At 36.7% G+C, this 115343-nt stretch carries 92 protein-coding genes and 3 tRNA genes (2 of these 95 only partly in view); 55 read left to right on the top strand and 40 right to left on the bottom strand.

From position 1 onward, the window contains the following. The 6 genes from A6B43_RS08870 to topA all read left to right on the top strand — a co-directional run. Positions 1–304, top strand: the end of a protein-coding gene (locus tag A6B43_RS08870) for a sigma 54-interacting transcriptional regulator (protein WP_418902985.1). 665 nt of this gene lie to the left of the window's left edge; the window shows 304 of its 969 coding nt (coding positions 666–969); its start codon lies off the left edge, out of view; it ends in the stop codon at positions 302–304. Continuing rightward, positions 301–2007 (top strand): ABC transporter substrate-binding protein, encoded by a 1707-nt coding sequence (locus A6B43_RS08390; protein ID WP_124210521.1) that lies wholly within the window; start codon positions 301–303, stop codon positions 2005–2007. The genes A6B43_RS08870 and A6B43_RS08390 overlap by 4 nt, the downstream gene beginning before the upstream one ends. Continuing rightward, positions 2007–2966 carry an ABC transporter permease gene (locus A6B43_RS08385; RefSeq protein ID WP_124210520.1) on the top strand — a complete coding sequence of 320 codons (960 nt, stop codon included), beginning with the start codon at positions 2007–2009 and terminating at the stop codon, positions 2964–2966. The genes A6B43_RS08390 and A6B43_RS08385 overlap by 1 nt, the downstream gene beginning before the upstream one ends. Then, positions 2956–3849: an ABC transporter permease subunit gene (locus tag A6B43_RS08380; protein WP_124210519.1), complete on the top strand. Its 894-nt coding sequence runs from the start codon at positions 2956–2958 to the stop codon at positions 3847–3849. The genes A6B43_RS08385 and A6B43_RS08380 overlap by 11 nt, the downstream gene beginning before the upstream one ends. A gap of 42 nt (positions 3850–3891) precedes the next feature. Then, positions 3892–4938, top strand: coding sequence for a peptide ABC transporter ATP-binding protein (locus tag A6B43_RS08375; RefSeq protein WP_124210518.1), 1047 nt, complete (start codon positions 3892–3894; stop codon positions 4936–4938). Positions 4939–5136: 198 nt separating this feature from the next. Beyond that, entirely contained in the window at positions 5137–7746 is a 2610-nt protein-coding gene (gene topA / locus A6B43_RS08370) for a type I DNA topoisomerase (protein ID WP_124210517.1), read from the top strand. 75 nt (positions 7747–7821) lie between these two features. On the opposite strand, the gene nth is transcribed toward topA, so the two are convergent. Next, positions 7822–8457, bottom strand: a complete 636-nt coding sequence (nth, locus tag A6B43_RS08365; RefSeq protein ID WP_124210516.1) for an endonuclease III — start codon at positions 8455–8457, stop codon at positions 7822–7824. A 3-nt stretch (positions 8458–8460) separates the two neighbouring features. Next, on the bottom strand, positions 8461–9237 hold the full coding sequence (locus A6B43_RS08360; RefSeq protein WP_124210515.1) for a TSUP family transporter: 777 nt from the start codon (positions 9235–9237) through the stop codon (positions 8461–8463). Positions 9238–9349: 112 nt separating this feature from the next. On the opposite strand from A6B43_RS08360, the gene folA reads away from it, so the two are divergent. The 5 genes from folA (at position 9350) to A6B43_RS08335 (ending at position 14547) form a co-directional block, all read left to right on the top strand. Next, complete coding sequence (gene folA, locus A6B43_RS08355) at positions 9350–9841, top strand: type 3 dihydrofolate reductase (RefSeq protein WP_124210514.1); 492 nt, start codon at positions 9350–9352, stop codon at positions 9839–9841. A 156-nt stretch (positions 9842–9997) separates the two neighbouring features. Further along, positions 9998–11593, top strand: coding sequence for a lactate permease LctP family transporter (locus tag A6B43_RS08350; RefSeq protein WP_124210513.1), 1596 nt, complete (start codon positions 9998–10000; stop codon positions 11591–11593). 117 nt (positions 11594–11710) lie between these two features. After that, positions 11711–12442 carry a (Fe-S)-binding protein gene (locus tag A6B43_RS08345; protein WP_124210512.1) on the top strand — a complete coding sequence of 244 codons (732 nt, stop codon included), beginning with the start codon at positions 11711–11713 and terminating at the stop codon, positions 12440–12442. Next, on the top strand, positions 12439–13848 hold the full coding sequence (locus tag A6B43_RS08340; RefSeq protein WP_124210511.1) for a LutB/LldF family L-lactate oxidation iron-sulfur protein: 1410 nt from the start codon (positions 12439–12441) through the stop codon (positions 13846–13848). Before A6B43_RS08345 ends, A6B43_RS08340 begins: the two co-directional genes overlap by 4 nt. A gap of 3 nt (positions 13849–13851) precedes the next feature. Then, entirely contained in the window at positions 13852–14547 is a 696-nt protein-coding gene (locus A6B43_RS08335) for a LutC/YkgG family protein (protein ID WP_124210510.1), read from the top strand. A 77-nt stretch (positions 14548–14624) separates the two neighbouring features. Here the strand turns inward: A6B43_RS08335 and mltA are convergent, their stop codons facing one another. Next, positions 14625–15734, bottom strand: a complete 1110-nt coding sequence (mltA, locus tag A6B43_RS08330) for a murein transglycosylase A (protein WP_124210509.1) — start codon at positions 15732–15734, stop codon at positions 14625–14627. A gap of 186 nt (positions 15735–15920) precedes the next feature. Here mltA and A6B43_RS08325 point away from each other — a divergent pair. Both A6B43_RS08325 and A6B43_RS08320 read left to right on the top strand, forming a co-directional pair. Then, positions 15921–15997 (top strand) — tRNA-Met (locus tag A6B43_RS08325). A 37-nt stretch (positions 15998–16034) separates the two neighbouring features. Next, positions 16035–16301 (top strand): GNAT family N-acetyltransferase, encoded by a 267-nt coding sequence (locus A6B43_RS08320; RefSeq protein ID WP_124210508.1) that lies wholly within the window; start codon positions 16035–16037, stop codon positions 16299–16301. On the opposite strand, the gene ispF is transcribed toward A6B43_RS08320, so the two are convergent. From ispF to ftsB, 3 genes are read right to left on the bottom strand one after another with little or no spacing between them, the layout of a single operon-like run. Beyond that, entirely contained in the window at positions 16298–16774 is a 477-nt protein-coding gene (ispF, locus tag A6B43_RS08315) for a 2-C-methyl-D-erythritol 2,4-cyclodiphosphate synthase (RefSeq protein ID WP_124210507.1), read from the bottom strand. The genes A6B43_RS08320 and ispF overlap by 4 nt on opposite strands. Then, positions 16775–17467, bottom strand: coding sequence for a 2-C-methyl-D-erythritol 4-phosphate cytidylyltransferase (gene ispD, locus A6B43_RS08310; RefSeq protein ID WP_124210506.1), 693 nt, complete (start codon positions 17465–17467; stop codon positions 16775–16777). 18 nt (positions 17468–17485) lie between these two features. Then, positions 17486–17761, bottom strand: coding sequence for a cell division protein FtsB (ftsB, locus tag A6B43_RS08305; RefSeq protein WP_124210505.1), 276 nt, complete (start codon positions 17759–17761; stop codon positions 17486–17488). A 175-nt stretch (positions 17762–17936) separates the two neighbouring features. On the opposite strand from ftsB, the gene pckA reads away from it, so the two are divergent. From pckA to A6B43_RS08280, 5 genes are all read left to right on the top strand, one after another. After that, on the top strand, positions 17937–19547 hold the full coding sequence (gene pckA, locus A6B43_RS08300; protein ID WP_124210504.1) for a phosphoenolpyruvate carboxykinase (ATP): 1611 nt from the start codon (positions 17937–17939) through the stop codon (positions 19545–19547). A gap of 160 nt (positions 19548–19707) precedes the next feature. Next, entirely contained in the window at positions 19708–22554 is a 2847-nt protein-coding gene (polA, locus tag A6B43_RS08295; RefSeq protein WP_124210503.1) for a DNA polymerase I, read from the top strand. Between the two features lie 224 nt (positions 22555–22778). Beyond that, positions 22779–24029 (top strand): NADP-dependent isocitrate dehydrogenase, encoded by a 1251-nt coding sequence (icd, locus tag A6B43_RS08290; protein ID WP_124210502.1) that lies wholly within the window; start codon positions 22779–22781, stop codon positions 24027–24029. Positions 24030–24223: 194 nt separating this feature from the next. Further along, a complete protein-coding gene (gene acnB / locus A6B43_RS08285) occupies positions 24224–26830 on the top strand; it encodes a bifunctional aconitate hydratase 2/2-methylisocitrate dehydratase (RefSeq protein ID WP_124210501.1) in 2607 nt (868 codons plus the stop codon). 114 nt (positions 26831–26944) lie between these two features. Further along, positions 26945–28231, top strand: a complete 1287-nt coding sequence (locus A6B43_RS08280) for a citrate synthase (protein WP_124210500.1) — start codon at positions 26945–26947, stop codon at positions 28229–28231. 80 nt (positions 28232–28311) lie between these two features. Here A6B43_RS08280 and A6B43_RS08275 read toward each other — a convergent pair whose 3' ends face one another. Continuing rightward, a complete protein-coding gene (locus A6B43_RS08275) occupies positions 28312–28881 on the bottom strand; it encodes a YceB family lipoprotein (RefSeq protein ID WP_124210499.1) in 570 nt (189 codons plus the stop codon). A gap of 122 nt (positions 28882–29003) precedes the next feature. On the opposite strand from A6B43_RS08275, the gene A6B43_RS08880 reads away from it, so the two are divergent. The 12 genes from A6B43_RS08880 (at position 29004) to lpdA (ending at position 45995) form a co-directional block, all read left to right on the top strand. After that, positions 29004–29129: a hypothetical protein gene (locus tag A6B43_RS08880; RefSeq protein ID WP_257792852.1), complete on the top strand. Its 126-nt coding sequence runs from the start codon at positions 29004–29006 to the stop codon at positions 29127–29129. 74 nt (positions 29130–29203) lie between these two features. Continuing rightward, entirely contained in the window at positions 29204–29842 is a 639-nt protein-coding gene (gene lolA, locus A6B43_RS08270) for an outer membrane lipoprotein periplasmic chaperone LolA (protein ID WP_124210498.1), read from the top strand. A 66-nt stretch (positions 29843–29908) separates the two neighbouring features. Then, positions 29909–30217: a trp operon repressor gene (trpR, locus tag A6B43_RS08265; protein WP_124210497.1), complete on the top strand. Its 309-nt coding sequence runs from the start codon at positions 29909–29911 to the stop codon at positions 30215–30217. Next, the gene (mtgA, locus tag A6B43_RS08260; protein ID WP_124210496.1) at positions 30204–30974 is read left to right on the top strand and encodes a monofunctional biosynthetic peptidoglycan transglycosylase; all 771 of its coding nucleotides are present in this window, start codon (positions 30204–30206) and stop codon (positions 30972–30974) included. The genes trpR and mtgA overlap by 14 nt, the downstream gene beginning before the upstream one ends. Before the next feature lie 10 nt (positions 30975–30984). Further along, complete coding sequence (locus A6B43_RS08255; protein WP_124210495.1) at positions 30985–31863, top strand: ATP-grasp domain-containing protein; 879 nt, start codon at positions 30985–30987, stop codon at positions 31861–31863. Positions 31864–31946: 83 nt separating this feature from the next. Then, entirely contained in the window at positions 31947–33275 is a 1329-nt protein-coding gene (mukF, locus tag A6B43_RS08250; protein ID WP_124210494.1) for a chromosome partition protein MukF, read from the top strand. A gap of 25 nt (positions 33276–33300) precedes the next feature. After that, positions 33301–34248, top strand: a complete 948-nt coding sequence (tehA, locus tag A6B43_RS08245) for a dicarboxylate transporter/tellurite-resistance protein TehA (RefSeq protein ID WP_124210493.1) — start codon at positions 33301–33303, stop codon at positions 34246–34248. An 80-nt stretch (positions 34249–34328) separates the two neighbouring features. Then, positions 34329–35051: a chromosome partition protein MukE gene (mukE, locus tag A6B43_RS08240; protein WP_124210492.1), complete on the top strand. Its 723-nt coding sequence runs from the start codon at positions 34329–34331 to the stop codon at positions 35049–35051. Then, positions 35051–39538: a chromosome partition protein MukB gene (mukB, locus tag A6B43_RS08235; protein WP_124210491.1), complete on the top strand. Its 4488-nt coding sequence runs from the start codon at positions 35051–35053 to the stop codon at positions 39536–39538. The genes mukE and mukB overlap by 1 nt, the downstream gene beginning before the upstream one ends. A 470-nt stretch (positions 39539–40008) precedes the next feature. After that, positions 40009–42669, top strand: coding sequence for a pyruvate dehydrogenase (acetyl-transferring), homodimeric type (gene aceE, locus A6B43_RS08230; protein ID WP_124210490.1), 2661 nt, complete (start codon positions 40009–40011; stop codon positions 42667–42669). A gap of 145 nt (positions 42670–42814) precedes the next feature. Further along, the gene (gene aceF, locus A6B43_RS08225) at positions 42815–44419 is read left to right on the top strand and encodes a pyruvate dehydrogenase complex dihydrolipoyllysine-residue acetyltransferase (protein ID WP_124210489.1); all 1605 of its coding nucleotides are present in this window, start codon (positions 42815–42817) and stop codon (positions 44417–44419) included. A 151-nt stretch (positions 44420–44570) separates the two neighbouring features. Beyond that, entirely contained in the window at positions 44571–45995 is a 1425-nt protein-coding gene (lpdA, locus tag A6B43_RS08220) for a dihydrolipoyl dehydrogenase (protein ID WP_124210488.1), read from the top strand. Between the two features lie 151 nt (positions 45996–46146). On the opposite strand, the gene pta is transcribed toward lpdA, so the two are convergent. The 4 genes from pta to rnd form a co-directional block, all read right to left on the bottom strand. Beyond that, positions 46147–48282, bottom strand: coding sequence for a phosphate acetyltransferase (gene pta / locus A6B43_RS08215; RefSeq protein ID WP_124210487.1), 2136 nt, complete (start codon positions 48280–48282; stop codon positions 46147–46149). A 72-nt stretch (positions 48283–48354) separates the two neighbouring features. After that, positions 48355–49554: an acetate kinase gene (locus A6B43_RS08210; protein ID WP_124210486.1), complete on the bottom strand. Its 1200-nt coding sequence runs from the start codon at positions 49552–49554 to the stop codon at positions 48355–48357. A gap of 111 nt (positions 49555–49665) precedes the next feature. Next, positions 49666–50511, bottom strand: coding sequence for an NADPH-dependent 7-cyano-7-deazaguanine reductase QueF (gene queF, locus A6B43_RS08205; RefSeq protein ID WP_124210485.1), 846 nt, complete (start codon positions 50509–50511; stop codon positions 49666–49668). Between the two features lie 74 nt (positions 50512–50585). Beyond that, positions 50586–51719, bottom strand: coding sequence for a ribonuclease D (gene rnd, locus A6B43_RS08200; RefSeq protein WP_124210484.1), 1134 nt, complete (start codon positions 51717–51719; stop codon positions 50586–50588). Positions 51720–51941: 222 nt separating this feature from the next. Here rnd and bioD point away from each other — a divergent pair, with 222 nt between their 5' ends. Continuing rightward, on the top strand, positions 51942–52661 hold the full coding sequence (bioD, locus tag A6B43_RS08195; protein WP_124210483.1) for a dethiobiotin synthase: 720 nt from the start codon (positions 51942–51944) through the stop codon (positions 52659–52661). 50 nt (positions 52662–52711) lie between these two features. Here bioD and yciH read toward each other — a convergent pair whose 3' ends face one another. The 15 genes from yciH to hisC form a co-directional block, all read right to left on the bottom strand. Continuing rightward, positions 52712–53023, bottom strand: a complete 312-nt coding sequence (yciH, locus tag A6B43_RS08190; RefSeq protein ID WP_124210482.1) for a stress response translation initiation inhibitor YciH — start codon at positions 53021–53023, stop codon at positions 52712–52714. 68 nt (positions 53024–53091) lie between these two features. Then, complete coding sequence (gene lapB / locus A6B43_RS08185; protein WP_124210481.1) at positions 53092–54282, bottom strand: lipopolysaccharide assembly protein LapB; 1191 nt, start codon at positions 54280–54282, stop codon at positions 53092–53094. Beyond that, positions 54282–54566 carry a LapA family protein gene (locus A6B43_RS08180; RefSeq protein ID WP_124210480.1) on the bottom strand — a complete coding sequence of 95 codons (285 nt, stop codon included), beginning with the start codon at positions 54564–54566 and terminating at the stop codon, positions 54282–54284. The genes lapB and A6B43_RS08180 overlap by 1 nt, the downstream gene beginning before the upstream one ends. Positions 54567–54599: 33 nt before the next feature. Continuing rightward, positions 54600–54878, bottom strand: a complete 279-nt coding sequence (locus A6B43_RS08175; RefSeq protein ID WP_124211012.1) for an integration host factor subunit beta — start codon at positions 54876–54878, stop codon at positions 54600–54602. Between the two features lie 66 nt (positions 54879–54944). Continuing rightward, positions 54945–56612, bottom strand: coding sequence for a 30S ribosomal protein S1 (gene rpsA, locus A6B43_RS08170; protein WP_124210479.1), 1668 nt, complete (start codon positions 56610–56612; stop codon positions 54945–54947). 97 nt (positions 56613–56709) lie between these two features. Continuing rightward, positions 56710–57378: a (d)CMP kinase gene (cmk, locus tag A6B43_RS08165; protein WP_124210478.1), complete on the bottom strand. Its 669-nt coding sequence runs from the start codon at positions 57376–57378 to the stop codon at positions 56710–56712. Positions 57379–57402: 24 nt separating this feature from the next. Then, positions 57403–58284, bottom strand: a complete 882-nt coding sequence (locus A6B43_RS08160) for a VirK/YbjX family protein (RefSeq protein WP_237306882.1) — start codon at positions 58282–58284, stop codon at positions 57403–57405. Positions 58285–58288: 4 nt separating this feature from the next. Beyond that, entirely contained in the window at positions 58289–59326 is a 1038-nt protein-coding gene (gene degS, locus A6B43_RS08155; protein ID WP_124210477.1) for an outer membrane-stress sensor serine endopeptidase DegS, read from the bottom strand. Positions 59327–59396: 70 nt separating this feature from the next. After that, positions 59397–60284 carry a UTP--glucose-1-phosphate uridylyltransferase GalU gene (gene galU / locus A6B43_RS08150; RefSeq protein ID WP_124210476.1) on the bottom strand — a complete coding sequence of 296 codons (888 nt, stop codon included), beginning with the start codon at positions 60282–60284 and terminating at the stop codon, positions 59397–59399. A gap of 73 nt (positions 60285–60357) precedes the next feature. Next, positions 60358–61722 carry a phosphohexomutase domain-containing protein gene (locus A6B43_RS08145; RefSeq protein ID WP_124210475.1) on the bottom strand — a complete coding sequence of 455 codons (1365 nt, stop codon included), beginning with the start codon at positions 61720–61722 and terminating at the stop codon, positions 60358–60360. A gap of 36 nt (positions 61723–61758) precedes the next feature. Then, complete coding sequence (gene csrA / locus A6B43_RS08140) at positions 61759–61938, bottom strand: carbon storage regulator CsrA (RefSeq protein ID WP_124210474.1); 180 nt, start codon at positions 61936–61938, stop codon at positions 61759–61761. Between the two features lie 60 nt (positions 61939–61998). Further along, positions 61999–64623, bottom strand: coding sequence for an alanine--tRNA ligase (alaS, locus tag A6B43_RS08135; protein ID WP_124210473.1), 2625 nt, complete (start codon positions 64621–64623; stop codon positions 61999–62001). Positions 64624–64800: 177 nt separating this feature from the next. Continuing rightward, entirely contained in the window at positions 64801–65226 is a 426-nt protein-coding gene (locus A6B43_RS08130; protein WP_124210472.1) for a universal stress protein, read from the bottom strand. Between the two features lie 112 nt (positions 65227–65338). Then, positions 65339–66643, bottom strand: coding sequence for a 3-phosphoshikimate 1-carboxyvinyltransferase (gene aroA / locus A6B43_RS08125; protein WP_124210471.1), 1305 nt, complete (start codon positions 66641–66643; stop codon positions 65339–65341). A gap of 51 nt (positions 66644–66694) precedes the next feature. Continuing rightward, positions 66695–67789 (bottom strand): histidinol-phosphate transaminase, encoded by a 1095-nt coding sequence (gene hisC / locus A6B43_RS08120; RefSeq protein WP_124210470.1) that lies wholly within the window; start codon positions 67787–67789, stop codon positions 66695–66697. A gap of 407 nt (positions 67790–68196) precedes the next feature. Here hisC and A6B43_RS08115 point away from each other — a divergent pair, with 407 nt between their 5' ends. Next, a complete protein-coding gene (locus A6B43_RS08115; protein ID WP_170152415.1) occupies positions 68197–68340 on the top strand; it encodes a hypothetical protein in 144 nt (47 codons plus the stop codon). 64 nt (positions 68341–68404) lie between these two features. Here A6B43_RS08115 and A6B43_RS08110 read toward each other — a convergent pair. Then, positions 68405–68478 (bottom strand) — tRNA-Cys (locus tag A6B43_RS08110). A 10-nt stretch (positions 68479–68488) separates the two neighbouring features. Next, positions 68489–68564: transfer RNA gene (locus A6B43_RS08105), tRNA-Gly, on the bottom strand. A 212-nt stretch (positions 68565–68776) separates the two neighbouring features. On the opposite strand from A6B43_RS08105, the gene efeO reads away from it, so the two are divergent. From efeO to guaA, 7 genes are all read left to right on the top strand, one after another. Continuing rightward, entirely contained in the window at positions 68777–69589 is an 813-nt protein-coding gene (gene efeO, locus A6B43_RS08100; protein WP_124210469.1) for an iron uptake system protein EfeO, read from the top strand. A gap of 10 nt (positions 69590–69599) precedes the next feature. Then, the gene (efeB, locus tag A6B43_RS08095) at positions 69600–70799 is read left to right on the top strand and encodes an iron uptake transporter deferrochelatase/peroxidase subunit (protein WP_124210468.1); all 1200 of its coding nucleotides are present in this window, start codon (positions 69600–69602) and stop codon (positions 70797–70799) included. Further along, the gene (locus tag A6B43_RS08090; protein WP_124210467.1) at positions 70756–72477 is read left to right on the top strand and encodes an FTR1 family iron permease; all 1722 of its coding nucleotides are present in this window, start codon (positions 70756–70758) and stop codon (positions 72475–72477) included. Before efeB ends, A6B43_RS08090 begins: the two co-directional genes overlap by 44 nt. 183 nt (positions 72478–72660) lie before the next feature. Further along, complete coding sequence (gene guaB / locus A6B43_RS08085) at positions 72661–74124, top strand: IMP dehydrogenase (protein ID WP_124210466.1); 1464 nt, start codon at positions 72661–72663, stop codon at positions 74122–74124. Positions 74125–74167: 43 nt separating this feature from the next. Next, complete coding sequence (locus tag A6B43_RS08080) at positions 74168–74602, top strand: hypothetical protein (RefSeq protein WP_124210465.1); 435 nt, start codon at positions 74168–74170, stop codon at positions 74600–74602. A 52-nt stretch (positions 74603–74654) separates the two neighbouring features. Beyond that, positions 74655–75290: a DUF1919 domain-containing protein gene (locus A6B43_RS08075; protein WP_124210464.1), complete on the top strand. Its 636-nt coding sequence runs from the start codon at positions 74655–74657 to the stop codon at positions 75288–75290. Positions 75291–75323: 33 nt separating this feature from the next. Next, positions 75324–76895 (top strand): glutamine-hydrolyzing GMP synthase, encoded by a 1572-nt coding sequence (gene guaA, locus A6B43_RS08070; RefSeq protein ID WP_124210463.1) that lies wholly within the window; start codon positions 75324–75326, stop codon positions 76893–76895. A 57-nt stretch (positions 76896–76952) separates the two neighbouring features. Here the strand turns inward: guaA and A6B43_RS08065 are convergent, their stop codons facing one another. After that, a complete protein-coding gene (locus tag A6B43_RS08065) occupies positions 76953–78194 on the bottom strand; it encodes a hypothetical protein (RefSeq protein ID WP_124210462.1) in 1242 nt (413 codons plus the stop codon). Positions 78195–78433: 239 nt separating this feature from the next. Here A6B43_RS08065 and A6B43_RS08060 point away from each other — a divergent pair, with 239 nt between their 5' ends. The 4 genes from A6B43_RS08060 to queA are packed head-to-tail and all read left to right on the top strand — an operon-like array spanning position 78434 to position 82403. Beyond that, complete coding sequence (locus A6B43_RS08060; protein WP_124210461.1) at positions 78434–79198, top strand: class I SAM-dependent methyltransferase; 765 nt, start codon at positions 78434–78436, stop codon at positions 79196–79198. An 18-nt stretch (positions 79199–79216) separates the two neighbouring features. Beyond that, positions 79217–80284: an AI-2E family transporter gene (locus A6B43_RS08055; protein ID WP_124210460.1), complete on the top strand. Its 1068-nt coding sequence runs from the start codon at positions 79217–79219 to the stop codon at positions 80282–80284. Positions 80285–80323: 39 nt separating this feature from the next. After that, positions 80324–81277 carry a gluconeogenesis factor YvcK family protein gene (locus A6B43_RS08050; protein WP_124210459.1) on the top strand — a complete coding sequence of 318 codons (954 nt, stop codon included), beginning with the start codon at positions 80324–80326 and terminating at the stop codon, positions 81275–81277. Between the two features lie 40 nt (positions 81278–81317). Next, positions 81318–82403: a tRNA preQ1(34) S-adenosylmethionine ribosyltransferase-isomerase QueA gene (queA, locus tag A6B43_RS08045; RefSeq protein ID WP_124210458.1), complete on the top strand. Its 1086-nt coding sequence runs from the start codon at positions 81318–81320 to the stop codon at positions 82401–82403. 11 nt (positions 82404–82414) lie between these two features. On the opposite strand, the gene A6B43_RS08040 is transcribed toward queA, so the two are convergent. Beyond that, the gene (locus tag A6B43_RS08040) at positions 82415–84688 is read right to left on the bottom strand and encodes a DNA internalization-related competence protein ComEC/Rec2 (protein WP_124210457.1); all 2274 of its coding nucleotides are present in this window, start codon (positions 84686–84688) and stop codon (positions 82415–82417) included. Between the two features lie 212 nt (positions 84689–84900). Beyond that, complete coding sequence (gene sstT / locus A6B43_RS08035) at positions 84901–86112, bottom strand: serine/threonine transporter SstT (RefSeq protein WP_124210456.1); 1212 nt, start codon at positions 86110–86112, stop codon at positions 84901–84903. Between the two features lie 277 nt (positions 86113–86389). Here sstT and A6B43_RS08030 point away from each other — a divergent pair, with 277 nt between their 5' ends. From A6B43_RS08030 to glnD, 3 genes are all read left to right on the top strand, one after another. Beyond that, on the top strand, positions 86390–86752 hold the full coding sequence (locus tag A6B43_RS08030) for a diacylglycerol kinase (RefSeq protein ID WP_124210455.1): 363 nt from the start codon (positions 86390–86392) through the stop codon (positions 86750–86752). Between the two features lie 65 nt (positions 86753–86817). After that, complete coding sequence (gene ushA, locus A6B43_RS08025; RefSeq protein WP_124210454.1) at positions 86818–88470, top strand: bifunctional UDP-sugar hydrolase/5'-nucleotidase UshA; 1653 nt, start codon at positions 86818–86820, stop codon at positions 88468–88470. A gap of 66 nt (positions 88471–88536) precedes the next feature. Next, positions 88537–91107: a bifunctional uridylyltransferase/uridylyl-removing protein GlnD gene (glnD, locus tag A6B43_RS08020; protein WP_124210453.1), complete on the top strand. Its 2571-nt coding sequence runs from the start codon at positions 88537–88539 to the stop codon at positions 91105–91107. 41 nt (positions 91108–91148) lie between these two features. Here the strand turns inward: glnD and A6B43_RS08015 are convergent, their stop codons facing one another. Genes A6B43_RS08015 through A6B43_RS08000 form a run of 4 tightly spaced genes read right to left on the bottom strand, consistent with a single transcriptional unit; the run spans position 91149 to position 98565 of the window. Then, complete coding sequence (locus A6B43_RS08015; protein WP_124210452.1) at positions 91149–94304, bottom strand: type I restriction endonuclease subunit R; 3156 nt, start codon at positions 94302–94304, stop codon at positions 91149–91151. A gap of 18 nt (positions 94305–94322) precedes the next feature. Continuing rightward, on the bottom strand, positions 94323–95555 hold the full coding sequence (locus tag A6B43_RS08010; protein ID WP_124210451.1) for an FRG domain-containing protein: 1233 nt from the start codon (positions 95553–95555) through the stop codon (positions 94323–94325). A gap of 12 nt (positions 95556–95567) precedes the next feature. Beyond that, on the bottom strand, positions 95568–96866 hold the full coding sequence (locus tag A6B43_RS08005) for a restriction endonuclease subunit S (protein ID WP_124210450.1): 1299 nt from the start codon (positions 96864–96866) through the stop codon (positions 95568–95570). After that, positions 96859–98565 (bottom strand): class I SAM-dependent DNA methyltransferase, encoded by a 1707-nt coding sequence (locus A6B43_RS08000; RefSeq protein WP_124210449.1) that lies wholly within the window; start codon positions 98563–98565, stop codon positions 96859–96861. Before A6B43_RS08000 ends, A6B43_RS08005 begins: the two co-directional genes overlap by 8 nt. Before the next feature lie 177 nt (positions 98566–98742). Here A6B43_RS08000 and A6B43_RS07995 point away from each other — a divergent pair, with 177 nt between their 5' ends. Then, positions 98743–100044: a nucleobase:cation symporter-2 family protein gene (locus A6B43_RS07995; RefSeq protein ID WP_124210448.1), complete on the top strand. Its 1302-nt coding sequence runs from the start codon at positions 98743–98745 to the stop codon at positions 100042–100044. A 102-nt stretch (positions 100045–100146) separates the two neighbouring features. On the opposite strand, the gene glyA is transcribed toward A6B43_RS07995, so the two are convergent. Further along, a complete protein-coding gene (gene glyA / locus A6B43_RS07990; RefSeq protein WP_124210447.1) occupies positions 100147–101409 on the bottom strand; it encodes a serine hydroxymethyltransferase in 1263 nt (420 codons plus the stop codon). 209 nt (positions 101410–101618) lie between these two features. Here glyA and rhlB point away from each other — a divergent pair, with 209 nt between their 5' ends. The 6 genes from rhlB to fbpC all read left to right on the top strand — a co-directional run bounded on the left by rhlB (position 101619) and on the right by fbpC (position 109415). After that, complete coding sequence (gene rhlB / locus A6B43_RS07985) at positions 101619–102860, top strand: ATP-dependent RNA helicase RhlB (RefSeq protein WP_124210446.1); 1242 nt, start codon at positions 101619–101621, stop codon at positions 102858–102860. A gap of 94 nt (positions 102861–102954) precedes the next feature. Further along, complete coding sequence (locus tag A6B43_RS07980) at positions 102955–103404, top strand: hypothetical protein (RefSeq protein WP_124210445.1); 450 nt, start codon at positions 102955–102957, stop codon at positions 103402–103404. A gap of 28 nt (positions 103405–103432) precedes the next feature. Further along, positions 103433–104914, top strand: a complete 1482-nt coding sequence (locus tag A6B43_RS07975; protein ID WP_124210444.1) for a helicase HerA-like C-terminal domain-containing protein — start codon at positions 103433–103435, stop codon at positions 104912–104914. A gap of 190 nt (positions 104915–105104) precedes the next feature. Next, positions 105105–106139 carry an ABC transporter substrate-binding protein gene (locus A6B43_RS07970; protein WP_124210443.1) on the top strand — a complete coding sequence of 345 codons (1035 nt, stop codon included), beginning with the start codon at positions 105105–105107 and terminating at the stop codon, positions 106137–106139. Between the two features lie 92 nt (positions 106140–106231). Continuing rightward, a complete protein-coding gene (locus tag A6B43_RS07965) occupies positions 106232–108271 on the top strand; it encodes an ABC transporter permease (protein ID WP_124210442.1) in 2040 nt (679 codons plus the stop codon). Positions 108272–108362: 91 nt separating this feature from the next. Further along, positions 108363–109415: a ferric ABC transporter ATP-binding protein gene (gene fbpC, locus A6B43_RS07960; protein ID WP_124210441.1), complete on the top strand. Its 1053-nt coding sequence runs from the start codon at positions 108363–108365 to the stop codon at positions 109413–109415. Positions 109416–109489: 74 nt separating this feature from the next. On the opposite strand, the gene frr is transcribed toward fbpC, so the two are convergent. Next, a complete protein-coding gene (frr, locus tag A6B43_RS07955; protein ID WP_124210440.1) occupies positions 109490–110047 on the bottom strand; it encodes a ribosome recycling factor in 558 nt (185 codons plus the stop codon). A gap of 155 nt (positions 110048–110202) precedes the next feature. Here frr and lpcA point away from each other — a divergent pair, with 155 nt between their 5' ends. Beyond that, on the top strand, positions 110203–110787 hold the full coding sequence (lpcA, locus tag A6B43_RS07950; RefSeq protein WP_124210439.1) for a D-sedoheptulose 7-phosphate isomerase: 585 nt from the start codon (positions 110203–110205) through the stop codon (positions 110785–110787). Positions 110788–110832: 45 nt separating this feature from the next. Here the strand turns inward: lpcA and A6B43_RS07945 are convergent, their stop codons facing one another. Next, positions 110833–111438, bottom strand: coding sequence for a DedA family protein (locus A6B43_RS07945; protein WP_124210438.1), 606 nt, complete (start codon positions 111436–111438; stop codon positions 110833–110835). A 13-nt stretch (positions 111439–111451) separates the two neighbouring features. Further along, positions 111452–112459, bottom strand: coding sequence for an HTH-type transcriptional repressor PurR (gene purR, locus A6B43_RS07940; RefSeq protein WP_124210437.1), 1008 nt, complete (start codon positions 112457–112459; stop codon positions 111452–111454). A gap of 274 nt (positions 112460–112733) precedes the next feature. Between purR and mnmC the strand changes: the two genes are divergently transcribed. Next, positions 112734–114746: a bifunctional tRNA (5-methylaminomethyl-2-thiouridine)(34)-methyltransferase MnmC2/FAD-dependent 5-carboxymethylaminomethyl-2-thiouridine(34) oxidoreductase MnmC1 gene (gene mnmC / locus A6B43_RS07935; protein WP_124210436.1), complete on the top strand. Its 2013-nt coding sequence runs from the start codon at positions 112734–112736 to the stop codon at positions 114744–114746. 96 nt (positions 114747–114842) lie between these two features. On the opposite strand, the gene tsf is transcribed toward mnmC, so the two are convergent. Further along, a protein-coding gene (gene tsf / locus A6B43_RS07930; RefSeq protein ID WP_124210435.1) for a translation elongation factor Ts crosses the window boundary here: on the bottom strand, positions 114843–115343 show its 3' portion. It continues 354 nt past the right edge of the window; the window shows 501 of its 855 coding nt (coding positions 355–855); the start codon falls outside the window, past its right edge; its stop codon occupies positions 114843–114845.

The raw sequence follows: 115343 nt of genomic DNA, 5'->3' as shown, positions 1-115343 counted from the left end.
ACAGGGTTACTATTGGGCAGGAAATCTACGAGAGCTTCATAATGCCCTTTATCGAGGCTGTATATTGGGAGCAAATCCATTACGAATAGATAATTTAGAATTACCTGATGAAATGGTTATTGATCTGCCAACTACAACAGCTTTGGAACAAGCTAGCCTTGAAGAATTAGTCAATAATTTTGAAGCCTCACTCCTTAGAAAATTTTATGCGGAATACCCAAGTACCCGTAAATTAGCACAACGATTAGGTGTTTCTCATACGGCTATTGCCAATAAACTTCGCCAACACGGAATTAATAAATGAATATTTTTGCTTTATATGCCACTATTTTTGTGGGAGTGTTGGGGTTTTTCGGAAGTAGCTCCATAGCGTATTCTGCTCCTAAAATCCCCATTGAATTACATAATAATAGCCTTGTTTATTGTACAAGTAGTGCAGATTTTTCACTTAATCCACAACGTGCAGAAGCGGGCAGTAATATGAATGTTGTTACAGAGCAGATCTACGATAAGCTAGTGAAATTTGATCCAATTCATCATAAATTACAACCTGCATTAGCAGAGCGATTTGAAATTAGTGCTGATGGATTGAATGTTATTTTTTATTTACGAAAAAATGTATCTTTTCAGCATACCCCTTGGTTTACGCCAACACGGAAATTAAATGCAGATGATGTTGTTTTTTCTTTACGGCGTATGATGGGAAGTCGCTTAGAGTTGGCAGAATTAACGCCAACAGAGCAGGAAAGTATTGAACGTTACCAAATAAATCAAGCAGTTGCAGATGGTACACATTTTCCTTTTTTTGATAGTACTCGCTTGAAAAATAGGATTGAAAACATAGTGGCTTTAGATCCTTATCGAGTAGAAATCACTTTAAATGCCCCTTATCCTACATTATTAGAACACCTGGCAAGCCAATATGCGGTTATTTTGTCTAAAGAATATGCATTACAACTTAATGCTGATGAAAATTTGTTGCAAATTGACCGCTTGCCTGTTGGGACAGGGCCTTACCAAGTAGAAAGTTATATTCAAAATGATTATATCCGCTTGATTCCTAATTCAAATTATTGGGGAGAAAAAGCGCTAATAGCGAATATGATCATTGATTTTTCAACATCGGCTACAGGTAGAATGGCTAAATTCTTAAATGGTGAATGTGATATTAGTGCTTTTCCTGAACCAAGCCAACTCTCAATACTACCTAAATTATCTTCAATTCTTCACGAAAATGTAGGGGCAAATTTGGCATTTTTAGCCTTTAATTTCCAACGCACTCAAATGCAAAATTTAACCCTACGGCAATATATTGCTCGCAGTATTAATCGTGAACGACTTGCTCAATTGTTGTTTTATCGTATAGCTGATGTAGCACAAAATGTATTACCTCAGGCGTTATTACTTGAAACAAATCCAAACGGTTATATTTACCAACCAACTTCCCTTAATCAGGTAGAAATACGCAAAATATTAGCTGGATCTAACCGCTTGAATCTTTGGGTAGTTGATGAAGAACGTGCTTATAATCCCCATCCGTTAAAAATGGCAGAGTTAATTCGCTCAGATCTCGCTAAAGTGGGCATTGAACTTAATGTTCGGCAAGTAAGCCGAGCTTATTTAGTTCAACAATTAGAAAAAAATCAGGCAGATTACGATCTTATTTTAGGCGGGTGGCTAGCAAATAATGATGATTTAGATAGCTTTTTATTTCCAATTTTAAGCTGTGAAGTGCAGAAATCAGTAACTAATTTATCAAATTGGTGCAATCCACAATTTGATGCTTTATTAAAGCAAGCTCAACTTAGCGATAATTGGACTGAAAAAAAGGAACGTTATCATCAGGTGCAACAATTTTTACAAAATGAATTGCCGATCTTACCGCTTGTGAATGCAAGACGAATATTGATAGCAAACCCGAATCTACAAAATGTCGAAATTAGCCCTTTTGGCCAGGTAAATTTATCAAAAATTAAACGTAAAATTGAACGAGAGGAGGCACAATAATGCTTTTTGCTTTCTTTCGTAAACTATTCTTAACCCTATTGACTTTGATTATTCTATCAGTAATTAGCTATGCGATTTTACAACGAGATCCGCTCAATAATCTTCAAGGCAATGATATTTACGCCTATTTAAGCTATGTACAAGGATTATTACAAGGCGATTGGGGAATTAGCCATAATACGGGTGAACCATTAGTGAAACAGGTATTAAGTGTATTTCCAGCGACAATTTCACTTTGCTTATCTGCATCATTTTTGTCTTTAATTTTAGGTATACCATTAGGATTTTTACTCGCAACACAACAACATAATATCGTTGGGAAATGGCTTGCTACGCTTAGTTCGTTAAGTCTTGCCGTGCCTGTATTTTGGCTAGCCATTTTATTAATGGCATATTCCTCTTTAAATCATTGGGAAATTTCAGCAGTAGGAGAAATTCACCCGATATATGCTATTGAAACTCAAACAGGCATAGTATTTTTAGATATTTTCTTATCAAACTCTCCTTATAAATTAAAAATGATGCAAAGTGCTTTACACCACTTATTGTTACCTACTCTAATTTTAGCTATCCCAGCTACACTTGAAGTAATGAGAATGACAGGAGAACGTAGCATTTATGTTATGAAACAGAACTATGTTAAAGTGGCAAAAACTCGAGGGTGGTCGCCATTTAAAATCTGGTGGCATCATATTATGCGTAATACCTTAGCCCCTTTAGTTCCAATGATTGCACGCAATATCACATTGATTTTTGCATTTGGAATGTTGATTGAAAATGTAGTTAGTTGGGGAGGGATTGGACGTTGGTTGATCAATGCATTAGCTATTCAAGATTATCATGCAATTTCAGTCGGCGTTGTTGCTATTGGGCTATTCGTTTTATCCGTTGATTTATTGGCGAGTTTGATTACAACGTTACTCGACCCTACACAAAAGAAAGATTGGTATGTTAGATAATCAGCAAGATCCTGAACAATTTCGTGAAGTAGCTCATTTACGCAAATTTTGGTTAGCGTTGCGTAAAGATACTTTAGCCTTAGCTAGTTTTTACCTATTTATGATACTGTTATTCCTTGTTCTAGCAGGTTATTTAATCGCCCCTTATTCTGCCGATCAGCAATTTGTTGGATTAGAATTAATGCCACCTTCTTGGAGTAATAGTGGTCAGATTAGCCATTTTTTAGGAACTGATGATTTAGGACGTGATATTTTTAGCCGTATTTTATATGGTTTTTATTATACGGTAGGCTCAGCGTTATTGATTACAATTGCGATTGGGATTATCGGCGGTATTATTGGCATATTAGCTGCAACTAAAAAAAACAGTTCGTTCTGGGTTTTGAGCCATTTGTTTGATACTTTTTTGGTTATTCCTATTTTATTGATTGCCATTATTATTGCTTCATTAATGGAGGTAAGTTTAGGCAATGCAATGTTGGCTATTTTTTTGGCGATGTTACCTCATTATATCCATAAAATTTATCAAACTACACAAAGAGAGCTTGTTAGAGAGTATGTTATTACATTGAAGTTAGACGGTGCGAGCCGTCAAGATTTAATTAAACAAGTGGTTTTGCCGAATTTAACCATAATTACAGTGAAAGAACTTTCTCATATTTTTGTAATTTCGGTGTTAGATATTAGTGCATTAAGTTTTATTTCCCTTGGAGCAACAAGCCCTACCCCAGAGTGGGGGGCAATGATTAGAGATTCAATGGATCTAATTTATCTCGCACCTTGGACGGTGATTTTGCCTGGTCTAGTCATAGTATTTGTTATTCTTATTATTACGATGTTAGGTAATGGAATGGTAAGAGTGCTTGAAAAATATCGCCACTGATTGTATTTAAACTATAAGATCATGGAAAAATTGAGGTAAGTAATGGCATTGTTAGATATTCGCCATTTAAGCATAGAAATTGATACCCCAACAGGGCGAGTCAAAATGGTTGATAACATTAATTTAACCTTAGACAGTGGGGAAGTTTGTGGATTAGTAGGAGAATCAGGATCAGGTAAAAGTTTGATTGCTAAGGTTATCTGTGGATTAGAAAAAGAGCAGTGGCATATTACTGCTGATCGATTCAGATTTAATGAGATTGAATTGCTTAAACTTACACCAGCACAACGGCGTAAACAAGTCGGCGATCAAATTTCAATGATTTTTCAAGATCCATTATCTTGCCTTGACCCAAGTCAACGTATTGGCAAACAACTGATGCAAACTATCCGATTTAACGGAAAAATTTGGCAGTGGTTCGGGTGGAAGAAGAGAAAGGCGATCGAATTATTACACCGTGTGGGAATTAAAGATCATAAAACTATAATGAATAGTTACCCTTGTGATATTACTGAAGGAGAAGCACAGAAAATCATGATTGCAATGGCAGTGGCAAATCGTCCACGTTTATTAGTTGCTGATGAGCCAACGAACACAATGGAAGCAACCACACAGTTGCAAATTTACCGCTTGTTGTCCAGTATGAATAAAAATTTGGGTACATCAATTATTTTAGTCAGTAATGATATGCGAAGTATTCAAAAATGGGTACACTCCTATAATGTATTGTATTGTGGGCAAACAGTTGAAATTGCTCGTAAAGACGTCATTATGGAAACGCCCTATCACCCTTATACCTCAGTATTACTACATAGCGTTCCTGATTTTTCACAACCCTTGCCGTTTAAAGGAAAATTGAATACATTGAAAGGTTCAGTACCGATGATCCAACATATGCCTATCGGTTGCCGTCTTGGGCCTCGTTGTCCATTCTCCCAAAAAAAATGTGTTGTAAAACCTCCTTTGCGGAAGATACGCCAGCACGAATTTGCTTGCCATTTTCCAATCAATTTCCGTGAACAAGACAGCTTGAAAAAAACAGAATTTATGCCAATTAGAGTGAATGAGAAAAGAGATACAAGCGGTTAAATTTTACAAAGTTTTGTAATTTAAAGAGAAATTTCGATTATCTGATCGAACTAGTTATTTACCGATTTTAATCCTTTTATATTGTATTTTATGTCGAGCCTTGCTATTGTTTAGTGTATTTGATTTTAAATTTATGGGGTATTGCCCCTAAATATTATTTAATTTCAGCGTTAGTCTTTTATTTTAGGTGTATAGTGAATGGGAAAATCGTTAGTTATTGTCGAATCGCCAGCCAAAGCAAAAACAATCAATAAATATCTTGGCAGTGATTTTGTAGTGAAATCGAGTGTGGGGCATATTCGTGATTTGCCAACAAGCGGTAGTGAAAAAGAAAAAAGTGAGAAAGCAAAACCGATTTCCACCAGAGGAATGAATGCGGAGCAAAAAGCTAAAATTAAAGCAGAGCGAGATCGTAAAGCATTAGTGAAGCGAATGGGAATTGACCCATATCATCACTGGAAAGCTCATTATGAGATTTTACCTGGGAAAGAGAAAGTAGTTGCGGAGTTAAAATCCTTAGCCAAAAAAGCCGATCATATCTATTTAGCAACGGACTTGGATAGAGAAGGAGAAGCGATTGCGTGGCATTTGCGTGAGGTGATTGGCGGCGATGATGAGCGTTTTAGTCGTGTGGTATTTAATGAAATCACTAAAAATGCGATTAAACAAGCCTTTGAAAAGCCTGAACATCTAAATATGGATCGTGTGAATGCACAACAAACACGCCGTTTTCTCGACCGTGTTGTAGGATTTATGGTGTCGCCTTTATTGTGGAAGAAAGTTGCTCGTGGGCTCTCAGCAGGGCGAGTACAGTCTGTTGCCGTAAAATTATTAGTAGAGCGGGAACGAGAAATTAAAGCCTTTCTACCCGAAGAGTTTTGGGAAATTATAAGTAAAGCAACTGCTAAAAAAGGTGCTTTGACCCTTGATTTAACGCATTATAAAGGCAAAAAATGGTCAGCTAAAAACGAAAAACAAGCAATGCAAGCGGTTAGTTCCTTACAACATTCTGCATTTATCGTTACAGACATTGATAAAAAACCAACTTCATCTAAAGCTAAACCACCTTTTATTACATCGACACTACAACAAAGTGCTAGCACACGTTTAGGTTTTAGTGTAAAGAAAACAATGATGCTTGCACAGCGTTTATATGAGGCAGGTTACATTACTTATATGCGTACTGACTCAACCAATTTGAGCCAAGATGCGCTAGCAATGGCAAGGCATTATATTGAACACCAATTTGGTGAAAAATACCTTCCAACTAAACCTAATTTCTATGCGAGCAAAGAGAAAGCACAGGAAGCTCACGAAGCCATTCGTCCTTCTGATGTGAATGTTTCAATGCAAGATTTGAAAGGTATGGAGAAAGACGCAGAACGATTATATGATCTGATTTGGCGCCAATTTTTAGCCTGCCAAATGACAGGTGCTGAATATGATTCCACAAGTCTAACGGTTACTGCTGGGGATTATGAATTAAAAACAAAAGGGCGTGTATTACGTTTTGATGGTTGGACGAAAGTATTACCTATACAAGGGCGAACCGCAGAAGATCAAGAATTACCTGATGTAAGTTTAAATGAAACGTTAAATGTTGAGGAAATTTTACCAAGTCAACACTTTACTAAACCACCTGCACGTTACTCAGAAGCAGCATTAGTAAAAGAATTAGAAAAAAGAGGTATTGGCCGCCCTTCAACTTATGCCTCAATTATTTCAACTATTCAAGATCGAGGTTATGTACGGGTTGAAAACCGCCGTTTTTATGCCGAAAAAATGGGCGAAATTGTAACTGATCGACTAGATGATTCTTTCCAAGCGTTGATGAATTATGATTTTACCGCCAATATGGAAGATATATTGGATCAAATCGCATCGGGAAATGTAAATTGGAAAGATGAACTCAATCGTTTTTTTGCAGATTTTTCTGAAAAACTGACAACCGCAGAACTTGATGAGTTAGAAGGGGGAATGCGTCCTAATAACTTAGTGGAAACGGATATTGCTTGCCCAACTTGCGGACGTAAAATGGCAATCCGTACAGCAAGTACAGGGGTATTTTTAGGTTGTACAGGTTATGCATTACCGCCTAAAGAGCGTTGTAAAACGACCATCAATTTAATTCCCGAAGCAGAATTATTAAATGTACTAGATGAAAATTCAGAAACTGATGCATTGATGAAACGTAAACGTTGTCCAAAATGCGATACGGCAATGGATAGCTATCTTATTGATCCACAACGTAAAATTCATATTTGCGGAAATAATCCAAATTGTGATGGCTATGTCATTGAACAAGGCACCTTTAAAATTAAAGGCTATGAAGGACCTGTGGTTGAGTGTGATAAATGTGGCGCAGATATGCACTTAAAATTAGGACGTTTTGGCAAATATATGGGGTGTACCCAGTGCGATAATACTCGTAAAATCTTAAAAAATGGTGAAGTTGCACCACCACGAGAAGATCCTGTGCCTTTTCCTGAGCTGAAATGTGAAAAATCAGATGCCTATTTTGTATTACGAGATGGTGCAAGCGGAGTCTTTATGTCGGCACATAATTTCCCAAAATCTCGTGAAACCCGAGCGCCTAAAGTGGTAGAATTAGCACAATATCGTGAGCGTCTGCCTGAAAAACTACAATATTTAGCTGATGCACCGCAACAAGATCCTGATGGAAATCCTGCCATTATTCGTTTTAGTCGTAAAGAAAAACGGCAATATGTCATCTCCGAAAAAGAGGGTAAAGCGACTAAATGGATTGTTGATTACATAGATGGGCGTTGGATCGAACGTAAAAAATAAGTATTGTACATCGTAAAATTTTCAATAAAACTCACCGCTTGTAAGCGGTGAGTTTTTATCTATTTTTTGTCATATTTACATATCAGTTTTTTCTTTATATTCACATAAATCTTCAATAATACAAGATCCGCAACGTGGCTTACGAGCAATACAAGTGTAACGCCCGTGAAGAATAAGCCAGTGATGCACATCAACTTTGAATTCATCGGGTACGACTTTATTTAATTTTTCTTCTACTTTCACCACATCTTTACCCGGTGCGAAATTGGTGCGGTTAGACACTCGAAAAATATGCGTATCAACAGCAATGGTGGGTTGCCCAAATGCGGTATTTAGCACAACATTTGCGGTTTTCCTACCAACGCCTGCTAATGCCTCTAATTCTTCCCGTGTCTGTGGTACTTCACCGTTGTGTTTTTCGATGAGGTCACGGCAAGTTTTAATAATATTTTCAGCCTTACTATTAAATAACCCAATAGTTTTAATGTACTGTTTCAGCCCATCAATACCTAAATCTAAAATAGCTTGGGGAGTATTAGCAATAGGATAAAGTTTAGCCGTGGCTTTATTCACTCCGACATCAGTTGCTTGAGCCGAAAGAATTACTGCAATTAACAGCTCAAAAGGGCTACTATAATTAAGCTCCGTAGTAGGGTGAGGGTTTTCATTGCGTAAACGAGTTAAAATTTCTATACGTTTTTGTTTGTTCATTGATTATCCAAAAATTAAACTAAAGTAGCCTTGATCCCATAACATTTTACTTACCATTATAAAGGACATTGTTACAATGAGGGGGCGAATAATTTTTTTTCCTTTATTAATAACTAGCCTTGCACCAATGTTCCCTCCGATGAATTGCCCAGCCATCATTATCAGCCCTATTTTCCATACAACTGTGCCTCCAATGAGAAAGAAAATCAATGAAGCGATATTAGAGGTGAAATTCAGAATTTTTGCGTGAGCAACGGCACTAGTTAAATTAAAGCCAAGTAATAAGATAAAGCTTAACGTGAAAAATGAGCCAGTCGCAGGCCCAAACATTCCATCATAAAAACCAATACTAAGTGAAACCGTTAAAGAAAAAACAAGATAGCTGACTCGTTGTTTTCTTGTTTGCTGATCTAAATTAGGACTAAACAGAAAATAACCGCCAATCAGTAAAATGAGTAATGGAAGCCATTTTTTCAATGCGTTGATATCCATCATTTGAACTAAAATAGCTCCAAATGATGCGCCAATAAATGTCATTAAAATCAGTAGCCAAATTTGTTTAAAATTAACCGCTTGTTGCCGAATAAAGTAGAGAGAAGCTGAAAATGATCCGCCACAGGCTTGGAGTTTATTTGTCCCTAATGCAACAGCAGGAGGCAATCCAACAGCCAATAGAGCAGGAATGGTAATTAAACCACCACCACCTGCAATAGCATCAATTAGCCCAGCAATCAAGGCAACGCTAAAAAGTAATACAAGTACAGTAAATGTAATATCCATTAGAACTTATCGTTTTAGAAAAAATTAACTAGGGTGGTTATTATTGCAAAAAATGCCATAATTTAACCGCTATTATCTGATAAAATCTATTTTATTTGAAGAAGAGAGTTGAATGATTAGTCTAATTGTTGCAAGAACCTTAAATAAAGTGATTGGGAAAAATAATGCAATGCCGTGGAATTTACCCGCTGACTTAGCGTGGTTCCGTGAAAATACATTAAATAAACCGATAATAATGGGGAGAAAAACCTATGAGTCTATTGGGCGACTTTTGCCTAAACGCCCGAATATTATTTTATCTCGTTCAGAACTTTCTATTGATGGAGCTTATTGGGCTGAAAATTTTGAACAAGCGGTGAATTTAGCAAAACAATTTACAAATAGCGAAGAAATAATGGTAATTGGAGGAGGAGCGCTCTTCAAACAAGTAATACCATTAGCAGATAAGCTCTATCTGACTGAAATTCAAGCTGATATTGAAGGCGATACTTTTTTTGAATTTGATCTAACCGAGTGGAAATTAGTAAAGGAAAGTTGGTCAGAAATTGATAATAAAAATCAATACAGTTGCTACTTTCAAGTTTTGGAACGGATTAAAATGTAAATTTTGTGCTTATTTTAAGCGGTTGATAAGAAAATTGACAATTAGTTTCACATAGAAGAAACATTTTACTGCTAAATTTACATTTTTTTAATAAAATAGTAGAGCTACATTTTAAATAAGTAGTAGAGAATTTTTTTCATATCAATGAGGTGCCCAATGGCTCTTTTTTTAAGTATTTTTCCAATTGTTTTACTCATTTATTTAATGGTAAAACGTAATGCGTTACCGTCCTATGTGGCATTACCGTGGATTGCAGTGTTAGTACTTGCCATTCAACTTGTATATTTTAGTACTGATGTTGCAACAGTAAGTGCAAATATTGTTGCTGCATTAGTTGATGTATTAACGCCAATTACAGTTATTTTTGGTGCGATCTTATTTAACCGTTTTTCTGAGGTTTCTGGTGTAACCGATACGTTACGTAAATGGTTAGGCACGATCAATCCAAATCCTGTTGCACAGTTAATGATTATTGGCTGGGCATTTGCCTTTATGATTGAAGGTGCAAGTGGTTTTGGTACACCTGCGGCGATTGCAGCTCCAATTTTAGTGGGCTTAGGTTTTAATCCGTTAAAAGTTGCAATGGTTGCATTAGTAATGAACTCTGTTCCTGTTTCTTTTGGGGCAGTAGGAACTCCAACGTGGTTTGGTTTTGGTCCTTTACACTTAGAGGAGAGCCAAATTCTTGAAGTGGGTTCAATGACAGCATTAATCCATTCATTTGCAGCTTTGGTTATTCCTGTAATGGCACTACGTTTGATTACTACCTGGTCTGAAATTCGTAAAAATATATTGTTTATCTATATCAGTGTATTTGCATGTGTTATCCCATATTTCCTATTGGCACAAGTAAATTACGAATTCCCATCGTTAGTTGGTGGAGCAATCGGTTTATGTATTTCAGTTTTTATTGCTAATAAAGGAATTGGTTTAGCTAAAGTTGATAACGAATGGGCTGATGCTAAAGTTAGTGGTTCAGAAGTTGTTAAAGCTTTATTACCAACGGGATTGTTAATTTTAATCTTAATTGTTACCCGTGTTCATCAATTACCATTTAAAGCAATTATGAACAATACAACTTCTTGGATAAGTGCACAATTAGGCTCACTAGGCTTGTTTGATATTAGCCAGGGGTTAATTTTCAGTTTGAAAAACATTTTTGGTACATCATTTAGTGCAAGTTATAAATTGCTTTATGTGCCTGCATTTATTCCATTCGTTATTACTGTTCTTATCGTTCTACCATTATTTGCTGTTTCAATGAGTAAGAGTAAAGATGTTTTTACGAGCAGTTTCAAGCAAACACGTAATCCGTTCTTTGCCTTAGTTGGTGCGTTGATTATGGTAAAACTTATGTTAGTAGGTGGCGATAGCTCAATGGTAAAAATCATTGGTAAGAGCTTCGCTGAAGCGACCGGTCAATATTGGACACTATTTGCCTCTTATTTAGGTGCAGTGGGTGCATTTTTCTCGGGCTCAAATACCGTATCTAATTTAACCTTTGGTAGTGTACAATTATCAACAGCAGAATTAACTGGTTTATCGGCAAGCTTAGTCCTTGCATTGCAATCTGTTGGTGGTGCAATGGGGAATATGGTTTGTATTAATAATATTGTGGCGGTGTGCTCAGTCTTGAATATTGATAATCAAGAGGGAACTATTATTAAGAAAACAGTTATACCTATGGCTGTTTACGGCATAATTGCAGCTTTCGTTGCTATTGTGATTATTCCAATTTTCTATACAATATAAATAGTTATCTATTTATTAAATCTTTGTTAAAATTAACAAGCGGTTGAATTTTTAAGAATTTACCGCTTGTTTCTTATTTTTATATTTATAATTTTGTTTTTTTATGTTGGAGCTATTATGAACGTTAATTTATACGTTACTTGCATTGCTGATGTAGTAAAAGCTGGGGTAGCAAAGAATACCGTTCTTCTATTAGAGAAGTTAGGTTGTAAAATTACTTTTCTTGAAAAACAGGGCTGTTGTGGGCAACCAGCGATCAATGGTGGTTATGCGAAACAAGCTCTTTCAGGTATGAAAAACTTAGTTCAAACCTTTGAAGATAACGATTACCCCATTGTTGCACCTGCAGGATCTTGTGTTTATGCAATTAAGAATTACCCTGAATATTTTGAACGCTTTGGTGAAAAAGACTGGGCGGAGCGTGCTAAAAAAGTTGCAGACCGTTTTTATGACCTAACTGATTTTATTGTCAATGTATTAGGTATTACTCAGGTAGGAGCAACCTTAAAAGGTAAAGCAATTTACCACCCTTCTTGTAGCCTTTCCCGTAAACTAGGTATTGTTAATGAACCGTTGAAGTTGCTTGAAAATGTCAAAGGTTTGGAATTAATGCCAATTCATAATCAACAAACTTGTTGTGGTTTTGGCGGAACTTTCTCAGTCAAAATGGCAGAAATTTCGGGTGAAATGGTTATTGAAAAAGTAAGAAATATTGATGAAGTGGAACCTGAATATTTAATTGGGGCTGATGTTAGTTGTTTAATGAATATTAGCGGACGTTTAAGCCGTGAAGGTAAAAATATTAAGGTAATGCATATTGCCGAAGTATTAATGCAGGAGGCTAAATAATGTCTTTAAAAACAAGTAACTTAGGGTTCAAAAAACGAGTTGATAACCAAATTCACAATGAAATGATGCGTAAAGCAGTGGTTAAAGCTCAAGAAACAATTGGTGCAAATCGTCAAAAAATGGTGGACGAGTTAGGGAATTGGGAAGAATGGAGAGATCTTTCCAAGCAAATCCGTAATCATGTTATTGCTAATCTTGATGCCTATCTTTATCAATTAAGTGAGAAAGTACAGCAAAATGGGGGTAAAGTTTATTTTGCTGAAACTGCTGAAGAGGCCACTAATTATATTCGCCAAGTCGCACTTGAGAAAAAAGCGAAAAAAATTGTTAAATCAAAATCAATGGTAACAGAAGAAATTGGTCTAAATGAAGTATTAGAAAAAGAAGGAATGACCGTTGTTGAAACAGATTTAGGTGAATATCTGTTACAAATCGTGGGTGATAAACCTTCACATATTGTTGTACCAGCGATCCATAAAGATCGTTATAAAATTCGCCAAGAATTACACGATACACTAGGTTATGATGGTCCTGAAAACCCTGAGGCAATGACACTGTTTGTTCGTGAAAAAATCCGTCAAGATTTCTTGGAAGCCGATATTGGCATTAGTGGTTGTAATTTTGCTGTTGCAGAAACAGGATCGATCTGTTTAGTTACTAATGAAGGGAATTTACGTTTAGCAACGACATTACCTAAAACGCATATTGCGGTAATGGGAATGGAGCGTATTGCTCCTACTTTTGAAGAAGTTGATGTGTTAATCACAATGCTAGCTCGAAGTGCTGTTGGTGCAAAATTAACCGCTTATAATACTTGGCTAACAGGTCCTCGAGTTGAAGGAGAAACTGATGGCCCAGAAGATTTCCATTTAGTAATTGTTGATAACGGACGTTCAGCCATCTTAGAAAGTGAGTTTCAAGAAGTGTTACGTTGTATTCGTTGTGGTGCGTGCTTAAATACTTGTCCTGCTTATCGCCAAATTGGTGGACACGGCTATGGCTCAATTTATCCAGGCCCAATCGGTTCTGTTATTTCACCTCTATTAGGTGGTTATGAAGAGTTTAAAGAGCTACCGTATGCTTGTTCTCTTTGTACCGCTTGTAATTCTGTTTGCCCTGTAAAAATTCCATTGGCTCAGCTTATTCTAAAACACCGTGAAAAAATTGTTGAAAAAGGAATGACACCAGCCCTTGAACGATTATCTATCTTTGGCTTTACGTTTGCTAATTCGCACCCAAATGTGTGGAAAGTGGGGGTAAATCTCGGAGCAAAAATTGCTAATAAATTTATTAAAAATGGTAAAGCACCATTTGAAGTTGGTGCATTAGCTGAATGGACAAAAGCACGTGATTTACCTACAGGAGATGGCGAAAGTTTCCGTGAATGGTTTAAAAATAGGGGGTAATAGATGGATATGCAAAATCGTGAAAATTTTCTCAATAAATTGGCACAACGTATGGGGAGACCTCGAGAGACTGTGCCTGCACCAACACCTGAATGGGTAAATGATTATCCAGCAACCCGTTTAACTGATTTATCTCAATCTCAACTTTGTGATGAATTTATTAGCTTTGCTCGCATTATGATGGCTGATGTAGTCGTTGCAAAAGAGAATGATATTCCGCAAGCTGTATTAGATATTTGTGAAAAATACGGTGGGAAACAAATTATCATCAATAATGATCATCGGTTAAATACATTAGGTATTACTGCTACTTTACAGGCAAAATATGAGAGTTATATATGGAATTCTCAATCATCTGAAAATATTTTGCACGCAGAACAAGCTAATATTGGCGTAGCCTATGCCGAATATGGTTTAGCCGAGTCTGGTGGTGTTGTGCTTTTTTCGGATAAAGATTTTGGTCGTTCTGTGAGTTTATTACCTGAAACTTCAATTGTTGTTTTGAGAAAAAGTACGGTATTACCAAGGGTAGCACAGTTGGCTAAAATATTACATCAGAAAGCGGTACAAGGCGAGAGAATGCCTTCTTGTATTAATATTATTTCTGGCCCAAGCGCAACCGCAGATATTGAATTGATCAAAGTAGTAGGAGTACACGGTCCCGTATCTAAAATCTATTTAGTGATTGATGATTTATAATCATTTTTTACAAAAATAATAAAGAAAAAACCGCTTGTTATAACTACAAGCGGTTTTTTATAGATAAAGATGTGTTTTTAGTTAAGTAACCAAACACGTCCATAATGTTTCATATGACCTGCTTGATGGCCTGCTTTATCGCCAATGCCTTGATATAAATCAAAATGCTGGCCTTTTACTGCACCACCGACATCAAGAGCAACCATTAACCGCATTTCGTGTTTGCCTGTCCAATTTCCATTTGTATCAATGAGAGGCATTTCAACTAAAAGTACGCTACCTGTTGGCACAATACGGCGATCTGATGCCACAGAGGCTAAAGCGACTAATGGCACACGAGCAGAACCTTTTACATCTAAGGTTGGATCGTGGCGGAAATAAACAAATGAGCGATTACGTTCTAGTAGTGCTTGTAAACGGTGTGGATTTCTTGCTGCCCATTCACGAATTGCTTGAATGGACATCTTTTCCTTGGGAATTTCACCAGCTTCAACTAATAAACGTCCAATACTGGTATAGCTATATCCATTTTTATCGCCATAGGCAAAATGGCGTAGATTACCTCCACCAATATCTACCATACCACTGCCTTGTACTTCCATTAAAAAGTTTTCGAGTAAAGAATTAGTATAAGCAAGTTCTAATCCTTTACCATACAATGCACCATTGTAGATTTGTTCACGGCTATATTTTTTATTTCCGTGTGGAATAGCATAAATAGGATGGCGAAATTCGCCTTGTGGTGTTAATCGAGCTTGAATAACAGGAATATAGTAACCTGTCATTAGTACATTTTGAAAACCGTCTTCACCACGCATTTGACGTGAATGTAAGCCGTAACGTGATAAATCCTTAATATTACCGCCCGCTTTTACCCAAGCGGTGATTTTACGATAAGTATTGCCATAGGTTGCAGAAATATTATCTGAATATTGATAAATATTATTTAGTTGTTGTAAAAAATCTCGTGGATTAACAATATTTCCGTTAGCATTGACTGAAGCAGTAGCGACATAAGGACTATATTCAGGAATAAATTGTCTTCCTTGTAAAATAGCTCCGAATTTTGTAGTGTCTGAAGTATAAATTTTTTTAGTAGTGTGTTTTTTTTGTGTAGTTGAGCAACTTGCTAAAAAGAGAGCTAGTCCTGTTACAATAGCAAGTTTTTTATAGGCTTTCCAAGTCATTTTATGTTCCTATGAATAAAAGAGAAAATATAACAAAAAAGGCAGGTTCAATATAGCCATTTTGATATAAAAAAAGCAATATTTCTATTTATCATACAAATTTTGTTGTTGTTTACGGCAATTGATATTATTTTATAAATAAATGCTTGAATAACTTAATAAAAACCGTATTATAGCCACGTCGGACGCGGGGTGGAGCAGCTTGGTAGCTCGTCGGGCTCATAACCCGAAGGTCGTTGGTTCAAATCCAGCCCCCGCAACCAATTCCTTTCTTATCTAATTCTTAATTTCCTTTTTATAATGTCTATTTCTCATCATAATTATCAATTTATTTTTCTAACCGATAATAGCTTTAGTGCAGGCAAATTGCTATATCGGTATATATCAGAGAATATCATTGACGTTTATTCAACACGGGTCAGCGATGAGTTTAAAGGAAAGGGTATTGCCAAAGAATTGTATCAAGCGTTGATTCTATTTGCGATAGAAAATCAGCTAAAAATAAAACCAAGTTGTAGTTATATCGAGGTGATGATGAACCGTAATCACCCCGATCTTATTGCCTAGATTTTTACTAATAAGGCGACAGCTTCACAAGCAATACCTTCCCCACGCCCTGTAAATCCTAGTTTTTCAGTTGTTGTTGCTTTAACATTCACTTGCTCAACCTCACACTTTAAGTCATCAGCAATTACTTGACGCATTTGGTCAATATAAGGTCGCATTTTAGGTGCTTGAGCAATAATGGTAATATCTACATTCCCTACTTTATAGCCTTTGGCTTGCACTTGGCGATAAGCTTCAATGAGTAGATGACGGCTATTTGCCCCTTTATATGCCATATCTGTATCAGGGAATAGTTTTCCAATATCACCAATAGCTGCTGCACCGAGCAAAGCATCAGTCAATGCATGTAAGGCAACATCACCATCTGAATGAGCCAGAAAACCTTTTTCATAGGGAATAGTAAGTCCACCAATAATAAGTGGTCCTTGTTCGCTAAATGCGTGTACATCAAATCCGTGTCCAATTCGTATCATCTATTTTCCTTCATCTTGAATTGCTTTAAGTAAATAAAATTCAGCAAGTGCCAAATCTTCGGGACGAGTAATTTTTAAATTATCACTTCTTCCAGAAATAAGTTGTGGGTGATAACCAGCAAATTCCATTGCAGAAGCTTCATCAGTAATGGCTATATTTTTCGCCAGGGCAGATTCTAATGCGTTAGCTAATATTTGTGCTGGAAAAAATTGTGGTGTTTGTGCTTGCCATAGCGTTGAACGATCTTCGGTATGAGCAATCGTGTGATGATTAAAACTACGTTTAATCGTATCCACAACAGGAGTTGCCAAAATTGCCCCTTGTTCATTTTCAATTTGCAAAAGTTTATCTAGATCTGACCGCTTTAAACAAGGACGAGCAGCATCGTGTACTAAAGCCCAATCACCATACTTTAATGTTTTTAGACCATTTAACACAGAATTTGCTCGAGTTTCACCTCCGAAGACCCATTTAATTTTGGGGTGGTCTATGATAGGAAGTTGCTGATAATAGGGATCAGTTTCAGACACAACCACTACAATTTTTTCAATAGTTGAATGCGTTAAAAAGGGGGTAAGGGTATGCTCTAAAATTGTTTTATTATTGATTCGCAAATACTGTTTCGGGCAATTCGCTCCCATTCTACTGCCAACCCCTGATGCTGGGATAATTGCAACAATACGGCGGTTCATTGATTTTCCTTTTATTTATTACTGACGAGGTACAATACGGTAAAATATTTCATCATTTTTTACCATTTCACGTTCTAAGCGGGCTCGTTCTTCTAAAGCGTTAATACCCGTTTTTAAATCTTGAATTTCTGCACTCAGTAAATTATTGCGAGCATTAAGTTGTTCATTTTGTTCTTTTAATTGTGCCACATTGGTTTGTACCGTTTGATAGTCATTCCAACTATTTTTTCCAAACCAAAAACTAAATTGCAGATAAAATAATGTAATGGATAAAAAAAGAATAAGTAATCGCATAATAAACTCGTAGCTAATTTAGGGACAGTTAATGCACCTATTCTAACAAATTAGCGAGAAATTTTGTAAATATTTCAACTATTTCTAAAAAGTTTGAAGTAGCTAACATTTTTTATTTTAGGGTTATTTTACACTATATCTAATTTTGTTAAATCATATTTTATGAGGTGTAGTGATGTTAAATCGAATTGTAAAAGAACTTACGGCATTAGGCATTAAAAATGTTAAAGAGGTAATTTATAACCCGAGTTATGAACAACTTTTTGAAGAAGAAATGAAACCTGAATTAACAGGGTTTGAAAAAGGTTACTTAACCACAACAGGAGCAGTTGCTGTAGATACGGGTATTTTTACAGGACGTTCACCTAAAGATAAGTTTATTGTGTTAGATGATAAAACGAAAGACACTGTATGGTGGACAAACGAGTCGGTTAAAAATGACAATAAACCGATGACGCAGGAAACGTGGCAGAATTTAAAAAAACTTGTTACAGATCAACTCTCTGATAAACGTTTGTTTGTAGTTGATGCCTTTTGCGGAGCAAATCCAGATAGTCGTGTTGCTGTACGGATTATTACTGAAGTAGCTTGGCAAGCACATTTTGTTAAAAATATGTTTATTCGCCCGAGTGAGGCAGAGCTTGCTAATTTTACTCCTGATTTTGTGGTGATGAATGGATCTAAAGTTACCAATCCAAACTGGAAAGAACAAGATTTAAATTCAGAAAACTTTGTTGCCTTTAACCTTACTGAAGGTATTCAACTTATTGGTGGAACATGGTACGGTGGTGAAATGAAAAAAGGTTTATTCTCCTTAATGAACTATTGGTTACCACTTAAAGGGATTGCTTCAATGCATTGTTCTGCCAACGTTGGTGAAGAAGGCGATGTTGCGGTATTCTTTGGTTTATCTGGCACAGGAAAAACCACACTTTCAACAGATCCAAAACGTAAATTAATTGGTGATGATGAACACGGTTGGGACGATGATGGGGTATTTAACTATGAAGGTGGTTGTTATGCCAAAACTATCAATCTTTCTGCTGAAAATGAGCCTGATATTTATGGTGCAATTAAACGTAATGCGCTTTTAGAAAATGTTGTGGTTCGTGAAGATGGTTCAGTAGATTTTGCTGATGGTTCAAAAACTGAAAATACCCGTGTATCTTACCCAATTTATCATATCAATAATATTGTTGAGCCTGTATCAAAAGCAGGGCATGCTAAAAAAGTAATTTTCCTTACCGCTGATGCCTTTGGTGTATTACCACCAGTATCTAAATTAACGCCTGAACAAACAAAATATTATTTCTTATCTGGCTTTACCGCTAAATTAGCTGGCACAGAACGAGGTATTACTGAACCAACACCTACATTTTCTGCCTGTTTTGGTGCAGCATTCTTATCACTTCACCCAACACAATATGCACAAGTGTTAGTGAAACGTATGGAAGCGGCAGGTGCAGAAGCATATTTAGTTAATACAGGTTGGAATGGAACAGGTAAGCGTATCTCAATTAAAGATACTCGGGGCATTATTGATGCGATTTTAGATGGCTCAATCGAAAACGCAGAAATGGAAAACTTACCTATTTTTAATTTAGCTATTCCAACTGCTTTACCAAATGTTGATTTTGCGATTTTAGATCCTCGTGATACTTATTCAGATAAAGCACAGTGGCAAGCCAAAGCAGAAGATCTGGCTAATCGATTTGTGAAAAATTTTGAAAAATATACAACAAATGAAGAAGGTAAGGCACTTGTTGCAGCAGGACCAAAACTTTAATTTCACGATTATGAATAAGACTAAGGGGCGTAATGCCCCTTTTTCATTTTATCTATTTATTATATGCAAAATAAATGAGGAAATCATTTTCGTAAAATGACCGCTTGTCTTATCAAATTTAGGTATAATAAACCTAAATTTTACTATTCGAGATTTCTAAATGGCAACAATTCCAGTAAATCCACTTGTCCTTGTGGACGGCTCATCTTATCTTTACCGAGCTTTCCACGCTTTTCCTCCTTTGACGAATAAGCAAGGCGAACCAACAGGAGCGATGTATGGTGTCTTAAATATGCTAAAAAGCCTTATCTCACAAGTTGAGCCTAGCCATATTGCTGTTGTATTTGATGCGAAAGGTAAAACATTCCGAGACGAACTTTTTGAGCAATATAAATCTCATCGTCCACCAATGCCTGATGAACTACGATCTCAAATTCAGCCTCTTCACCAGATGATTAAAGCTTTAGGTATTCCGCTATTGTCGGTTGAGGGAGTAGAAGCCGATGATGTGATTGGTACTTTGGCTATTCAAGCATCAAAAGCGGGTAAAAGTGTGCTAATTAGTACGGGTGATAAAGATATGGCACAGTTGGTTAATGAACATATTATGTTGATTAACACAATGAATAATACGTTGCTTGATCGAGACGGGGTCATTGAAAAATATGGTATTCCACCTGAACTGATTATTGATTTCTTAGCATTATTAGGCGATTCCTCCGATAATATTCCCGGAGTAAAAGGTGTGGGCGAGAAAACGGCATTGGCTTTATTACAGGGTATTGGTTCAATGAAAGAAATCTATGCCAATTTAGATAAAATTGCAGAACTCTCTTTTCGTGGTGCGAAAAATTTTGCCCCAAAACTAGAAGCAGAGAAAGAGGTTGCAGAACTCTCTTACCAACTTGCTACGATTAAAACAGATGTTCCCCTTGAGCTAACTCACGAACAGCTTTTAACACAGCCACAACAACGAGATCAACTCGTAGAGCTTTTTGGTCGTTATGAATTTAAACGCTGGTTAAATGAAGTAATGGATAATACTAATCCTGTTACGCAAATCACTCCTGAGAAAATGCCAAATAATTATCAAGCAACACAAGCGGTTATTTCTGAGCCTACATTTGCAAAAATTACGATTGATCGCACCGCTTATCAATGTATTGATAATCCCACGTTGTTAGAGCAGTGGGTCAAAAAATTACAGCAAGCGACGCTGATTGCTGTTGATACGGAAACTAACGCTTTAGATCCAATGGCTGCTGAACTCGTTGGAATCTCCTTTTCCTTAGAAAATGGTGAGGCCTGTTATATTCCCTTAGCCCATATCGGTGAAATTTTAGATGCACAAGTAGATTTATTTGAAGAAACACAGGCGAGCGACACTGTTGGTTTATTGCCAAATCAATTAAATAAAGCGGACTGTTTAGCTCAACTTAAGCCAATTTTAGAAAATCCGACCATTAGAAAAGTGGGGCAAAATATTAAATACGACCTTACTATTTTTGCTCGTAATGGCATTGAGATGCAAGGTGTGGCATTTGATACAATGTTAGAATCCTATACGCTGAACAGTACGGGCAGACATAATATGGACGCTTTAGCGGAACGCTATTTAGGACATCAAACCATTCCTTTTGAAGAGCTTGCAGGCAAAGGGAAAAATCAAAAAACTTTTGATCAAATTGAGTTGACTCAAGCAACAGAATATGCAGCAGAAGATGCGGATATCACGATGAAACTTCACCAAGTTCTATTTGCTGAATTGAGCAAAGAGCCTGATTTGCTGAAATTATTTGAGCAAATTGAAATGCCATTAGTTGAAGTGTTATCCCAAGTTGAACGTAATGGAGTACTTATTGATCCTACTTTGTTGCTAGCACAATCGGCTGAAATAGCTCAACGTTTGGCAGAATTAGAGCAGGAAGTGCATAACGTGGCAGGTGAGGTTTTTAATTTAGCATCAACGAAACAATTACAAACCATTTTATTTGAAAAATTGGGCTTACCTGTTTTGAAAAAAACGCCAAAAGGTGCACCGTCAACCAATGAAGAAGTGCTAGAAGAACTTGCTCAAATGGGGCATCAAGTTCCTCGTTTATTGATCGAACATCGTGGACTAAGTAAATTAAAATCTACCTATACCGATAAACTACCACAAATGATTAACCCACATACAGGGCGGGTTCATACTTCTTATCATCAAGCGGTTACTGCTACAGGACGTCTTTCCTCTAGTGATCCTAATTTACAAAATATTCCTATCCGAAATGAACAAGGCAGGCGTATTCGCCAAGCCTTTATCGCTCGAGAGGGCTATAAAATTGTTGCGGCAGACTATTCACAAATCGAATTACGCATAATGGCGCATTTAGCAAAAGATACGAATATGATCAACGCTTTTGCAGAAGGACAAGATATTCACCGCTCAACGGCGGCTGAAATTTTTGATATTCCCCTTGATGCCGTTACTAGCGAACAGCGCCGTAGTGCAAAAGCGATTAATTTTGGTTTGATTTATGGAATGAGCGATTTTGGCTTATCTAATCAACTTGGAATTAGTCGAGCTGATGCAAAACGTTATATGGAACGGTATTTCCAGCGTTTCCCTGCGGTTCAACAATTTATGATGGATATTCGAGAAAAAGCAGCAGAAAAAGGTTATGTTGAAACATTGTTTGGTCGTCGTTTGTATCTACCAGATATTCAGTCTAACAACCAAATTCGTCGTAAAGCGGCAGAACGTGTTGCAATCAATGCACCAATGCAAGGCACCGCTGCGGATATTATTAAAGTTGCTATGATCAATATTGAGAAAGCTATCCGGCATTGTGATGATATTCAGATGATTATGCAAGTTCATGATGAATTAGTCTTTGAAGTTAGAGCAGATCGTATTGAGTATTATACGACACTAATTAAATTAGAAATGGAAAAAAGTATTTCCTTGCTTGTTCCGCTTATTGTTGAAGTAGGTATCGGGAATAACTGGGACGAAGCGCATTAACAAGCGGTAAGATTATCTAAAATTTTACTTATCTAAATAAGAAGGGCTAATAATATTAGCCTTTTTTATTACATAAATTTAACTTGTGAGTAAAATGTGCGCTTATTTGTAAAAATTTTGTAAAATAAATGAAAAAGTATTATGATATGAAGCGCTATCAATAGCAGATCAACTTAATGATTTGCCTATTTTTCTCATTATTTACTAAACTTGAGGGTAATCTTATGCAACAGAAAGTTAAACAACCAGTTACAGGTCAAGCTATTACATTAAATTCAGATGGTTCGTTAAATGTACCCGATCACCCTATTATTCCTTTTATTGAAGGCGATGGTATCGGTATTGATGTAACTCCAGCAATGCGTACCGTTATTGATGCCGCAGTGGAAAAAGCTTATGGTGGTAAACGTAAAATTGAATGGTTAGAAATCTATGCAGGCGAAAAAGCCAATCAAGTATATGGTGAAAATACTTGGTTGCCTGAAGAAACGTTAGATTTAATTAAAACTTATCATGTTGCAATTAAAGGCCCGTTAATGACCCCAGTTGGTGGTGGTATTCGTTCATTAAATGTTGCTATGCGTCAAGGGTTAGATTTATATAACTGTTTACGTCCAATCCGTTATTATGAAGGAACACCAAGCCCTGTTAAACACCCTGAATTAGTTGATATGGTAATTTTCCGTGAAAATTCAGAAGATATTTATGCAGGGGTAGAGTGGGTTGCAGGTTCTGAAGAAGCCAATAAAGTTATTCATTTTCTTACCAATGAAATGGGCGTGAAAAAAATCCGTTTTACGGAAGATTGCGGTATTGGAATTAAACCTGTCTCTAAGCAGGGTACACAACGTTTAGTTAGAGCTGCATTACAATATGTGATTGACAATGATCGTGATTCTTTAACCCTTGTTCATAAAGGTAACATTATGAAATTTACGGAAGGTGCATTTAAAGAGTGGGGATATGAAGTTGCTAAAGAATTTGGAGCAGAGCCAATTGATAATGGCCCTTGGCATACACTTAAAAATCCTAAAACAGGCAAAGAAATTATTATTAAAGATAGTATTGCCGATGCCTTCTTGCAGGAAATTTTATTACACCCAACTGATTATGATGTTATCGCAACATTGAATCTCAATGGCGATTATATTTCTGATGCGTTAGCTGCTCAAGTTGGTGGTATTGGTATTTCACCGGGGGCAAATATTGGCTTTGAGGCTGCAATTTTTGAAGCGACTCACGGCACAGCACCTAAAATTGCAGGACAAAATAAAGCAAACCCAGGATCAATTATTTTAAGTGGTGAGATGATGCTACGCCATTTGGGTTGGTTAGAAGCTGCCGATTTAGTGGTGAAAGCAGTGGCTAAAACAATTGCAAATAAAACGGTTACCTTTGATTTTGCAGAAACCCTACCAGAGGCAATGTTACGTACAACATCAGAATTTGCTCAAGATATTGTTAATAATATGTAAATCAAGTTTTATATGACAAGAAAAGCGATTTTATCTTTACTGGTAAAGTCGCTTTTTTATTTTTCTTTTTAGATTTTGTGAAGTTGTTATCAAATTGTAAAAATAATTTGTTAATGACTTGTTATTTTTATTCCTTTGGCTATCATTAAACCAGTATTTTATTGATGCCGATTTTTTAAGTGGAGATCATTTGTATGTCTTTTTTAATTGATTACCAAAAACACGTTGAAGAACGCGCAACACAAGGTGTTGCACCATTACCACTTAATGCTGAGCAAACTGCCCAGCTTATTGAATTACTTAAACAACCTCTTGATAACGATCCTAATTTTTTACTCAATCTTTTTGAAACACGTATTCCTGCTGGTGTTGATGAATCTGCCTATGTTAAAGCTTCATTTCTTGCTGCGCTGGTAAAAGGTGAAGTGAACTCACCGCTTGTATCAGCCCAACACGCCATCAAATTGCTGGGGACAATGCAAGGCGGATATAATATTGAACCACTTATTCAAGCCTTAGATAATCCTGATTTAGCTCCTCTTGCGGTTGATGCACTTTCGACTACATTATTAATGTTTGATAGCTTTCACGATGTGGCAGAAAAAGCCAAAGCAGGCAACACGTTTGCACAACAAATTTTAACTTCGTGGGCAAATGCTGATTGGTTCTTATCTCGTCCTAAATTAGCAGAGAAAATTACTTTAACTGTGTTTAAAGTTACAGGTGAAACTAATACTGATGATTTATCACCTGCTCAAGATGCGTGGTCTCGTCCAGATATTCCTCTACACGCCTTGGCTATGTTGAAAAATGAACGTGAAGGTATTGAACCAGATCAAGCCGGTGTGGTTGGTCCAATGAAACAGATTGAAACTCTCAAAGAGAAAGGTTTTCCTCTTGTTTATGTTGGTGATGTAGTCGGAACAGGTTCTTCTCGTAAATCAGCAACAAACTCTGTGCTATGGCTAATGGGTGATGATATTCCTTATATCCCAAATAAACGTGCAGGTGGTGTAGTTTTAGGTGGAAAAATTGCACCTATTTTCTTCAATACAATGGAAGATGCCGGTTCGTTACCTATTGAAGTTGATGTGAGCCAATTACATATGGGAGATATCATTGATCTCTATCCATATGCAGGAAAAATCTGCAAACATAATTCTGATGAAATCATCGCAGAATTTAGTTTAAAAACAGAAGTGTTATTAGATGAAGTTCGGGCAGGGGGGCGTATTCCTCTTATTATTGGACGTGGTTTGACACATAAAGCTAGAGTAGAACTCGGATTACCAGAAAGTGATGTTTTTGTGAAGCCACAAACTGCAGGGGAAAATAGTAAAGGATTCACCCTTGCACAAAAAATGGTAGGGAGAGCTTGTGGCGTAGAAGGTATTCGAGCAGGTCAATATTGTGAGCCAAGAATGACCTCTGTTGGATCTCAAGATACCACAGGGCCAATGACTCGAGATGAGCTGAAAGATTTAGCCTGTTTGGGTTTTTCTGCCGATTTAGTTATGCAATCTTTCTGCCATACTGCCGCTTATCCAAAACCTGTTGATGTGGTAACGCACCATACATTACCTGATTTTATTATGAATCGTGGGGGGGTGTCGTTAAGACCTGGTGATGGCGTTATTCATTCGTGGTTAAATCGCATGTTACTCCCTGATACCGTAGGTACAGGTGGTGATTCTCATACTCGTTTCCCTATTGGCATTTCATTCCCGGCAGGTTCAGGATTAGTTGCTTTTGCTGCTGCAACAGGTGTAATGCCGTTAGATATGCCTGAATCTGTATTGGTACGTTTTAAAGGTGACCTACAACCAGGTATTACCTTACGTGATTTAGTTCACGCTATTCCTTATTATGCTATTCAACAAGGATTATTAACCGTTGAAAAAGCAGGCAAGAAAAATATTTTCTCAGGGCGTATTTTAGAAATTGAAGGTTTAGAACATCTTAAAGTAGAGCAAGCCTTTGAACTTTCTGATGCTTCAGCAGAACGCTCTGCTGCAGCGTGTACAATTAAACTTGATAAAGCCCCAATCATTGAATATCTCAAATCAAATATTGTGTTATTGAAATGGATGATTGCTGAAGGCTACGGCGATATAAGAACGATTGAGCGCCGTATTCGTGCAATGGAAGAATGGATTGAGAACCCACAATTACTTGAAGCTGATGCTGATGCAGAATATGCGGCAGTTATTGATATTGATCTCAATGAAATTAAAGAACCAATTCTGTGTGCACCTAATGATCCTGATGATGCCCGTAAATTATCTGAAGTTCAAGGCAATAAAGTTGATGAAGTATTTATCGGTTCTTGTATGACAAATATTGGACATTTCCGTGCTGCAGGTAAATTACTTAACCAAAATCAAGGAATGCTTCCAACTCGTTTGTGGATTGTTCCACCAACAAGAATGGATGCTGAACTACTCACTGAAGAAGGTTATTACAGTATTTACGGTAAAAGTGGTGCACGTATTGAAATTCCAGGCTGTTCGCTTTGTATGGGTAACCAAGCTCGTGTAGCTGATGGAGCAACAGTTGTCTCAACATCAACTCGGAACTTCCCAAATCGTATGGGGAAAGATGCTTTTGTTTACCTGGCTTCAGCTGAATTATCTGCAGTTTGTGCCTTATTAGGTCGTATTCCAACTTTAGATGAATACCTAAATTATGTGAATAGTTTAGATAACGATAAAGATGATACATATCGTTATATGAACTTTAATGAAATTAATAGCTATATGAAAAAAGCAGATAGCCTGATTTTCCAAACAAGCTGTAATTAAGATTAATCTCAAGCGGTAAGAACATAAAAATATTTGCAATATTTAAGTATTAATCTGACCGCTTACTATTTTAAATAGTAAATAACCGAATATATTAAAAGAAAGGGGAACATTATGCCAAAACTACATCCAACTTTAACCGCAGAGCTTCAATTAAGCGATGGCCGTAAATTTTCTTTACCCGTTTATCAGAGCAATTTAGGCTATGATGCCATTGGGGTAGAAGCCTTACAAAAAGAAAAATTATTTACCTACGATCAAGGCTTAACTTCAACGGCAGTCTGTGAATCTGGCATTACTTATATTGATGGTAATGAAGGCATTCTACTTCATCGTGGATACCCTATTGATGAATTAGCAATGCACAAAACTTACCTTGAAGTGTCCTATTTATTATTAAATGGTGAGTTACCTACATCAGAACAGTTAGAAAGCTTTAAAAAAGAGATCTGCTCTCATTATATGGTAAACGAACAATTTACCCGTTTATTTCAAGGTTTCCGCCGAGACTCTCACCCAATGGCCGTAATGTGTGCGGCAAGTAGTGCATTAGCAGCTTTTTATAACGATACGGTTGATTTAAACTGCAAAGAATCTCAATATCAAACCGCTATCCGCCTACTAGCAAAAATGCCAACTTTGGCAGCAATGTGTTACAAATATAGTATTGGTCGTCCATTTATGTACCCACAATATAATTTATCTTATTCAGGTAATTTTCTTTATATGATGTTTGCAACACCGTGTGAACCTTATGAGGTAAATCCAGTTATTGAACGAGCAATGGATAGAATTTTCACCTTACACGCAGATCATGAACAAAATGCATCAACATCAGCCGTGCGTGGTGTAGCATCTTCTGGACCAAATCCATTTGCTTGTATTGCAGCAGGTATTGCTTCTCTTTGGGGACCAGCTCACGGTGGAGCAAATGAAGCTTGTATTAAAATGTTACAAGAAATTGGTTCAGTTGATCGTATTCCTGAATTTATTGCTCGTGCGAAAGATAAAAATGATCCATTTAGACTAATGGGCTTTGGACATCGTGTCTATAAAAATTACGATCCACGAGCAAAAGTAATGCGTGAAACTTGTCACGAGGTATTAAAAGAGTTAGGTGTAAATACACCACTTCTTGAAGTTGCAATGGAACTAGAACGTATTGCATTAAATGACCCATATTTTGTTGAACGTAAACTTTATCCAAACGTTGATTTCTATTCAGGCATCATTTTACAAGCTATTGGTATCCCAACTTCAATGTTTACGGTAATTTTCGCTTTAGCAAGAACGGTAGGCTGGATTGCAAACTGGAAAGAAATGTATGAAGAGAATTTAAAAATCGTTCGTCCACGTCAAATTTATACTGGGCATATTGAACGCCATATTGTAGATAAATAAGGTCAAAAGCTAAATTTATTTACTCATAAATATTAAATCGGCATAGCGTATTGTATGCCGATTTTTTTATGAATCAAAATTTAAAAGATGGTTGTTTCTAAGCGAATGGCACCTTTTTCAACAATAATTTGTTTACCAAATTTCTTAATCAACGCTTCTTTTGTTTTACTTTCATCAAGGGTATAAACGGGATTACTATTTAGCAGGTAAGCGAAACTTTCCGCTAGGGGAGAAATAAAAGGCTGTAATTCTAATTGATATTTTTCAGGTGAAATAGCCCAATGAGCTAAACGAATATCTTTCAAAAACACAGCGCCTTTTTCATTATCGTAATAGGGAATAGTATCCAAATCTAAACTTAAATTGACATCATATTGCTTACCTTTTACTTTCAATTTCCCATTGATAGTACCCATTACTTCAACACGTTTTTCTTCCGTTTGTCCAATTTTCGTTGCAATGTCACGCAGTTGATAATCTAATTGAAAAATGTGTGGAATGCCAATGCTATTTTTTAAAGGGATTTTTTCATTAAGTCGAGTGGCTAAATATTGATTGATTTCTGGTTCAGAAATAGAAAGAGGGTTAGCGTATGCAATAGATAAAGCAAACGGCATCACTAGAAAAATACACTTTTGTAAAATTTTCATCTAATTTTCCTTTTAAAATAGGTAATGTCTTATTAAACTAGTCTATTATGTTAAATGTAATATTACACTTAGCTAGTTAGCTGTACTAACGGTACAATAGTTTTCAAATAAAGGAAATAAAAATGACAAAAATCTTACTAATCTGTTCTATTTTATTGATCACAGGTTGTTCTATGGGCGTAAATGCTAGTGGAGGATCAAATGGTGTGGGCGTAGGTGTTGGGCTTGGCACAGGTATTCGTTTCTAATTGGATAATTAAAAACGAACTTTTAGCTTATTTTAAGTTCAAATTCCCATTAAATAATAAATAGAGGAATAAAAATGCAACAATTGCTTAAAAAATCATTGTTTGGATTAGGGCTATTATCATTAGTTCAAACCGCAATGGCTGATGTACAAGCCGTAGCGGAATTACAGAAACGATTAGAGTTAGTTAATCAATATAGTGCTGATTTTGATCAAACAGTACGTTCTAGCAAAGGAAAAGAAATTCAAAAAGGCAAAGGAACATTTCAGGTAAAACGTCCTAATCTGTTTAGAATGGATACGAAAATCCCTCAAGAAAATACAATTATATCCGATGGTAAAACGCTCTGGTTTTATGATCCTTTTGTAGCTCAAGTTACTGCAAATTGGGTTAGTGATGCTGTAAATAACACGCCTTTTGTATTACTTACAAGTAATAATAAAGATCACTGGGATCGTTATGATGTACAACAGAATATCGACAGTTTTACATTAAAACCAAAATCGAAAAAAAGTGGGATCAAACAATTTGATGTTCGAATTGATAGCAATGGATTGATGAAAGGCTTTAGTACAATTGAGCGTGATGGGCAAAGCAATCTTTATGTATTACGCAATATTTCAACAGCAAGTATAGCAAATGACCTCTTCAAATTTAACGTGCCTAAAGGTGTTGAATTAGACGATCAACGTACGAAAACTAATAAAAAATAACAAAACTCAAGCGGTTAGATTCGAACAATTTTTTGTCAACTAACCGCTTTCAACGAGTATAAAATAATGAAAAATATTTATACCCCCCGTGATATATCAGAATGGCAACAATTTATATTCTTAGTTAAGCTGGCAGTAGAAGAAGATAAGTTGGAAAACCTTTTAGAAATGTTATTTACAACAGATGAACGTAATTCATTTGGGTTACGTGTGCAAATTATCAATGCTTTATTAAATACTGATTTACCACAACGAGAGATTCAGCAACAGCTTCGAACCAGTGCGGCGACTATTACTCGTGGTTCAAATATGCTGAAAGTGGTTAATCCTGATATTCGAGAATGGGTGAGTAAAAAACTCAATGGCAAAGCGTAGGAAATCTCGTAAAAGTAAAAAAGGGATTTTGAGCCGTTTTTTTATCCCAAGTGAAATCCGTTCAATGAAAGGTTGGTTTTGGTTTATGACCAGCCGAATTGGGTTTGCGATTGCTAATTTTTATCTTTGTTTAACACTCGTTTTTTCAGCCGTTCCCGTACCATTTTCAGCGTATATGGTACAAAAGAAAGTGGAAAATCTGTTCCATTCAGATTATCGTATTCATTATGATTGGGTCAGTATTGATGATATTGCCTGGCAAATGCAAATGGCTGTTATTGCAGGGGAAGATCAAAATTTTGAAAATCATTTTGGCATTGATGTTGATGCGATTTTATTAGCGTTAAAACGTAACGCTAATAGCCGTAAAAAACCTCGAGGCGCTTCGACTATATCGCAACAAACTGTGAAAAATTTATATCTTTGGCACGGTACAAGCTGGGTTAGAAAAGGATTAGAAGTCCCTCTAACACTTTTAGTAGAAGCACTTTGGAGTAAACAGCGAGTTTTGGAAGTTTATCTCAATATTGCAGAATTTGGGCGAGGTATTTTTGGTGTTCAAGCGGCTGCAAAACACTATTTTGGTAAATCAGCGAAACAGCTCACGTTACAAGAATCTGCTTTATTGGCGGCATCATTACCAAATCCTTTTATTTATCGAGTAGATCGTCCAACCACTACAATGCTTAAACGCCAACGCTGGATTATGCAACAGATCCAAAATCTTGGCGGTCGTATATATTTAGAAAAATTATAATCAAATCGTAATGAAATTACTGATACTTTGTCGAGAACCCCGTTTATATAGTTGCCAACGACTAAAATCTAGCGCAGAGGCATTTGGATATTCAGTGGATATTCTTGATCCTAGCTATTTTATGTTGAAACTCACACAAGGAAAATTCCAATATAGCTATCCTAAGATACCTGATTTTATTGAGTATCAAGGTATTATTCCTAGATTTGGCACAACGACCACAGAAATAGGTTGTAATGTTTTATCCCATTTTGAATTACAGGGTATTCCAGTATTAAATAGTACTTCAAGTGTTAGATTAGCTCGAAATAAGTGGCAAAGCCTACAAAAGCTAGTCGCAGAAGGTATTTCTGTACCAAATACTATCTTAGCAGGTGAATTATGTGAGACGAAAGAAAGCATTCGCAATTTTTCCTGCCCGTTCATCATAAAAACATTATCAGGTTCACAGGGCATTGGTGTAATGTTATCAGAAAGCCAACAAAGTGCGGTTAGTTTATTAGATACCTTAAAATCAGCGAATATTCCTATTTTGACGCAACAATTTATTAAAGAAGCACAAGGTGAAGATATTCGTGCTTTTGTTATTGGTAATGAAGTTGTGGCATCAATGGTTAGGCAGGGGACAAGCGGTGAGTTTCGGGCTAATATTCATCAAGGCGGAACTGCAAAATCAATTGAATTATCACAAGAAGAAAAACAATTAGCTGTTAAAGCGGCCAAAACACTAGGGCTAGACGTTGCAGGGGTGGATCTTATTCGCTCTAAACAAGGCTTAATGGTATTAGAAGTGAATGCAAGCCCGGGCTTGGAAATGATTGAAAAAGTTAGTGGTATAGATATTGCACGGAAAATGATCCACCACTTAATTTGCAAAAAAGTAAGTTAATCTTACCGCTTGTCTTTTCTATTTTATGCTGCTTAAGGTACAATACACCCTATTTATCTCTCTTTCACGGTAATATTCCGCTTATGTACGAAGAATTGGCACAAACACTTCCCGAATTAGTCTTATGGACAAAAGATCGTGAATTTTCACTTTCACTTTCTACTGAACGCCTTGCTTATTTATTAGCCATAGCTCTTTACAATAATGAAAGAACAGATGGAGAATTACTTGAAAGCGATTTACAAGATCTTTTCCGCCACGTTTCTACTGTGTTTGAACAATCTAATGTCACTTTGACACAGCGTGCAAATAATGCAATTAACGATCTTGTAAAACAACGTTTTCTTAATCGTTTTAGCAGTGAATTTACTGAAGGATTGGCGATTTATCGTTTAACACCATTAGGGGTTGGAATTGCTGATTATTATATCCGCCAAAGAGAATTTTCTTCATTACGCCTTTCAATCCAATTATCTATTGTTGCAGATGAAATTCAGCGTGCATCTACTTCAGCAGAAGAAGACGGTGATGAACGTTTTTGGCGAAATCAAGTATTTGCTCCCCTTAAATATTCAGTGGCTGAAATTTTTGACAGCATTGATCTATCACAACGAATGATGGACGAAAATCAGCAACATATACGTGAGCGTATAGCAGGGCTTTTAAGCCAAAACTGGCACGAAGCAATTGCAAGTTGTCAGCAATTATTAGATGAAACCTCGGGTAATTTACGTGAATTGCAAGACACATTAAATTCTGCTGGAGATAAATTACAATCGCAATTATTACGAATTCAAAGTTGTCTAATTGGTCGAAATGATCTAGGGTTTGTTGATGATCTTATTGTCAATTTACAGAATAAATTAGATCGCATTATTAGCTGGGGACAACAAGCTATTGATCTTTGGATTGGCTACGATCGTCACGTCCATAAATTTATCCGTACCGCCATTGATATGGATAAAAACCGAGTGTTTGGGCAACGTTTACGTCAATCTATTCAAGATTATTTTGATAATCCTTGGCAACTCTATATTGCCAAAGCCGAAGGGTTATTAGATTTGCGAGAAGGTGAGAGTGAATTAAACAGTGCTGAGGCTGTTGGAGAATTGCCCGCAGAATTAGAATATGAATCGCTTATCTCTGTACAAGAGCAGATTGTAGCAATTATGCAATCACATCTGATTCCATTTAGAGAGCAAGGTAAACCAATCGATCTTGGTGAAATTTTACGAGAACAATTAGCGAAGTACCCACTTTCAAGCCATTTTGATATTGCACGAATAATTGTTGATCAAGCGGTCAAATTAGGCATAGCAAGCCAAGATAATCAAGCTGTGTATCCAATTTGGCAAGCGATTAATGAGAATGGAGCTGAAGTTCAGGCTAATATTATCGATCAATATAATTAAACTTTAAAATTAAGGAAAATATGGCATGCCCTCTAACACTTCCCCTTTTTTAATGCCAACAGGCTATTTTTCAATTTCTCTTGGCTTAGGAGCCACAGCAATTGCTTGGTTTCACGCCAGCCATCTCCTTCCATTTGCAGAAAATATTGGTAATGTTATAGGAATTATTTCTGTGATGAGTTGGCTGCTCTTTAGCGGTTTGTATGTGTATAAAATTATCCGTTATACAGAGCAAGTAAAGGATGAATGGAACTGTCCTGTTCGTTTCTCTTTTATTGCTTTGATTCCGATTACTACAATGGTTGTTGGCGATATTTTGTATCATTGGCAGGTAATATTCGCAGAACCACTAATTTGGTTAGGCGCCATTTCACAACTTATCTTTGCAGGTATTCGTATTGGTGGGTTATGGAAAGGTGATGTTTTCACGGAAGACTCAACGTTACCACCATTTTATCTTCCTTCCGTAGCAGCAAATTTTACAAGTGCAAGTTCACTCGCTTTATTAGGTTATACAGATCTTGCTTATGTATTTTTTGGCGCTGGAGTCATAGCGTGGCTGATTTTTGAACCTGTTTTGCTACAATATTTACGTACAAATAAAATTAACTCAGCAATGCGAGGATCGTTTGGTATTATTTTAGCTCCTGCTTTTGTGGGCGTTGCTGCCTATATTACTATCAATGGTGGGGACGTTGATACATTTGCTAAAATGTTATGGGGATATGGCTTCTTACAACTTATTTTTTTGTTCAGGCTTTTACCTTGGATAACACAAAATAATTTTTCTATTGGACTATGGGCTTTTTCATTTGGATTAGCATCAATGGCAAATAGTGCGATATCGTTTTATCAACATACTCAATTAGAATATCTTTCTATTGTAGTTTTTTTCTTTGCGAATGCGATGATCTTCTTACTTTGTTTAGGAACATTAAAAACGATTATACAAGGAAAATTTTGGCTTAAATAATGCATTTAGTAATACTTTATTTTTAAAGTATGTAAGAAAATAGAAACATTTGATAACTCAATTTATCTATAGAGAACATAATGACAGACATACAAGAACTTATTCCAACAAAATTAGCTCAAGCAATCGCTAATCCTATTTTTCCCCAATTAGATAGTCAGTTACGAATGGGGCGGCATATTAGCCTTGAAGCTCTTGATGAGCACGCTTTTTTAATGGATTTTCAAGCAGAATTAGAACTTTTTTATCGCCGTTATCACGTTGAGCTCATTCGAGCACCAGAAGGTTTTTTCTATTTGAGACCAAAAGCCTCAACGTTAATTGCTCGTAATGTCATGTCAGAAATGGAAATGTTAGTAGGTAAGGTTCTGTGTTATCTCTATTTAAGTCCAGAACGCCTTGCCCAACAAGGTATTTTTAGCTATGACGATGTATATAATGAATTACTGAATTTAGCTGATGAAACTAAATTACTCAAAGCAATCAACCCTCGCTCAACAGGCTCTGATTTAGATAAAGCTAAATTAGTTGAAAAAGTTGGTGGGGCATTACGCCGATTACAGCGGATAGGAATGATTACCCGTGTTGGTGAGCAAAATAGCCGAAAATTCGTGATTTCAGAATCTGTTTTCCGCTTTGGGGCAGAAGTGCGATCAGGGGGCGATATGCGAGAAGCTCAATTACGTTTAATCCGTGATGGTGAAGCAACGACTCCTGAATTACTCAAACAACAAGAAGTTAGTTTTGAGCAAGAATTAACAAATGATACAGATGAAATAGACGAACAAGGCGAGGAAGAATAATGGAACAGCCGGAATTACAAAATAATCAATCAATCGAACCGCTTGTCATTGAACCAGCGGTCATTCCAGCCAAAGTAATGAGAGGCAAATTTTCATCTCTAACACTAATTAACTGGAACGGTTTTTTTGCCCGTACCTTTGACTTAGACGATCTTGTTACCACACTTTCTGGCGGAAATGGGGCAGGAAAATCTACTACAATGGCAGGGTTTGTGACGGCGCTTATTCCTGATTTGACATTACTCAATTTCCGTAATACGACTGAAGCAGGTTCTACCTCAAGTTCTCGTGATAAAGGCTTATACGGCAAACTAAAAGCAGGCGTTTGTTATGCTATTTTAGAAAGTGAGAATTCACGTAAACAGCGTGTAATTACAGGTGTTCGCCTACAACAAATTACAGGCCGTGATAAAAAAGTTGATATTCGTTCATTCTCTTTACAAAATAGTGATCCAACCCAATCTGTTATCAGCCTTTTTACAGAACAAATGGTAGATAAAACAGCACGTGTTTTACCATTAAATGAAATCAAAGAAAAATTTGAAGGCTCAGAGGTTCTTTTTAAACAGTATAACTCAATTACAGATTATCATAGTTTTCTGTTTGATCTTGGGATTATTCCAAAGCGTTTACGTTCATCATCTGACCGCAGTAAATTTTATAAATTGATCGAAGCCTCACTTTATGGCGGAATTTCTAGTGTTATCACCAAATCATTACGTGATTATCTATTACCTGAAAATACAGGTGTTCGCCAAGCTTTCCAAGATATGGAATCTGCCTTGCGTGAAAATAGAATGACATTAGAGGCTATCAAAGTGACCCAGTCTGATCGAGATATGTTCAAAAAATTGATCACTGAATCAACCAACTATGTCTCTGCTGATTATATGCGTAACGCAAATGAAAGACGAGGGAATGTTCAACTTGCCGTTGAAAAACGCCAGGAATGGTATCAAACAAAATCTAAAATAGCGTTAGAACAGCAACGATTTGTTGAATTTAGCCGTGAAGTGAGTGAATTATCTGATACTGAAACCGATTTAGAAGCCGAATATAATAATGCAACTCACCACTTAAATTTGGTTATGAATGCTTTTCGTCATCAAGAAAAAGTAGAACGTTATCAAGACGAAGTAGAAGAATTGCAAGAAAAACTTGAAGAACAGCAAATAGCTACGGAAGAAGTTGTTGAACAAGTTGAGCAAATACAAGCCAAAGCCGATGAAGCAGAAGATACTGTTGAAGATCTCCGTTCTCAAATGGCAGATTATCAACAAGCTCTTGATGCACAACAAACGCGAGCTTTACAATATCAGCAAGCTATCAATGCGTTAGAAAAAGCTAAACAACTTTGTGGGCTACCAAATTTAGATCTGCATAATTTACAAGATTATCATTCAGAATTTGTTGCCCAAGCAGAAGAAATTACCGATCAAGTATTTGATTTAGAGCAACGTTTATCCGTATCAGATATGGCTAAAGCACAATTTGATAAGGCCTATGAATTAGTTTGCAAAATTGTAGGTGAAACAGACCGCTTGCAGGCTGATAATACTGCTCGTGAATTACTCTTAGCTTATCCAAATCAGAAAGCACAAGCTCAGCAAGCGGTAACATTACGCTACAAATTAGCAGAATTAGAACAGCGTTTACATCTGCAACAAAATGCAGAACGTTTATTGAAAGAATTTAATCAAAAAACACAAATGCAGTTTAATTCTTCTGAAGAATTGGAAGCCTATTATGAACAACAACAAGCACGATTTGACGATCTTGAAGCAGAGCTAGCCGAAATCCTTGACCAACGTGCTAGCCAACGTCAGCAACGTGATCAATTAAATCAACAATATCAACAATACGCACAAAATGCTCCTGCATGGCATACCGCACAATCTGCTTTAGCTCGCTTGCAAGAACAGTGTGGCGAAACATTTCCCCATAGCCAAGCAGTAATGCAATTTATGCAAAATATCTTGAGCCGTGAACGTGAAACTACTCTCGAACGAGATCAATTAGCACGCCGTGAACAGCAATTAAACGCTCAAATTGCACGTCTAAGTCAGCCTGATGGTGCAGAAGATCAACGTCTTAATTATCTTGCGGAAAAGTTAGGCGGTATCCTTCTTTCTGAACTATATGAAGATGTATCCCTTGAAGATGCGCCTTATTTCTCTGCATTATATGGAGAGGCTCGCCAAGCGATTGTAGTACGAGATCTTACTCTAGCCAAAAATCAACTAGCTCAATTAGATGATTGCCCTGAAAATTTATATTTAATTGAAGGCGATCCAAATGCGTTCGATGATAATGTCTTCCCTGTTGAAGAATTAGGGAATGGTGTGGTTGTGCAACTATCCAATCGTCAATGGCGTTACTCACAATTTGATGAATTTGCAATTTTTGGACGAGCATCCCGGGAAAAACAGCTTGAGAAAATTAAAGCCGAACGTGATGAAACTGCTGAAAAATATGCAGATGCAGCCTTTAATGTACAAAAATGCCAACGTTTACACCAACATCTTAGCCAATTTGTTGGAACTCATTTATCATTAGCATTTCAGCCAGATCCTGAAATTATTTTACAAGAGATTTCGCAACAACGTAACGAAATTGAACGTGAGTTAAATACAATTATTCATTTAGAACAGCAATATCGCCAGCAGTTTGATGACATCAAAACACAATTACAGCTATTAAATAAATTATTACCACAAGTAGATTTACTGGAAGATGAAAGTTTATTTGAACAGGTAGAAACGTGCCGTGAACAATTATTGGTTGCACAAGAAGATGAAGCATTTATCCGCCAATTTGGTAGCTTATTACAGCAATTAGAGCCAATTGCATCGGTATTAAAAAGCGATCCTACTCAGTTTGATCAACTTCAAATCAATTACAAGCGGGCCATTGAGCAACAAAAATTGTTAAACCAAAAAGTATTTAGCTTAGCAGAAGTGATGAACAGACGTATTCATTTCAGTTATCAAGATTCGATTGGAACAGAAGGATTGGAACTAAATGAAAAACTTCGCCAGCAATTAGTTGTCGCACAGAACCAACGTGAGCAGTTGAAAGGGCAGTTACGCCAAGCACAATCTCAACTAACCGAATATAACCAAGTTCTTACTTCTTTACGTAGTTCCTATGAAGCGAAAAATCAGATGCTTCAGGAATTACTTATGGAAATGGAAGAATATGGCATCCGTAATGATCCCGAAGCCGTAGAGCGAGCAACTGTTTATCGAGATGAATTACATCAACGTTTGAATCAACATCGTATTCGCCGTAGCTATTTAGATAAACAGCTTGCGGTAATTGAGCTTGAAATGGATAATTTAACAAAAGCAATGCGAAAAGCAGAGCGAGATTATCATAGCCAACGTGAAATTGTTGTCCAAGCCAAAGTAAGTTGGTGCTTGGTACAACAGCTTTCTCGTAACAGTGATGTCGAAAAACGTCTCAATCGAAGAGAATTAGCTTATCATTCTGCTGAAGAATTACGTTCTATTTCAGACAAAGCCTTGGGGGCTTTACGTCAAGCAGTGGCTGATAATGAATATTTACGAGATAGCCTGCGTGCCTCTGAAGATAACCGTAAACCTGAGAATAAAGTTGCATTTTTCATTGCCGTCTATCAGCATTTACGGGAACGTATTCGACAAGATATTATTAAAACAAATGACCCGATTGATGCTATTGAGCAAATGGAGATCGAGCTTTCACGTTTAACGAATGAATTGACTGGCCGTGAAAAGAAATTAGCGATCAGTGCAGAAAGTGTTGCAAATATTTTACGCAAAACAATTCAGCGTGAACAAAATCGAATTTTACAATTAAATCAGGGATTACAAAATATCGCTTTTGGTCAGGTAAAAGGTGTTCGCTTAGTAGTAAAAATTCGGGATACACATGCTCTTTTATTAAATGCGTTATCGAATGAACGTGAACAAAATAACGATCTCTTTGAAAATACAAAACTCAGTTTTTCTGAAGCTTTAGCAATGTTATATAAACGGGTCAATCCGCATATTGAAATGGGACAACGTACCCCACAAACTATTGGAGAAGAATTACTAGACTATCGTAATTATCTTGATCTAGAAGTGGAAACTTTCCGTGGTTCAGATGGTTGGATGAGAGCAGAAAGTAGTTCACTTTCAACAGGCGAAGCGATTGGTACCGGTATGTCAATTTTACTCATGGTAGTACAAAGTTGGGAAGATGAGTCTCGCCGTTTACGTGCAAAAGATATTCTGCCGTGCCGTTTACTTTTCCTTGATGAAGCAGCACGTTTAGATACAATGTCAATCAATACGTTATTTGAATTGTGTAAACGTTTAGATATGCAATTACTTATTGCCGCTCCTGAAAATATTAGTCCAGAGCAAGGGACAACTTATAAATTAGTGCGTAAAATTAGTCATAATCAGGAATACGTACATGTAGTAGGTTTAAAAGGCTTTGGACAGAATAAGCAATATTAAATAAGCGGTAAGTGACCACAATTTTTTGCAATAAGGATTTGCATATTTATAAATAAGAAAAGCTCGCAATTAATGTGGGCTTTTCTTCTCTCTATATAAGCGATATAGGATTTTATTATTTTAGATTAAAAATTTTTTAGAAAATTGAACGGTTATTTATGCAATCGGTCTAAATCACAAAGCTAATTGGGGAAAAAATCTTACCGCTTGCTTGCTTTCTCTACGGCAAAAATGGACAAAATCTTCTGATTTTGTTATATTGTTTGCAAATTTATCTACATTTTTTCAACAAGTTTTGAATTTGATACGGTTAGAAATCAGGTAGATAGGATAAATTGTATGATATTACAGTATGGAATTGTTTGATTTTTATACTTGCTTTATGCAATTTAAGGTATGATATTTCAGCAAATGATAATCTTTTATATTATCTATTTATTTTATATTCACTCATAAAAAAGGAAAAAACTATGTCAGATATGTTAGCTCAAGACGTAGACCCATTCGAAACAAAAGAATGGTTAGATTCAGTTAATTCTCTTGTAAACGAAGAAGGCACTGAACGTGCACAGTTTATCATTCAACAAGTCATGCAACATGCTAGAACTCAGGGAGTTAGTCTTCCATCAGGCGTGACAACAGATTATGTAAATACTATTCCTGTATCTGAACAGCCAGTTTATCCTGGAAATAAAGAAATTGAACGCCGTATCCGTTCAGCTGTTCGTTGGAATGCAATTGCTATGGTATTGCGTGGGCAAAGAAAGAAAGATCTTGATTTAGGTGGCCATATCTCTACTTATCAAGCGGCAGCAACAATGTATGAAGTGTGTTTTAATCACTTCTTTAAAGCGGCTACGGATAAAGATGGTGGTGATTTAGTTTATACCCAAGGTCATGCCGCACCAGGTATTTATGCACGTTCTTTTGTGGAAGGTCGTTTAACTGCTGATCAGTTAGATAATTTCCGTCAAGAAGCATTTGTTGATGGTTTATCATCTTACCCACACCCTAAATTAATGCCAGAATATTGGCAGTTCTCAACAGTATCAATGGGATTAGGTCCAGTTAATGCAATTTATCAAGCTCGTTTCTTAAAATATTTAGAAAACCGTGGTATTAAAGATACATCTGGTCAAACCGTTTACGCATTCTTAGGCGATGGTGAAATGGACGAGATTGAATCTAAAGGTGCTTTAACTGTTGCAGGACGTGAAAAGCTAGATAATCTTATTTTTGTAATCAGCTGTAACTTACAACGTTTAGATGGACCAGTAAATGGTAATGGTAAAATCGTTCAAGAACTTGAAGGATTATTCCATGGCGCAGGCTGGGAAGTAATTAAAGTATTATGGGGTAGTGGCTGGGATAAACTCTTTGCTAAAGATACTTCAGGCAAATTAGCACAATTAATGATGGAAGTGGTTGATGGCGACTATTTAACATTCAAATCAAAAAATGGTGCATATGTTCGTGAACATTTCTTTGGTCGTTATCCAGAAACTGCTGCATTAGTTGCAGATATGACTGATGATGAGATTTGGGATTTACGCCGAGGTGCGCACGATTGTGAAAAAATGTATGCTGCATTTGAACGAGCTAAACGCTCAAATAAACCGGCAGTTATTTTAGCGCATCAAATTAAAGGCTATAAGATTCAAGGTGCAGAAAGCCAAAATATTGCCCACCAATCTAAAAAAATGTCACTTGAAGCTTTAAAAAATTTCCGTGATTATTTCAAACTACCTTTAACAGATGAACAAGTAGAAAACTTAGACTATATTACTTTCCCAGAAGGGTCTGAAGAGTACAATTACTTACATAATCATCGTAAAGAGCTTAATGGTTATCTACCATCTCGCCGTCCAAAATTTGATATTGAATATAAAATTCCTACATTAGATGAATTTAAATCATTATTAGAAGAGCAGCCTCGTGGTATCTCGACAACAATGGCGTTCACTCGTGTACTTAATACTTTATTAAAAGATAAAAATATCGGTAAAACCATTGTTCCAATCATAGCAGATGAAGCTCGTACTTTCGGTATGGAAGGTTTATTCCGTCAAATTGGTATTTATAATCCACATGGTCAAAACTATGTCCCATCTGATCGTGACTTAGTGGCTTACTATCGTGAAACAACAGATGGTCAAGTTCTACAAGAGGGTATCAATGAATTAGGTGCAACAGCATCTTGGGTTGCAGCAGCAACATCATATTCTGTGAATAACCAGCCAATGATTCCATTCTTTATTTACTACTCAATGTTTGGTTTCCAACGTGTAGGCGATATGATGTGGTTAGCTGGTGACCAATTAGCACGTGGATTTATGATTGGTGGAACTTCTGGTCGTACAACATTAAATGGTGAAGGATTGCAACATGAAGATGGCCATAGCCATATTCAAGCAGGCGTTATTCCAAGCTGTGTAACTTATGATCCATCATTTGCTTTTGAAGTTGCTGTGATTGTACAAGACGGTATCAACCGTATGTATGGTGAAAAACAAGAAGATGTATTCTATTACATTACAACCTTAAACGAAATTACAGAACAACCAGCAATGCCAGCAGGTGTAGAAGATGGTATTCGTAAAGGTTTATATAAATTTGAAACAGTTGAAGGAAAAGGAAAAGGTCACGTTCAATTATTAGGATCAGGTGCAATTATGCGTCATGTACGTGAAGCGGCACAAATTCTTGCTAACGACTATGGTGTTACTTCTGATGTATTTAGTGCTCCATCATTCAATGAATTAGGCCGTGATGGTGCTGACGTAGCTCGTTGGAACTTATTACACCCAACTGAAACACCTCGTGTTCCTTACGTTACACAAGTGTTAGCAGATTTACCAACAGTAGCTTCAACGGATTACATGAAAATGTATGCAGATCAAATTCGTGCATTTGTACCAACTAAACATTATCATGTTTTAGGTACTGACGGTTTTGGTCGTTCAGATAGCCGTGCTAATTTACGTGAGCATTTTGAAGTTGATGAGCGTTACATTGTTGTTGCTGCATTATCACAATTAGCGAAAGAAGGCACTGTTGAGTTAAAAGTTGTAGCAGATGCGATTGATAAATTTGGTTTAAAAACTGACCGTATCAATCCACTATATGCATAAGTAATTCAGCGATCACTTAATTAGAATCACTTATAATAAACAAGCGGTGCAATTTCATAAAAGTTTGCAAATTTTTTAAATAATTAGCCCGCTTGTTATTAATAATTGTCGCTAATTAAGGCAAGTATTTTAAAAGGAAAAACAAATGTCAAAACAAATTCAAATACCTGATATCGGTGGTGATGAAGTTACTGTAACTGAAATTATGGTAAATATTGGTGATACTATCTCAGTTGATCAATCAATCATCAACGTAGAAGGTGATAAAGCTTCGATGGAAGTACCTGCACCAGAAGCTGGCGTAGTGAAAGAAATTTTAGTAAAAGTGGGCGATAAAGTTGTAACAGGTACACCAATGTTGGTATTAGAAGGCGCAGATGCTGCACCAGCGCCACAAGCAGCACCTGCTGCTGAAACTGTTTCAATTGCTCCAACAGCAAGTTCAGTGATTGATGTAAATGTACCAGATATTGGTGGTGATGAAGTTAATGTTACTGAAATTATGGTTAAAGTCGGTGATACTGTTGAACTTGAACAATCAATCATCAATGTTGAAGGCGATAAGGCTTCAATGGAAGTACCAGCCCCTGTTGCAGGCGTAGTAAAAGAAATACTAATCAATGTTGGCGATGCAGTTTCAACAGGTTCATTAATTATGAAATTTGAAGTTGCGGGTGCAAGCCCAGCACCAGCCGTTGCACAAGCACCAACTCAAGATGCTAAACCAGCAGAAACAAAAGAAGTAGCAACGCCGGCAAATACATCTGCCAATACAAATACCGCAGGTTTAAGCCAAGAACAGGTTGTTGCAAGTGCTGGCTATGCACACGCAACACCAGTTATTCGCCGTTTAGCACGTGAATTTGGCGTAAGTTTAGATAATGTGAAAGGTTCTGGTCGTAAAGGGCGTATTATCAAAGAAGATATCGAGGCCTATGTAAAAAATGCAGTTAAAGTCTTTGAAGAAGTAAAATCAGGTAAGTCTCCTGCAGGATCTGGCGTTGGATTAGACCTATTACCGTGGCCAAAAGTTGATTTCAGTAAATTTGGTGAAGTCGAAGAAGTTGAATTAAGCCGTATTAATAAAATTTCAGGTGCAAATTTACACCGTAACTGGGTAATGATTCCACACGTTACACACTTTGATCGTACGGATATCACTGAATTAGAAGCATTCCGTAAACAACAAAATGAAGTTGTTGCAAAACAAAAATTAGATGTAAAAATCACACCTGTTGTATTTATTATGAAAGCAGCAGCGAAAGCATTACAAACATTCCCTCGTTTTAATAGCTCAATTTCTGAAGACGGTCAGCGTTTAACACTTAAAAAATATATCAATATTGGAGTAGCCGTTGATACACCAAATGGTTTAGTTGTTCCTGTCTTTAAAGATGTAGATAAAAAAGGCATTATTGAACTTTCTCGTGAATTAATGGAAGTGTCGAAAAAAGCTCGAGATGGTAAACTTTCAGGCTCGGATATGCAGGGAGGATGCTTTACTATTTCAAGCTTAGGTGGTATTGGTACAACTCACTTTACACCAATTGTAAATGCTCCTGAAGTGGCTATTTTAGGTGTATCTAAATCTGAAATGATGCCTGTTTGGAATGGTAAAGAGTTCCAACCTCGCTTGATGTTACCTGTGTCGTTATCTTTCGATCACCGTGTAATTGATGGAGCAGATGGTGCAAGATTCTTAAGTTATCTCAATAGCTTATTAGCAGATATTCGTCGTTTAACAATGTAATTTAATAATAACAAGCGGTTAGATTTCTGCAAATTTTACAAAAATCTGACCGCTTATTTGTTATTCTGTGATCTTGTTCTCGTTATTAAATTGTTAAAAGTAGTAAAATAAATAACAAATTATCAATGAACAGCCTATTCCAGAGGTAAAAATGAGCAAAGAAATTAAAACACAAGTCGTTGTACTTGGTGCAGGGCCAGCAGGGTATTCAGCAGCATTCCGTTGTGCTGACTTAGGATTAGAAACCGTTATCGTTGAGCGTTATTCAACACTTGGTGGAGTCTGTTTAAATGTAGGTTGTATCCCTTCTAAAGCGTTACTTCACGTTTCAAAAGTATTAGAAGAAGCAAAAAATATTAAACATCACGGTATCTCATTTGGAGAACCAACCATTGATTTAGAGCAAGTTCGTAAAGGCAAAGAAGGCGTTATTTCTCGCTTAACGAATGGATTAGCTGGTATGGCTAAAATGCGTAAAGTAACGGTAGTACAAGGTTTAGCAGCGTTTACCGATCCAAACACCTTGGTTGCAAAAGACAGTGAAGGTAATACCACCACAATTAAATTTGATAATGCAATTATTGCAGCAGGTTCTCGCCCAATTCAATTACCATTCATTCCACATGATGACCCACGTGTTTGGGATTCAACAGATGCTCTTGAATTAAAAGAAATTCCGAAAAAACTACTTATTATGGGTGGTGGAATTATCGGTTTAGAAATGGGTACGGTATATCATTCACTTGGATCAGATATTGATGTTGTTGAAATGTTTGACCAAGTTATTCCTGCAGCCGATAAAGACGTTGTTGCTATTTATACTAAACAAATTGAGAAAAAATTCAATTTAATGTTAGAAACCAAAGTAACTGCCGTTGAAGCAAAAGAAGATGGTATTTATGTATCAATGGAAGGTAAAGCAGCCAATGAAACTAAACGCTATGATGCAGTATTAGTTGCAATTGGACGAGTTCCGAACGGAAAATTACTTGATGCAGATAAAGCAGGTGTTGAAGTTGATGAGCGTGGATTTATCCATGTAGATAAACAGATGCGTACCAATGTACCGCATATTTTTGCCATCGGTGATATTGTTGGGCAACCAATGTTAGCACACAAAGGTGTTCACGAAGGCCATGTCGCTGCAGAAGTTATTGCAGGACAAAAACACTATTTTGATCCAAAAGTTATTCCATCAATTGCTTATACTGAGCCAGAAGTTGCTTGGGTAGGTAAAACAGAAAAAGAATGTAAACAAGAAGGATTAAATTACGAAGTTGCTAAATTCCCTTGGGCTGCTTCAGGTCGTGCTATTGCTTCAGATTGTTCAGAAGGTATGACAAAACTAATCTTTGATAAAGACACTCACCGTATTTTAGGTGGTGCTATTGTTGGTACAAATGGTGGAGAGCTATTAGGTGAAATTGGTTTAGCAATTGAAATGGGCTGTGATGCCGAAGATATCGCATTAACTATTCACGCACACCCAACGTTGCACGAATCTGTTGGCGTTGCAGCAGAGATTTTTGAAGGTTCTGTTACCGACCTTCCAAATCCTAAAGCGAAGAAAAAATAGTAAATATTGTTTTCAATAAATAATTAAAGCCCCTTGAGATAGGGGCTTTTTTAATACTTATTTCAACTAACAAGCGATAAGTTTACTCAATTATTTGCATTTTCTTGAGATAAAAATGCCCATATTCGGGCATTTTCATTATTGTAAATAATTATTGTGTTGCTTGAATAGCTGTTAATGCAATGGTATAAACAATATCATCAACTAATGCACCACGAGACAAATCATTCACTGGCTTACGCATACCTTGTAACATTGGGCCAATAGAAACGAGATCTGCAGAACGTTGTACAGCCTTATAAGTTGTATTACCCGTGTTTAAATCAGGGAAAATAAATACAGTTGCTTTACCAGCAACAGGGGAGTTAGGTGCTTTAGAACGAGCAACATCTTCCATAATTGCGGCATCGTATTGTAGTGGGCCATCAATCATTAAATCTGGACGTTTTTCTTTTGCAATCCGAGTTGCTTCTGCAACTTTCTCAACATCTGCACCTGAACCTGATGTTCCTGTAGAATATGAAATCATAGCAACACGAGGGTCAATACCAAAAGATTTCGCTGAATCTGCTGATTGAATTGCAATTTCAGCTAATTGTTCTGCAGTTGGATCTGGATTTACCGCACAATCTCCATAAACTAATACTTGGTCTGGTAATAGCATAAAGAAAATAGATGATACAATAGAGCTTCCAGGTGCAGTTTTAATAATCTGCATTGGTGGACGAATAGTATTTGCTGTTGTATGCACTGCACCAGAAACTAATCCATCAACTTCGTTTGACTCTAACATCATCGTGCCTAAAACAACGTTATCTTCTAGCTGTTCACGAGCAACTACTTCAGTCATTCCTTTATTTTTGCGTAATTCTACTAAGCGATCAACGTATTTTTCACGCACAGTAACAGGATCTATAATTGTAATACCTTTACCAAGTTGTACGCCTTGAGCTTCAGCAACACGTTGAACTTCATCTGGATTTGCCAATAAAATACAATCTGCAATACCACGTTCAGCACAAAGTACTGCTGCTTTAACCGTACGTGGTTCATCACCTTCAGGAAGAACAATACGTTTTTTGGCTGCTCGAGCAAATTCAGTTAATTGATAGCGGAAAGCAGCAGGAGAAAGACGGCGTGCCCGTGCAGTTCCCGATGAAATGGCATCAATAAATTGTGGATCAATTTGTGCCGAGGTATATTCTTTAATTGCAATAATTCGCTCTTTATCATCAAAAGGAACTTCTAAACTGAAACTTTGTAGGCTTAATGATGTTTGCCATGTATTGCCTTCAATTCGGAATACTGGTAAACCTGTTTCAAAGGCCCGCTGGCAAAGTTTTGCAATCTGCGAATCAATTTTATATCCGCCCGTCAATAGAATCGCACCAAGTTCAACACCATTCATTGCCGCTAGAGAAGCAGCCACAAGAACATCCGGGCGATCTGCAGAAGTTACTAATAAAGTACCCGCTTTGAAGTAGTCTACCATATTAGGTAAGCTTCTTGCACAGAATGTTACGCATTTAATACGGCGAGAAGAAATTTCACCTTCATTAATAATTGCAGCTTGTAAATGTTTAGCAAGGTCAACTGCGCGAGTAGCGATAAGATCAGAGTTCCAAGGAATACATGCTAATAGTTTAATTGGGCTTGTACTAAATAGTTTTTCAACTTCATTTGTTGTATTAGTACTATGATGAAATGAATCAAAAATTTCAGTTAAATCTGGGCGAGTACGTCCACTTTCATCAACTGGTGCATTAAATTTATTGACAATCACACCAAGTAGATTTGGATTATGACGACCACCGAATTCAGATGCGACCGCTTCTACTCGCTCTTTTAATTGTAATGGTTTATCTGCACCCGGAGCAGTTACTAGAATAATATCCGCATCTAATGTTTGAGCGATTTCATAGTTAATGCTGTTTGCATAAGAATTTTTACGTGTTGGCATTAACCCTTCGATAATGACAATTTCACAATTCTTTGCAAGTTGTTGATATCGTTCAACAATCTGTTCAAGCAACACATCAGATTGGTTTTGTCCAATGAGTGATTCTGCAGTACTTAATAATACTGGTTCACCAGTTTCTGTGGTTTGCGCTGAACGAATAATCGCCGTTGTTCTATCTAAAGTATCTTCTGCACTTATAGATTGAGCAATAGGTTTTAAAAAGCCGATTTTTGCACCTTTCTGTTCAAGAGCGTGCACTAAACCAAGGCTGACGCTAGTTAATCCAACACCAGATGTTGTTGGAATCAAAATAATTGTTCTTGACATAACATTTTCCAAATTTTGAAATAGGGTAGAATACAAAAGGAAAACCTGCCAAATGGCAGGTTCAATTAGCACTTATAAAGCAAGTTTTGATGTATCTTGTGCAATGACCAATTCTTCATTAGTAGGAATAACAAATGCACGGAAACGAGAATCTGTAGCAGTAATTTCACCTTCTTTACCAAAACGGGCGGCCAAGTTTTTCTCACCATCTACTTTAATGCCGAATAGTTTTAGATAATTTAACGTTAATTCACGAACAAGTGAAGAATTTTCACCAATACCACCAGTAAACACGATAGCGTCTAAATGATCACCAATGATTGCCATATAAGCACCGATATATTTTGCTAAACGGTAGCAGAATGCGTCCATTGCACGTTTAGCTTCAGGGGTATTATTGTAATTATCTTCCGCATAGCGACAATCACTAGTTATTCCTGTTAAACCTAATAAACCTGATTTTTTCACCAAGGTTTCTTCAATTTTTTCCATCGACATACCTAAGGTATTGTGCATAAAGAAAATGATTGCTGGATCTAAATCGCCCGAGCGAGTTCCCATCACTAAACCTTCAAGAGGAGTAAAGCCCATTGAGGTATCAATACACTCCCCATCACGGATAACAGAAATAGACGCACCATTACCTAAATGGCAAGTAATCGCATTTACTTTATTTTCAGCAATATCTAATATTTTTGCAACTTCACGGCTTACATAATAGTGGCTTGTACCGTGGAAACCATAACGGCGTACTCCATGTTCTTTATATAGAGAGTGGGGTAGTGCGTAAAGATAAGCTTGCTCAGGCATTGTTTGATGGAAGGCCGTATCAAAAACAGCAACATTTTTTTCCTTTAATTCAGGGAATGCTTTGAATGCTTCATCAATACCAATTAAATGAGCAGGGTTATGCAATGGAGCAAACGCAGAGGCAGCTTTAATTCCTTCAAGAACTTCCGGAGTAATAACAATTGAAGATGTATATTTCTCACCGCCGTGAACAATACGGTGTCCAATAGCACCAATACGATCTTTTAATTCCGCACTTAAAATATTTGATACCATATAATTAAGTGCTTCACTGTGGGCTGCACCTGCACCTAAATCTGCCGAACCTTTTTCACCATTTAATTTCCACTTAATACGAGCGTCTTCAAGATGAAAGTTTTCTGCCAAACCAGATAATTTTTCATCACCAGTTACAGGATCTAAGATAGCAAATTTAAGTGATGAACTACCACAGTTTAAAATAAGAACTAAATTTTTAGACATAGTTAAAATACCTAATTAGAGGAGTTTATACAACACGCCAAAGAAAAGCGTACAAAATTGTTATTATAGCTGTTTTAATATTTGAAATAAATACAAACCGAACGGATTACGTTATTGGCGTGCTAATCGGTAATTTTCAGACAGCTGTTCAAAATTAGATCTAAATGGGTTGATATCTAACCCACCACGGCGAGTATAACGAGCATAAACAGTTAATTTCTCAGGAGCAGCAAACTTCATTAAATCACAGAAAATACGTTCTACGCATTGTTCGTGGAATTCATTATGTTGGCGAAAGGAGACTAAATAACGCAAAAGTTTCTCACGATCTAACCGCTTGCCGACATAATGAATCTGCACAGTTCCCCAATCTGGTTGTTGAGTAATCAAACAGTTAGATTTTAGTAAATGGCTCACCAGTTTTTCTTGAACAATTTCTTCTGATTCATTCGTAATGTTCATTAATAATTCAGGACTAAATGTATAGTCACTAATTTCAATATCTTGATCATCAATACAAACACCATCAAGCGCAATGATTCTTTGATTTGTATAGTAGGGAAGCGAATACAACGTAACGCTAACATTGCCATTAGCACAATTAACTAAATCTTTTTCTATTATACGACGAACTTCTTCCATCGATGAAAACTTAGTCTGATTAAAACTATTTAAGTAAAGTTTAAAACTTTTAGATTCAATTAAATTTTCACTCCGAAAATCTAGTTTTATATCAGCAATAGCTACTTGTGGCAATCCTTTAACATTTAACCACGAAATTTCATAAGCAGTCCATAAATCTGTACCGTTTGTAAATGGCTGTTTTTCTGTAATTGCTAAATCATCTCGATTTAATTTACGAGGAACGCCTTGTAGCAAGGTAGGATCATATTGATCTGCATAGTTTGTTGACTTACCTAATTTAAGAGTATTAAGGCTATGATGTTCATAATTCATTAATTATCCTTTTTTGTTTAATAATTTTGTATTTAACATAATATATATTATGCGAAATTTTTGTGGGCTTTATTTTAGCAGAGATCTTTTTTAAAATTTTGATACAATTCCCATAGCTTTTCGCCAAAAGGTTTTCGCCAACCTATTAATAATTCTGGTAAATGATGATGCTGAGCAATTTGCCACTTAATTAATTGTTCTAATTGTCGCTTACTCGCAAAAACTTCTAGCGCAAGATCTTCTGGGGAACATTGTTTAACAGTATTACGTAAAAAAGCCATTTCTTGTTTATAATATGGAATATCAATTAAACGAGAAATGGGGTTTGGATAACTTTCTGGTGGAATTTGCTTTGCTTGTTCAACCAATAAAAGTAATTTTTTTCCGTGTAGTCGGATTTCATTTGGGTGCATAAATTCAATTAAACTAGCCGTATGTTTAGGCTGAGTTTTTGCAATTTGCCATAACGCTTGTTCTTTTACAATGAAATTGAGTGCCAAGTCCCGTTTCTTAGCTTCTTCTATACGCCATTTTTCTAATATTTGAAGTACAGAAAGCTGTTGAGGGGTTAATTGCCAGGCATTCGTAATTTTTTTATAGGCTTTTTCACTATCAATTTCGGTTATTTTTTTATTTTTAAGGTTAATACACTCTTCTATAACGGCGTTATGCCAACGAGTTTGTGCCAGTTTTGCTTGTAATTGAGTATAAACAGGCAATAAATAACGAACATCTGAGACTGCGTATTGTAGCTGATTCGATGTTAGTGGACGTGTTAGCCAATTAGTTCGAGAAGCGGATTTATCTAATTCAATTTGGCAAAAATGAGAAACTAATTTTGAAAAACCAACTGAAGTTCCCAATCCTAAGAAACTACTCATTATTTGTGTATCAATCATCGGTTCAGGCAGTTGTTGAAAGGTGTGTTGAAAGACCTCTAAATCTTCACTGCAAGCGTGTAATACTTTAAGAATAGTTGGATTTCGTAATATTTCCACAAAAGGCTGAAAATTTGTAATTGCGAGGGGATCTATCAAGTATACATTTTTATTATCAAAAAGTTGTATCAATCCTAATTTAGGATAGTAAGAACGAATACGAACAAATTCAGTATCAAGGGCAATAATATTTGCCTGCTGAATTATATTACATGCTTTCTCAAGCTGTTCATTACTCTCAATCCAAATAAAATTGTTCTGATTATCCATCTTTATTCCTAATTTCATAAAATTAGGCTTATTATAAAGGCAAATTAGTAAAAATTCTTATTATCTACCCACTTTTAATAGGAAACAATAAAAATCGTTACAACGTATCTTTTTATTAGTATGAAAATATTTTTGCAAGAAATTTGATTCAGAACAGGAAAAATTTGTAAAAAATTAGTTAAAATACATTACTATTTTTATTACTGATTACTGAGAATTAAAATGCCCGCATTATTTATTGCAGGAACGGATACAAATGTAGGTAAAACAATTGTTACCCGAGCATTATTGCAAATATTATCCCAATATGAAATCCCTGTAGTGGGTTATAAACCTATTGCTTGCGGTGGAGATGACTCTCTTCCTACTGCACCCAATACAGATGACTATGCTTGTGAAGATAATAAAGACGTACTTATTCTCCAAAAGAGTTGTACATTACCTGTACACTATCGAGAAATTAATAGCTACTCTTTTATACATTCAAGTACACCTGTATTTGCAGCACTTGATGCTGTTCGTCATATTTCAAGTCAAAAATTAGATCGTGATTTAATACGTTTACAGCAAAAATATAATAATGTTATTGTTGAGGGTACTTATGGCTGGCTAACTCCAATTAATAAAGGGTTAAGTTTTGCAGATTGGGTAAAGCGTAATAATATGCCTATTGTACTTGTTGTGGGAATTAAAGAAGGCTGTGTAAATCACGCTTTACTGACTGCTTATGCAATTCAGCAACAAGGAGGGAAATTAATTGGATGGGTAGCTAACCGTATAAATCCTGGTTTACGCCACTATTTTGAACTAATTGAGCTGCTCAGTAATCGAATTGATGCTCCTCTTCTAGGAAAAATTCCTTATTTAGGTACACCTGATAAAAAAGATCTATCGGAATATATAAATTATCCAGACCCCCTACTCCATTATTTTTCAAAATAATTTAAGATAGCGGTAAGTTATTATATGTAATAAATAACTTACCGTTTTTATTAACCGCCTGAAAATTTTACGTTAAACCCTTTTTGCTCTAATATTTGTTTAAGTTGATCACGATTATCGCCTTGAATTTCTATAATACCATTTTTCACTGAACCACCACAGCCTGAACGGCGTTTAAGTTCAGAAGCTAATGAAACTAAAGCTTTATCATCTAAATCTAACCCTGTAATAACACAAACGCCTTTTCCTTTACGGCCGCTCGTTTGACGTTGAATACGAACAATACCATCGCCTTTTGGTCGTTCTATTTTACTTTTTTCTGGCAAAATTCTACCAGTTTCTGTGGAATATACTAATGTCATTACAAATTTTCCATTAATCTAACCGCTTACAAAACGGTATAATTACTTATATTAAAGAAAATTTAGTATTACACTTCAGTAATACTATAAATCGGTTTAATTGTTTCCCATTGTCGGCAAGACGGACAATACCAAGTTAAGCGATAGCTTTTATAGCCACAATGAATACATTGATAATGAAAACTCTTTTTAATACGATCACCAACCATATTATGTAAGAGTATTAAACTTTCTTTTCCTCGTCCATTTTCTGCTTCAGCCATTTGATAATAAATAAAACGGTGAAACGTAATCATATTAGGAAATTGGCGAATTTGCTGATATAACCGAGTTTGTGCCGCTTCTATACCATCTTTTTTTTCTATTAACTCAGCTAAAGCCAGATCAACGCTACTATTATGTTTAATTTGATTTGCTTTTATCAGAAATAGCTCAAATTGCTCCATTTGATTAAGATGTTTATAGCACTCGCCGATGTGAGAGATAACTTCACTAATATAATCCGGATCTTGTGTCAAAACCGCTTCAAAAAATGGTAAAGCTTGCAAAAATTGCTGATGGTGGAAATAAAACTCACCCAATAATATTGAAGCTCTTGCACAATCGGGAGAATATTCCAAAGCTTTATAAACTGTATTTATAAATGCATTATCATCATTTTTTATAGTTTGAGCATATTCACAATAAAAATGGGAAAGGGCTTTAGTCTCTGAATCAGGCGAGATTTTTAGCAATTTTTCTGCAACATTAATAACCTTTTTCCATTCTCTCATTTTTTGGTAAATGGTAATTAATTGAGCTAAAGAATGTTTAGCAAATTCAGGCTCATCAAGTAGTGTAATGTAGTAATTTTCTGCCCGATCATAAAAACCTGCTGCCATAAAATCTCGTGCTAAATGTTGTTTAGCAAGTAGGTTTTGTTCAAATGAATAATTTTGTAGGTCATTGACTAGCGCTTGATGAATACGTAATGCACGATCAACTTCACCTCGGGATAGAAAAAGATCACCTAATGTGAGTTCTGCTTCAAATTGTGATTCAGCTGCAATTTGATTTTTTGATTCTTGAGTTTGTAACATAGATAAAAAGAGATCAACAGCCTTTTCTTGTTGATTGGAAAGCAATAAATTTAATCCTGTTACATAATCTCGTGAAAAGATATTGTTGGTTCGCTCTTGATCTTTTTTTGCACTTCTCTGCCCCATATACCAACCATATAATGCCGCAATAGGTAGAAGCAGGAACAGCAGTTCAAGCATTATTCAGCCTTTGGTAAGGTTAATTCATTAATTTTTTGCATTTGACGTTTAACACGACGATTAAGTGCAATATTCTGTAATTTAAGCTTAAGATAAAAGAAACCTGTGATGAGCCAACCTAAAATTAGACCAAATCCAAATAAAATAGCAACTAAAGTAGATAATCTAAATTCACTTTTTGCAATAACATAATTAAATGTAATCAATTGATCGTTATTTGCACCAATAGTTATAGCCACAATAACAATAGCAAGTGCGATAATAAGTCCGAAAATATATTTCATAATGATTTCTCCATACTTTAAAGGGGTAAGTAGTTAGTGGTTCACACTCTCTTTTAATTTTTTACCTGCTTTAAAATGAGGTACATATTTTGATACAAGTTGAACATTTTCACCCGTTTTAGGATTACGACCTATACGAGATTGTCTAAAATGTAAAGAAAAACTACCAAATCCTCTAACTTCTATACGCTCCCCCTTTTCTAAGGTTCGCATAATTTGTTCAAGAATTTCTTTAACGCCATCTTCGACTAATTTGATAGGCAATGATTGATTTCTTGAGACTAATTGTTCAATAAGCTCTGATTTCGTCATCATTTCTCCTTAGATATAACAAGCGGATATGAAATCCATATCCGCTTAATTTAAAAGACTAAATTATTATTCGCCTTTTGCAGCTTTAAATGCTTCAGCCATCGCATTTGGAATTGCTTCTTCTTTCTTGTTTACTTGTGCAATCGCAGCTGTTTCCTCTGCTTCATCTTTCGCACGAACAGAAAGATTAACAATACGTGCTTTACGATCAACACCAGTATATTTCGCTTCAAGCTCATCACCTACATTGATAACGGTTGTGATATCTTCAACGCGATCACGAGTTGCTTCAGCTGCACGTACATAGCCTTCTACGCCATCTGCTAATTCAACTTTTACACCTTTTCCATCAATTTCAACAACTTTGCCTGTTAAGATTGCACCTTTTTTCGTGCTATCAACAAAGTTTGTAAAAGGATCAGAATCTAATTGTTTGATACCTAAAGAAATACGTTCTTTCACTGCATCTACTTGTAAAACAACAGCTTCTACTTCATCGCCTTTTTTATAGTTACGAACAGCTTCTTCACCAGACATATTCCAAGAGATGTCAGATAAGTGAACTAAACCATCAATACCACCTTCTAAACCGATAAAGATACCAAAGTCAGTGATTGATTTGATCTTACCTTTCACTTTATCATTTTTACTATGAGTTTCTGCGAAGTGATCCCATGGATTAGGTTTACATTGTTTTAAACCTAATGAAATACGACGACGTTCTTCATCAACTTCAAGTACCATAACTTCAACAACATCACCAACATTAACAACTTTAGAAGGATGAACATTTTTGTTAGTCCAATCCATTTCTGAAACGTGTACTAAACCTTCAACACCATCTAAAATTTCAACGAAACAGCCGTAATCTGTTAAGTTAGTTACTTTACCAGTTAATTTGCTATTTACTGGGTGATTTTGTGCAATCGCAACCCAAGGATCTTGACCTAATTGTTTTAATCCTAAAGATACACGAGTACGTTCTTTATCAAATTTTAATACTTTAACAGTAACTTCATCACCAACATTCACCACTTCACTTGGGTGTTTAACACGTTTCCATGCCATATCAGTGATATGTAATAAACCATCAACGCCACCTAAATCAACGAAAGCACCGTAGTCAGTTAAGTTTTTAACTGTACCTTTTACTTCGGAGCCTTCAACTAAGTTAGCTAATACTTCTTCACGATCTTGACTACTTACTGATTCAATAACAGCACGACGAGAAACAACAACGTTATTACGTTTTTGATCGAGTTTAATTACTTTAAATTCTAATTCTTGACCTTCAAGATTCAATGAATCACGTACTGGACGTGTATCAACTAATGAACCTGGTAAGAATGCACGAACACCGTTTAACTCAACAGTGAAGCCACCTTTTACTTTACCGTTTACTAAACCAACAACGGTTGCTTGTTCTTCAAACGCTTTTTCTAATGCAGCCCAAGACTCATTACGTTTAGCTTTTTCACGAGAAAGTTTAGTCTCACCGAAACCATCTTCTACTGCATCAAGTGCAACATCAACAATATCGCCAACTTGAACTTCAAGTTCGCCTTGTGCGTTGAAAAACTCTTCAGCAGGGATTGCAGATTCTGATTTTAAACCAGCATCTACGAATACAAGGCCTTTTTGGATTTTAACCACAGTACCTTTAATAATAGAACCTAAACGGGTTTCTTGACCTTTTAGTGATTCTTCAAATAGTTGAGCAAAAGATTCAGTCATAATTTAATCTTCTTTTATAAAAATAAAACGTCCACTTATTTCCATTTAAGTGGGGTTGATGATAAAAGTCTAATAAATCCGTTATTAGACAAATAAATTACATTTTGGCGTTGATATGTTCCAAAGCTTGTATAATTACTTCTTCAATAGAAAGTTTCGTTGAATCTAAAATTAAAGCATCTTCTGCTGGAACGAGCGGTGCAATCGTACGATTTCTATCACGATAATCACGCTCTTTTATCTCGGCTAAGATCTCGTCAAAGTTAGCATTAAATCCTTTTTCTTGCAACTGTTTTACACGTCTTTTTGTACGCTCTTCTGCAGTTGCATCTAAAAACAACTTTACTTGAGCATTTGGAAAAACAATCGTTCCCATGTCTCTGCCATCAGCAATTAATCCATTCTTAGTGCTAAAGTCTCGTTGTCGTTGTAATAATGCTTCACGAACTAAAGGGAAAGTAGCTATTTTAGAGGCATTTTGCCCAGCTTCAGCTGTCCGAATTTGGTTGCCCACATTTTCACCATCTAAAATAACATTAACTTCATTATTTTCGGAAATAAAAGCGACATCTAAATGACGTCCTAATTCAGAAAGCTCTAGCTCATTATCAAAAGCAATTCCTTTTTTTATGGCAGCTAAAGCTAAAATACGATAAATTGCACCAGAATCTAAAAAATCAAATTTTAACTGTTTTGCTAAAGCATGACATAGCGTTCCTTTACCTGCACCACTTGGGCCATCTACGGTTATTACAATTCCTTTCATTATTCTTACCTAATTCATAGACTCTTAAGATTTAATTTGCATAAAAATATGAATATTTTCTGCCATTTTATCTAACATATCATACCGCTTGCGATACATTGATCGTTTTTTACTGGCAATACTTTCTAACGATTTTCGTTCAATTTCAAGGGGAATTCGCCAATAGCCATTAATTAATTTTGCATTATTTTCTTGCCAAAATGTATCATAATTAAAGAGCATATAGCTCGAATCATTCCAACGATATTTTGCATGAGCTTTATGAGGAATACCAATTAATGCTGTTCCCCACTCTTGACTTAGTAATTTAAAGCCAATAACAAGTAAGTACATTGGGCGAATACCGTGTAACGCTTTTGTTAATAATTTAATTTGTTCTTGTGCATCATCACTATTTGGGCCTTGAATAGACGCAATCAATAAATTATTATCTTTTAAAAATGTAAAAGACGCATCATAAAAACTTCTTCCTTCCTGATTTTGGATATTAATCGAGAAAAAGCCTTCAAAAGGATCAATCTTATTAATATTTAAATTAAGTGAATATTCATCGGTTAATTGTGCTAAAACAATACTTTGTTGTTCAATTAATTTTTGCCAATGAGTATTTGGCATTTTATGGCTCGATAGCTCAAAATGCTGAATAATTGCCTCAACACGTTGTTGTCGATTAAAACGATTATCACAATATTTTGCAAGTAACGCATTAAAACGATAAGGTGTTTGTTTAAAGATATCATTCCATTGTGTATTTTGATTAAGATAATTAATTAATTGATTGATTTGTGATCGAGATACCAATGAACGGAAATGATACCGAACATAATCTCGAATATGTTTATCTATTTTACGCCGTGCTGTTACTGGATGCATTTCACGGTAAGTTGCAAATTTTATTGAGTTCATTTAATTAATCTGGAAATTCCGAAATAGTAACTTTAAATTCTAGTTGTTTGTTTTGACGAGCAACAAGTACCTTTACTGTTTTATTCGGCGGTAAATCAGCAATGGCATTCATCATTTGCTCAGGGCTTTCAGCTTCAATATTACCTACTTTTAAGATCAAATCACCTGCTAAAATACCAGCTTTATCTGCTGGACCATTTTCTGCAACACCAGTGATTAGCACGCCTTTTTCACCCAATCCTAACTGTTTTGCTGTATAAAAAAGTGAGCTATTTACACCAAAATACCCTCGAATTACTCGTCCATCTTTGATAATTTTTTGCATTACATTATTGGCTAAACCAATCGGAATTGCAAAATTAAGTCCTTCAGCTAATTCATCACTATTTTTACCTAAACTTAATGTATTTATACCAATTAATTCACCCACAGAGTTAACCAATGCGCCTCCAGAGTTACCTTTATTAATCGAGGCATCAGTTTGGAGAAAATTTTGACGACCAGCTTCAGACAAAGCATTACGTCCAGTGGCACTAATAATACCTTGAGTAATACTCTGCCCTAAATTCAGCGGGTTTCCAATTGCAAGAACAACATCACCAATTTGAACAGGCCTATTATTTTGCGGGATTGTTGGAAGGTTTTCTGCTTCAATTTTTAATACAGCTAAATCCGTCAAGTTATCCGAACCAACTAGAATTGCATTAAAAATTGCCCCTGATTGTAAAGCAACAATAATTTGGTCAGCATTTTGAATAACGTGTTTATTCGTTAATATATATCCTGACTTAGTCATAATAACGCCTGAACCAAGGTTATTTACAGTTAATTCTTGTGATGTTTGGCGACCAGTAACGTCAAAGGCTTGATTGTAAACATTCACAACAGCAGGTGAAGCAATTTTCACTGCATTATGGTAGCTGATAATATTTTCTTGGAAAAAAGAATGCGCTTGCTTGTTTACAAGGGGTACAATATACAAAATTAATCCTGCACAAAAAAGCCCAAAAACGACTGCTTGTACAATATTTCTTATTTTCATTTTGTTATATTCAACCTATGTAAATTTATTGTTTCAATAAAATTAGGTGTAACTAGTACACCCTATTTTATTAAAGATTTTTTGCTAATTTTTTCAAATATGTTTTAAACTTTTCACCAAATTTATTATGATTTAAACTATACTCTACGAATGCTTCCATATAGCCTAATTTATCACCACAATCAAAAGTTTTACCTGTCATATGAAAAGCCTCAACATCTTCTTGTAAAATTAACATATCAATAGCATCAGTTAATTGAATCTCATCACCTACACCAACAGGCGTTTTAGCTAAAAGTTCCCAAATAGCAGATGAAAATACATAACGACCTACAACAGCGAAATTTGATGGAGCATCTTCAATAGATGGTTTTTCAATAATATTCACAATTTTAGCCGTTCCTGCTGGTTGTAAATCAACACCTTGACAGTCTACGACACCGTAACTACTCACATCTTCTTTAGCAACGGGGGCAACCATAATTTGACTATTACCTGTTTCTTTAAAACGGCTAATCATTGCTGATAAATTTTCTGTTTTTTGATCGGCGGTAAAATCAGCTAATAATACATCAGGTAAAACCACAGCAAAAGATTCATTACCAACTAATGCTTTACCACATAATACTGCATGGCCTAAGCCTTTTGCTTGGCCTTGACGAACATGCATAATAGTAACATCTTTAGGTACAATAGAACGAACTTCATCAAGTAACTGTCTTTTTACACGTTTTTCAAGCATTGTTTCTAGTTCGAACGATGTGTCAAAATGATTTTCTATGGCATTTTTAGATGAATGGGTAACAAGTACAATTTCTTTAATTCCTGCAGCTACACATTCATTAACAATATATTGAATTAATGGCTTATCTGCAATCGTTAACATTTCTTTTGGAATGGCTTTAGTTGCAGGTAGCATTCGAGTTCCAAGCCCAGCAACAGGAATAATTACTTTCATATAAAATCCTTAATAAAATAATAAAATTAGACCGCTATTATACAAGCGGTCTAATATTTGCTAAATTTTGCAATTATTGGCGAAGTAATGCAAGTATTTCATCTGTTTTTTGTTGCATTAATATCTTATCACCTTTTGTTTCCAGGTTTAAACGAACAACAGGCTCAGTATTTGAACTACGTAAATTGAAACGCCAATTTTCAAATTCAATACTAATTCCATCTAATGTTTCAACGGATTTGGCATCTGTTTTATAAGTATTAAGCACACGTTCAATAGCTACCTTCGCATTAGGTAATTTACTATTAATTTCACCTGGCGATGGGAATTTATCCAAACGCTCACCCACTAATTCACTCAACGTCTTACCAGTAGTACATAACAATTCTAATGTCAATAACCATGGAATCATACCACTATCACAGTAGAAAAAATCACGGAAATAGTGATGCGCACTCATTTCCCCACCATAAATAGCATCAACAGCACGCATTTTTTCTTTGATAAATGAATGCCCCGATTTAGACATGATAGCTTCACCGCCTGATTCTTTCACCAATTCTTCAGTATTCCAAATAAGGCGTGGATCATAAATAATTTTTGCTCCTGGATTTTTTTGCAAAAATGCTTGGGAAAGTAAACCAACAATATAATAGCCTTCAATAAAATTCGCTTTTTCATCAAATAAAAAACAGCGGTCAAAATCGCCATCAAAGGCAATTCCCATATCTGCATGATGAGCTAATACTGCATCAATCGAATCTTGACGATTTTCGTGTAAAATAGGATTAGGAATACCATTTGGAAAGTTACCATCTGGATTGTTATGTATTTTAACAAATGTAATAGGCACATTATGTGCTTTAAATTGAGCTTCAATCGCATCAATCACTTTTCCTGCAGCACCATTCCCTGAATTAATTACTAATGTTTTAGGAGTCAGGTTGGATAAATTAATATAAGACAGTAAATGATTAATGTAATCATCCAAGACACTTTTTTGAGTATAAATACCTCGTTGAGCAACTGTTGGAAAATTATTTTCTTCAGCTAAACGTTGAATATCTGCAAGCCCACTTTCTGCACTAATTGGGCGAGAGCCTGCACGAACTAATTTCATACCATTATAATCCATTGGATTATGGCTTGCGGTAACTTCAATTCCTCCATCTGCATTCAAAAATGAAGTGGCAAAATAAACTTCTTCTGTTCCTGTTTGACCGAGATCGATAACATTGACGCCCGCATCTAACAATCCATTTGTTACTGCGCTTTTTAATTCATTACTAGTTAAACGAACATCGCCACCAACAACAATGTTTTTAGGCTTTAAAAATTGACCAAACGCACGACCAATACGGTATGCAATATCGGCATTTAATTCTGTACCTAATTGCCCACGAATATCATAGGCTTTAAAACAATGTAATTTTCCCATAATCATTTCCTTATTTTTAATAGGATCCTTGAGTTTCTAGTTATCTGAGTTTTCTGATGCTTTAATTCGTTGGTAAATTTCTTCACGATGTACTGAAATTTCTTTAGGGGCTTTTACACCGAGTTTTACTTGGCTTCCACGAACACTCAATACCGTAATTTCTACATCATCACCGATAAGTAGACTTTCACCAATTTTACGCGTCAAAATCAGCATAACTTTTCTCCTATTTTTATTTGCAAGGTAAATAAAATTATCTACCTTGCATTTTTATCATTAAAGTTTTTCTTGAATCCAATTCATTGCGAGATTTAATGCTTCTGGAATACATTCTGGCTGTGAACCCCCAGCCATTGCCATATCTGCACGGCCGCCACCTTTACCACCAACCGCATTTGCCATTACTCCAACTAATTCATTTGCCTTTAATTGTTTGGTTAAATCATCTGTGACACTTACAATTAAATTCACCTTATCATTAGATTGTGTTGCAAATGCAATAACAGCAGAACCCAATTGATTTTTCAGATCATCAGCCATTGTTCTTAATGCTTTAGCTTCTACATTATCTAAATGTTGAACAAGTACATTAACACCCTTAATTTTTTGCACTTGTTTGACTAATTCATTACTCATCTCACTGGCTAATTTTTCTTTAAGTTGTCCCAGCTCTTTCTCCGTTTTTTTATTTTTCTCTTGTAATTGTTGAATTTTTTCTACTAGGCTAGTGCTATCCGCTTTCAATAATTCAGCACTTTGATTTAAAACTTGCTGCTGTTGATGTAACAGTGCAATTGCATTTTCACCCGTAACCGCTTCAATACGACGCACTCCTGCAGCTACTGCACTTTCAGCAATACATTTAAATAACCCAATCTCGCCTGTTTGTTTAACATGAGTACCGCCACAAAGCTCAATCGAAAAATTATCCATGCCTACAACACGGACTTGATCACCATATTTTTCACCAAATAACGCCATTGCGCCTTGCTGTTTTGCAGATTCAATATCCATAATATTGGTTGTAACTATAATATTTTCACGGATTTTTCGATTAATAATCCGCTCAATATCTTCTAATTGATTTTTAGTAATAGCTTCAGGTTGTGAAAAATCAAAACGTAATAAATTCTCAGAGACTAATGAGCCTTTCTGTGCAACATGATCACCTAGCACTTCACGCAAAGCAGAATGTAATAAATGCGTTGCACTATGATTTAATGTTATAGCGTTACGTCGTTGCGTATCTATTTGTGCAGAAATATGATCACCAACAGATAAATTACCAGAAACTAATTGCCCAATATGTCCAAAAACTTGTCCATATTTTTGAGTATCATTCACGATAAAATTACAAAAATCCGTTGTAATCTGACCGCTATCACCAACCTGTCCACCAGATTCACCATAAAATGGAGTTCTATCTAAAACAACTACGGCATTTTCGCCTGATTGAATAGACTGAACAGACTGCCCATTACTAAATAATGCAATAACAGTTGCATCAAATTCTGTGTGCTCATAGCCTTTAAATTCTGTTGAGCCTTCTACTTTAATTACACTATTATAATCAGCACCAAAATTACTATTTGCTTGAGCTCTTGCTCGCTGAGCCTGCATTTCACGTTCAAAGCCAACTTCATCAATATTAATATTGCGTTCACGGCAAACATCAGCAGTTAAATCTAATGGAAAGCCGTAAGTATCATAAAGTTTAAAAGCAATTTCACCTGAAAGTTGATTATTTTGAACATTAACTAATTCACTTTCTAACAAGGCTAAACCACGTTCCAATGTACGAGCGAATTGATCTTCTTCAGCTTTTAATGTCTTTTCAATATGAGCTTGTTTTTCAGTAATAATTTTTCCTGCTTCTGCCATTACTTGAGCGAGCGTTGGAACAAGTTTATAGAAGAATGCAGATTTTGCCCCCAAAATATTCCCGTGCCGTACAGCTCGGCGAATAATTCGGCGTAACACATAACCTCGCCCTTCATTAGATGGTACAACGCCATCGGCAATTAAATAGGCACAAGAACGAATATGATCAGCAATCACTCGCAAAGATTTATTATCTAAATCTTTTACTGATAATAATTCAGCGATCGCTTTAATTAGTGTTTGGAAAATATCAATTTCATAATTTGAATTAACGTGTTGCAATACGGCACTAATACGCTCTAATCCCATACCTGTATCAACCGATGGTTTAGGCAATTTTTCCATCGTACCATCTGCTTGACGATTAAATTGCATAAATACCACGTTCCAAATTTCGATATAGCGATCCCCATCTTCTTCCGCAGAACCAGGGGGGCCACCCCAAATATGATCACCATGATCATAGAAAATTTCAGTACAAGGTCCACAAGGCCCAGTATCACCCATTTGCCAAAAATTATCAGAAGCATACGGTGCGCCTTTATTATCGCCAATACGAATAATACGATCTGCAGGAACGCCTACCTCATTATGCCAAATATCGTAAGCTTCATTATCTGTTTCATAAACGGTTACCCACAATTTTTCTTTCGGTAACCCGAGCCATTGTGGTGAAGTTAAATATTCCCAAGCAAATGAAATCGCTTCTTTTTTGAAATAATCACCAAAACTAAAATTCCCAAGCATTTCAAAAAAAGTGTGATGGCGTGCTGTATAACCTACGTTTTCTAAATCATTATGTTTACCGCCAGCACGAACACAACGTTGAGAACTGGTTGCTCTGCTATAACTACGTTTATCTATTCCCAAAAAAACATCTTTAAATTGGTTCATACCCGCATTAGTAAATAACAAAGTAGGGTCATTTTCAGGTATAAGTGAGCTACTTGGTACAATAGTATGGTTTTTAGTTTGGAAGAAATCCAAAAATGATTGTCTAATTTCAGAAGTTGTTTTCATTTGAATACTCTAAATATAAAAAAATGTGTAAAAACAGTAATTTATTTTTACAAATGGAATGGGAGTTATTCTACACATTTTTTTATCTATTTTGCTATTTTAAATAAACAATTTATAGAAATAGATAAAAAATTATCAACTGACCGCTTGTTATTATGGCAAGCGGTCAGATAAGCATTAATTATTGCTTAATGGCACAATTAACATATCAACTGAAATATTATTCATAACTTGGCGGGTAGATGAAATAAATTTGCTCCAAAAATCTTGATGATGCCCAGTAACCAATAAATCAATCTGATAATTTTCAATCGCATCCTCTAGTACTTGACTAAAATCACCGCTACCATTTAAATGCTCTGAGACAGGATAATCAACTTTTTTAGCCAATTCTTCTAGAGCTTTTTGTGTTTCGCCTGCAACTGAATCTTGAATTTCAGACATATTAATATCAATCAATCCCGTATACAGATCTGAAAAATTCACATCAACATGAATTAATGATAATTTTGCCCCATATTTTTCTGCAATTTTTGCACCTTTACGAAGTAAAGTAACACCTTCTTCAGAAAGATCTACTGCAACTAAAATATGTTTATACATAATAAGCTCCTTGAGTACAATATGATTAAATTTATATCAAGATACTACCATAACCTAAAAAACATTTGAAGTAATTATCAATTGCGGAATATATAGTATAAAAATCTATACGTTACCCAATTATCCGCTGACTAATCTGTTCAAATTGAGCAAAAAATGTTGGGAATGTTTTAGTCGTACATTTTGGATCTAAAATCGTAACCGCCGTTTCAGACAACGCTATTAACGCAAAACACATTGCCATGCGGTGATCATTGTAGGTTTCAATTTCTGCAAAGTTGAATTTATCTAATGCAAGCGGTTGGATTCGAATAAAATCTTGCCCTTCTTCCACCTCTGCTCCAATTTTGCGTAATTCCGTTGCCATTGCGTGTAATCGATCTGTTTCTTTCACTCGCCAATTATAGATATTACGGATTACCGTTTCTCCTTTTGCAAATAAAGCCGTTGTCGCAATAGTCATTGCAGCATCAGGAATATGATTCATATCCATATCAATACCTTGTAACTCAGCTTGTTCTGCTTGGATAAAATCCTCACCCCAAGTAATTTTGGCCCCCATTTTTTCCAGTACATTGGCAAATAAACAATCCCCTTGAATTGAATTTTTTCCAATCCCCGTAACTTTTACCTTCCCCTTAATTGCTCCAGCAGCCAAAAAATAAGAGGCGGAAGAAGCATCACCCTCAACTAAATAATGATTTGGCGAACGATAATATTGATCTCCTTTAACAATAAAACGTTGATATTGTCTATTTTCAACAGTAACACCAAAATCACTCATCATTGCTAAGGTAATATCAATATAAGGCTTAGAAACTAGATCACCAATAATCTCAATCTCCATATCACCTTCTGCAAGCGGTGCAGCCATCAACAACGCTGTTAAAAATTGCGAAGAAATGGACCCATCAATTTTAACGTTCCCTCCCATTAATCCCGTATTACGAATCGCAATAGGCGGATAGCCGTCATTTTCTAAATAACGAATATTTGCACCAATCTGACGTAAAGCATCAACAAGATGCAAAATCGGGCGTTCTTTCATTCGTGGTTCGCCTGTTAAAATCACCTCAGCTTCGCTTTTTCCTTTTAAACAAAGAGCCGCTGTTAAAGGTCGCATTGCTGTACCTGCATTCCCAACAAATAACGCTAATCCATTTTGAATATTAAAAGCACCACCAACTCCTTCTATTTCACAAACAGTTTTATCTTCTGAAAGTTGATAATTTACTCCAAGCTCTTTCAATGCATTCAACATATAACGAATATCATCGCTATCTAATAAATTTTTTACTTTAGTTGTACCCGCTGCTAACGCCGCTAATAATAAAGCTCGATTAGATAAGCTCTTTGAACCCGGTAAATGAACTTCACCGTCAACTTGAGTAATCGGATTTAAAATAAGTTTTTCCATATAAATATCATTCCAAATAAGCAAAGTATTGCTGAAATCTAACCGCTTGCATTAACCTAAAATAGTCGATAACGCATCAAAAAAACGGCTATTTTCCTCAGGTAATCCAATACTAACCCGTAAATGTGTTGGTAAACCATATACCGCTATTGGGCGAACAATCACACCCTGTGCTAATAATTTTTCATAAATAGGCAAAGTTGGTTGTTTGAGATCAACGGTAATAAAATTCGCTTTTGATGGAATATATGTCAATCCTTTTTCTACAAAAAACTGCTCATAACGAGCCATCTGCAAACGATTATTTTCCGCTACTTTTTTGATAAATTCATCATCTTGAAAAACAGCAATTGCCGCTGCCAATGCCAAACTGTTACAATTAAATGGCTGACGAACTCGGTTAAACAAATCCGTAATTTCACAATTTGAAATCATATAACCAATGCGTAAACCTGCTAAGCCATAGGCTTTTGACAAAGTACGACAAATTACCAAATTTGAATGTTGTTGCAAAAGTTGAAAAGAATCTACCCGCTCATCAGGTTGAGTAAATTCGGTATAGGCTTCATCTAACACAACCACCACATTTTTCGGCACTTTCGCTAAAAATTGAGCTAATTGTTGATGTGTTAAAAATGTCCCCGTAGGGTTATTTGGATTAGCAATATAAATGAGTTTTGTTTTTTTAGTAATTGCCTGCAAAAATGCGTCTAAGTCATGGCCATAGTCTTTTGCTGGTACAACAATCGACTTAGCATTTATTGCTTGAGCAACAAGAGGATATACAATAAATGCATATTGTGAAAAAATAACTTCTTCATTTTCTCCAACAAAAGTACGAGCAACAAGCTCTAACAAATCATTAGAACCATTCCCCAACGTAATTTGCTCAACAGCTACGCCCCATTTTTTTGCAATAACCTCTTTAAAATAGAATCCATTTGAATCAGGATAACGTGTTAATTCCGTTAATTGAGCTGTTATTGCTTGCTTTACAGTTTCAGGAAGTTCAAACGGATTTTCATTTGAAGCTAATTTAACGATATTCGTTACACCTAACTCACGTTCTAATTCTTCAATAGGTTTACCCGCTTGGTAAGGATAGAGAGCTTGGACGCCTTGATTGGCAAATGTAATGTATTGCATAATTGATCCTTTATTTTATCATTATTATGCAAAACACAATGCCATATTTGGTAAGTTTAGTAAATATAGACTCTAAATTAATCTATATAAATGTAATAGCCATTTGAAAATGGCTGAAGCAGATTTACTCTCCCATAATTTTAATATGTATATTACTTAAAGTATTTATTTTACAAAATAACCTCTAATATTAGATTGGATTCTTAACTAAACTCTTTATCAATGATGCGACTACTCGCTGAACTTGACGTAATTAAAACATATAGAGAACAGCTTAAATATATTTAATTTGTTCTCAAGATCCAGCAAAACCAAATAGCTATTACAAAACTCTTACCGTTCACTGAATTCGTTCAATTATTCGTACTTATAGCAGATATGAGTATTGAAAAAATACAGCTGAAAAAGTGCTTACTCATAAAATTGATGATGATCTTGGGGCAATCTATAATCGACACGATTATCTTAAACAATGTATTCCAGTAATTAGCCAATGGGAAAATTATTTAGAAGAATATGGACTGATTAAATATAAAACAATCACTTACTAATATGATTACTATTTTTATGAATTGAGTTGTTTTATTGTTTTGAACTGCTATGAATAGTGAATTATGGAGGCGTGTCCCGGAGTCGAACCGAGCTACATGGATTTGCAATCCAGTGCATAACCGCTTTGCTAACACGCCTAAAATTTAATGGAGCGGGAAACGAGGCTCGAACTCGCGACCCCGACCTTGGCAAGGTCGTGCTCTACCAACTGAGCTATTCCCGCATAAATAGGTTTTACTTAAAAACGTGGCACATTTTACGAAATTTATCTTTTCTGTCAAATTCTTTTTTTAAAATATTATTTAAATGGCTAAAAAAAGATCTTCATACCGTTTTTTCGTAAATTTAATTGCAATTTAAGAAAGATAAAGCTAATTTAACGCAAATAAATCTTATTTAGGATTATAATTTGAAAATTAACTTAAGGAGCTTTCTATGCAACTAAAATCACTTGCTATAACCGTCTCTAGCTTATTTCTAGCGACCTCTGTTTATGCTATTGATTTCTCAAAAGAAACACAAGCCTACAAAGCATTTGTTACAGCTCAGATTGATCAACTTGTAACAGATACCGAAAAATTTGTTGGTTATTTAAAAGCTGGGGATGTTCAGCAAGCAAAAAATATCTACCCAATTGCTCGAATGTACTATGAACGTTCTGAGCCAATTGCAGAAAGTTTTGGTGATTTGGACCCTCGTATTGATGCCCGTTTAGCTGATTTAACGGAAGAAGGAAAAACAGAAAAAGATTGGTCTGGCTTCCACAAAATTGAAAAAATACTTTGGGAACAAAATACAACCAAAGGTACTGAAGCTGTTGCAGATCAATTACTTAAAGACGTTAAAGAATTGCGTGCTAAAATTCCAACTGCAGAAGTTACTCCTGAACTGATGATTACAGGCTCAGTTGATTTGCTCAATGAAATCTCAACAACAAAAGTAACTGGTGAAGAGGACATTTTCTCTAAAACAGACTTATACGATTTTAAAGCAAATGTGGAAGGGGCAGAAAAAATCTATGAATTATTTAAACCTCAGCTTGAGAAAAAAGCACCTAAATTAGTCAAAGAAATTGCGGAACGTTTTGCTGAAGTGAATATGTTACTTGATAAGCACAATAGAGCAAAAGGCGGATATGATTATGTTGGCTACGACAAACTCTCGAAAGAAGAAATTAAAGCATTAGCTGAAGCAGTAAATAAATTAGGTGAACCCCTTGCACAAATAGGCGTATTACTTGATAAATAAGGATTTTCTGATGAGTAATCAACAACAAAATACACGTCGGGATTTTTTAAAACACGCAACATTGATTAGTGCTGGCTTAATCGCTAGCACTAGCAGTTATGCACTAACTCCACGTGAAACAACATCTAATTTACAATCTCACTCTTTTTATGGCTTACACCAACAAGGTGTTGCTACTCCATTACAAAAACATATTTATTTTATCGTTCTTGATTTACATACTAAAGAGATCGAAAAAATCAAAGAAATGTTTAAAATATGGACACAATATAGTGCAAATTTAACCTCAGGTAAAAATGTAAAACCTTATGGCAATAATCCTTATGTGCCGACAAATGATACAGGTGAAGCAGATAGTCTAAATCCACATAATCTCACCCTAACCTTTGGTATTAGCCCAACTTTTTTTGATAAATTAGGTATCCAAAAACTTAAACCTAGTCTGTTAAAAAATCTTCCTCACTTCCCTCGTGATCAATTACGTCCTCAATATGAACAAGGCGATATCTGTATTCAAGCTTGTGCGGATGATCCCCAAGTTGCATTTCACGCTATACGCAATTTAGTTCGAGTTGCTCGTTCACTTGTTACAATGCGTTGGAGCCAATCGGGCTTTAACTCTTTTGAAAATTCAGATACCCCTCGAAATTTATTTGGTTATCGAGATGGGACAGTAAACCCTAAAGCTGAAGAATTAAATAACGAAGTATGGTATCAAGGAAATGATTGGCTAAAAAATGGCACTTTTTTAGTCACAAGACGCATTCAAATGCACCTTGAAACTTGGGATAGAACTAACTTAGCAGGGCAAGAAGAAACATTTGGTCGCTACCGTGATTCAGGTGCAGCATTAGGAATGAAACACGAATTTGATCCTGTTGATTTAACCAAAACAGATGAAAACGGGAAACCACTGATTTCAGATGTGGCTCATATCAATCTGGCTAAACAAGCAAAAAGCCATATTCTTCGCCGTTCGTTCTCTTATGCAAGTGGCATTGATCCAACAACAGGGCAATTTGATGCAGGGCTATTATTTATTTCATTCCAAAAAGATCCCGATCAATTTATCAAAATTCAAAATAAATTAGGAAATATCGATAAAATGAATGAATACATCACTCATATTGGCAGTGGTTTATTTGCTTGTTTTGCAGGAGTAAAAGATGAAAATGATTACTTGGGTAAAGCCTTGTTTGATCAAATTTAACTACTTTCTTGCACTTTTTACGCTCAGCATAACGCTGAGCGTTTGTGCTTATGCGAAAGTTGAAACCAGTTCTCTTTTTGTACATCTCTCTGATGCAATGGAAGAAGTTAAAAAAGGTGAAATTACAAAATCTGAGCCTTATCTCACCGCTTTACAGCAAGAATTTGAAGCAATCCCTAGCCATAATTCTGATGCAGGAAAAGCAGTTAAATCGGCATTAGATGTAGCAACTACTAATACCTCTCTCCCTCATTTAGAACAGCTTGCCAAAGCACTCTATCTTTTTGAGAAAGAGCAAAATCCTGTTGATTATGCTCAACAACGACAAAAATTTGCTAAACGTGTCTTACCTATTTATCAGCAACTTGAGAATGCTATTTATTCTGCTGATCTAACGCAGATAGAAACGGTATTTAAACAATTTAATACGATTTGGTCTGCCAATGAAAAAGTAGTGCGGGAAACTAGCCTTGGTCATTATGGGCAAATTGAAACAGCAATGACATTATTACGCATCGCAATGCTGTCTGAACCTGCAAACTTTACGGAAATGCAAAAACAAGTGAGCGTTTTAGGAAATGCTTTAGCTGATTTCAAAGCGGGCAATGTGCTACAACCACAAGTCGCAAATAATGGAGCAGATGCTCCACAAACCTTACCCTCAGGGATTAAATTGCTTGAAAAAAGCTATGCCAAATTTGAAAATAATCAAATAGAGCAAGCAAAAGCTGATATTACCCTTTTTATTCAACAATGGCCTGTATTTGAAGGTGATGTTCGCACTCGTGATGGCGCTCTCTATACCCGAGTAGAAAGTGATCTTCCTGTTATTATGGTTAAAGGTAATGAACCTGCTAATATGCAAAAATTCCAAAAAATGATTGATGATCTCAATCACTTGGATATTACGGGTAGTTACGGCATTATAGATGCTATGCTAGTGCTATTAAGAGAAGGTGTTGAAGCCCTGCTCATTATAATGGCATTACTCACCACATTAAATGCGACCAACCAACCACGGGCAAAACGTTGGGTTTACGCAGGTGCAGGGCTTGGTTTAGGAGCGAGCATTATCGGAGCAGTAGCATTACAGCAGCTCTTTCCAGCTATTTCGGCAGGAACTCACCGTGAAGTTTTAGAAGGCGCGGTCGGTGTTATTGCTGTAGTCATTATGCTCTTTGTTGGAGCTTGGTTACATAGCAAATCATCAATGCAAGGCTGGAAAAAATTTATCGATAAAAAAGTCGCAAATGCTTTGGTAGCGGGCAGTTTAATCCCAATGCTTAGCCTAAGTTTTCTTTCTGTTTTTCGTGAAGGGGCAGAAACTATCCTGTTTTATGCAGGAATGTTACCACTAATTTCAACTCAAGATTTAATGATTGGACTAGGTTTAGCCATAGCTCTACTAGGCATTATTGCTTTAATAATGTCATTTTCGAGTAAACGGCTGCCAATGCACCGTCTATTTAAAGTGATGACCTTGCTTATCTATGGATTAGGCTTTAAAATTTTAGGGGTGAGTATTCATGCTTTACAGCTTACTCAAATAATTCCACGTCATTTGATTGATCTACCGAATATTGAAATCATTGGTTTCTACGCTTCACTTGAAGGAATCATTTCACAAATAATCTATTTAATATTAATCCCATTGATTGCAAAAATATTCAAGAATTAGACCGCTTGTATTGACAATACATTTGAGCTAATTGAGCAATCTACACATTTATAAAAAGTCAGAAAATAAACTTTCTGGCTTTTTATTTTTATACCTTTGTTGCAATTTACAAACTCACTTAACCTCTGTATAATCCGCTCGCAATTTTCCCATCTTAATTTTTCATAATAAAGGAATATTGTAATGCTACGAATTATCAAAGAAGCTCTTACATTTGACGATGTGCTTCTTGTCCCTGCACACTCTACCGTGCTACCTAATACCGCAAGTCTTAAAACTCAACTCACAAAAGAAATTACCCTTAATATCCCAATGCTTTCTGCTGCAATGGATACAGTGACAGAAACTAAGCTTGCTATTTCTCTTGCACAAGAAGGCGGTATTGGCTTTATTCATAAAAATATGACTATTGAGCGTCAGGCAGATCGTGTTCGTAAAGTGAAAAAATTTGAGAGTGGCATTGTGTCTGAACCAGTTACCGTTTCCCCCACTCTTACGCTTGCAGAATTAAGCGAAGTTGTAAAGAAAAGTGGGTTTGCAGGTTTCCCTGTTGTCGATAAAGAAGATAACTTAGTTGGCATTATCACAGGGCGAGATACACGTTTTATCTCTGATTTAAACAAAACAGTGGCTGATTTTATGACACCTAAAGAACGTTTAGTTACAGTCAAAGAAAATGCAAGCCGTGAAGAAATTTTCCACCTAATGCATGAACACCGCGTCGAAAAAGTGTTAGTCATTGATGATCACTTCAAGCTCAAAGGAATGATTACCTTAAAAGATTACCAAAAAGCTGAACAGAAACCGAACGCCTGTAAAGATGAATTTGGACGTTTACGTGTCGGTGCAGCAGTTGGTGCAGGACCAGGAAATGAAGAAAGAATTGAAGCATTAGTGAAAGCAGGGGTTGATGTATTGTTAATCGACTCTTCCCACGGACATTCTGAAGGCGTGTTACAACGTGTACGAGAAACCAGAGCAAAATACCCTACGCTACCGATTGTTGCAGGTAATGTTGCAACCGCTGAAGGTGCTATTGCCTTAGCCGATGCCGGCGCAAGTGCAGTAAAAGTCGGTATAGGTCCAGGTTCAATTTGTACCACTCGGATCGTAACAGGCGTCGGGGTTCCACAAATTACAGCAATTTCCGATGTATCGGAAGCACTAAAAGATCGTGGTATTCCTGTGATTGCTGACGGTGGTATTCGTTTCTCTGGTGATATTTCCAAAGCCATTGCGGCTGGAGCATCCTGTGTTATGGTTGGCTCAATGTTTGCAGGAACAGAAGAAGCGCCTGGTGAAATCGAACTCTATCAAGGGCGAGCCTATAAATCTTACCGAGGAATGGGGTCCCTTGGGGCAATGTCAAAAGGCTCAAGTGATCGTTATTTCCAATCAGACAATGCGGCAGATAAATTAGTTCCAGAAGGTATTGAAGGGCGAATTGCTTACAAAGGTTTCTTAAAAGAAATTATTCATCAGCAAATGGGCGGTTTACGTTCTTGTATGGGCCTAACGGGCTGTGCCACTATTGAAGAATTACGCACTAAAGCGCAATTTGTTCGTATTAGTGGTGCTGGCATTAAAGAAAGCCACGTTCATGATGTTACTATCACTAAAGAAGCTCCGAACTATCGGACTAACTAATTTTATTTTTCCCCCTTTATTAGGGGGATTTTATCGGACGCAAATGAAACCATTATTTTTAATTTCCACTACCCTTGTTCTAACAAGTTGTAGTACATCACTCAAATTTGTGGAAAAAGATCTCGCTCCAACAATGTATAAAGGCTACTGGGCAATGACCCCCGTTGAAGATATTCATCGGGTGATTAAATTTTATCCAACCGGTATGGTTAAAATTTACGATTACGAATGTATGCAAGATAGCTATCGTTTAAATACTACCGAAACAGTTTATTTACATAAAGAAAAGCCAAATACTTTTACCTTACTTGATGAAAAGAAAAAGCCCTTTGCTCACTTTATTATTAGTCAAGCCAATGCCCATCAATTTAAGGCTAAAGAGCAATTTATTGATCGCAAAATTGATCCACACATTTGGCATTTAAGCTATACTAACAGTATTGGTGCAAAGCCTATTTGTAGCCCTAATTTTTATTAACAAGCGGTAAGTTATTCAAAATTTTTACAATAAAATGGGGAATAAATAGTCAATGGTATTATTTAAGAAACTAACTAAGGTACTGAACGATTATTTGCGTAATTCTATCAATCAGCAAAACCAGCAACGTCTCATTAATAAAGAGATGACGATTATCTCAAGTAATTGTACAGGCGGATTTCTCCTGCACGACTTGAAAATGCAGTTTAATTCTCCCTTTGTTAATCTCTATTTAACGCCCGATAATTTTATTCGCTATCTGCAAAATATTGAATTTTATCAACGCCAACCGCTCACCTTTATACCAACAGATAAGCCCTACCCTGTTGGTCAATTAGCTGATATCAAAATTCATTTTATGCACTATAAAAATGAACAAGAAGCTCGCCAGAAATGGCAAATTCGTACAAAACGAATGCAATTAGATAACCTGTTTATCATTATGACAGATCGGGATAATTGCACACAGGAACATCTTACTCAATTTGACCAACTGCCGTTTAAACATAAAATCGTGTTTACCCATAAACCCTACCCTGAAATTAAAAGCAGTTTTTATATTTCAGGTTTTGAGCATAATGAAATGGTCGGTGATCTCTTTGAATATACAGGTTTAAATGGCAAACGCTATTATGACCAATTTGACTATGTAAACTGGTTTAATCAATTTCAACTAAATTCTATATAATTTAACTCAATACTATTCGCACAAAGGCAAAAAATGACAAACATTCATAATCATAAAATTTTAATCTTAGACTTCGGCTCACAATATACCCAACTTATCGCTCGCCGTGTGCGTGAAATTGGGGTTTATTGTGAACTCTGGGCTTGGGACGTAAGCGAACAAGATATTCGTGAGTTTAATCCTACGGGGATTATTCTTTCAGGTGGTCCTGAAAGCACCACTGAAGATAACAGCCCTAGAGCACCTGAATATGTGTTTAACGCAGGCGTGCCTGTACTGGGAATTTGCTATGGTATGCAAACAATGGCAATGCAATTAGGCGGCCTAACTGAAACCTCTGATCATCGAGAATTTGGCTACGCACAAGTTGAAATTAAACAAGAAGACGCATTATTTGCAAAACTTAATGATGATCTCACCGCTTGTGATCCGACTTTAGATGTTTGGATGAGTCACGGCGATAAAGTAACTCGACTGCCTGAACAATTCCAAATTACAGGCGTAACACCAACCTGTCCAATTGCTGCAATGTCTGATGAAACTCGCCATTTCTACGGTGTACAATTCCACCCTGAAGTTACTCATACGAAAAGCGGTTTAGCACTACTGAAAAATTTTGTGGTGAATATTTGCGGTTGTCAAACAAACTGGACAGCCGAAAACATTATTGAAGATGCCGTTGCTCGAATTAAAGCCCAAGTTGGTGATGATGAAGTAATTCTAGGCTTATCGGGCGGGGTTGATTCTTCAGTAACTGCTCTACTATTACACCGAGCCATCGGTAAAAAATTACATTGCGTCTTCGTAGATAACGGCTTACTTCGCTTAAATGAAGCCGATCAGGTTCTAGAGATGTTTGGTGATAAATTTGGGTTAAATATCATTCACGTCAATGCAGAAAACCGCTTCTTAGATGCCCTAAAAGGCATTGATGAACCTGAAGCAAAACGTAAAATTATCGGCAAAGTGTTTGTTGATGTATTTGATGATGAATCGAAAAAACTTAGCAATGTCAAATGGTTAGCACAAGGTACAATTTACCCTGATGTGATTGAGTCGGCTGCTAGCAAAACAGGAAAAGCCCACGTAATCAAATCGCACCATAATGTGGGTGGTTTACCTGATTATATGAAACTCGGCTTAGTTGAACCCCTGCGTGAGCTATTTAAAGACGAAGTGCGTAAAATTGGTTTAGCTCTTGGACTACCTGCGGATATGCTCAACCGCCACCCATTCCCAGGTCCAGGCTTGGGCGTACGGGTGCTTGGCGAAGTAAAAAAAGAGTATTGTGATTTAGTGCGTAAAGCTGATGCTATTTTTATGGAAGAGTTACATACTGCTGATTGGTACTACAAAGTTAGCCAAGCTTTTACTGTTTTCCTCCCCGTAAAATCCGTTGGCGTAATGGGTGATGGGCGTAAATATGACTGGGTTGTTTCTCTCCGTGCCGTTGAAACCATTGATTTTATGACCGCTCACTGGGCACATTTGCCTTATGATCTATTAGGCAAAATCTCAAATCGTATCATCAATGAAGTAAACGGTATTTCCCGTGTTGTTTATGATGTTTCTGGTAAGCCACCTGCAACGATTGAGTGGGAATAACCTAACAGAATTATCCCGTACCTAGCTCAATAGTTAGGTACGGAAATTTTGGGCTATTTACCTTTCTACTAATTTTATATTATGTAATCGCCAGTTAATGCCAGCGTTAGTATCAATATCATAAGATGCCAACACGATCTCTTCATTCGGCTTTAAATACACTGTCTGCCACTTGTTTAATGTCCAAATTGTAGGTGATTTATTGTTATGGGCAATAAAACGCCCTTTGGGAATAGATTTATCTATCCTACCTAAAATTGCAAATTTCAGTTCAATCTCTTGCGATTGAGTATTACATAGTAAAATTTGCGTATTAGCCCCTGCCGTTAAAATCAGATCTGTTCCATCTAATGAGCAATGAACAGCATCATCAGACAAAATTTGCTTTAATACCAACGCTCTATTTTGGGGTAAATATTGGTGGCAAAAGTGAATAAGCGATGAAAAATCCAATGCCTGTTGCGGGGATTTTTTCAAGCAATAGTTTTTTCCTTGTGAAAAATAATCCAGACCATTATGGTAGCTATATTCATAAAAATTACGATCCCATAAACGAAAAGGCCCTGTAATATGTAATCCTTGAACAGGTTGATTATTCACAGTAAATACACTATTTTCCAGTAACTCACCGCTTGCAGATAAATTACTGTATCTCAAATTTCCACCTGCTGGAGTGCAATTATAATATTCGGGTAAAACGGCGACACCGTCATATTCCATTGAATATAAACACATCAATAAACTATCAATACCATACTCTTGGCTGAATAAATCTGAACGTAACAAGGCATTTTCTATATATTGTTGATAGGCTTGCCAAGCCTGCTGATGTCCTGCAACAACACCAACCTGCCATACCTTTTTATGTTGATGGAGAAAATTTTGCATCAATGCTCGAATTTGTTGCCCATTATAGGCGGGCTTCTCAATAAAATCACCATAAGCCACATCATAAGCACAGTATAATTTCTGGTAATCGCTTATTTCATCAAACAGCGAAAGTTGTGAATGGGGAAACCAAATATCGGTATCATACAAGGCAACATAATCATATTTTTTTGCAATTTCTGCAGCCGCCCATTGACGATCAATATAAATCCTTTCATATTTTCTTGGTGCTTGAAAAACTAAACAACCATTTTCAATAAGTAATTGTTCTTTTATTGATGATAGCCCGTAGGAAATAATACCAATCTCCCCGCTATAATCCGTTTTTCTTAAACTAAGCAAAAATGGAACAAGATGATCAAACCAAAAGGTGTCATTATCATCTAAGGCAGTTAGAATTATTTTACTCACGGTATATGCCCCCTATTTAATCAGTGAATATTGCCTATCATTTAAGCTAGCTGTTGCTCTAATTACTAACTCTTTATCATAACCAACACTAGGCTCTATTAAGTCTATGAATTTTAGCAAAAATCCCTTGTTTTGTATGAGCATTTAATGGAAAAATCTGTATAATCTCTTTATTATCTTCCCCTTTATACAATAACAAGCGGCTAGATAATTCATATTTTTGCAAATTGAGGTGGTATATGAAAAAAGAAGAAATTGGACACCATTTCTTAGCTCGTTTAGGAAAAACTCGCTTACGTCCAGGTGGCAAACTCGCAACGGATTGGCTAATTGCTAACGGTGATTTCCGTAAAAATAAAAAAGTATTAGAAGTTGCCTGCAATATGGGAACAACAGCAATTGAAATTGCGAAACAATTTGGATGTAACGTCATTGGAGTTGATCTTGATGAAGAAGCACTGGAAAAAGCACGTCAGAATATTGTAGAGAATAAAGTTGAAGAGCTAGTGAAAGTTCAACGGGCTAATGCAACAAAATTGCCCTTTGAAGATAACAGTTTTGATATTGTAATTAACGAAGCGATGCTGACTATGCTTCCTAATGAAGCCAAACAAAAAGCAATTCGTGAATATCTGCGGGTACTCAAACCTAATGGTTTTTTACTGACTCAAGATGTAATGTTATCTACTTCCGCCACTGAAGATACAGAAGCGCTGTTAGCTGATTTACGAGAGGCGATTAAAACAACCGTTACCCCACTAACCAAAGAAGACTGGAAAGAAACCTTTGTAACCTGCGGGTTTCGTAACGTAGATACATTCAGTGGTGAAATGAGCCTACTTTCACCCAAAGGGTTAATTTACGATGAAGGTGTGATGGGTGCAATGAAAATTGTGAGCAATGCATTAAAGCCAGAAAATCGAGAAACATTCAAGAAAATGTTTCACACATTTAATGATCCTGATAAAAAACTCGGATTTATTGCCGTATGTAGCCAAAAATAATAAACATAGGAAACCGCAATGTTTGAAATCTTCAAAAATTGGTATAAACAGAAATTTAACGACCCACAAATTGCGGTCCTATTGGCTATTTTACTAGTTGGATTCGGCACACTCTATTTTTTTAGCAATCTCTTAATGCCATTATTAGTAGCGATTGTTTTTGCTTATTTATTAGAGTGGCCAATCCACTTCTTAACTAACAAATTAAACTTACCTCGAGGCATTAGCTTAATAATTGTGCTGGGCGGGTTTATTTCACTTTCGCTATTTCTCTTTGGCGTAATGCTTCCAACATTATGGAATCAAGCGGTCAGATTTTTTAAAGATTTACCCTCAATGTTTAATTTATTAAACGAATGGCTACAAACATTACCAGAACACTACCCCGAAGTGATTGACTATGCAATGTTAGACTCCATAATGAATACGGTAAGAAGTAAAATTCTTGGTTTCGGCGATTCTTTATTAACCTTCTCGCTTAATTCATTAGTTAGCCTCGTTGGGCTAGGTATTTACGCCTTTTTAGTCCCTCTAATGGTCTTTTTCCTACTAAAAGATAAAGCCCAATTCATCAATACATTCAGCCGATTTCTACCCACAAACCGCCGTTTAGCGACAAGCGTATGGAAAGAAATGCAACAACAAATTGCTAATTATATTCGAGGTAAATTTTTAGAAATTTTAATCGTAGGTGTGGCGACTTATGCTATCTTTCTCTTCTTTGGTCTAAACTACCCGCTTCTTCTTTCAGTTGCAGTCGGGCTATCCGTACTCGTACCTTATATTGGAGCGGTATTGGTAAGTGTCCCCGTAATATTAGTTGCCCTATTTCAATTTGGGCTTTCACCTGATTTCTATTATATTTTGTTCGCTTTTGTGATTAGTCAGCTCTTAGATGGAAATATCGTTGTGCCATTTCTATTTTCCGAAGCGGTTAATTTACATCCATTGACAATTATTGTTGCTGTACTATTTTTTGGCGGATTATGGGGATTCTGGGGAGTATTTTTTGCCATTCCACTTGCAACACTGGTAAAAGCGGTATTAAATGCGCTTCCCCTTGAAAGTAGTAAACAAGCGGTCTGATTTCCCCATTATTTTGCACAGGTTTACATAGGATTTGTTATGTCTGAGAAATTTAACTTCCCCCACCACCCAAACCTTTCTCAATTAAATAAAGTCATCGCACTCGGCGGCGGACACGGGTTAGGGCGTTTACTTTCCGCCCTCTCTTTTCTTAAAGAAAGGCTAGTGGGTATTGTGGCAACGACTGATAATGGTGGATCAACTGGACGAATTCGTTCTCATCACGGTGGCATTGCTTGGGGGGACCTGCGTAATTGTTTAACTCAAATTATTGTCAAACCTACCGTTGCATCTGCTTTATTTGAATACCGTTTTAGTGGTAGTGGCGAACTTGCAGGGCATAATCTCGGTAATTTAATTCTTAATGCCCTAGAAGATATGGAAATTCGTCCCCTTGACGGGCTAAATTTAGTGCGTAATTTATTAGGTGTGAAAGTAGGGTTAATGCCGATGTCTGAAATGCCTGTTCATCTTGCAAGCCACTTAGCAAATGGTGAAACTATTGTAGGAGAGGTCTCTATTGATGCTTTAGAACAGCTTCCAACTTCTCTTTCTCTTGTCCCGACTGTGCCTGCGACTGCTGAAATTCTTACTGAAATCAACCAAGCTGATTTAATTATTCTTGGCCCAGGTAGTTTTTTTACGAGTATTATGCCCAATTTACTCTTAACCGAAATCGCACAAACCATCAACAAAAGCAACGCCCTAGTGATTTTTATTGATAATATAGGTAAAGAGCACGGCATTGCTGGCACGCTTTCATTAAACGATCGTATTCAATGGCTGGAAAATCATATCGGCAAACAACGCCTAAATGGGGTAATTACTACCTTAGAAGAAACGGATCAAGTACCCGATCATATAAAAATATTACGACAAGATTTACACGCTGATGATGTTTCCTACCGCCACGACCGCTACAAATTATGCCTAGGTATTGATAACCTATTATCACAACTTGAACCTTTGCAAGCGGTTCGATTTAAGCGATAATTTGCCACTTTTCTTACACTTCTATATTTAAGGAAATACTGTGCTTGTAACCGACTTTCATTTTGAATTACCCGACTCACTCATTGCTCGTTACCCAATGCCTAACCGTACTGCTAGCCGTTTACTCTATTTAGACGGTCCAACAGGGGAATATCACGATCAACAATTTACCGATCTGCTCTCCTATATCAATTCAGGTGATCTGCTCATTTTTAACAATACACGGGTTATTCCTGCTCGGGTTTATGGTAGAAAAATAAGCGGTGGGAAATTAGAAATTTTAGTCGAGCGCATTATTGACTCACACCGTTGTTTAGCTCATATTCGTGCTTCTAAAGCCCTAAAAGAGGGGGCGGAAATTATTTTAGGAGAAGATAAATTAGGTGAAGGTAATGGATTACATGCCACTATGATCGCTCGCCACAATACCTTATTTGAGCTCCAGTTTAATGAACAACAACCTCTACTAGAATTATTACAGCAAGCTGGACATATGCCACTTCCGCCTTATATTGATCGCCCCGATGAAGATGCTGATCAAGAACGCTATCAGACTGTTTATAATAAAGTACCGGGGGCAGTTGCAGCACCAACAGCAGGATTACATTTTGACAATGCCCTACTGCAAGCACTCAAAGAAAAAGGCGTAAATACGGCATTTGTTACTCTACACGTTGGTGCTGGCACTTTTCAACCTGTTCGAGTTGAAACCATTGAAGATCATACAATGCACGCTGAATATGCAGAAGTGAGCCAAGAAGTGGTCGATCAAATTCTAGCCACAAAAGCTAAGGGGAAACGAGTTATCTGCGTTGGCACAACCTCTGTACGTTCTATCGAAAGTGCTGCACAGGCTGCTGAAAAAAATGGTGAATTGATCGCCCCATTTTATTCAGACACCACCATTTTTCTCTACCCAGGCAAAACATTTCGAGTGGTTGATGCGTTAGTCACTAACTTTCACTTACCTGAATCTACATTGATTATGTTAGTCTCTGCCTTTGCAGGCTATCAAAACTGTATGCAAGCCTATCAGCACGCTATTTCTGCTCAATATCGTTTTTTTAGCTATGGCGATGCGATGTTTATTACTAAAAATCCTAATGCATTGCACGATATTCCTTAATATTTTTTAACTTAGGGCGATCCCAAATACTCTCGAAACCACGGGCTAAATGGATGTCTGCCTGTGGTAATTTCATAATAATCTGGATAGAAATCTACATTCACCATACCTACTTTTGCCGTATTAAACTGCAAAATTTGGTACTGTTCTAACCGCTTATTAATCTGCTTAGTGGGTAATTTCCACGGGTTCCAACGCCCTGCCGAAATAATAGCAACTGTGGGCATTACTTTCGCTAACAAACTATGGCTAGTACTGGTATTACTACCGTGATGCCCTACCTGCAAAAAATCAATTTTGCCGATAGATTGAGCAAATATTTGTTCTTGCTGGCGACCACTATCGCCAGTAAATAGCAGTCGATATTTCCCAATTTCAACTAATAATACGCAAGAATCGGCATTCTCAGCTCGTTTCGGTAATGATATTGGATAAATGCTTTGTAAGGAAATCGTACCAAAATGCCACGTTTTGCCGATAATACAGTGTTCCACTGGACGTTTATAGCCAGACTGCTGTGATAAAATCAGCTGTGTATTTGGGTATTGTTGCAACAGCGCTGGCACACCACCTGAATGATCGTTATCCGAATGGCTAACAAATAATGCCTCAAGGATTACACCTTGTCGCTGTAAATAAGGTATGATTTCCAACTCTGCCATTGAACCACCCTGCCAACTCGCCCCTGTATCATAGACAATCGCCTTTCGTTCATTCTGTTCTTGATAAATCAACGCCATTGCAAGCCCTTGTCCTACATCAAAATTCACCCATCTAACCTCAGGTAAGGGAAAAATAGTATGGAAAACCATCGGCAAGCGGTTAAATAGCAAAGGAAAAATACTCAGCCAAATCCATTTTTTAATCCCATTTTGATATACCCATAACATAATAAGTAGAAAGAAATTAAAGCTCATCAACTGCCATTGTTGCTCATTGCTTAATGTTATCCAATATTGAGCTAACGGTTTTAATAACAAAAGACTTCCTTGAGCTAGCCAATCAGCAAGTTGCCAAGTCGCAAAGAAATTATCTGTTAATAAACTAAATAAAATTAAAGGAATGAGTACCAAACTATACAGCGGTACAATCAATAAATTAGCTAATAATGAAAATAGGGAAATGCCTTCAAAAAAATAGAGCTGGACAGGTAAAAATAGTAGCCAAATACCCGCTTGTAAATGTAATAACGCCAAGAAAAAACGAGCAACGCCACGGATATTTTTGTATTTTTCGGGTAAAAACGAGCGAAAAGGGAAATAGTGATACCATAAAATCAGACTAGCAACAGCTAAGATAGAAAGCCAGAAACTATCTGATAATAAACTCATTGGGTCAAATAACAATAACAATGCCACAGTTCGCCACCAATATTGCCAAGGCGTGTAATAACGATGTAATAGTTGTAAACCTAACACAAGGCTGATTGCCACAATGGCACGCAACGTTGGCACTGAAAAACCAGCTAGATAGCTATAACCAATAGCGACGGTAAAACCAATAATTATACGAAAAAGTTGTGATGATCTCACCGCTTGTAAACAGTTTGTCTGCCACCCAAGCCACTGAATAGCTTTAGCGAACCAAATTCCAAACCCAAAAGCCAATGCAATATGTAATCCTGAAATCGCAATCAGATGTGCCGTTGATGTTTGTTGAAAAAGTTGCCAATCAGTTAATGACAACCAACCACGTTCCCCAAACGCTAACGCCAATAATAACCCTTGTGAAACAAGCTGATCAGTTTTTTTTAGCACTCGTTCAAACCATTGATTACGCCAAAGTAATTTACGCTCACCGTCTAACGATATTGCTTGCTTTACTGTAGCAATTTTCATTATTTTTTGGCTGAAATACCATTTTTGTCGGTCAAAATTGCTAATATTAAAACGACCTGAAATTGGGCGGCTATTTAACATTACTTGATAACGGCCGCCAAGTTGTAACGGTAATTTAGCCTGCCAGTTCAAATAAATCCGTTCTCCTTTATCATTTTCTGCAATCGCCGTTCGGTACTCTCTTTGCTTTAAGATTTGTGTAATTGTAATCACAATCGGTTCTTTTCCTGCCTGAACCTTATTCGCTTGTGTAACCATTTGTATTATTTGCCCATAACTGATCGCTATTATTATGCCTAAAACTGCCCAACGGTAACATCTCAGAAAAATAGCAAGAAAAAGACAAACCATAGCAAGAAAAAAGCCAACGTTTAATAACCTTGAGGGTAATACCAGCAAAGGCAATAAACTAATAACGAATAATTGGCAAAAGCGATCTAAATTCATTTATACATCACCTAACGGTTTTAAATTACGTTTAAATGCAGAAATATAGTCAATTAAAATAAGCAGACAGTAAGTGAAATAATTGAGGTTGAAAATAAAAGAAAGGGGATTTTTCGATCGTGATCGCAAAATTAAAAAGCCGTGATGCTATGATTAAAAGGAATAAAAAAAGCGGAATAATATTATTCCGCTTCAATAAACATCAAAATTCTTTATGCTTTGGCATCATCAGATAAACTAACTGCTGCGGTGAAAAGCACATCAGTTGATGAATTTAACGCCGTTTCCGCAGAATCTTGGATAACACCAATAATAAAACCAACCCCAATGACTTGTGCTGCAACATCATTTGGAATATTAAATAAGCTACACGCTAATGGAATTAACAATAATGAACCACCAGCAACACCTGATGCACCACAGGCACAGATAGAAGCAACAAGACTTAATAATAATGCTGTCCAAAAATCTGGCACAATACCTTGCGTATACGCTGCAGCAAGGGTTAAAACAGTAATAGTAATTGCTGCCCCTGCCATATTGATATTAGCCCCTAATGGAATAGAGATTGAGTAAATTTCTTCTTTTAATCCCAAACGTTTAGCTAACCCCATATTCACAGGAATATTAGCTGCTGAACTACGAGTAAAGAATGCTGTTACACCACTTTCACGCAAACAAGTTAATGTTAATGGGTATGGATTACGGCGAATTTTTAAGAAAACTAATAATGGGTTAAGCACAAACGCCACAAATAGCATTGCACCTAGTAAAACGCCTAATAGACGGAAATAACCTGCAAAAGCATCAATACCATTTTCAGCAATTGTTTCTGCCACTAAACCAAATACCCCAATAGGCGCAAATGCAATCACTACTTTTACTACAAAAGAAACAGCTTCTGACATATCCACTAAAAATGCTTTTGTACTCGCTGTTGCGTGACGCAATGCAATACCTAAACCAATAGACCACGTTAAAATACCCAAGAAATTACCGTTTGTAATTGCTCCCAATGGGTTATCAACTAAATTAAACACAACCGTTTTTAATACTTCACCCACTCCTTTTGGTGGTGCTAAACCATCTGGGCTGATTACTAATTCAAGGGTTGTCGGGAAGAGGTAACTAAATACGACAGCGGTTAATGCCGCTAAAAATGTGCCAAGTAAATAAAGTGCTAAAATTGGTTTCAAACGGCTATCGCTTCCCACCTCTTTATTCGCAATCGCTGAAAGTACTAAACTAAACACCAAAATAGGCGCAATGGCACGCAATGATTTCACAAAGAACTGACCTAATACGCCCACACTCTTTGCCCATTCAGGACTAACCAAGGCAAAAATAACCCCGATAATTAAACCTACTGCAATCCGTAATACAAGATTGCCACCAAAAAATTTGGAAGATAAAGAATTACTCATACTATTTCCTGTAAATTTATAAAATAAAAATTATATAAACACCTTAAGTCGTCTATACCTCTAAAGTTAAAGTCTTGAGATTATCGTAAAATTTTCGTAATGGGAATAGACGAGCGGTGATTTCTTAAGATAATTTTGTGAAATTTAAAAAACTCACAAATTTATAACAATTTTTTTAGATCTCATCTAATTTTTATGCAAAAAAATCACATCTCTATTTCCGCACGCCTCTACTTTCAGGTAGAATAAAACCAATTTATCTTTTTAATTTTTGATTATGAAACCAGAAAACAAAGCAAACTTTCAACGAGTTATCCGTGCCGCAGGCTATTCAATGAAAGGCTTAAAAAGTGCTTATATTAACGAAGCCGCATTTCGCCAAGAAGTGTGGCTTTCTTTTTTTCTAATCCCCCTTGGTTTTTATTTAGGTAACAGTGCCGTTGAAAAAATTCTATTAGTCGGTTCAGTTCTGCTCGTCTTAGCCTTAGAACTACTTAACAGTGCCGTTGAATCAGTGGTCGATCGTATAGGCTCTGAATTTCACGAACTTTCGGGTAGAGCAAAAGATATTGGCTCAGCAGCCGTATTTATTTCAATGCTAATCTTCGCACTAACTTGGGGGTTAATTCTATTTTTCTAGCCCAATTAAACCTAAACACAATGTATTACGTTCAACTTCTTTCACAACATAATGGAGAAATCTAAATGAAACTGAGTAAAACATTACTTTCCACGGCATTGCTTTCCGCCTTTTCAGCCAGTACAGTAATGGCATACGATGCCGATAAAACCTATCATTTCACTATTTTACACGTCAATGATACCCACGGGCATTTCTGGAAAAATGAACAAAGTGAATATGGATTTTCTGCACAAAAAACAGCAATAGATAACATTCGCCAAGAAGTTGAAAAACAAGGTGGGTCAGTTATCCTACTACACGCTGGAGATTACAATACTGGTGTACCTGAATCTGATATGCAAAATGCCAAGCCTGATATTGAAGGTATGAATATGCTAGGGTTTGAAGCTGTGGCATTAGGCAATCACGAATTTGACTCCCCTCTGCAAGTACTTGAAATGCAAGAAAAATGGGCAAAATTCCCAATGCTTTCTGCCAATGTTATCAATAAAAAAACGAATAAACCGCTTGTTCAGCCTTACGTTATCTTAAATAAAAATGGCTTAAAAGTTGCGGTTGTCGGGCTAACCACTGAAGACACGGCTAAATTAGGCAATCCTGAAGTCACCGATCACGTTATTTTTAATAACCCAATTGAAACCGCCAAAACCACTCTTGAACAGATCAATAAAACCGAAAAACCTGATGTTCGTATCGCCTTAACCCATATGGGATATTATTTTGATGGCAAACACGGCTCAAATGCACCAGGCGATGTAACAATGGCTCGTACCCTTAATAAAGGAGCATTTGATGTCATTATCGGCGGACACACGCACGATATGGTTTGTATCAATGAACAAGGTGAATTAAACCTAAAATACACACCTGGAGAAGCTTGTAAACCTGATTTCCAAAATGGTACTTGGATTGCACAAGCGGGCGAATGGGGAAAATTCTTAGGCAGAGCTGACTTTGAATTTAAAAACGGTAAAACGACCCTTGTGAATTATCAACTCATTCCGATCAATCTAAAACATAAAGTTAAATTAGATAATGGTAAAACCGATTATCAGCTTTACCAGCCAGAAATCAGTGAAAATCAGCCTGTTTATCAACATTTAAAAACCTATCAAGACAGTGGCAGCCGCCTACTTGGCGTGAAAGTTGGGGCGGTTAAAGGGCATTTTGAAGGTGATAGAAAAATTATCCGTTTTGAACAAACCAATCTCGGTCGTCTTATTGCACAATCCCAAATGGAACGAGTGAAAGCCGATATCGCCGTAATGAATTCAGGTGGTATTCGTACCTCATTAGAAGAAGGTGAAACCACCTACAAAGACCTACTCAAAGTACAGCCGTTCGGCAATATGATTGCTACTGTCGATTTAACAGGACAAGAACTCACAGACTATCTCAACGTTGTTGCCTTAAAAGAGGTTGATACAGGAGGCTATCCACAATTTGCAGGAGTCTCTATGATCGTAGATCGCACCAGCAAAAAAGTCTCTGACATTAAAATTGGAGGCAAACCGTTAGATTTAGCTAAAACTTACAAACTCTCTGTGCCAGATTACTGTGCAGGCGGTGGCGATGGTTACCCTGTTTTGAAAAAACACCCGAGCTATGTGAATACAGGCTTTATTGATGCTGAAATGTTGAAAAAATATTTCAGCGAGAAAAAAGTCATCAACGCAGCGGATTACGATCCAAAAAACGATATTATCTTTAAATAACGCATACAAGCGGTCAGATAATCGCAAAATTTTGCAAGATCTGACCGCTTGCTGTTGAGGATAAAAATGAATACCGCTCCACTTAAAACGCAAATTTTAGCCTTTACCGAACAGCAAAAAGCCGATTTTCCTCGAACGGACATCATCACGTTACTCCACCAACGCAGTGATTTTTATGATGATAAACTCCGCCAGTTATGGAAAAAATACGGATTAGGTGATCGGTCAGATTTATGCCTAATTGCAGTGGGCGGTTACGGACGGCGAGAAATGTTTCCCCTTTCCGACCTTGATATTCTTATTTTATGCGAAACCCCAATCGATGAAGTAACCCATCAAACAATACAGACCTTTTTAAACACACTTTGGGATAGCAAATTACAAATTGGCTCGGCTATTCGTACTCTCGATGAATGTGTTCAAATTGGCAAAACTGAAATTTCAGTCGCCACAAATTTATTTGAAAGCCGATTTTTATATGGTAATGAAGCTTTACTGCAACAACTTTTAACACGGCTTTACCAGCCAGATTTTTGGGCTATCTACGATTTTTTTTCAGCAAAAATAAGGGAAAGAAAAACCCAATACGCCCGTTATCATAATACCAGTTATAATCTTGAACCAGACCTCAAACACAGCCCAGGCGGGCTACGAGATCTCCACTTAATTTCGTGGATAATGTTACGTCAATATCGTGTTTATTCACTGGACCAACTACTAAAAAAAGGCATTCTTTTCCCTGAAGAATTTGAGGAACTGCTCCAAGCACAAGCGGTGCTTTTTAGAATGCGTTTTGCACTGCATTTACAATTAAAACGCTATGATAACCGGCTCAGATTTGACAGACAACTTCAACTAAGCGAACAACTTGGCTATCAAGGTAGCGGTAATCAACCCGTTGAAGCAATGATGAAAATATTTTTTCAAGCAACCCAATCTATTTCGCAACTCAGCCAACTTTTGCTTGAAAATTTTAAATTAGAATGGCTCACCGAACCGCAAAAAAATAAGGGAAAACAACCGCTTGACTCCCTATTTTTTATCCGTAACCACACGCTTTTTTGCACGAATTCACGTATATTTAACCTTCATCCAGAAAAAATTCTGGACCTATTTCTACACCTAACCCAACAGCCCGATATAACGCCTTCGCCTCAATTATTACGCCAAATACGCCTTGTACTACGCAAACTAAAACGCCCATTATGTGAAATCCCTGAGGCTCGAGAAAAATTCATTCAGATTTTTCAGCAACCTCAAATGGTACAACGGGCAATCGTCCCAATGCACCAACTAGGGGTTCTTTCCGCTTATTTACCACAATGGCAACATATTTCCGGGCTAATGCAGTTTGATATGTTTCATATTTACACCGTAGATGAACATAGCGTACGGGTTATGCTCACGTTAGAACAGTTTCTCAATATTGAAAATCAGGAAAAATTCCCCCTTGGTTATAAACTGTTTCCAACAATAGAACAGCGTCCATTGATTTATCTCGCTGCATTATTTCACGATATTGGCAAAGGAAAATCAGGAGATCACGCCCAGCTCGGAGCAATAGAAATGAAAAATTTCGCCCAATTACACGGCTTTTCGTCCCAACAGGCTGATTATATGGCGTGGCTTGTTGCTGAACATTTAACGATGTCAATTACCGCACAACGGCGTGATATTCACGATCCGCAAATCATCAATACCTTTGCGCACACGGTAAAAACACCAACAGCACTCTCTGCCCTCACCTGTTTAACTATCGCCGATATTTATGCCACCAATGAAACCCTATGGAATGATTGGAAGCGGTCACTTTTTGAAAAACTTTTCCAACTCACCCAGGCACAGCTCACTTTAGGCAAAGAAAAAATATTTGATTATCAAAAACTGGGCATCGAAAACCAGCAACAGGCAACCGTTGAAATAAAAGCACGCCTTTCAGCCGAACAACAGAAAATTATCACTGACTTTTGGCAGTCCTGCCCAACTCGCTATTTTGTACAGCATACGCCCACACAACTGGTTTGGCACGCCATCAATTATGCGGAAAACTCAATGCTCCCTATCGTGCTAATTAGCAATCAATTTGCCCGAGGGGCAACGGAAATTTTTATTCACTGCACTGATCGCCCTCAATTTTTTGTCTCGCTCGCCACAATTTTAAGTGCTAAAAAAGTGAGCATTCACGATGCACAAGTACTCACCACCGATAGCGGATTAGTACTAGATAGCTTTATTATTACTGAATTGAACGGTGAACCCCTTAACGACTACCGCCAGCAGCAAATCCAACAGGCAATCCTTAAATTTTTAACCAATGACAAACAGCTCACCTTCCAGACGCTAAAACACGCCCATAAACATCGCTCATTTAGCCGTAAAACAACGATCCGCTTTCTGACAAATTCTCAGCCTAATCAAACCGCTTTCGAGCTATTTACCCTTGATCGAGAAGGACTACTTGCCCAAATCGGCTACATTTTCAGCCAACAAAACCTTACCCTATTAAACGCAAAAATCACCACCATAGGCGAACAAGTGGAAGATTTTTTTACTGTAACAAACGCAAATCAAACCGCCTTAACTGATAAAGAGAAAATGGTGTTGGAAAAACAAATCTTAGCTAAATTAGAAAAATAAAAATCCCTATGAATAATTCATAGGGATATAAAAATATTTTTTTAAGCAAGTTTCCATTCATTCGATAAAATTTCTGCCTGCTCTAACACTAATTCAACGGCTTCTGGCGCTTTATCAAGCGGGTATTTATATTTTTGCAAAATACGGCGGATAAGAATGCGGATTCTAGCTCGTGCACTTTCTCGAATTTGCCAATCTACAGTAACTGAATCTCGTAACTGTTTTACTAAGTCTGACGCTATTTCTTTAAGGATTTTATCGCCTAACTCTCTAACAGCACTTTCGTTGTTTGCTAATGCATCATAAAATGCAATTTCATCACTATTTAATCCCAGTTCTTCATCTCGCTGAAAAGCTTTTTGCATATCTCGTGCCATTTGAATGAGCTCTTCAATAACTTGAGCTACTTCAATGCTACGATTATGATATTTTGCTAATGTCGCTTCTAATCGATCACGATACTTACGCTCTTGCACCAAATTACGGCTACTTCGACTTTTAATATTATTTTGCAATAATTTATCTAATAGTTCGACAGCGAGATTTTTATGTTCCATTTGCCGAACATCATCTAAAAATTCATCAGAAAGTAAACCGATATTAGGTTTTGCTAATCCACATAAATCAAAAATATCATCAATACCTTCTGCAATAAGAGAATTATCCAAAATCAACTTCAGCATATGATCTTGGCGCTGTTTTTGTAATTTCCTATCACCAACCTGCTCTTTAAACAAAACCGCTTTGATTGCTGAATAAAAAGCCAATTTTCGTTGATAAGGCGTCACCTCATCTAAAGTTGCACACAAAGCATAAGCTTTAGTTGCTACTAATACCAAATCTGCAAAGCGTTTTTTACCATCTTTTAAACCTAAAATATGGTTGGCTGCTTGAGGCAATAATTTTACTGCCATTGTTTCAAATTGGCTGATATCTAACACTTCCCCATTAATCGGAGTTGCAAATAAACCAGCGATTGCGTCCATTTTTTCTAAGAATAATTTAACCGCTTCTTCTGTATTGATGGTTGGTTCGCCTTTACCTTTAGAATTTGTGTAGGTATGTAATGCTTGCTTTAATTCATTCGCAATACCGATATAATCCACCACCAAACCGCCAGGTTTATCTTTAAATACTCGATTAACTCGGGCAATTGCCTGCATCAGGTTATGCCCTTTCATTGGTTTATCAATATACATTGTGTGGCAACAAGGTGCGTCAAAACCCGTTAGCCACATATCCCGAACAATCACTAATTTTAAGGGATCATCAGGATTTTTAAAGCGTTTCTCTAACGCTTGTTTTACCTGTTTACTATAAATATGAGGTTGTAAAAACGGTTTATCTGCAGCCGAACCTGTCATCACAATTTTAATCACTCCTTCCGCAGGGTCATTACTGTGCCATTGCGGGCGAAGGGCGATAATTTCATTATATAACCCAACACAAATTTCACGGCTCATCGCTACAATCATTGCTTTACCGTCTTGGCTTTGTTGGCGTTGTTCAAAATGCTGAACTAAATCGCTAGCAATTTGTTGTAAGCGAGGTCTTGCCCCAACTAAATTTTCCAATCGAGTAAATTTACTTCTAATTTTTTCTGCTTCTGTTTTGTCTTCTTCCTCAACAATTTCATCAAACTGCGCAGCCAATTCCTCAATTTCAGCTGAATTAATATTTAAACGGGCAAGGCGTGATTCATAATAAATAGGAACAGTCGCCCCATCATCAACCGCATCTTGAATATCATAAATAGACACATAATCACCAAATACCGCTACGGTATCTTTATCTTCCAATGCAATCGGCGTACCTGTAAAACCAATAAAGGTGGCATTTTTCAGTGCATCACGCAAATGTTTCGCATAGCCATATTGATATTCGCCTTGTTCATTTAATTTAGCTTTTAGCCCATATTGGCTACGGTGCGCCTCATCAGAAATGACAATAATATTATGGCGATTATTTAAAAGCGGGTGGTTCAGCTCATTATTTTGCAACGCAAATTTTTGAATGGTGGTAAAAATAATTCCGCCCGCTTCTCGGCTTGCTAATAATTCTCTCAAAGATTCTCGACTGTCTGCTTGTACAGGCGTTTGTTTTAATAATTCTTGAGCTTGTGAAAACTGTTGAAAAAGCTGACCGTCTAAATCATTACGGTCAGTAACAACAATCAATGTCGGATTTTGCATTTCAGGCTGCTGTAATAATTTTCCAGCATAGCAACACATTGAAATACTTTTGCCGCTGCCTTGTGTATGCCAAACCACCCCTGCTTTTTTGCTCCCTGATACCACTTCTTTCCCGTAGGTTGCTCGTGGTTCATCAAGCCTATTTTGCGGTAATTGTGAAGCAATAATGGTGGCATGGACAGCTTCTCTTACGGCATGAAACTGATGATACCCTGCCTGTTTTTTAATTAACCGGTTTTTCTCATTTTTTTCAAATAAAATAAAAAATCGCAAATAATCTGTCAATAAATCAGGGCGGAAGAACCCTCGAATCATTGTTTCTAATTGCCATTCTACCTTTGGTCTATCGTTTTCATCGGCAACCGTTCGCCACGGCATAAAACGCTCTTCATCTGCCGTTAAAGACCCCACTTTTGCGATAACACCATCTGAAATAACCAAAGCTTGATTAAATTTTAATAGCTCAAACAGATCATTTTTATAAGTTTGTAATTGATTAAACGCATACCAGATATCTGTTTTTTCATCGGCTGGATTTTTTAATTCTAAAATAGCAAGCGGCAACCCATTGATAAAACAGACAATATCAGGACGGCGTAAGCTACTACCCCTGACTTCAAATTGATTCACCGCCCAAAACGCATTATTTTCAGGCTGGCTGAAATCGATCAAAAAAGCAGTTTCTAATTTCTCATTGTCATTTTCTTTATAGGAAACTGGCACACCTTGCACAAGCATTTTATGTAAGGCTTGATTAGCTTCGACTAAATCACGACTTTCTGCTTGTTTTAATTTATTCAGCACCTCTTCGGCACAACAAGCGGGCAGATGGGGGTTAAGTTTTGCAAATTGAGAATGAAAAATAGGCTCTAAAATAACGCTATTGAGATTATCACGTTGCGACTTATCGCCATCAGGTAATAACGCTTTACCGTGAAAAACTTGCCAGCCTGTTTCCTCAAACCAATTTAATGCGACTTGTTCTAGCATATTTTCATTGATCATTTTTTCTCCGTTAAATTACTAATCCAAACTCTCGTATTCAATATTTAACAATGAATTTATAGTCTCATCCCAATAAGACTCAGGATATTCATATTTTCTTAAAAGTATCTTTAATTCCGTTCTCATTTTTGCTATGATCGGTTCTCGACTATTCCAATCTGGTATCTGTATATTTTTAATTAAAACTTCTTTTAAATTTTCAGCTAAAAAATCAATATTTGTACTATTTTTGTCATTATGGTCTAATAATTTTTTAATTTTATTAATTAAGTTTTTATCTGGAATATTATATGATTTAGTATCCTTATTACTCTGTTTCTCCTTATTAAAATTAGTTTCCTCTTCATATATATTAACTTGATTATCTCGTGGTTGTAATTTTACAAATTCACTAATTAAAATATTGCTGTACTCTGCTGCTCCTAATAAATCAGGAAATAAACTAGCATGATGAACATTCATTTTTCTTAAAAATCTTAAACATTTTTCCTGCTCTGTATTTTTAATATATATTTTACAAATATATTTAGCAATTAAATGAGCCTGTTCATCTTCAGAAGAAGATAAATAGGGATTCTCATCATCATCAGAGAATATAGCATTCGTAAGTTCATTTTCAATCGTCGATTGATAAGGAGAAACTGTGAACAACCCTGCTTGAGCAACTAGCCTGCCATAATCATCTTTTCTAGGCTCAAATAATTTAACCGTAGAGAACTTCTCATCACATACTATTTTACTTTTATTTAAAATATAAACTGCACGATAAGGATTATCTGATTCATCAACCTGATCCTGTTTTGAAAATGCAAAAAATAAAGCAACAAAAGGAGAATGAGTCCAATCTAATAATGGGGTCATTAAACCATAATGTTGTCCAATCGACCATAATTCATTAATCTCGTCTTCATCTTGTTCTATAGATAATAAACTACTATCACTTATTCTTCCTCGAATTGTTTTACGGAAATATTCAATTTGCTTGTTAGCTAAGTCTTCAATTATAATTCCATTAGGAATTATTCTTGCTAAAGTAGGTTGCATATTCCAATCATAACGCCGATGCCCTCTAAATATTAATTCTGTACCGTCTGAATTGAAAAAATCATGTTCTAGCAGTTTAGGAAACTGATCCCAATGCTCTATTCTAGTAACAGGAATCCTTCCATTAATGCTATCCGATAATATTACAAAACTTTCTTTAGGCTTGTCTGACTTCCAGATAGGAATGTTATTAAAGTTATACTCCATTTTTTCCTCATATTAATTTTTTATTTCTGATAAAATTTTAGGTAATAATTCATCCCTAACTTTACCTAAAGTATTATTTTCCCCACCATTATTTAATATCATTTCAAGTAAAGAAAAAATCACTTTTTCAAATTCAATATGAATATTAACACAAGAAATAACAGATTGATAATTAAGTAATTCCTTAGTACTTATATTTGCTTGCGCAGACCCTTTTGCATGAGTTATTGCATATTCCTTAAATTTATTAGACCTAGAAAGACAGTATATAAAACAATAATAGCGATATTGAGAATTTATAGGAAATGGGATAAATCTCGCAGTTCTCTGATTTAAAACGGCATTTATATTTTTAGGCACTCGCCCTACTTCTCCTACATAACCAGTAAGACCAACAAGAATATCCCCTTCCTTAACAAGAAATTCTTGCCTCAAACTTTCATTTTTCTTATGTACATATCCAATTCCGTCCATATCTATAATTATTGGTTTAATAGAACCAATTTTAATTACAGGAAGTCCATCATTTGACCATTCAGAACTCTTAAACGCATAACCATTCTGCATAGAACAAATAGAAGAGATAGATTTACACTCCCACCCCTTCGGTATTTTGCCTAACTCGCTCTCTACCATTTCGCTTGGGAATAATGCCGCCGTTTTAGCCAGTTCTTGATATTTTTCAGGCTGCCTGTCTTTTAATTGGGTTAGCTCTGCTTCTGTTTTCCCTGAAATTACACACATTGCCGCACATTCCGCATCATTTTTTGTTCCGCCATTAGCCAATACATTTATTTTTGCTTTGACTGGGTCAAAATCAATAAACCAACTTTTAAATATGGCTTGAGCGATTTGTTCTAGAGTTTGGTTGATTTGGGTATTGAGTTGGATTTTATCGTCTAAATCACCTAAAACTTTTGCTATTTGTACTTCTTCTTCATAAGAAATGTTATTTATCAAAATAGTTGATAAATGATTTCTATTCAATGTTGGAACACCACTTCCTACATTAAATTGAGTAAAATCAATACTACGAAATAAATAATAAATAAACCTTGGATAATGCCCTTTAAAATCCTTAACATATAATGTTGTATTTAAAGGGAAAAAATTTTCCTGAATATATTGTCCGCCACCAATTGAACCACTACGTCCTAAGACAACGCCATTTGCTTTTACTTTTGCCTCATTATGATACCCAACAATGCCTGTTGAAGCCACTACTGGTACATTTCCCTTTAATCGTTTGTCTTTTGGTAAATCAAATCCACGTTGTAAAGTAACCAATTCATTTAATGGAATTTTATTCATACCCCAACCCCGCTAAATTCTTTTTAATTTCAGCATTTAAGCGTTCACCCTCAGCCATTTGTTCTTTTAAAATAGCGGTCAGTTCCTGCATTTTTTCTGCAAAAGGAATGCCGTCATCTTCTTGAGCTACCGCACCAACATATCGCCCTGGGGTTAAAATATAATCTTGTTTTTTTATCTCTTCCAATGAGGCGGAATAACAAAATCCTGCTTCGTTTTGATAATTTTCGCCGTATTGCCAATGATGAAATGTTTGCGCCATTTTATGAACATCTTCATTAGTAAAATCTCGCAATACTCGGTCTTTCATATAGCCTAATTGGCGTGCGTCAATAAATAATACTTCACCACTACGATTACGTTTTTTCTTATCGAATGAAACACCGTTTTTCTTATCTTTAGCTAAAAACCAAATACAAGCAGGAATTTGTGTATTGGTAAAAAGTTGTCCAGGTAATGCAACCATACATTCAATCACATCATCTTCAATTAATTTTTTACGAATTTCACCTTCACCACTGGTATTACTACTCATACTGCCATTTGCCAATAATAGAGCCATTGAACCAGTAGGGGCGAGGTGGTAAAGCATATGTTGCAACCATGCAAAGTTGGCGTTACCTTCCGGCGGCGTGCCGTACTTCCAGCGTGCATCATTTTCTAAACTTTTATGCCACCATTCTTTTAGGTTAAAAGGCGGATTTGCCATAACAAAATCTGCCCGTAAATCGGGGTGTTGATCGTTGGTGAAACTATCGGCATGCTGTTTGCCAAAATTAAAATCCATGCCACGAATGACCATATTCATCGCCGCTAATTTCCACGTAGTGGGGTTAGCTTCTTGTCCGTAAATAGAAATGTTACGGCGTTGTTCTTCGCTTGAATAATGTTTTTCACTGGCGTGATTTTCAATAAATTTATCATTTGAGACAAAAAAACCACCACTGCCCATTGCGGGGTCATAAACCCGCCCTTTATAAGGTTGTAACATTTCAATAATCAAATTTACAATACTTTTCGGCGTGTAATATTGCCCGCCTTGCTTACCCTCTGCTAAAGCAAATTGCCCTAAGAAATATTCGTAAACATGCCCCAAAATATCTTTACTTTTTAAATTGAGTTTTTCACCTTGATATTCTGGGTTTGCAAATGAAGTTTCTGAAAATAAACCGATTAAATCAATCAAGCGGTTATTTTCTACTTGATATTGACTCACTCGGGATAAAATCCCTTTTAATTTAGGATTACTTTTTTCAATGCTATCTAAAGCGTTATCAATCAGCCAGGAAACACTTTGCATTTTGATATCTTTGCCTTCTTCATTTTGCCAAAGTATTTCACCTGCCGGTATAGTTGCGTTAGCCTTTAAGGTATCCCAACGAGCCTCTTTAGGGACCCAAAAGATATTTTCTTCAATATAAAAATCTCGCTCTTCTAATTCTTCTTTTAAAGCCTGCTGATACTCTTCGTCTGTATCAAAACTACTTGGATCAAGGTAATACCGTTCTTCAGGATTAGAGAATTGTTCTAAAAGGATTTTTTGACGTGCAGAAAAAGCATCAGAGACATATTTAAGAAAAATTAAGCCCAAAATAATATGTTTATAATTTGCCGCATCCATATTTGAGCGAAGTTTATCTGCTGATTTCCACAATTTAGCATCAAGCTCATTGAGAAATTGTTGTTCTATTTGATTCATTTTAATGATTACCTATTAGGTCTGGGAAAGTTTAAAAATTTTTCAATATTATATATTATTTACACTTATCCAACAAAATTAAAATATAATATAAATAAAATAAGCAATCGTTTGCTTTGCGTGAACGTTCCCCGTATAATCCGCCAAATTTTAACAGCTACTACTAAGGAAATGCCAATGCAAAAACTTCTCTACCCGATTGATTCAAAACCACCTCTTGGGCTTAGCCTGCTCTTAGCTGCCCAACATCTCTTAGCGGCACTCGGAGGGATTATTGCCGTTCCGTTGGTGATTGGTAATGTGTTGAAACTCCCAACCGAAGACACTATCGTCTTAGTCAATGCAGCTCTGCTGGTATCGGGCGTTGTTACTATTATCCAGTGTCGGGGATTAGGCCCTGTTGGTCTGCGTCTACCGAGCGTAATGGGAACAAGTTTTACCTTTGTTGCCGCAGCTTTAGCAATTGGGTTTAGCGAATATGGAGTTTCGGGCATTATGGGGGCATCGCTTGTTGGGTCATTTGTAATGATTATTGGCAGTTTCTTTATGTCTTATGTGCGAAAATTATTTCCACCTGTGGTTACAGGTACGGTGGTAATGATGATTGGTTTGAGCCTTGTTCCCGTTGCAGTCGATTGGTTTGCGGGTGCTCAAAAAGGCGATCCCAATTACGCAGAACCCGCTAATTTAGCAATGGCTACTTTTGTGTTAGTGGTAGTTGTTATATTAGTTCAATGGGGAAAAGGCATTTTTTCAGCCTCTGCCATTTTCATTGGCATTATCACAGGCTATATTGTTGCGCTTGCTCTAGGCTGGATAAACTTTGAAGGCGTGCGTAATGCCCAACTCTTTGCCGTACCACAGCCATTACATTTCGGATTATCCTTCCCAATTTCAGGCATTATCGGTATGAGTATTGCTTACTTAGTTACCATTGTTGAATCAAGCGGGAATTTCCTTGCATTAGGTAATGCCACGCAAACAGAAATTACCGGCAAACATTTACGGGGTGGGGTACTTTGTGATGGCGTTGGTTCTGCCTTTGCTGCTATTATGTCCACCACTCCATTTTCCTCTTTCTCACAGAATATTGGCGTTATCTCGCTGACTGGTGTAGCTAGCCGTTATGTCGTTACCTTAATGGGGATTTTATTAGTATTAGCAGGTGTTTTCCCCGTATTAGGGGCGTTGATTGTGTCGATCCCTATCCCCGTTTTAGGTGGTGCTGGGTTAATGATGTTCACAATGATTGTGGTGGCAGGCATTCAAATGCTGGATAAAGTTGAGCGTAGTAAACGTAACGGCTTGATTATCGCTATCTCTATTGGTTGCGGATTAGCCGTTACTACTCGCCCTGAAATTTTAAACAAATTGCCTAGCTTTTTCCAAGAAGCTTTTGGTTCAGGCATTACTGTTGGTTCAATTTTAGCAATGTCGCTTAATTTGATTTTGCCAAATAATTCTGAAAATACAGAGTAAGAAGATATAAATAAACCCAGTAATGAATACTGGGTTTATTACATTTTAATTAAAGGTATAGTCTAACTAACTTTCAAATATTTTCTCAAATCTCACCGCTTGTTAGGCATATACTGGGAAACGTTGGCAAATATCCAATACTTTCGCTTTTGTTACTTCAATCACTTCTTCCTCATTTTGTTTGCCAATACTGTCTAAAATATCGCAGATCCAATTAGCCAGTTCGCTGACTTCTGCCTCTTTAAAACCTCGGCGGGTAACTGCAGGTGTGCCAATGCGGATACCTGAGGTGATAAATGGTTTTTGTGGGTCATTCGGTACGGCGTTTTTATTGACGGTAATATTCGCTTTACCTAAGGCTAAATCCGCCTCTTTGCCCGTTAAATGGTGGCTGATTAAATCGACTAAAAACAGGTGGTTTTCTGTACCATTTGAGACGATTTTATAGCCTCGTTGTTTAAAAATTTCAACCATTGCTTTGGCGTTTTTTATCACTTGAGCTTGATAGGTTTTATATTCAGGCTCTAAGGCTTCTTTAAAGCAGACCGCTTTGGCAGCGATAACGTGAACCAATGGTCCGCCTTGATGCGCTGGGAAAACGGCACTTTGTAATTTTTTGTAGAGTTCTTCATCTTTTGCACTGGAAAGAATTAACCCGCCACGAGGCCCACCTAAGGTTTTATGTGTGGTGGTGGTTACAACGTGGGCGTGCGGAAGTGGATTAGGATAAAGCCCTGCTGCAATTAAACCAGCAACGTGAGCCATATCTACAAATAAATAAGCCCCGACTTCATCAGCAATTTCACGCATTTTTGCCCAATCCACCACCTGTGAATAGGCAGAAAACCCACCGACAATCATTTTCGGGCGGTGTGCTAACGCTTTTTGGCGAATATCTTCATAATCTAACAAGCCTTCTGCAGTAATGCCATATTGCACTGCATTGTAAATTTTGCCCGAAAAATTCACATTTGCCCCGTGCGTTAAATGCCCACCGTGTGCCAAGCTCATTCCTAGAATAGTATCGTGAGGCTCTAGTAATGCGCCATAGACGGCTGCATTTGCTTGTGAGCCAGAATGGGGCTGAACATTGACATAATCTGCTCCAAATAATTCTTTCGCACGATCAATGGCTAATTGTTCGACAACATCAGCATATTCACAACCACCGTAATAACGTTTATTTGGGTAGCCTTCGGCATATTTATTGGTAAATTGTGAGCCTTGAGCTTCCATCACTCGAGGGCTGGCGTAGTTTTCTGAAGCGATCAATTCAATATGTTCTTCTTGACGACGATTTTCATCTTGGATTGCCTGCCATATTTCGTGATCATACTCTGCAATATTCATCTCTCGTTTTAACATTTCAAACCTCCTATATAACTCGTTTTTATAACGAAAACTATTAGTCATTCTACGCATTTTTACGATATCTCGATAGTGTTTTTAACTACTAAAATAATCATAATTATGCTATCTTGCCAAAAATTTATCTAAAATCCATAACAAGCGGTTTTAATACAGTGTTGCGAAATTTAAGTAAAACCGACCGCTTGTAACTCAAGGAGTTAATGATGTCTAAACATCTTACTGAACAACGTTTTGCTGACTTCCCGATTGCCGATGAAGTACTTTCTGCCTTAGATAGCAAAGGGTTTGAATTTTGCACGCCCATTCAAGCACAAACGTTGCCATTTACCCTCGCAGGGCAAGATATTGCGGGGCAAGCACAAACAGGCACAGGTAAAACCTTGGCATTTTTAGTAGCTACCCTTAACTATTTATACCGCAACCCAATCACAACCCAGCCGAACCAACCTAAAGCCCTCATTCTCGCTCCTACTCGAGAACTTGCTGTACAAATTGCCTCTGATGCTGAAATTTTCTTAACTCATTCAGAATTTAACCTTGCTCTGGCTTATGGTGGAGATGGCTATGAGAAACAATTAGCCGCAATTGAAAAAGGCGTTGATATTTTGGTTGGTACAACAGGACGGGTAATTGATTATGTCAAACAAGGCATTATCAACTTAGATAAAATCCAAGTGATTGTGCTAGATGAAGCTGATCGAATGTTTGATCTCGGTTTTATTAAAGATATTCGCTACCTAATGCGAAAAGCGCCAAAGCCAAGCGAGCGTTTGACAATGTTATTTTCTGCCACCCTTTCACATCGAGTCCGTGAGCTTGCCTTTGAAGATATGGATAATGCTGAATATGTTGAAGTAGAGCCATTACAACGCACGGGGCATCGTATTAAAGAAGAACTATTTTACCCTTCAAATGAAGATAAAATGGCATTATTACTGACTTTAATGGAAGAAGAATGGCCTGAACGTTGCATTGTTTTCGCTAATACTAAGCACAAATGTGAAGAAATTTGGCGTTATCTCACCGCTGATGGACACCGTGTTGGCTTACTCACGGGTGATATTCCACAGAAAAAACGTTTAACATTGCTAGATAGCTTTACGCAAGGCAACTTAGATATTTTAGTGGCAACCGATGTTGCGGCTCGAGGTTTACATATTGCTGATGTTACCCACGTTTTTAATTATGATCTCCCTGATGACCGAGAAGATTACGTTCATCGTATCGGACGGACAGGGCGAGCAGGCGAAAGTGGCTCATCAATCAGTTTTGCTTGCGAACGTTATGCAATGAATTTACCTGCTATCGAAGAATATATTGGGCATCACATTCCTGTTAGCCAATACGACAGTGGCTCTCTGCTACCCTTACCTAAGCCTGCACGAAGCAGTTACAACAATAAATTACGCACGCCACAACATAACCGAAATAGACGCCGCCCGTAATTGAAACTTTAGATCAACAAGCGGTGAAATTAGACAAAATTTTACCGTTTATTTCTCTAATCATTTAATTCAAATAATATAATTACTTAACATAATGAAATTTTCTCGTATTTTAATCCTTACCACTGGCACATTACTACTCTCTGCATGTAGCAATCAGCTTACTCAAATCAGTGATTTATTCCGCCCTTCAACTTCAGGGCAAGCCGTCAAAGTAGTTAAAGGCACGCCGAATGTCTATCTCGCTCAAAAACAAGAAACTAAACCTAAAGATACAAATTCATCACATAAAACAGCTACTCGCCGTATCAACACTACTGAATGCCAAGATAGCGATGATTGGTATTTAGACGGCTATCGTGTTGGAAAATCATTTACTCAGCAAAAAACACAAATGTTGCAAAATCGAATGAATTTCTGCCATATTTCACAGCTACCAAACCATTTCAAACAAAATTGGGAACGAGGATTTACTGTTGGCAACCACGAAAATGGTAAATCAAGCCCTCGTGCTGGAAAATTTAAAAAATCTAAACGCACTTAACCCATCATCGTACGATAAGGAAAAGAGAATGAATTATACTATTGCACAAACAACCGATGGCACACCACTCTCCCTCATTGCCCGAATGGCTAACCGCCACGGCTTAATCGCAGGGGCAACAGGAACGGGGAAAACCGTTACGCTACGCAAACTAGCTGAGGCATTCAGCGAAGATGGCGTACCCGTTTTTTTAGTCGATGTAAAAGGGGATTTATCAGGCTTAGTACAAGCGGGCAGTTTCCAAGGAAAAATTGCAGAGCGAATTGAACAATTTCATCTCGGTGGCGAAAGCTATTTAGAGGGCTTTCCTGTCTCTTTTTGGGACGTTTTCGGCACCACAGGTATTCCACTGCGTACAACCATTTCAGAAATGGGCCCAATGCTTCTTGCTCGCCTACTCAACCTTAATGATACCCAAGAGGGTTTGCTAAACCTTGTGTTTCGAGTTGCAGATGATAAAGGATTACTGTTAATTGATTTAAAAGATCTCCGTTCAATGCTGAAATTTGTGGCTGAAAATGCTAAACAATTTCAAATGGAATATGGCAATGTTTCTGCCGCCAGTGTTGGAGCAATTCAACGCTCACTACTCACATTAGAAAATGAGGGGGCAACGAATCTTTTTGGTGAGCCTGCATTGGATCTACAAGATTGGATACAAACTCGTGATGGACGGGGTGTTATTAACGTATTAAATGCTGAACGTTTAATCAACTCACCTCGAATGTATGGCGCATTTCTTCTTTGGTTTATGGCTGAACTCTTTGAACAACTACCTGAAGTGGGCGATCCAGACAAGCCCAAATTTGTGCTATTTTTTGATGAAGCTCATTTAATGTTTGATAATGCACCAAAAGTTTTAGTGGATAAAATTGAGCAAGTTGTACGATTGATCCGCTCTAAAGGGGTAGGTGTTTATTTTGTTACGCAAAACCCACTTGATTTACCCGAATCTGTACTTGGACAGCTCGGTAACCGTATTCAACACGCCTTACGGGCATTTACCCCAAAAGATCAAAAAGCTGTCAAATCTGCTGCTGAAACATTTCGTGCTAATCCTAAAATCAACGTAGTAGAAGCCATTACTCAGCTGGGAGTCGGTGAGGCATTAGTTTCCGTTTTAGATGAAAAAGGTATGCCAACCCCCGTTGAAATTGCATATATTTACCCACCGAAAAGCCAGTTAAAGCCAATTTCGGAACAAGAACGTTTAGCTTTTGTAAAACAAGACGATCTCTATCAACATTACAGTCAATTTGTAGATAATGAATCAGCCTTTGAAGTGCTAAATGCACAAACACAGGCACAAGCTCAGCAGGCAGAACAAGCTGAAGAAAACGGTTTTTTAACGGGCATTCTTGGTAGTATTTTTGGTACGAAGAAAAAAAGCGAACAATCTGTTGCAGAACAAATGATCGGGAGTGTAGCAAAATCCGTAGGACGTAACTTGCGTAATCAAGTCACTAAACAGATAATGCGAGGAATTTTAGGCGCTATCAGCAAAAAATAACCTCAATAACAAGCGGTAAGTTCTTAATATTTTTTTGCAAAAAAATATAGGATCTAACCGCTTGTTCTTCCTTCTACTGAAATTATTCAAAATATGAAAAATTCTCTAATTTGTGAATAAACTCACAGTTTCTTTCCTTAAAATTCGGTATAGTTCACCCAATTTTGCATCACGAAAAGGAAAGTAATCTATGCCATTTAAAAAATTATCTCTCGCACTTTCATCGCTCCTGCTCAGCACTTTACTTGTCAGCCAAGCAAATGCGGCTGGACGTTTAGTCGTCTATTGTAGTGCCTCCCACCTTTTTTGTGAGCAAGAAATCCAAACGTTTGGGGAAAAATATGATGTAAAAGTCTCTTTTATTCGTAATGGGTCAGGCAGTACTTTTGCGAAAGTAGAGGCTGAAAAAGACCACCCCCAAGCCGATGTTTGGTACGGCGGAACACTCGATCCGCAATCTCAAGCAGGCGAAATGGGCTTACTTCAGCCTTATCAATCGCCCAATTTAATAAAAATTATAGAAAAATTTAGAGATCCTGCAAAATTAAAAGGAAACTATACATCTGCCGTCTATATGGGGATTTTAGGTTTTGGGGTGAATTTAGATCGTCTAAAACAACTTGGCATTGAAAAAGTACCTACAACTTGGGCAGATTTGCTTGATCCTCGCTTAGCTGGAGAAATTCAAATTGCCGATCCACAAAGTTCTGGCACGGCATATACAACGATTGCAACCTTTGTTCAACTTTGGGGTGAAGATAAAGCCTTTGAATATTTTAAGAAGTTGCACAAAAACATTTCTCAATATACAAAATCTGGAATAACACCTGCTCGTAATACTGCTCGTGGAGAAACCGCTATTGGTATTGGCTTCTTACACGATTACTCGATTGAGAAGAAAAATGGGGCTAATATTGAAATTGTTGCTCCAACAGACGGCACAGGCTATGAACTAGGTGGTATTAGTATCCTTAAAGGTGCAAGAAATTTAGACAATGCAAAATTATTTGTTGATTGGGCTTTATCTAAAGAAGCTCAAGAGCTTGCTTGGAAAAAAGGTGATGCATTCCAAGTGCTTACTAATATGGACGCAGAGCAATCACCTTATTCGCTCAATCCAGCTAAACTTAATTTGATAAACTATAATTTTGATAAATACGGCTCAAGTGAGGAACGTAAATACTTAATTGACAAATGGCTAACAGAAGTTAAATTAGCTCACTAATTCTATAATTTTTGCTTTCTATTTACATTCAGCCTTATTTACAGGGCTGAATGTTTCTATGCCTTGTTATACAAAATGATTTGTGAGGTTTTATGCCAACATCTTTTTTCTCTCGCCCTACTTTTTGGGTCTGTTTAGCTTTAGTTGCATTTGGCGTATTGCCTACTCAAGCTTTAGACTATGGTTTATTCGACTCTAGCCGTGATGAAATCTTCAATGCTATGGGGTGGGCAAGTTTTAGTATTACTTGGGCATGGTTTCTCCCTCTTGTACTTTTTCTTATTCCACAAAACAATGATCGTAATACTGCAATTTTCACTTTGCTCGGCAGTATTACGCTTTTTGCTTTTGTCCTTATTTCTGCCATTATCTGTAAAATTGCCTTAGGTTATGCTGTTCTTTTTTTAATCTTTGCGTTAATAGGGCTAACAACAAATGCGTTAGCTACATTTAAAATAATGCAAGGCGATCGATTTATCATTGCATCATTGCTAATTATTCTTTTACTTATTGTCTTTTTTATTCTCTATCCAACTGTAGCAATTTTTATTTCAATGCTATTTAACGGTAATGAATTTGTACCAAGCCAAGTATTAGATATTCTAAAACAGCCTTATATCTTACGGGTTATTGGAAACTCATTAAGTGTCGCTGCAACAGTTGGGATACTCTCTACTCTATTTGGGTTAGCCTTTGCGTTATATACCACTCGGATTGCAAAACGTACCGCCGTTATTGGTAAAATTTTCTCCATTTTACCGATTGTTACCCCCCCATTTGTTGTCGGACTAGGCGTAACCCTAATGCTCGGGCGTTCAGGCTATGTAACCGCATTTTTAGTAGAATATTTAGGTTTTAATACGAACTGGCTGTATGGGTTTACGGGTATCACTATCGCCCATACATTAGCTTTAACACCAATGTCATTTATGATTTTAGAGGGTGCATTAAAATCAATTCACCCATCGGTAGAAGAGGCTGCCTATACCTTACGTGCTAACCGCTATCAAACATTCGCCCATATTATTTTCCCGCTATTAAAACCAGCCTTAGCCAACTCATTTTTAGTGGTTGTCATTCAATCTCTCGCTGATTTTAGTACGCCATTGGTATTAGGCGGGAATTTTGATGTGATTGCCACCCAAATCTATTTTTACATTGCAGGCTCACAGCTAGACTATGTCTCTGCAAGCACACTTGGAACGCTATTACTACTCTTCTCATTAGTTATTTTTGTGGTGCAATATCTCTGGATAGGCAACCGCTCTTACGTTACCGTATCAGGCAAATCTTATCGGGGAGATGTACAAGATCTTCCAAGCGGTCTGAAGATCATTATTATTTGCAGTTTAGGATTTTGGGTGCTATTCAATGTAGTGCTATACGGCAGTATTTTCTATGGAAGTTTCACCGTAAACTGGGGGGTCGATTACACCCTTACCTTGAAAAATTACAGTGATCTCTTCGGGCAAGGATTTAATGATGGAGCTTGGCCATCGTTAATTCAAACAGTCATTTTTGCAGCAACTGCTGCCCCAATCACGGCTATTTTTGGCTTACTTATTGCCTACATCACAGTACGCCGTGATTTCAAAGGTAAGAAAACCCTTGAATTTATGACCTTACTCTGCTTTGCTGTACCAGGTACTGTCGCAGGTGTTTCCTATATTATTGCATTTAACAATACACCGATTTATCTCACAGGCACAGGGATTATTATTATTTTATCTATGGTAATGAGAAATATGCCCGTAGGTATGCGTGCAGCAATCGCAGGGCTTGGGCAACTAGATAAATCATTAGACGAAGCCTCTCTCTCGCTTAAAGCTAGCTCATTTAAAACCATTTTCTTTATTGTGTTACCTTTACTTAAACCTGCATTACTTTCTGCCCTAATTACCAGTTTTGTACGGGCAATGACCACTGTAAGTGCCATTATTTTCTTAGTTACAGCAGATACACGGGTAGCAACATCTTATATATTAAATCGAGTTGAAGATGGCGAATATGGCATTGCAATTGCTTACGGATCAATTCTAATTATCGTAATGATGAGCATTATTTTATTATTTGATTGGCTTGTCGGCGAAACTCGTATCGCAAAATCAAAAGCCAAACAAGTGACAACGTAACGATATTGGACAAAATAGGAAATAGCAAAATAATTGATTAACTTATCGCTTGCTATTTAAATTTGCTCAAAAATGAATGGAACAACATAGAATGGAACAACAAAACGATTTTTTAGTGTTAAAAAATGTAACGAAATCTTTTGGTAAAAGCACGGTAATTGATAACCTTACTCTATCAATTAAAAAAGGGACAATGGTAACACTACTCGGTCCATCTGGCTGCGGTAAAACTACGGTTTTACGCCTAGTGGCTGGATTAGAAAACCCAACGAGTGGTCAAATTTTTATTGAAGGAGAAGATGTTACACATAACTCAATCCAGCAACGTGATATTTGTATTGTTTTCCAATCTTATGCTCTATTTCCCCATATGTCTATTGGTGATAACGTGGGATATGGGCTAAAAATGCAAGGTGTACCCAAAGCAGAACGTCAATTACGGATTAAAGAAGCATTAGAATTAGTGGATTTAGCTGGATTTGAAGATCGGTATGTCGATCAAATTTCAGGTGGGCAACAACAACGGGTTGCCCTTGCTCGTGCGTTAATTCTTAAACCTAAAGTGTTACTCTTTGATGAACCACTCAGCAACCTTGATGCGAACCTTCGTCGCTCAATGCGAGAAAAAATCCGTGAATTACAACAGCGGTTGAATATTACGTCCCTGTACGTTACTCACGATCAATCGGAAGCCTTTGCTGTATCTGATGAAGTGATTGTAATGGATAAAGGGCGTATCAAACAAAAAGATAGTGCCAAAATGCTTTATTTGGAACCAAACTCGCTCTTTCTTGCTAATTTTATGGGGGAATCCACCATTTTTAACGGAAAGCGACAAGGCAACCAAATTACTATCGGACAATACCAATTTACTCTCTCTAACGCAGAGCGATTTAATGTACCAAATGGCAACTGTTTAATCGGTATTCGTCCTGAGTCTATCCAACTATTACCTCACGGTGAGGATATCCAACGCTGTGAAATTAAACACACGGTATATATGGGGGCGTACTGGGAAATTATCGCTCATTGGCAAGGAAAAGATATCTTAGTCAATCTTAACCCTGAACATTATGATGAAAATCAGACAGACTACTACCTACACTTATCACAAACAGGAGTATTTTTACTTAATTGCGAATAACAAGCGGTTAGATAAACTATAAAAAATGCCCTTACTCTTTAATAGAATAAGGGCATTACATAACTAAGTAAAAATTAGAAATCCATTAACTCTTTTTCTTTATCTGCTAAAACTTCATCAACTTTTTTGATATATAGATCTGTCAATTTTTGGATTTCATCTTGTGCTTTACGCTCTTCGTTTTCGCTGATCTCTTTCTCTTTTTCTAATGCTTTCACTTTTACATTTGCATCACGGCGAATATTACGAATAGCAACTTTACCTTGCTCTCCTTCGCTTTTTACAATTTTAATTAAATCACGGCGACGCTCTTCTGTTAATGGAGGTAATGGTACACGAATAGTTGTACCTGCTGAAGACGGGTTTAACCCTAAATCTGACGTTAAAATTGCTTTTTCGATGATGCTAATTAATGAGCGGTCAAACACACTGACTGCTAAAGTACGAGCATCTTCCGCCACAACATTGGCTAACTGACGTAATGGAGTTGCTGAACCGTAATAATCGACTTGAATGCCATCTAATAGGCTCGGTTGCGCACGTCCTGTACGAATTTTTGAAATATGTCCTTTCAATGCTTCAAGGCTTTTTTCCATACGCTCTTGTGTATCTTTTTTAATTTCATTGATCATTATAATGTTCCTTTAAATAAACGCTAAATTCCACCAATTCTACCTAATTTCAATGCTTTTTCCTAGTGTTAAGTTCAAAGCCTTATGATAGACTTCTTAAATAATACCGCTTACTCGCGGTTAGCTTTAACAATTTTTTGCAAAAGGAGAATTCAATGTATCAACAACAAATTCTAGCTGAATTAGAAGAAGCAGCTGAAGTCTTAAATAAATTTATTACAGACAAACATAACCTTGAGCTAATTCAACAGGCTGCATTATTGATTGCGGATAGTTTTAAACAAGGTGGTAAAGTACTTTCTTGCGGTAATGGGGGATCTCATTGTGATGCAATGCACTTTGCGGAAGAATTAACAGGGCGTTATCGTGAAAATCGTCCTGGCTATCCTGCTATTGCCATTTCCGATGTGAGCCATTTAAGTTGCGTAAGTAATGATTTCGGCTATGAATATGTCTTTTCCCGTTTTGTTGAAGCCGTTGGGCAAAAAGGCGATGTATTATTTGGGTTATCTACCTCAGGAAATTCTAAAAACGTGCTAAATGCAATCAAAGCAGCGAAGCAAAAAGGAATGAAAGTGATTGCTTTAACAGGCAAGGACGGTGGCGAAATGGCAGGACTTGCAGATGTTGAAATCCGAGTACCGCATTTCCGCTATGCAGACCGTATTCAGGAAATCCATATCAAGGTTATTCATATTTTAATGATGTTAATTGAATTTGAAATGGCAAAAAGTGCTTAAAATAAAAAAGGGTCGTGAGACCCTTTATTTTTTGATAAGAAATTATTACTCGTTATTCTCTTGTTTTTTACTTTTTTTCCACTTCCAAAGAACAAATAACCCACCAAGAAACAGTATTACCCAAATAGCAATTTGACCTTTATGGACTTGAGCTTCTAACCAATCTAAATTTTTTGCCCCAAAATCGCCTAAATAGATCCAAATAGGAACAGAAATAATAGCCGCACAAAAATCAACTAATACAAATCGAACATAATTAACTCGCAATGTAATACCTGATACTAAGTACACCACCGCACGCAAGCCAGGTAAAAAACGGGCAACAAACAGTAATTTTGTTCCTTGTTTCTCAAAACGCTCTTGAACAGCAGCAAATCGTTTCGGTGTGGCAATATTTCGAATTAACGGAAATTTAAGGATTTTTTCCCCATAGATTCTCCCAAGCCAGTACATCGTACTATCACCGACTAATACACCAAATAAACTAACGACAAGCATCCAGTGAACATTGGTATATCCCAGCCCAGAAATAACGCCACCTGATACTAAGGTAATATCTTCGGGAATTGGCACACCAAAACCACAAATAAGTAAAATAAAAAAAACGGCCCAATAGCCGTAGCTACTAAAAAATTCAATTAAATATTCCATTTATACCTCAAGGTTATGCTAATTTTCTCACCGACTGTCTGATGACTAATTCAGGATGAAATTCTAAAATCGTTGGCTGATAACTTTTTTCTTCACGTTGAATACGATCCAATAAAATATCCAGTGCAGATCGTCCTAAACGGGCTTTAGACTGATGAACTGTCGTTAAAGGTGGAGCATAGAAACGAGAATTATGAATATTATCATACCCGATCACAGAAATATCCTGTGGAACAGATAGCCCTTTCTCAGTAATGGCTGAAATTGCCCCTAACGCCACTGTATCACAGGAGCAAACTACTGCCGTCGGCAATTTTTGCTGGCTTAAAATATGATTCATACTTTCATAGCCAGCCTCTGGCTCAAAATCATTTTCGACAATCCATTCATCACGAATGAGCAAGCCTGCTTCACTCATTGCTTTCACATAACCATCAAACCGTGCTTTACTAATCGTTTTTACTAATTCACCTGCAATAATTGCAATATCTCGATGTCCATTTTCAATTAAATACCGTGTTGCAAGATAACCACCTTCCAAACCATTATCCAAAATGCGATCACTTTTATTATCATTCGGCCCCCAGTCCATTACAACCATTGGTACATTTGTTCCGTTAAATAATGCTAACGAATTTTCAGTATATTCCGAACACATCACTAAAATACCATCTACTCGCTTTTTAACCAACATATCTAAATGGTTTTGAATTTTCTCAGGGTCATTTTGCGTATTACATAAAAAAAGTGAATAGCCTTTTTGATAACAATGCTCTTCAACTGCCAACACAATTTCTGCGAAATAGGGAGCTTGGCTAGTTGTAATGATCATTCCAATTGATTTAGTCGTATTTACTTTTAAACTACGAGCCACTGCACTTGGCGAATAATTCAATTCAGAAACGGCATTCCACACTGCTTTAACGGCCTCTTCAGACACAAAACGAGTTTTATTGATCACATGCGAGACTGTGGTAGTTGAAACGCCTGCTAATTTGGCAACATCTTTAATCGTAGCCATAATGCCCTCACACTAAAAAATTAGTCGCATTATAGCCAATTTTGACAAATTTCTTAACTAAATAACCGCTTGCATTGCATTTTTCTTTAATCGTTCTACAATAGTAAAAATTATTTATAAATATGGAGAATTAAAATGGGTACTTTTGGTTATGCAATGCTTGCCGTAGTAGGTTCATTAGGTATTATCGTACTTTTTGCTTCAAATATTTTCTAACTCTACTGCCGAATAAAGACGCCTTTAGGCGTCTTTCTCTTTTATAATCCAAACTATTATGAAAAAACTCAATTTTGCCTCTGTCGCTTTTAATCATACTCAAACCCCTATTTCTGAACAATTTGATGATATTTATTTCTCTACGTTAGATGGCGTTGCCGAAAGCCAATATGTTTTCCAAGAAGGCAATCAGATTTGGGAAAAATGGCAACATCACTCTAGAGAATTTTTTGTTATTGCTGAAACAGGTTTTGGTACAGGGCTAAATTTTTTAGCGGTTGCCCAACGTTTTCAACAATTTCGAGAAGAATTTCCCACTCATCACCTTAAACGGCTCTATTTCATCTCTTTTGAGAAATTCCCACTCAACACTGATCAACTGATTGAAATTCATCAGCGATATCCCCAATTTGTAAACCTTTCTGCTCAACTCACCGCTTGTTGGCAACCAAGACAAGTTGGCTGTCAGCGTTATCATTTTGAACAGATTTACCTCGATCTCTGGTTTGGTGATATTACTGATAATCTTCCACAATTAGGCGACAATTATAATTCCAGTATTGATTGTTGGTTTTTAGACGGATTTTCTCCCGATAAAAATCCAGAAATGTGGAGTGAACAGCTTTATCGCCAGCTCTTTCGTTTAACTCGCAACGGTGGTAGTTTTGCTACTTTTACAGCATCAAGTAACGTTAGACGAGGCTTACAAGCGGTCGGATTTGAAGTAAAAAAACGTAAAGGATTTGGTAAGAAACGAGAAATGTTATGGGGAGAAAAGCCATTAGCTAGCCCAGACGCTCCTTACGAGTATCCCTATTTTTACTCCCATCACCCTGATACCAATTTAAACAATACCGATATTGCTATTGTTGGCGGAGGAGTGGCTAGCCTATTTTTAGCATTATCTCTGCTAGAACGAGGAAAAAGTGTAACCCTTTACTGCCAAGACGAACAACTAGCCCAAAATGCATCTGGCAACTTACAAGGAGCAATTTATCCACAACTAAGCGATGATGACGAACGAAATGTCCGATTTTATGTTCATAGCTTTGATTATGCTTTACAACGTTTAAATAAACTGGCACAAGCGGTTGATTTTGAACACGATTTTACGGGAGTTGCCCTTTATGCTTACAATGAAAAAACGCAACAAAAGCTGCAAAAACTAGCAGAACAAGGCTGGGATTTTAATCTGTTCCAGTTACATTCTGCTGAACAATTAACCGAAAAAATTGGGCTGCCTGTAAAAAACGGTGGTGCATTTATTGCCTCTGGCGGTTGGATTTCTCCTCTACAACTCGTTCAAAATAGTTTTGCTTATCTCGAAACTTTAGGGCTAAAAATTATTCTTAATCATCGAGTTGAAAATCCTAAATTTGAATATAATAAATGGCACTGGCAATATCAAAACCAACATTTTTCACATCAAATATTAGTACTTGCCAATGGACACACACTCACGGAATTTCAGCAAACAGCAGGGATTCCACTTTATCCTGTTCGAGGGCAAGTCAGCCAAGTACCTACCAACAATACGTTACAACGACTCAAATGTGTTGTGTGTTATGATGGCTATATCACACCGATGTCTGCTTCACAAAGCCATTGTATTGGGGCAAGCCATTTACGAGATAATTCAGAAACCACTTTTAGCCTCATAGAACATCAGCAAAACCTTGCAAAATTACAAGATAATTTAACCTCTTGCGAATGGACAAAATCTATTGATATTTCAAAAAATCAAGGAAAAGTGGGTATTCGATCTGCCTTTAGAGACAGAATTCCAATGGTAGGTGCTGTGGCAAATTTCGCTCGCCAAAAAGAACAATTTGCTAATCTCTTTAATCAACGCCGAAGAAAAGAGAGCATTGAAAAAGCAGAATGTTACCCGAATTTATATCTACTGGCGGGGCTTGGTTCTCGAGGTCTGACAACAGCACCGTTACTTGGTGAATTACTGGCAAGCCAAATTTGTGGAGAACCCCAACCACTTAGCCAAGATATATTGCAAGCTCTAAGCCCTAATCGAACTTGGATTAGACAATTACTACGCGGTAGAAAAATTGACTAAAATTTAAGTAAGCAGACACTGAATACCTAGATTATTTAGCAATAAAAAAGCGAGCTATATGCTCGCTTTTTCTAGGCTTTTATAGATAAAGAGAAATTAAGCATTACCGCCAGTGATTTTAGCAACTTCAGCTGCAAAATCTTCTTCAACTTTCTCAATACCTTCACCAACTTCTAAACGTACAAAACCAGTTACATCTGCACCTTGTTCTTTTAAGAATTCACCAACAGATTTTGATGGATCCATAACGAATGGTTGACCAGTTAATGATACTTCACCTGTAAATTTCGCCATACGACCTTCAACCATTTTCTCAGCAATAGCTTGTGGTTTACCAGACTCCATTGCGATAGCAATTTGAATTTCACGTTCTTTTGCAACAACTTCAGCAGATACGTCTTCAGGTTTTACAAACTCTGGACGGCTTGCTGCAACGTGCATTGCAACTTTCTTAAGTAATTCTTCATTTGCATTTACGCCAGCAACTAATACACCAATTTTCGCACCGTGTAAGTATGAACCTAATACTTCGCCTTCTAAGAATGAAACACGGCGAATATTCATATTTTCACCGATTTTTGCAACTAATGCTGCACG

This window comes from Vespertiliibacter pulmonis, assembly GCF_013377275.1.
Classification (GTDB): domain Bacteria; phylum Pseudomonadota; class Gammaproteobacteria; order Enterobacterales; family Pasteurellaceae; genus Vespertiliibacter; species Vespertiliibacter pulmonis.
This window is presented reverse-complemented; position numbering and strand designations above follow the sequence as displayed.

Excerpts from the sequence above, each read along its gene's own strand:
- A6B43_RS08390 (WP_124210521.1), top strand. The coding sequence starts at position 301 with ATGAATATTTTTGCTTTATATGCCACTATTTTTGTGGGAGTGTTGGGG.
- A6B43_RS08385 (WP_124210520.1), top strand. The coding sequence starts at position 2,007 with ATGCTTTTTGCTTTCTTTCGTAAACTATTCTTAACCCTATTGACTTTG.
- A6B43_RS08380 (WP_124210519.1), top strand. The coding sequence starts at position 2,956 with ATGTTAGATAATCAGCAAGATCCTGAACAATTTCGTGAAGTAGCTCAT.
- A6B43_RS08375 (WP_124210518.1), top strand. The coding sequence starts at position 3,892 with ATGGCATTGTTAGATATTCGCCATTTAAGCATAGAAATTGATACCCCA.
- topA (WP_124210517.1), top strand. The coding sequence starts at position 5,137 with ATGGGAAAATCGTTAGTTATTGTCGAATCGCCAGCCAAAGCAAAAACA.
- nth (WP_124210516.1), bottom strand. The coding sequence starts at position 8,457 with ATGAACAAACAAAAACGTATAGAAATTTTAACTCGTTTACGCAATGAA.
- A6B43_RS08360 (WP_124210515.1), bottom strand. The coding sequence starts at position 9,237 with ATGGATATTACATTTACTGTACTTGTATTACTTTTTAGCGTTGCCTTG.
- folA (WP_124210514.1), top strand. The coding sequence starts at position 9,350 with ATGATTAGTCTAATTGTTGCAAGAACCTTAAATAAAGTGATTGGGAAA.
- A6B43_RS08350 (WP_124210513.1), top strand. The coding sequence starts at position 9,998 with ATGGCTCTTTTTTTAAGTATTTTTCCAATTGTTTTACTCATTTATTTA.
- A6B43_RS08345 (WP_124210512.1), top strand. The coding sequence starts at position 11,711 with ATGAACGTTAATTTATACGTTACTTGCATTGCTGATGTAGTAAAAGCT.
- A6B43_RS08335 (WP_124210510.1), top strand. The coding sequence starts at position 13,852 with ATGGATATGCAAAATCGTGAAAATTTTCTCAATAAATTGGCACAACGT.
- mltA (WP_124210509.1), bottom strand. The coding sequence starts at position 15,734 with ATGACTTGGAAAGCCTATAAAAAACTTGCTATTGTAACAGGACTAGCT.
- A6B43_RS08320 (WP_124210508.1), top strand. The coding sequence starts at position 16,035 with ATGTCTATTTCTCATCATAATTATCAATTTATTTTTCTAACCGATAAT.
- ispF (WP_124210507.1), bottom strand. The coding sequence starts at position 16,774 with ATGATACGAATTGGACACGGATTTGATGTACACGCATTTAGCGAACAA.
- ispD (WP_124210506.1), bottom strand. The coding sequence starts at position 17,467 with ATGAACCGCCGTATTGTTGCAATTATCCCAGCATCAGGGGTTGGCAGT.
- ftsB (WP_124210505.1), bottom strand. The coding sequence starts at position 17,761 with ATGCGATTACTTATTCTTTTTTTATCCATTACATTATTTTATCTGCAA.
- pckA (WP_124210504.1), top strand. The coding sequence starts at position 17,937 with ATGTTAAATCGAATTGTAAAAGAACTTACGGCATTAGGCATTAAAAAT.
- polA (WP_124210503.1), top strand. The coding sequence starts at position 19,708 with ATGGCAACAATTCCAGTAAATCCACTTGTCCTTGTGGACGGCTCATCT.
- icd (WP_124210502.1), top strand. The coding sequence starts at position 22,779 with ATGCAACAGAAAGTTAAACAACCAGTTACAGGTCAAGCTATTACATTA.
- acnB (WP_124210501.1), top strand. The coding sequence starts at position 24,224 with ATGTCTTTTTTAATTGATTACCAAAAACACGTTGAAGAACGCGCAACA.
- A6B43_RS08280 (WP_124210500.1), top strand. The coding sequence starts at position 26,945 with ATGCCAAAACTACATCCAACTTTAACCGCAGAGCTTCAATTAAGCGAT.
- A6B43_RS08275 (WP_124210499.1), bottom strand. The coding sequence starts at position 28,881 with ATGAAAATTTTACAAAAGTGTATTTTTCTAGTGATGCCGTTTGCTTTA.
- A6B43_RS08880 (WP_257792852.1), top strand. The coding sequence starts at position 29,004 with ATGACAAAAATCTTACTAATCTGTTCTATTTTATTGATCACAGGTTGT.
- lolA (WP_124210498.1), top strand. The coding sequence starts at position 29,204 with ATGCAACAATTGCTTAAAAAATCATTGTTTGGATTAGGGCTATTATCA.
- trpR (WP_124210497.1), top strand. The coding sequence starts at position 29,909 with ATGAAAAATATTTATACCCCCCGTGATATATCAGAATGGCAACAATTT.
- mtgA (WP_124210496.1), top strand. The coding sequence starts at position 30,204 with ATGGCAAAGCGTAGGAAATCTCGTAAAAGTAAAAAAGGGATTTTGAGC.
- A6B43_RS08255 (WP_124210495.1), top strand. The coding sequence starts at position 30,985 with ATGAAATTACTGATACTTTGTCGAGAACCCCGTTTATATAGTTGCCAA.
- mukF (WP_124210494.1), top strand. The coding sequence starts at position 31,947 with ATGTACGAAGAATTGGCACAAACACTTCCCGAATTAGTCTTATGGACA.
- tehA (WP_124210493.1), top strand. The coding sequence starts at position 33,301 with ATGCCCTCTAACACTTCCCCTTTTTTAATGCCAACAGGCTATTTTTCA.
- mukE (WP_124210492.1), top strand. The coding sequence starts at position 34,329 with ATGACAGACATACAAGAACTTATTCCAACAAAATTAGCTCAAGCAATC.
- mukB (WP_124210491.1), top strand. The coding sequence starts at position 35,051 with ATGGAACAGCCGGAATTACAAAATAATCAATCAATCGAACCGCTTGTC.
- aceE (WP_124210490.1), top strand. The coding sequence starts at position 40,009 with ATGTCAGATATGTTAGCTCAAGACGTAGACCCATTCGAAACAAAAGAA.
- aceF (WP_124210489.1), top strand. The coding sequence starts at position 42,815 with ATGTCAAAACAAATTCAAATACCTGATATCGGTGGTGATGAAGTTACT.
- lpdA (WP_124210488.1), top strand. The coding sequence starts at position 44,571 with ATGAGCAAAGAAATTAAAACACAAGTCGTTGTACTTGGTGCAGGGCCA.
- pta (WP_124210487.1), bottom strand. The coding sequence starts at position 48,282 with ATGTCAAGAACAATTATTTTGATTCCAACAACATCTGGTGTTGGATTA.
- A6B43_RS08210 (WP_124210486.1), bottom strand. The coding sequence starts at position 49,554 with ATGTCTAAAAATTTAGTTCTTATTTTAAACTGTGGTAGTTCATCACTT.
- queF (WP_124210485.1), bottom strand. The coding sequence starts at position 50,511 with ATGAATTATGAACATCATAGCCTTAATACTCTTAAATTAGGTAAGTCA.
- rnd (WP_124210484.1), bottom strand. The coding sequence starts at position 51,719 with ATGGATAATCAGAACAATTTTATTTGGATTGAGAGTAATGAACAGCTT.
- bioD (WP_124210483.1), top strand. The coding sequence starts at position 51,942 with ATGCCCGCATTATTTATTGCAGGAACGGATACAAATGTAGGTAAAACA.
- yciH (WP_124210482.1), bottom strand. The coding sequence starts at position 53,023 with ATGACATTAGTATATTCCACAGAAACTGGTAGAATTTTGCCAGAAAAA.
- lapB (WP_124210481.1), bottom strand. The coding sequence starts at position 54,282 with ATGCTTGAACTGCTGTTCCTGCTTCTACCTATTGCGGCATTATATGGT.
- A6B43_RS08180 (WP_124210480.1), bottom strand. The coding sequence starts at position 54,566 with ATGAAATATATTTTCGGACTTATTATCGCACTTGCTATTGTTATTGTG.
- A6B43_RS08175 (WP_124211012.1), bottom strand. The coding sequence starts at position 54,878 with ATGACGAAATCAGAGCTTATTGAACAATTAGTCTCAAGAAATCAATCA.
- rpsA (WP_124210479.1), bottom strand. The coding sequence starts at position 56,612 with ATGACTGAATCTTTTGCTCAACTATTTGAAGAATCACTAAAAGGTCAA.
- cmk (WP_124210478.1), bottom strand. The coding sequence starts at position 57,378 with ATGAAAGGAATTGTAATAACCGTAGATGGCCCAAGTGGTGCAGGTAAA.
- A6B43_RS08160 (WP_237306882.1), bottom strand. The coding sequence starts at position 58,284 with ATGAACTCAATAAAATTTGCAACTTACCGTGAAATGCATCCAGTAACA.
- degS (WP_124210477.1), bottom strand. The coding sequence starts at position 59,326 with ATGAAAATAAGAAATATTGTACAAGCAGTCGTTTTTGGGCTTTTTTGT.
- galU (WP_124210476.1), bottom strand. The coding sequence starts at position 60,284 with ATGAAAGTAATTATTCCTGTTGCTGGGCTTGGAACTCGAATGCTACCT.
- A6B43_RS08145 (WP_124210475.1), bottom strand. The coding sequence starts at position 61,722 with ATGGGAAAATTACATTGTTTTAAAGCCTATGATATTCGTGGGCAATTA.
- csrA (WP_124210474.1), bottom strand. The coding sequence starts at position 61,938 with ATGCTGATTTTGACGCGTAAAATTGGTGAAAGTCTACTTATCGGTGAT.
- alaS (WP_124210473.1), bottom strand. The coding sequence starts at position 64,623 with ATGAAAACAACTTCTGAAATTAGACAATCATTTTTGGATTTCTTCCAA.
- A6B43_RS08130 (WP_124210472.1), bottom strand. The coding sequence starts at position 65,226 with ATGTATAAACATATTTTAGTTGCAGTAGATCTTTCTGAAGAAGGTGTT.
- aroA (WP_124210471.1), bottom strand. The coding sequence starts at position 66,643 with ATGGAAAAACTTATTTTAAATCCGATTACTCAAGTTGACGGTGAAGTT.
- hisC (WP_124210470.1), bottom strand. The coding sequence starts at position 67,789 with ATGCAATACATTACATTTGCCAATCAAGGCGTCCAAGCTCTCTATCCT.
- efeO (WP_124210469.1), top strand. The coding sequence starts at position 68,777 with ATGCAACTAAAATCACTTGCTATAACCGTCTCTAGCTTATTTCTAGCG.
- efeB (WP_124210468.1), top strand. The coding sequence starts at position 69,600 with ATGAGTAATCAACAACAAAATACACGTCGGGATTTTTTAAAACACGCA.
- A6B43_RS08090 (WP_124210467.1), top strand. The coding sequence starts at position 70,756 with ATGAAAATGATTACTTGGGTAAAGCCTTGTTTGATCAAATTTAACTAC.
- guaB (WP_124210466.1), top strand. The coding sequence starts at position 72,661 with ATGCTACGAATTATCAAAGAAGCTCTTACATTTGACGATGTGCTTCTT.
- A6B43_RS08080 (WP_124210465.1), top strand. The coding sequence starts at position 74,168 with ATGAAACCATTATTTTTAATTTCCACTACCCTTGTTCTAACAAGTTGT.
- A6B43_RS08075 (WP_124210464.1), top strand. The coding sequence starts at position 74,655 with ATGGTATTATTTAAGAAACTAACTAAGGTACTGAACGATTATTTGCGT.
- guaA (WP_124210463.1), top strand. The coding sequence starts at position 75,324 with ATGACAAACATTCATAATCATAAAATTTTAATCTTAGACTTCGGCTCA.
- A6B43_RS08060 (WP_124210461.1), top strand. The coding sequence starts at position 78,434 with ATGAAAAAAGAAGAAATTGGACACCATTTCTTAGCTCGTTTAGGAAAA.
- A6B43_RS08055 (WP_124210460.1), top strand. The coding sequence starts at position 79,217 with ATGTTTGAAATCTTCAAAAATTGGTATAAACAGAAATTTAACGACCCA.
- A6B43_RS08050 (WP_124210459.1), top strand. The coding sequence starts at position 80,324 with ATGTCTGAGAAATTTAACTTCCCCCACCACCCAAACCTTTCTCAATTA.
- A6B43_RS08040 (WP_124210457.1), bottom strand. The coding sequence starts at position 84,688 with ATGAATTTAGATCGCTTTTGCCAATTATTCGTTATTAGTTTATTGCCT.
- sstT (WP_124210456.1), bottom strand. The coding sequence starts at position 86,112 with ATGAGTAATTCTTTATCTTCCAAATTTTTTGGTGGCAATCTTGTATTA.
- A6B43_RS08030 (WP_124210455.1), top strand. The coding sequence starts at position 86,390 with ATGAAACCAGAAAACAAAGCAAACTTTCAACGAGTTATCCGTGCCGCA.
- ushA (WP_124210454.1), top strand. The coding sequence starts at position 86,818 with ATGAAACTGAGTAAAACATTACTTTCCACGGCATTGCTTTCCGCCTTT.
- glnD (WP_124210453.1), top strand. The coding sequence starts at position 88,537 with ATGAATACCGCTCCACTTAAAACGCAAATTTTAGCCTTTACCGAACAG.
- A6B43_RS08015 (WP_124210452.1), bottom strand. The coding sequence starts at position 94,304 with ATGATCAATGAAAATATGCTAGAACAAGTCGCATTAAATTGGTTTGAG.
- A6B43_RS08010 (WP_124210451.1), bottom strand. The coding sequence starts at position 95,555 with ATGGAGTATAACTTTAATAACATTCCTATCTGGAAGTCAGACAAGCCT.
- A6B43_RS08005 (WP_124210450.1), bottom strand. The coding sequence starts at position 96,866 with ATGAATAAAATTCCATTAAATGAATTGGTTACTTTACAACGTGGATTT.
- A6B43_RS08000 (WP_124210449.1), bottom strand. The coding sequence starts at position 98,565 with ATGAATCAAATAGAACAACAATTTCTCAATGAGCTTGATGCTAAATTG.
- A6B43_RS07995 (WP_124210448.1), top strand. The coding sequence starts at position 98,743 with ATGCAAAAACTTCTCTACCCGATTGATTCAAAACCACCTCTTGGGCTT.
- glyA (WP_124210447.1), bottom strand. The coding sequence starts at position 101,409 with ATGTTAAAACGAGAGATGAATATTGCAGAGTATGATCACGAAATATGG.
- rhlB (WP_124210446.1), top strand. The coding sequence starts at position 101,619 with ATGTCTAAACATCTTACTGAACAACGTTTTGCTGACTTCCCGATTGCC.
- A6B43_RS07980 (WP_124210445.1), top strand. The coding sequence starts at position 102,955 with ATGAAATTTTCTCGTATTTTAATCCTTACCACTGGCACATTACTACTC.
- A6B43_RS07975 (WP_124210444.1), top strand. The coding sequence starts at position 103,433 with ATGAATTATACTATTGCACAAACAACCGATGGCACACCACTCTCCCTC.
- A6B43_RS07970 (WP_124210443.1), top strand. The coding sequence starts at position 105,105 with ATGCCATTTAAAAAATTATCTCTCGCACTTTCATCGCTCCTGCTCAGC.
- A6B43_RS07965 (WP_124210442.1), top strand. The coding sequence starts at position 106,232 with ATGCCAACATCTTTTTTCTCTCGCCCTACTTTTTGGGTCTGTTTAGCT.
- fbpC (WP_124210441.1), top strand. The coding sequence starts at position 108,363 with ATGGAACAACAAAACGATTTTTTAGTGTTAAAAAATGTAACGAAATCT.
- frr (WP_124210440.1), bottom strand. The coding sequence starts at position 110,047 with ATGATCAATGAAATTAAAAAAGATACACAAGAGCGTATGGAAAAAAGC.
- lpcA (WP_124210439.1), top strand. The coding sequence starts at position 110,203 with ATGTATCAACAACAAATTCTAGCTGAATTAGAAGAAGCAGCTGAAGTC.
- A6B43_RS07945 (WP_124210438.1), bottom strand. The coding sequence starts at position 111,438 with ATGGAATATTTAATTGAATTTTTTAGTAGCTACGGCTATTGGGCCGTT.
- purR (WP_124210437.1), bottom strand. The coding sequence starts at position 112,459 with ATGGCTACGATTAAAGATGTTGCCAAATTAGCAGGCGTTTCAACTACC.
- mnmC (WP_124210436.1), top strand. The coding sequence starts at position 112,734 with ATGAAAAAACTCAATTTTGCCTCTGTCGCTTTTAATCATACTCAAACC.